The 111,333-nt window shown below is 71.5% G+C and carries 116 protein-coding genes, 3 pseudogenes and 1 riboswitch (2 of these 120 only partly in view); of the genes and pseudogenes, 84 read left to right on the top strand and 35 right to left on the bottom strand.

Translation table 11 applies throughout. The annotated features are described in order from the left end of the window. On the top strand, window positions 1-218 hold the 3' end of the coding sequence (pyrE, locus tag QM720_RS04300) for an orotate phosphoribosyltransferase (RefSeq protein WP_415124923.1). Its footprint begins 358 nt before the window's first position; only the last 218 of its 576 coding nucleotides appear in the window; its start codon lies off the left edge, out of view; its stop codon occupies window positions 216-218. A gap of 16 nt (window positions 219-234) precedes the next feature. Here the strand turns inward: pyrE and QM720_RS04295 are convergent, their stop codons facing one another. From QM720_RS04295 to QM720_RS04285, 3 genes are read right to left on the bottom strand one after another with little or no spacing between them, the layout of a single operon-like run. After that, window positions 235-414: a hypothetical protein gene (locus QM720_RS04295; protein ID WP_415124922.1), complete on the bottom strand. Its 180-nt coding sequence runs from the start codon at window positions 412-414 to the stop codon at window positions 235-237. Further along, window positions 414-644, bottom strand: a complete 231-nt coding sequence (locus tag QM720_RS04290) for a hypothetical protein (RefSeq protein WP_415124921.1) — start codon at window positions 642-644, stop codon at window positions 414-416. The genes QM720_RS04295 and QM720_RS04290 overlap by 1 nt, the downstream gene beginning before the upstream one ends. Next, window positions 641-1,450 (bottom strand): HAD-IIA family hydrolase, encoded by an 810-nt coding sequence (locus QM720_RS04285; protein WP_415124920.1) that lies wholly within the window; start codon window positions 1,448-1,450, stop codon window positions 641-643. Before QM720_RS04285 ends, QM720_RS04290 begins: the two co-directional genes overlap by 4 nt. A gap of 41 nt (window positions 1,451-1,491) precedes the next feature. On the opposite strand from QM720_RS04285, the gene QM720_RS04280 reads away from it, so the two are divergent. Then, window positions 1,492-2,451, top strand: coding sequence for an SDR family NAD(P)-dependent oxidoreductase (locus tag QM720_RS04280; RefSeq protein ID WP_415124919.1), 960 nt, complete (start codon window positions 1,492-1,494; stop codon window positions 2,449-2,451). Then, window positions 2,448-3,167: a VIT1/CCC1 transporter family protein gene (locus tag QM720_RS04275; protein ID WP_415124918.1), complete on the top strand. Its 720-nt coding sequence runs from the start codon at window positions 2,448-2,450 to the stop codon at window positions 3,165-3,167. The genes QM720_RS04280 and QM720_RS04275 overlap by 4 nt, the downstream gene beginning before the upstream one ends. 338 nt (window positions 3,168-3,505) lie before the next feature. On the opposite strand, the gene QM720_RS04270 is transcribed toward QM720_RS04275, so the two are convergent. Continuing rightward, window positions 3,506-4,144, bottom strand: a complete 639-nt coding sequence (locus QM720_RS04270; protein WP_415124917.1) for a metal-dependent transcriptional regulator — start codon at window positions 4,142-4,144, stop codon at window positions 3,506-3,508. Between the two features lie 9 nt (window positions 4,145-4,153). Beyond that, entirely contained in the window at window positions 4,154-5,458 is a 1,305-nt protein-coding gene (locus QM720_RS04265) for an Nramp family divalent metal transporter (protein ID WP_415124916.1), read from the bottom strand. A gap of 191 nt (window positions 5,459-5,649) precedes the next feature. On the opposite strand from QM720_RS04265, the gene QM720_RS04260 reads away from it, so the two are divergent. Continuing rightward, window positions 5,650-6,312, top strand: a complete 663-nt coding sequence (locus tag QM720_RS04260; protein WP_415124915.1) for a TrmH family RNA methyltransferase — start codon at window positions 5,650-5,652, stop codon at window positions 6,310-6,312. 1 nt (window position 6,313) lies between these two features. Here the strand turns inward: QM720_RS04260 and QM720_RS04255 are convergent, their stop codons facing one another. Both QM720_RS04255 and QM720_RS04250 read right to left on the bottom strand, forming a co-directional pair. After that, a complete protein-coding gene (locus tag QM720_RS04255; protein WP_415124914.1) occupies window positions 6,314-6,526 on the bottom strand; it encodes a hypothetical protein in 213 nt (70 codons plus the stop codon). Window positions 6,527-6,644: 118 nt separating this feature from the next. After that, window positions 6,645-7,964, bottom strand: coding sequence for an MATE family efflux transporter (locus QM720_RS04250; protein WP_415124913.1), 1,320 nt, complete (start codon window positions 7,962-7,964; stop codon window positions 6,645-6,647). A gap of 68 nt (window positions 7,965-8,032) precedes the next feature. Here QM720_RS04250 and QM720_RS04245 point away from each other — a divergent pair, with 68 nt between their 5' ends. Together QM720_RS04245 and QM720_RS04240 are read left to right on the top strand one after the other, a co-directional pair. Continuing rightward, window positions 8,033-10,084, top strand: a complete 2,052-nt coding sequence (locus tag QM720_RS04245; RefSeq protein ID WP_415124912.1) for a M13 family metallopeptidase — start codon at window positions 8,033-8,035, stop codon at window positions 10,082-10,084. After that, window positions 10,081-11,094 (top strand): serine hydrolase, encoded by a 1,014-nt coding sequence (locus QM720_RS04240; RefSeq protein WP_415124911.1) that lies wholly within the window; start codon window positions 10,081-10,083, stop codon window positions 11,092-11,094. The genes QM720_RS04245 and QM720_RS04240 overlap by 4 nt, the downstream gene beginning before the upstream one ends. Window positions 11,095-11,216: 122 nt before the next feature. On the opposite strand, the gene QM720_RS04235 is transcribed toward QM720_RS04240, so the two are convergent. From QM720_RS04235 to QM720_RS04225, 3 genes are all read right to left on the bottom strand, one after another. Further along, complete coding sequence (locus QM720_RS04235) at window positions 11,217-12,416, bottom strand: ATP-binding protein (RefSeq protein ID WP_415124910.1); 1,200 nt, start codon at window positions 12,414-12,416, stop codon at window positions 11,217-11,219. A 325-nt stretch (window positions 12,417-12,741) separates the two neighbouring features. Next, complete coding sequence (gene purU, locus QM720_RS04230; RefSeq protein WP_415124909.1) at window positions 12,742-13,620, bottom strand: formyltetrahydrofolate deformylase; 879 nt, start codon at window positions 13,618-13,620, stop codon at window positions 12,742-12,744. 44 nt (window positions 13,621-13,664) lie between these two features. After that, entirely contained in the window at window positions 13,665-15,044 is a 1,380-nt protein-coding gene (locus tag QM720_RS04225; protein WP_415124908.1) for a helix-turn-helix domain-containing protein, read from the bottom strand. A gap of 116 nt (window positions 15,045-15,160) precedes the next feature. On the opposite strand from QM720_RS04225, the gene QM720_RS04220 reads away from it, so the two are divergent. The 8 genes from QM720_RS04220 (at window position 15,161) to QM720_RS04185 (ending at window position 23,616) form a co-directional block, all read left to right on the top strand. Next, window positions 15,161-15,691: a PhzA/PhzB family protein gene (locus QM720_RS04220; RefSeq protein ID WP_415124907.1), complete on the top strand. Its 531-nt coding sequence runs from the start codon at window positions 15,161-15,163 to the stop codon at window positions 15,689-15,691. After that, window positions 15,688-16,818: an FAD-dependent monooxygenase gene (locus tag QM720_RS04215; RefSeq protein ID WP_415124906.1), complete on the top strand. Its 1,131-nt coding sequence runs from the start codon at window positions 15,688-15,690 to the stop codon at window positions 16,816-16,818. Before QM720_RS04220 ends, QM720_RS04215 begins: the two co-directional genes overlap by 4 nt. 108 nt (window positions 16,819-16,926) lie before the next feature. Continuing rightward, complete coding sequence (locus QM720_RS04210; protein WP_415124905.1) at window positions 16,927-18,231, top strand: DUF6379 domain-containing protein; 1,305 nt, start codon at window positions 16,927-16,929, stop codon at window positions 18,229-18,231. Window positions 18,232-18,241: 10 nt separating this feature from the next. Continuing rightward, window positions 18,242-19,717 carry a DUF6379 domain-containing protein gene (locus QM720_RS04205; RefSeq protein WP_415124904.1) on the top strand — a complete coding sequence of 492 codons (1,476 nt, stop codon included), beginning with the start codon at window positions 18,242-18,244 and terminating at the stop codon, window positions 19,715-19,717. 2 nt (window positions 19,718-19,719) lie between these two features. Beyond that, window positions 19,720-20,628, top strand: coding sequence for an alpha/beta hydrolase (locus QM720_RS04200; protein WP_415124903.1), 909 nt, complete (start codon window positions 19,720-19,722; stop codon window positions 20,626-20,628). Further along, on the top strand, window positions 20,625-21,521 hold the full coding sequence (locus tag QM720_RS04195) for a nucleoside hydrolase (RefSeq protein ID WP_415124902.1): 897 nt from the start codon (window positions 20,625-20,627) through the stop codon (window positions 21,519-21,521). The genes QM720_RS04200 and QM720_RS04195 overlap by 4 nt, the downstream gene beginning before the upstream one ends. Continuing rightward, the gene (locus QM720_RS04190; RefSeq protein ID WP_415124901.1) at window positions 21,518-23,176 is read left to right on the top strand and encodes a DUF5597 domain-containing protein; all 1,659 of its coding nucleotides are present in this window, start codon (window positions 21,518-21,520) and stop codon (window positions 23,174-23,176) included. Before QM720_RS04195 ends, QM720_RS04190 begins: the two co-directional genes overlap by 4 nt. Then, window positions 23,173-23,616: a PhzA/PhzB family protein gene (locus tag QM720_RS04185; RefSeq protein WP_415124900.1), complete on the top strand. Its 444-nt coding sequence runs from the start codon at window positions 23,173-23,175 to the stop codon at window positions 23,614-23,616. Before QM720_RS04190 ends, QM720_RS04185 begins: the two co-directional genes overlap by 4 nt. 30 nt (window positions 23,617-23,646) lie before the next feature. Here the strand turns inward: QM720_RS04185 and QM720_RS04180 are convergent, their stop codons facing one another. Continuing rightward, entirely contained in the window at window positions 23,647-24,582 is a 936-nt protein-coding gene (locus QM720_RS04180; RefSeq protein ID WP_415124899.1) for a LysR family transcriptional regulator, read from the bottom strand. A 198-nt stretch (window positions 24,583-24,780) separates the two neighbouring features. On the opposite strand from QM720_RS04180, the gene QM720_RS04175 reads away from it, so the two are divergent. The 13 genes from QM720_RS04175 to QM720_RS04115 all read left to right on the top strand — a co-directional run bounded on the left by QM720_RS04175 (window position 24,781) and on the right by QM720_RS04115 (window position 42,977). Then, window positions 24,781-26,274, top strand: coding sequence for a GMC oxidoreductase (locus tag QM720_RS04175; RefSeq protein ID WP_415124898.1), 1,494 nt, complete (start codon window positions 24,781-24,783; stop codon window positions 26,272-26,274). Between the two features lie 129 nt (window positions 26,275-26,403). After that, a complete protein-coding gene (locus QM720_RS04170; protein WP_415124897.1) occupies window positions 26,404-27,687 on the top strand; it encodes an ABC transporter substrate-binding protein in 1,284 nt (427 codons plus the stop codon). Window positions 27,688-27,771: 84 nt separating this feature from the next. Next, window positions 27,772-28,728, top strand: a complete 957-nt coding sequence (locus QM720_RS04165) for a carbohydrate ABC transporter permease (protein ID WP_415124896.1) — start codon at window positions 27,772-27,774, stop codon at window positions 28,726-28,728. Window positions 28,729-28,730: 2 nt separating this feature from the next. After that, entirely contained in the window at window positions 28,731-29,567 is an 837-nt protein-coding gene (locus tag QM720_RS04160) for a carbohydrate ABC transporter permease (protein WP_415124895.1), read from the top strand. Window positions 29,568-29,580: 13 nt separating this feature from the next. Beyond that, window positions 29,581-31,092 (top strand): family 43 glycosylhydrolase, encoded by a 1,512-nt coding sequence (locus QM720_RS04155; RefSeq protein ID WP_415124894.1) that lies wholly within the window; start codon window positions 29,581-29,583, stop codon window positions 31,090-31,092. Further along, a complete protein-coding gene (locus QM720_RS04150; RefSeq protein ID WP_415124893.1) occupies window positions 31,089-33,260 on the top strand; it encodes a glycoside hydrolase family 3 N-terminal domain-containing protein in 2,172 nt (723 codons plus the stop codon). The genes QM720_RS04155 and QM720_RS04150 overlap by 4 nt, the downstream gene beginning before the upstream one ends. Continuing rightward, on the top strand, window positions 33,257-35,911 hold the full coding sequence (locus QM720_RS04145; RefSeq protein ID WP_415124892.1) for a hypothetical protein: 2,655 nt from the start codon (window positions 33,257-33,259) through the stop codon (window positions 35,909-35,911). Before QM720_RS04150 ends, QM720_RS04145 begins: the two co-directional genes overlap by 4 nt. Window positions 35,912-35,972: 61 nt before the next feature. Then, window positions 35,973-37,493: a GMC oxidoreductase gene (locus QM720_RS04140; protein WP_415124891.1), complete on the top strand. Its 1,521-nt coding sequence runs from the start codon at window positions 35,973-35,975 to the stop codon at window positions 37,491-37,493. Window positions 37,494-37,561: 68 nt separating this feature from the next. Beyond that, window positions 37,562-37,966 carry a DUF6379 domain-containing protein gene (locus QM720_RS04135; protein WP_415124890.1) on the top strand — a complete coding sequence of 135 codons (405 nt, stop codon included), beginning with the start codon at window positions 37,562-37,564 and terminating at the stop codon, window positions 37,964-37,966. Further along, the gene (locus QM720_RS04130) at window positions 37,963-39,087 is read left to right on the top strand and encodes a sugar phosphate isomerase/epimerase family protein (RefSeq protein ID WP_415124889.1); all 1,125 of its coding nucleotides are present in this window, start codon (window positions 37,963-37,965) and stop codon (window positions 39,085-39,087) included. The genes QM720_RS04135 and QM720_RS04130 overlap by 4 nt, the downstream gene beginning before the upstream one ends. Further along, window positions 39,084-40,256: a Gfo/Idh/MocA family protein gene (locus QM720_RS04125; RefSeq protein ID WP_415124888.1), complete on the top strand. Its 1,173-nt coding sequence runs from the start codon at window positions 39,084-39,086 to the stop codon at window positions 40,254-40,256. Before QM720_RS04130 ends, QM720_RS04125 begins: the two co-directional genes overlap by 4 nt. Before the next feature lie 101 nt (window positions 40,257-40,357). Then, window positions 40,358-41,380 carry a sugar phosphate isomerase/epimerase family protein gene (locus tag QM720_RS04120; RefSeq protein WP_415124887.1) on the top strand — a complete coding sequence of 341 codons (1,023 nt, stop codon included), beginning with the start codon at window positions 40,358-40,360 and terminating at the stop codon, window positions 41,378-41,380. A gap of 151 nt (window positions 41,381-41,531) precedes the next feature. Next, window positions 41,532-42,977 carry a DUF222 domain-containing protein gene (locus tag QM720_RS04115; RefSeq protein ID WP_415124886.1) on the top strand — a complete coding sequence of 482 codons (1,446 nt, stop codon included), beginning with the start codon at window positions 41,532-41,534 and terminating at the stop codon, window positions 42,975-42,977. 183 nt (window positions 42,978-43,160) lie between these two features. On the opposite strand, the gene QM720_RS04110 is transcribed toward QM720_RS04115, so the two are convergent. The 3 genes from QM720_RS04110 to QM720_RS04100 all read right to left on the bottom strand — a co-directional run bounded on the left by QM720_RS04110 (window position 43,161) and on the right by QM720_RS04100 (window position 45,938). Next, window positions 43,161-44,174: a restriction endonuclease subunit R gene (locus QM720_RS04110; protein ID WP_415124885.1), complete on the bottom strand. Its 1,014-nt coding sequence runs from the start codon at window positions 44,172-44,174 to the stop codon at window positions 43,161-43,163. Then, window positions 44,171-44,587 (bottom strand): hypothetical protein, encoded by a 417-nt coding sequence (locus tag QM720_RS04105; protein ID WP_415124884.1) that lies wholly within the window; start codon window positions 44,585-44,587, stop codon window positions 44,171-44,173. Before QM720_RS04105 ends, QM720_RS04110 begins: the two co-directional genes overlap by 4 nt. A 91-nt stretch (window positions 44,588-44,678) precedes the next feature. Next, on the bottom strand, window positions 44,679-45,938 hold the full coding sequence (locus QM720_RS04100) for an ROK family protein (protein WP_415124883.1): 1,260 nt from the start codon (window positions 45,936-45,938) through the stop codon (window positions 44,679-44,681). A 137-nt stretch (window positions 45,939-46,075) separates the two neighbouring features. Here QM720_RS04100 and QM720_RS04095 point away from each other — a divergent pair, with 137 nt between their 5' ends. From QM720_RS04095 to QM720_RS04070, 6 genes are all read left to right on the top strand, one after another. Then, the gene (locus QM720_RS04095) at window positions 46,076-47,125 is read left to right on the top strand and encodes a Gfo/Idh/MocA family oxidoreductase (protein ID WP_415124882.1); all 1,050 of its coding nucleotides are present in this window, start codon (window positions 46,076-46,078) and stop codon (window positions 47,123-47,125) included. Further along, complete coding sequence (locus QM720_RS04090) at window positions 47,122-47,547, top strand: hypothetical protein (protein ID WP_415124881.1); 426 nt, start codon at window positions 47,122-47,124, stop codon at window positions 47,545-47,547. The genes QM720_RS04095 and QM720_RS04090 overlap by 4 nt, the downstream gene beginning before the upstream one ends. Next, window positions 47,463-47,858, top strand: a complete 396-nt coding sequence (locus QM720_RS04085) for a hypothetical protein (protein WP_415124880.1) — start codon at window positions 47,463-47,465, stop codon at window positions 47,856-47,858. Before QM720_RS04090 ends, QM720_RS04085 begins: the two co-directional genes overlap by 85 nt. Window positions 47,859-47,987: 129 nt before the next feature. Further along, window positions 47,988-49,475, top strand: coding sequence for an MFS transporter (locus QM720_RS04080; RefSeq protein WP_415124879.1), 1,488 nt, complete (start codon window positions 47,988-47,990; stop codon window positions 49,473-49,475). 10 nt (window positions 49,476-49,485) lie between these two features. Next, window positions 49,486-49,956, top strand: a complete 471-nt coding sequence (locus QM720_RS04075) for a nuclear transport factor 2 family protein (RefSeq protein ID WP_415124878.1) — start codon at window positions 49,486-49,488, stop codon at window positions 49,954-49,956. 80 nt (window positions 49,957-50,036) lie between these two features. After that, window positions 50,037-50,741 (top strand): GNAT family N-acetyltransferase, encoded by a 705-nt coding sequence (locus QM720_RS04070; protein ID WP_415124877.1) that lies wholly within the window; start codon window positions 50,037-50,039, stop codon window positions 50,739-50,741. A gap of 9 nt (window positions 50,742-50,750) precedes the next feature. Here the strand turns inward: QM720_RS04070 and QM720_RS04065 are convergent, their stop codons facing one another. Both QM720_RS04065 and QM720_RS04060 read right to left on the bottom strand, forming a co-directional pair. Continuing rightward, window positions 50,751-51,185 (bottom strand): PIN domain-containing protein, encoded by a 435-nt coding sequence (locus QM720_RS04065; RefSeq protein WP_415124876.1) that lies wholly within the window; start codon window positions 51,183-51,185, stop codon window positions 50,751-50,753. Further along, the gene (locus QM720_RS04060; RefSeq protein WP_415124875.1) at window positions 51,182-51,442 is read right to left on the bottom strand and encodes an AbrB/MazE/SpoVT family DNA-binding domain-containing protein; all 261 of its coding nucleotides are present in this window, start codon (window positions 51,440-51,442) and stop codon (window positions 51,182-51,184) included. The genes QM720_RS04065 and QM720_RS04060 overlap by 4 nt, the downstream gene beginning before the upstream one ends. A gap of 176 nt (window positions 51,443-51,618) precedes the next feature. Here QM720_RS04060 and QM720_RS04055 point away from each other — a divergent pair, with 176 nt between their 5' ends. Both QM720_RS04055 and QM720_RS04050 read left to right on the top strand, forming a co-directional pair. Beyond that, the gene (locus tag QM720_RS04055; RefSeq protein WP_415124874.1) at window positions 51,619-52,281 is read left to right on the top strand and encodes a cyclase family protein; all 663 of its coding nucleotides are present in this window, start codon (window positions 51,619-51,621) and stop codon (window positions 52,279-52,281) included. Window positions 52,282-52,463: 182 nt separating this feature from the next. After that, complete coding sequence (locus QM720_RS04050; protein WP_415124873.1) at window positions 52,464-52,658, top strand: hypothetical protein; 195 nt, start codon at window positions 52,464-52,466, stop codon at window positions 52,656-52,658. On the opposite strand, the gene QM720_RS04045 is transcribed toward QM720_RS04050, so the two are convergent. Further along, a complete protein-coding gene (locus QM720_RS04045) occupies window positions 52,642-53,151 on the bottom strand; it encodes a YcxB family protein (RefSeq protein ID WP_415124872.1) in 510 nt (169 codons plus the stop codon). The two genes, QM720_RS04050 and QM720_RS04045, sit on opposite strands and share 17 nt — an antisense overlap. A 47-nt stretch (window positions 53,152-53,198) precedes the next feature. On the opposite strand from QM720_RS04045, the gene menC reads away from it, so the two are divergent. Next, on the top strand, window positions 53,199-54,341 hold the full coding sequence (gene menC / locus QM720_RS04040; protein WP_415124871.1) for an o-succinylbenzoate synthase: 1,143 nt from the start codon (window positions 53,199-53,201) through the stop codon (window positions 54,339-54,341). 140 nt (window positions 54,342-54,481) lie between these two features. After that, on the top strand, window positions 54,482-54,805 hold the full coding sequence (locus QM720_RS04035) for a DUF4870 domain-containing protein (protein WP_415127801.1): 324 nt from the start codon (window positions 54,482-54,484) through the stop codon (window positions 54,803-54,805). Here QM720_RS04035 and QM720_RS04030 read toward each other — a convergent pair. After that, window positions 54,798-55,694 (bottom strand): hypothetical protein, encoded by an 897-nt coding sequence (locus QM720_RS04030; RefSeq protein ID WP_415124870.1) that lies wholly within the window; start codon window positions 55,692-55,694, stop codon window positions 54,798-54,800. The genes QM720_RS04035 and QM720_RS04030 overlap by 8 nt on opposite strands. A gap of 1 nt (window position 55,695) precedes the next feature. Beyond that, window positions 55,696-56,715 carry an SPFH domain-containing protein gene (locus QM720_RS04025; RefSeq protein WP_415124869.1) on the bottom strand — a complete coding sequence of 340 codons (1,020 nt, stop codon included), beginning with the start codon at window positions 56,713-56,715 and terminating at the stop codon, window positions 55,696-55,698. Between the two features lie 96 nt (window positions 56,716-56,811). Here QM720_RS04025 and QM720_RS04020 point away from each other — a divergent pair, with 96 nt between their 5' ends. Then, entirely contained in the window at window positions 56,812-57,507 is a 696-nt protein-coding gene (locus tag QM720_RS04020) for an NUDIX hydrolase (RefSeq protein ID WP_415124868.1), read from the top strand. 30 nt (window positions 57,508-57,537) lie between these two features. On the opposite strand, the gene QM720_RS04015 is transcribed toward QM720_RS04020, so the two are convergent. Further along, entirely contained in the window at window positions 57,538-59,103 is a 1,566-nt protein-coding gene (locus QM720_RS04015) for a class I SAM-dependent methyltransferase (protein WP_415124867.1), read from the bottom strand. Between the two features lie 124 nt (window positions 59,104-59,227). On the opposite strand from QM720_RS04015, the gene QM720_RS04010 reads away from it, so the two are divergent. Then, window positions 59,228-60,616: a glycine--tRNA ligase gene (locus QM720_RS04010; RefSeq protein WP_415124866.1), complete on the top strand. Its 1,389-nt coding sequence runs from the start codon at window positions 59,228-59,230 to the stop codon at window positions 60,614-60,616. A 184-nt stretch (window positions 60,617-60,800) separates the two neighbouring features. Here QM720_RS04010 and QM720_RS04005 read toward each other — a convergent pair whose 3' ends face one another. Next, window positions 60,801-62,258 carry a flotillin family protein gene (locus QM720_RS04005; protein ID WP_415124865.1) on the bottom strand — a complete coding sequence of 486 codons (1,458 nt, stop codon included), beginning with the start codon at window positions 62,256-62,258 and terminating at the stop codon, window positions 60,801-60,803. Between the two features lie 28 nt (window positions 62,259-62,286). Then, window positions 62,287-62,754, bottom strand: coding sequence for an NfeD family protein (locus QM720_RS04000; RefSeq protein ID WP_415124864.1), 468 nt, complete (start codon window positions 62,752-62,754; stop codon window positions 62,287-62,289). Between QM720_RS04000 and QM720_RS03995 the strand changes: the two genes are divergently transcribed. Beyond that, window positions 62,755-62,907: a hypothetical protein gene (locus QM720_RS03995; RefSeq protein ID WP_415124863.1), complete on the top strand. Its 153-nt coding sequence runs from the start codon at window positions 62,755-62,757 to the stop codon at window positions 62,905-62,907. 43 nt (window positions 62,908-62,950) lie between these two features. On the opposite strand, the gene QM720_RS03990 is transcribed toward QM720_RS03995, so the two are convergent. After that, on the bottom strand, window positions 62,951-63,526 hold the full coding sequence (locus QM720_RS03990; protein ID WP_415124862.1) for an HhH-GPD-type base excision DNA repair protein: 576 nt from the start codon (window positions 63,524-63,526) through the stop codon (window positions 62,951-62,953). Between the two features lie 54 nt (window positions 63,527-63,580). Here QM720_RS03990 and QM720_RS03985 point away from each other — a divergent pair, with 54 nt between their 5' ends. The 4 genes from QM720_RS03985 (at window position 63,581) to QM720_RS03970 (ending at window position 65,038) form a co-directional block, all read left to right on the top strand. Beyond that, window positions 63,581-64,024 (top strand): helix-turn-helix domain-containing protein, encoded by a 444-nt coding sequence (locus tag QM720_RS03985; protein ID WP_415124861.1) that lies wholly within the window; start codon window positions 63,581-63,583, stop codon window positions 64,022-64,024. Beyond that, complete coding sequence (locus QM720_RS03980; protein ID WP_415124860.1) at window positions 64,021-64,401, top strand: DUF86 domain-containing protein; 381 nt, start codon at window positions 64,021-64,023, stop codon at window positions 64,399-64,401. The genes QM720_RS03985 and QM720_RS03980 overlap by 4 nt, the downstream gene beginning before the upstream one ends. Before the next feature lie 99 nt (window positions 64,402-64,500). After that, window positions 64,501-64,734, top strand: a complete 234-nt coding sequence (locus QM720_RS03975; RefSeq protein WP_415124859.1) for a hypothetical protein — start codon at window positions 64,501-64,503, stop codon at window positions 64,732-64,734. After that, complete coding sequence (locus tag QM720_RS03970; RefSeq protein WP_415124858.1) at window positions 64,724-65,038, top strand: type II toxin-antitoxin system PemK/MazF family toxin; 315 nt, start codon at window positions 64,724-64,726, stop codon at window positions 65,036-65,038. Before QM720_RS03975 ends, QM720_RS03970 begins: the two co-directional genes overlap by 11 nt. A gap of 21 nt (window positions 65,039-65,059) precedes the next feature. Here the strand turns inward: QM720_RS03970 and QM720_RS03965 are convergent, their stop codons facing one another. Continuing rightward, complete coding sequence (locus QM720_RS03965) at window positions 65,060-65,584, bottom strand: YbhB/YbcL family Raf kinase inhibitor-like protein (RefSeq protein WP_415124857.1); 525 nt, start codon at window positions 65,582-65,584, stop codon at window positions 65,060-65,062. A 243-nt stretch (window positions 65,585-65,827) separates the two neighbouring features. On the opposite strand from QM720_RS03965, the gene QM720_RS03960 reads away from it, so the two are divergent. The 7 genes from QM720_RS03960 to QM720_RS03930 all read left to right on the top strand — a co-directional run bounded on the left by QM720_RS03960 (window position 65,828) and on the right by QM720_RS03930 (window position 70,147). After that, on the top strand, window positions 65,828-65,998 hold the full coding sequence (locus QM720_RS03960; RefSeq protein ID WP_415124856.1) for an FAD-dependent oxidoreductase: 171 nt from the start codon (window positions 65,828-65,830) through the stop codon (window positions 65,996-65,998). Next, window positions 65,995-67,527 (top strand): protoporphyrinogen/coproporphyrinogen oxidase, encoded by a 1,533-nt coding sequence (locus QM720_RS03955; RefSeq protein ID WP_415124855.1) that lies wholly within the window; start codon window positions 65,995-65,997, stop codon window positions 67,525-67,527. The genes QM720_RS03960 and QM720_RS03955 overlap by 4 nt, the downstream gene beginning before the upstream one ends. Before the next feature lie 94 nt (window positions 67,528-67,621). Then, on the top strand, window positions 67,622-68,005 hold the full coding sequence (locus QM720_RS03950) for a hypothetical protein (protein ID WP_415124854.1): 384 nt from the start codon (window positions 67,622-67,624) through the stop codon (window positions 68,003-68,005). A gap of 1 nt (window position 68,006) precedes the next feature. After that, complete coding sequence (locus tag QM720_RS03945) at window positions 68,007-68,414, top strand: phage holin family protein (protein WP_415124853.1); 408 nt, start codon at window positions 68,007-68,009, stop codon at window positions 68,412-68,414. Then, entirely contained in the window at window positions 68,404-68,676 is a 273-nt protein-coding gene (locus QM720_RS03940) for a hypothetical protein (protein WP_415124852.1), read from the top strand. The genes QM720_RS03945 and QM720_RS03940 overlap by 11 nt, the downstream gene beginning before the upstream one ends. A gap of 176 nt (window positions 68,677-68,852) precedes the next feature. Then, the gene (locus QM720_RS03935; RefSeq protein WP_415124851.1) at window positions 68,853-69,650 is read left to right on the top strand and encodes a uroporphyrinogen-III synthase; all 798 of its coding nucleotides are present in this window, start codon (window positions 68,853-68,855) and stop codon (window positions 69,648-69,650) included. Window positions 69,651-69,745: 95 nt separating this feature from the next. After that, window positions 69,746-70,147, top strand: a complete 402-nt coding sequence (locus QM720_RS03930) for a hypothetical protein (protein ID WP_415124850.1) — start codon at window positions 69,746-69,748, stop codon at window positions 70,145-70,147. A 12-nt stretch (window positions 70,148-70,159) separates the two neighbouring features. On the opposite strand, the gene QM720_RS03925 is transcribed toward QM720_RS03930, so the two are convergent. Next, window positions 70,160-70,984 (bottom strand): ABC transporter permease, encoded by an 825-nt coding sequence (locus QM720_RS03925; protein ID WP_415124849.1) that lies wholly within the window; start codon window positions 70,982-70,984, stop codon window positions 70,160-70,162. Window positions 70,985-71,450: 466 nt separating this feature from the next. Then, window positions 71,451-71,960: pseudogene (locus QM720_RS03920) on the bottom strand (ATP-binding cassette domain-containing protein); the annotation flags it as partial. Between the two features lie 258 nt (window positions 71,961-72,218). On the opposite strand from QM720_RS03920, the gene QM720_RS03915 reads away from it, so the two are divergent. Then, window positions 72,219-73,298, top strand: coding sequence for a 3-hydroxyisobutyryl-CoA hydrolase (locus tag QM720_RS03915; protein WP_415124848.1), 1,080 nt, complete (start codon window positions 72,219-72,221; stop codon window positions 73,296-73,298). Window positions 73,299-73,312: 14 nt separating this feature from the next. Further along, window positions 73,313-74,257, top strand: coding sequence for a J domain-containing protein (locus tag QM720_RS03910; RefSeq protein WP_415124847.1), 945 nt, complete (start codon window positions 73,313-73,315; stop codon window positions 74,255-74,257). A 24-nt stretch (window positions 74,258-74,281) separates the two neighbouring features. Here the strand turns inward: QM720_RS03910 and QM720_RS03905 are convergent, their stop codons facing one another. Together QM720_RS03905 and QM720_RS03900 are read right to left on the bottom strand one after the other, a co-directional pair. Further along, window positions 74,282-75,280 (bottom strand): hypothetical protein, encoded by a 999-nt coding sequence (locus QM720_RS03905; protein ID WP_415124846.1) that lies wholly within the window; start codon window positions 75,278-75,280, stop codon window positions 74,282-74,284. Next, window positions 75,277-75,822, bottom strand: coding sequence for an RNA polymerase sigma factor (locus tag QM720_RS03900; RefSeq protein WP_415124845.1), 546 nt, complete (start codon window positions 75,820-75,822; stop codon window positions 75,277-75,279). Before QM720_RS03900 ends, QM720_RS03905 begins: the two co-directional genes overlap by 4 nt. A gap of 337 nt (window positions 75,823-76,159) precedes the next feature. Between QM720_RS03900 and QM720_RS03895 the strand changes: the two genes are divergently transcribed. Next, window positions 76,160-77,755 (top strand): SLC13 family permease, encoded by a 1,596-nt coding sequence (locus QM720_RS03895; protein WP_415124844.1) that lies wholly within the window; start codon window positions 76,160-76,162, stop codon window positions 77,753-77,755. A 30-nt stretch (window positions 77,756-77,785) separates the two neighbouring features. Here QM720_RS03895 and QM720_RS03890 read toward each other — a convergent pair whose 3' ends face one another. Continuing rightward, the gene (locus QM720_RS03890; protein ID WP_415124843.1) at window positions 77,786-79,204 is read right to left on the bottom strand and encodes a D-alanyl-D-alanine carboxypeptidase; all 1,419 of its coding nucleotides are present in this window, start codon (window positions 79,202-79,204) and stop codon (window positions 77,786-77,788) included. A 33-nt stretch (window positions 79,205-79,237) separates the two neighbouring features. Further along, window positions 79,238-79,347: riboswitch (TPP riboswitch) on the top strand. Here QM720_RS03890 and QM720_RS03885 point away from each other — a divergent pair. From QM720_RS03885 to QM720_RS03860, 6 genes are all read left to right on the top strand, one after another. Next, the gene (locus QM720_RS03885; protein WP_415124842.1) at window positions 79,341-79,970 is read left to right on the top strand and encodes an ECF transporter S component; all 630 of its coding nucleotides are present in this window, start codon (window positions 79,341-79,343) and stop codon (window positions 79,968-79,970) included. Its footprint overlaps the riboswitch before it by 7 nt. Beyond that, on the top strand, window positions 79,963-81,255 hold the full coding sequence (locus QM720_RS03880; protein WP_415124841.1) for an ABC transporter ATP-binding protein: 1,293 nt from the start codon (window positions 79,963-79,965) through the stop codon (window positions 81,253-81,255). The genes QM720_RS03885 and QM720_RS03880 overlap by 8 nt, the downstream gene beginning before the upstream one ends. Then, window positions 81,207-82,202: an ABC transporter ATP-binding protein gene (locus QM720_RS03875; protein WP_415124840.1), complete on the top strand. Its 996-nt coding sequence runs from the start codon at window positions 81,207-81,209 to the stop codon at window positions 82,200-82,202. The genes QM720_RS03880 and QM720_RS03875 overlap by 49 nt, the downstream gene beginning before the upstream one ends. 53 nt (window positions 82,203-82,255) lie before the next feature. After that, the gene (locus tag QM720_RS03870; protein WP_415124839.1) at window positions 82,256-83,026 is read left to right on the top strand and encodes an energy-coupling factor transporter transmembrane component T family protein; all 771 of its coding nucleotides are present in this window, start codon (window positions 82,256-82,258) and stop codon (window positions 83,024-83,026) included. Window positions 83,027-83,070: 44 nt separating this feature from the next. After that, complete coding sequence (locus QM720_RS03865; RefSeq protein WP_415124838.1) at window positions 83,071-83,328, top strand: hypothetical protein; 258 nt, start codon at window positions 83,071-83,073, stop codon at window positions 83,326-83,328. Next, window positions 83,322-83,657, top strand: coding sequence for a type II toxin-antitoxin system PemK/MazF family toxin (locus QM720_RS03860; protein ID WP_415124837.1), 336 nt, complete (start codon window positions 83,322-83,324; stop codon window positions 83,655-83,657). The genes QM720_RS03865 and QM720_RS03860 overlap by 7 nt, the downstream gene beginning before the upstream one ends. Before the next feature lie 20 nt (window positions 83,658-83,677). Here the strand turns inward: QM720_RS03860 and QM720_RS03855 are convergent, their stop codons facing one another. Together QM720_RS03855 and QM720_RS03850 are read right to left on the bottom strand one after the other, a co-directional pair. Further along, a complete protein-coding gene (locus QM720_RS03855) occupies window positions 83,678-84,067 on the bottom strand; it encodes an MmcQ/YjbR family DNA-binding protein (RefSeq protein WP_415124836.1) in 390 nt (129 codons plus the stop codon). Between the two features lie 20 nt (window positions 84,068-84,087). After that, window positions 84,088-84,480: pseudogene (locus tag QM720_RS03850) on the bottom strand (phosphotransferase); the annotation flags it as partial. Between the two features lie 202 nt (window positions 84,481-84,682). Here QM720_RS03850 and QM720_RS03845 point away from each other — a divergent pair. Genes QM720_RS03845 through QM720_RS03835 form a run of 3 tightly spaced genes read left to right on the top strand, consistent with a single transcriptional unit; the run spans window position 84,683 to window position 87,053 of the window. Continuing rightward, a complete protein-coding gene (locus tag QM720_RS03845; RefSeq protein ID WP_415124835.1) occupies window positions 84,683-85,444 on the top strand; it encodes an SDR family NAD(P)-dependent oxidoreductase in 762 nt (253 codons plus the stop codon). Next, entirely contained in the window at window positions 85,441-86,229 is a 789-nt protein-coding gene (locus QM720_RS03840; protein WP_415124834.1) for an enoyl-CoA hydratase/isomerase family protein, read from the top strand. The genes QM720_RS03845 and QM720_RS03840 overlap by 4 nt, the downstream gene beginning before the upstream one ends. Next, complete coding sequence (locus tag QM720_RS03835; RefSeq protein WP_415124833.1) at window positions 86,226-87,053, top strand: SDR family oxidoreductase; 828 nt, start codon at window positions 86,226-86,228, stop codon at window positions 87,051-87,053. The genes QM720_RS03840 and QM720_RS03835 overlap by 4 nt, the downstream gene beginning before the upstream one ends. 61 nt (window positions 87,054-87,114) lie before the next feature. On the opposite strand, the gene QM720_RS03830 is transcribed toward QM720_RS03835, so the two are convergent. Then, window positions 87,115-87,987, bottom strand: a complete 873-nt coding sequence (locus tag QM720_RS03830) for a Cof-type HAD-IIB family hydrolase (protein WP_415124832.1) — start codon at window positions 87,985-87,987, stop codon at window positions 87,115-87,117. Between the two features lie 52 nt (window positions 87,988-88,039). On the opposite strand from QM720_RS03830, the gene QM720_RS03825 reads away from it, so the two are divergent. Genes QM720_RS03825 through QM720_RS03815 form a run of 3 tightly spaced genes read left to right on the top strand, consistent with a single transcriptional unit; the run spans window position 88,040 to window position 91,090 of the window. Then, the gene (locus QM720_RS03825) at window positions 88,040-88,804 is read left to right on the top strand and encodes a sulfite exporter TauE/SafE family protein (RefSeq protein WP_415124831.1); all 765 of its coding nucleotides are present in this window, start codon (window positions 88,040-88,042) and stop codon (window positions 88,802-88,804) included. A 37-nt stretch (window positions 88,805-88,841) separates the two neighbouring features. Next, window positions 88,842-90,059 (top strand): 23S rRNA (adenine(2503)-C(2))-methyltransferase RlmN, encoded by a 1,218-nt coding sequence (gene rlmN, locus QM720_RS03820; RefSeq protein ID WP_415124830.1) that lies wholly within the window; start codon window positions 88,842-88,844, stop codon window positions 90,057-90,059. Between the two features lie 20 nt (window positions 90,060-90,079). Next, window positions 90,080-91,090, top strand: coding sequence for an aldo/keto reductase family protein (locus tag QM720_RS03815; RefSeq protein ID WP_415124829.1), 1,011 nt, complete (start codon window positions 90,080-90,082; stop codon window positions 91,088-91,090). 95 nt (window positions 91,091-91,185) lie between these two features. Here the strand turns inward: QM720_RS03815 and QM720_RS03810 are convergent, their stop codons facing one another. Then, window positions 91,186-91,716 carry a ribonuclease H family protein gene (locus QM720_RS03810; RefSeq protein WP_415124828.1) on the bottom strand — a complete coding sequence of 177 codons (531 nt, stop codon included), beginning with the start codon at window positions 91,714-91,716 and terminating at the stop codon, window positions 91,186-91,188. Between the two features lie 215 nt (window positions 91,717-91,931). On the opposite strand from QM720_RS03810, the gene QM720_RS03805 reads away from it, so the two are divergent. From QM720_RS03805 to QM720_RS03735, 15 genes and pseudogenes are all read left to right on the top strand, one after another. Continuing rightward, window positions 91,932-92,642, top strand: a complete 711-nt coding sequence (locus QM720_RS03805; protein WP_415124827.1) for a GntR family transcriptional regulator — start codon at window positions 91,932-91,934, stop codon at window positions 92,640-92,642. Beyond that, window positions 92,639-94,165, top strand: a complete 1,527-nt coding sequence (locus tag QM720_RS03800) for an MmgE/PrpD family protein (protein ID WP_415124826.1) — start codon at window positions 92,639-92,641, stop codon at window positions 94,163-94,165. The genes QM720_RS03805 and QM720_RS03800 overlap by 4 nt, the downstream gene beginning before the upstream one ends. Beyond that, the gene (gene prpB / locus QM720_RS03795; RefSeq protein WP_415124825.1) at window positions 94,165-95,085 is read left to right on the top strand and encodes a methylisocitrate lyase; all 921 of its coding nucleotides are present in this window, start codon (window positions 94,165-94,167) and stop codon (window positions 95,083-95,085) included. The genes QM720_RS03800 and prpB overlap by 1 nt, the downstream gene beginning before the upstream one ends. 90 nt (window positions 95,086-95,175) lie before the next feature. Next, window positions 95,176-96,359 (top strand): annotated as a pseudogene (locus tag QM720_RS03790) (bifunctional 2-methylcitrate synthase/citrate synthase). 68 nt (window positions 96,360-96,427) lie between these two features. Continuing rightward, on the top strand, window positions 96,428-97,342 hold the full coding sequence (locus QM720_RS03785) for an SPFH domain-containing protein (protein ID WP_415124824.1): 915 nt from the start codon (window positions 96,428-96,430) through the stop codon (window positions 97,340-97,342). A gap of 8 nt (window positions 97,343-97,350) precedes the next feature. Beyond that, complete coding sequence (locus QM720_RS03780; protein WP_415124823.1) at window positions 97,351-97,578, top strand: hypothetical protein; 228 nt, start codon at window positions 97,351-97,353, stop codon at window positions 97,576-97,578. 124 nt (window positions 97,579-97,702) lie between these two features. Further along, window positions 97,703-98,887, top strand: a complete 1,185-nt coding sequence (locus QM720_RS03775; RefSeq protein WP_415124822.1) for a thiolase family protein — start codon at window positions 97,703-97,705, stop codon at window positions 98,885-98,887. 81 nt (window positions 98,888-98,968) lie between these two features. Then, window positions 98,969-100,117, top strand: coding sequence for an acyl-CoA dehydrogenase family protein (locus QM720_RS03770; protein WP_415124821.1), 1,149 nt, complete (start codon window positions 98,969-98,971; stop codon window positions 100,115-100,117). A 219-nt stretch (window positions 100,118-100,336) separates the two neighbouring features. After that, window positions 100,337-101,113: an enoyl-CoA hydratase-related protein gene (locus QM720_RS03765; RefSeq protein WP_415124820.1), complete on the top strand. Its 777-nt coding sequence runs from the start codon at window positions 100,337-100,339 to the stop codon at window positions 101,111-101,113. A 53-nt stretch (window positions 101,114-101,166) separates the two neighbouring features. Then, on the top strand, window positions 101,167-101,472 hold the full coding sequence (locus tag QM720_RS03760) for a nucleotidyltransferase family protein (RefSeq protein WP_415124819.1): 306 nt from the start codon (window positions 101,167-101,169) through the stop codon (window positions 101,470-101,472). Then, the gene (locus QM720_RS03755; protein WP_415124818.1) at window positions 101,462-101,839 is read left to right on the top strand and encodes a DUF86 domain-containing protein; all 378 of its coding nucleotides are present in this window, start codon (window positions 101,462-101,464) and stop codon (window positions 101,837-101,839) included. Before QM720_RS03760 ends, QM720_RS03755 begins: the two co-directional genes overlap by 11 nt. A 24-nt stretch (window positions 101,840-101,863) precedes the next feature. After that, the gene (locus QM720_RS03750) at window positions 101,864-104,476 is read left to right on the top strand and encodes an ABC transporter ATP-binding protein/permease (protein ID WP_415124817.1); all 2,613 of its coding nucleotides are present in this window, start codon (window positions 101,864-101,866) and stop codon (window positions 104,474-104,476) included. Then, window positions 104,473-106,206 carry an ABC transporter ATP-binding protein gene (locus QM720_RS03745; RefSeq protein WP_415124816.1) on the top strand — a complete coding sequence of 578 codons (1,734 nt, stop codon included), beginning with the start codon at window positions 104,473-104,475 and terminating at the stop codon, window positions 106,204-106,206. Before QM720_RS03750 ends, QM720_RS03745 begins: the two co-directional genes overlap by 4 nt. 149 nt (window positions 106,207-106,355) lie before the next feature. Continuing rightward, entirely contained in the window at window positions 106,356-106,625 is a 270-nt protein-coding gene (locus QM720_RS03740) for a type II toxin-antitoxin system VapB family antitoxin (protein WP_415124815.1), read from the top strand. Then, a complete protein-coding gene (locus QM720_RS03735) occupies window positions 106,622-107,020 on the top strand; it encodes a type II toxin-antitoxin system VapC family toxin (protein WP_415124814.1) in 399 nt (132 codons plus the stop codon). The genes QM720_RS03740 and QM720_RS03735 overlap by 4 nt, the downstream gene beginning before the upstream one ends. Before the next feature lie 8 nt (window positions 107,021-107,028). On the opposite strand, the gene QM720_RS03730 is transcribed toward QM720_RS03735, so the two are convergent. Continuing rightward, window positions 107,029-107,895: an LLM class F420-dependent oxidoreductase gene (locus QM720_RS03730; RefSeq protein ID WP_415124813.1), complete on the bottom strand. Its 867-nt coding sequence runs from the start codon at window positions 107,893-107,895 to the stop codon at window positions 107,029-107,031. Between the two features lie 143 nt (window positions 107,896-108,038). Here QM720_RS03730 and QM720_RS03725 point away from each other — a divergent pair, with 143 nt between their 5' ends. From QM720_RS03725 to fgd, 3 genes are read left to right on the top strand one after another with little or no spacing between them, the layout of a single operon-like run. Then, on the top strand, window positions 108,039-109,031 hold the full coding sequence (locus tag QM720_RS03725; RefSeq protein WP_415124812.1) for a TIGR03557 family F420-dependent LLM class oxidoreductase: 993 nt from the start codon (window positions 108,039-108,041) through the stop codon (window positions 109,029-109,031). Next, window positions 109,028-109,825, top strand: a complete 798-nt coding sequence (cofE, locus tag QM720_RS03720) for a coenzyme F420-0:L-glutamate ligase (protein ID WP_415124811.1) — start codon at window positions 109,028-109,030, stop codon at window positions 109,823-109,825. The genes QM720_RS03725 and cofE overlap by 4 nt, the downstream gene beginning before the upstream one ends. Beyond that, on the top strand, window positions 109,816-110,832 hold the full coding sequence (gene fgd / locus QM720_RS03715; RefSeq protein ID WP_415124810.1) for a glucose-6-phosphate dehydrogenase (coenzyme-F420): 1,017 nt from the start codon (window positions 109,816-109,818) through the stop codon (window positions 110,830-110,832). The genes cofE and fgd overlap by 10 nt, the downstream gene beginning before the upstream one ends. Before the next feature lie 174 nt (window positions 110,833-111,006). On the opposite strand, the gene QM720_RS03710 is transcribed toward fgd, so the two are convergent. Next, on the bottom strand, window positions 111,007-111,333 hold the 3' portion of the coding sequence (locus tag QM720_RS03710; protein WP_415124809.1) for an ABC transporter ATP-binding protein. Its footprint extends 249 nt past the window's final position; only the last 327 of its 576 coding nucleotides appear in the window; its start codon lies off the right edge, out of view; its stop codon occupies window positions 111,007-111,009.

Below are 111,333 nucleotides of genomic sequence, written 5' to 3'. Positions count from 1 at the left end.
AGGTCTCAGGCCGCCGCGTCGTGATCGTGGAGGACACCTCCACGACGGGTGGCTCGCCGCTGAAGGCCGCCGAGGTCGCCCGCGCCGCCGGCGCCGACGTCGTCGCGGTCGTCACCGTCGTCGACCGCAAGACCGGGGCGCAGGCCGCCGTCGAGGCCGCCGGTTTCACGTGGCGGTCGGTCATCGACCTCGACGATCTCGGCCTCGCACCCCAGTAGCCGACGCCGGGCCGGCTCAGCGGAAGACGGGCAGTTGCGACGCCAGGGCGAGCATCAACCCGAGCAGCGTCAGCAGGACGAGGGCGCGGCCGTTGGGCAGCGGTGTGCCCTGCGGGGCATCGCGCCGGCCGCGCAGGAACAGCACGAGCGTCACGAGCAGGACGGCCAGCCCCGACAGGGCGAGGAACACCGCCATCAGCGGCTGCCGCCTGCAGGTCCGGGCTCGTCGCCCGCGTCCGGATCCCCGGCTCCGCCATCCGCATCGCCACCGCCCGGCTCGTCGTCCCCCGGCCCCTCGTACCAGGCGCGCTCGCGGGGCCTGGCGCCCCGGCGCCGCCGGAAGAACGGCACGATCCACACGATCAGCGTCCCGAGGAGCACGACCGCGGTCGCGGCGAACAGCAGGTTCTGCTCGAGCGCGCTCACAGCAGCTCCGGGAGGTCGGACTCGGCCGGGTCGGGGTCGATGAGGTCGGCGACCGAATCGAGGATCTCGTCGGGGCGGAACGGATACCGCTCGATCTCGGCGTCGTCCGAGATCCCGGTGCGCACGAGGATCGTGTGCAGGCCGGCCTCGATGCCCGCCACGACGTCCGTGTCCATCCGGTCGCCGATCATGGCGGTGTTCTCGGAGTGCGCCCCGATGCGGTTCATCGCCGAACGGAACATCATCGGGTTCGGCTTGCCGACGACGTACGGCTGCTTGCCGGTCGCGTGCGTGATGAGCGCCGCGAACGACCCCGTCGCGGGCACGACCCCCGACGGCGTGGGACCCGTGGCATCCGGGTTGGTGATGATGAACCGTGCGCCCGCGTCTATGAACCGGATCGCCTGCGTGATCCGGTCGAACGAGTACGCCCGGGTCTCGCCGACGACGACGTAGTCGGGCTGCGTCTCGGTCATGATGAACCCGGCCTCGTGCAGCGCCGTCGTCAGTCCCGCCTCGCCGATGACGAAGGCCGTGCCGCTCGGATGCTGCGACCGCAGGAACTCCGCCGTCGCCAGCGCCGACGTCCAGATGCGGTCTTCCGGCACGTCGAGCCCCGACGTGCGCAGTCGCGCGCTGAGATCGCGCGGCGTGAAGATCGGATTGTTCGTCAGCACGAGGAAGGGCGTGCCGCTCTCACGCCACTGCGTCAGCAGCTCGGCGGCGCCCGGAATGGGCCGGTTCTCATGGACGAGCACCCCGTCCATGTCGGTGAGCCAGCACTCGATATCGGCGCGTGTCCGCATGGGGCCAGCCTAGCTGGGCCGCGGGGTCGTATTCTCAAGCCGTGGGACGCGACGACTGGGATGCGCAGAGCCTGCCCGACCTGGCCGGGCGGCGCTACCTCGTGACCGGTGCGACGGCCGGGCTCGGCTACTTCTCGTCGCTGCAGCTGGCGGGCGCCGGCGCCCACGTGATCATGACCGGGCGCAATCCGAACCGGCTCGCCGCGTCGCGCGCCGCGGTGCTGCGCCAGCTTCCGGATGCCGACGTCACGACGCTCCTGCTCGACACGAGCAACCTGGGGTCGGTGCGCGCGGCGGCGGCGACGGTGCGCGGACGCTCCGGGCTGCACGGGCTGCTGCTGAACGCCGGCGTCGTGCACCCGCCGAAGCACCGCGAGACGCGCGACGGCCATGAGCTCGTCTTCGCCACCAACGCGCTCGGCCACTACGCCCTCGCCGGAGAGCTGCTGCTGCCGCTGGCCGCCGGCCGCGGGCGGATGGTGTGGGTCGGGTCGTTCGTGACGTCGCTGTCGCCGTTCGACGTGCTCGACCCCGAGCTCGAGGTCGGCTACGCGCCGCGCCGTGCCTACGCGCAGTCGAAGGTCGCGACGACCGCCCTCGGCCTCGAGGCCGATCGGCGCCTGCGCGCGGCGAACGTGCCGATCGCGAGCGTGGTGGCCCATCCGGGGTACGCGATCGGGGGGCGCACCCGCGGCATCCTCGGTGTCAACGAACCGTCGAAGATCAAGCGCTTCACCGACAACCTGCAGACCCCGATCGCGCAGTCGAAGGAGCGCGGCGCGCGGTCGCTCGTGCGCGCCCTCGTCGACCCGTCCGTCGAGGGCGGCGAGCTGTGGGGGCCGTCGTTCGTGCTGCGCGGCCGGCCGCACCTGGCGCGGCCCGGCCGTATCGTGCGCGACGAAGACCTCGCCGCGCAGCTGTGGGACTACTGCGAGCGCGCCACCGGCGTCGTCTGGCCGTATCTGAAGGCGGCCAAGACGCGGCGCGGGTGGCGGCGGTGACCGTCGACGAACACGGCGCCGACGGGGCGTCGCGGTGGCAGCGGCTGCGGGCGGCGCTGCGCGATGCCGCGGCGTTCCGATCGTGGACGATCGACGCGAACGACGGCATCATCGCGACGGCGGGTCTGCTGCAGGGGTTCAGCGGCGCGGGGGCGAGCGACCGGCTGCTGCTGCTCGCGGCATCCGCGGCGACGATCGCCGGGAGCCTGTCGATCGGCGGCGCGAAGTGGGCCGAAGAGGCCGCCGAGCGCGAGGCGCAGCTGCTGATCGCCGAGCAGGAGCGGGCCGAGCTGGAGCGCGACCTGGGCGGCGAGATCGACGAGCTCGCGGCGCACTGGGAGAGCAGGGGACTGACCCCGGCGACGGCGCGTCTGGTCGCCGAGGAGCTGACCGCGCACGACGCCCTGGCGGCGCAGCTGGAGGCCGAACACGGCATCGACGAGCTCATGGCCGCCGCCGCGCCGGTGTGGTCGGGGGTGGCGGCGGCGATCGCGTTCATGATCGGTGCCGCCGTACCGCTGCTGATCACGTGGTTCGTGCCCCTCGCGATCGAGACGACGGCCATCATGGTCGCCGTCGTGCTGTCGCTGGGCCTCACCTCGGTCGTCGCCGCGCGGGCCGGGCACCTGCAGCTGCGCCGCGTGCTGGCGCGGACGCTGACCGTGGGCATCGGCACGATGGCCATCAGCTATCTGGCGGGGTTGGTGCTGTTCTGACGCGGGGCCCGTCCGTCGCGAATCGCGGTTATTGCTGGGTTTCGGGGTTGTTTGTGGCGGATGGAGGGTCGGGCGGTTGTGGGGTTCGGCGGCGTTGTTCGTCCGTCGCGAATCGCGGCGAGAACCGGGGTTGGGCGTTGTTTGTGACGGGTGAGGGGATGCCGGCATCCTTTGTCCGTCGCGAATCGCGGTTGTCGCTGGGTTTCGGCGTTGTTTGTGACGGATGGGGTGATGCCGGCGTTGTTTGTCCGTCGCGAATCGCTGCGTGAACCGGGGTTGGGCGTTGTTTGTGACGGGTGAGGGGGCGGCCGGCGGGGAGTCCGGCGGCACCGGCGGGCTCAGGCGCTGAGCCAGACGGCGTCGGCGGCGCCTGGCGGCAGCGTGACGGCGGCGCCGCCGTCGATCGAGACCCCGCCCGCGGTGACGGTGACGGCGTGCCCGACATCGAGGCCGGCCGCCTCCAGCGCGCGCAGCAGCGCGGGGTCGCGGTCGCTCACCCGCAGCACGCGTCCGACGTGGCCGACCGGCGCCGCGGCGAGGATCACGAACGGCGAGCGGACGACGGCGCCGGCGGCATCCGGGATGGCATCGCCGTGCGGGTCGAACCGGGGGTGCCCCAGCCGCGCGCTGATGCCCTCCAGCAGCCGGTCGCTGATCGTGTGCTCGAGCACCTCGGCCTCGTCGTGCACCTCGTCCCACGCGTAGCCGAACTCGCGCACGAGCCACGTCTCGATGAGGCGGTGCCGGCGGATGATGGATGCCGCCCGCAGCCGCCCGGCCGCCGTCAGCGAGACCGGGCCGTACGGCCGGTGCGACACCAGATGCTGGGCGGCGAGCTTGTGCACCATCTCGGTCACGGTGGAGGGCGCGAGGCCGAGCTCGGCGGCCAGCTGCGACGGCGTGATCGGGTCGTCCTGCCACTCGGTGTGGTGGTAGATCGTCTTCAGGTAGTCGTCGATCGCGACGGAGGTCGGCACTCCGCCAGGCTACCCGCCGCCGAGCACGAGCCACAGGAGGACGCCGTTGAGCGCGACGAGGAACGCCGACGCGACGATGCCCGCCGCCGTCGTCCACCAGCGGTTGCGGAAGCCGCCCAGCACGTCGCCGCGCGCCGTCAGGGCGACGAGCGGAATGAGCGCGAACGGGATGCCGAAGCTCAGCACCACCTGACTGAGGATCAGCGCCCACGTCGGGTCGATGCCCGCCGCCAGCAACGCGATCGCCGGCACCAGCGTCACGAGGCGCCGCGCCAGCAGGGGGATGCGCACGCGCAGCATCCCCTGCATGATCTCGGCCCCGGCGTAGGCGCCGACGGCGGTGGAGGCCAGTCCGCTGGCGAGCAGGCCGACGGCGAACAGCGTCGCGACGGCGGCGCCGAGCCCGGTGTGCAGCGCGGCGTAGGCGCCGTCGAGGCTGTCGGTGCCGGCGACGCCGGCGAGGTGCGCGGCCGCCAGCAGCAGGATGCACAGGTTGACGGTACCGGCGATGACGAGGGCGATCGTGACGTCCCAGCGGGTCGCGCGCAGCAGCCGCCGGGTGCCGATGGCGCGGTCGCCGGGGTGCGCGGTGTCGGCCGTGAACCGGTCGCGGGCCAGTGCGCTGTGCGCGTAGATGGCGTGCGGCATGATCGTCGCGCCGAGGATGGATGCCGCCAGCAGCACCGACTCGGTGCCCTCGAAGCGGGGGAGCAGGCCGGCGGCGACGGAGCCGGCATCCGGAGGGGCGACGAAGACACCGTAGGTGAAGCCGAGCGCGATGATCGCCAGCAGCCCGATGACAACGAACTCGAAGCTGCGCGCGCCGCGACGCTGCTGGACGAGCAGCGCCGCGGTCGAGACGGCGCCGGTGACGAGGCCGCCGATCGGCAGCGGCACGCCGAACAGCAGCCACAGGGCGACGGCGCCGCCGATCACCTCGGCGACGTCGGTGGCCATCGCGACGAGCTCGGCCTGCAGCCAGTAGGCGCGGCGGCTCCAGCGGCTGCGGAACCGGTCGCCGAGCGTCTCGGCGAGGCTGCGGCCGGTGACGATGCCGAGCTTCGCCGACAGGTACTGGATGAGCCATGCCATCGCGTTGCCGAGCACGACGACCCAGACGAGCAGGTAGCCGAACCGGGCGCCCGCCGTCATGTTGCTCGCGACGTTGCCGGGGTCGAGGTAGGCGACCCCGGCAACCAGCGCCGGCCCCAGCAGCCACGCGGCACGCCGCGCCGGCCGTGGTGGCCGCCCGTTGGGTGCCGCGGCGCGGGGTGCGGCATCCGCGGTGCGGGGTGCGGCATCCCGTTTCGGCATACCGAAAACCTACCGCACTTTTCGGCGCACCGAAAAATCAGCGCCCATGCTCCGCGAGACTTCATCGGTGCACCGAGACTGCAGCCGCCGCCTGCTGTTTCGGTGCACGGATGCAGTCTCACCGGCTGTGCGGTGGGGGGACGGGGGCGTGCGGTGGGGGGACGGGGGAGACGGGGCCGTACGCTGGGCGGGTGACGGAGGCGACGGGCGAGGCGGAAGCGACGGGCGAGGCGGATGCCGGCGAGCCGCAGCTGCCGGTCGGGGTGGGGCCGTGGCCGGGCGGCCCCGCGGCCTGGCCCGATGACCCCCGCTACGACCGGCAGCTGCTCGCCGACGGCGACCGCCGCAACGTCGTCGACCGCTACCGCTACTGGACGGTGGAGGCCATCGTCGCCGACCTCGACGAGCGCCGCCACGTCTTCCACGTCGCGATCGAGAACTGGCAGCACGACCTGAACATCGGCTCGATCGTGCGCAGCGCCAACGCCTTCGGCGCCGCGGAGGTGCACATCATCGGCCGGCGCCGCTGGAACCGCCGCGGCGCGATGGTGACCGACCGCTACCAGCATGTGCGGCATCACCCGGACGTCGCGGGGTTCGCGGCTTGGGCGGAGGATGCCGGCATCCCGGTCGTCGCCGTCGACAACGTCGACGGGTCGGTCCCCGTCGACCGCGCTGACCTTCCCGAGCGATGCGTGCTGCTATTCGGTCAGGAAGGGCCGGGGCTGTCGCCGGAGGCGCTTGCCGCCGCGGCCGGCGTCGTGGAGATCGCGCAGTACGGCTCGACCCGCTCGATCAACGCGAGCGCCGCCGCCGCGGTCGTGATGTACGAGTGGTGCCGCCGCTGGGCGTAGCTCAGCCGCGCTCGATGCCGAACGTGTGGCGCATGAGCGCCTGCACGTCGCCGTCGAGATGGTCGACCTTGTCGGCGAGCCGCCCGATCTCGGCCCGCACGCCCCCGATCTCGGCCCGCACGATGCCGACGAAGAGCGTCGACACGATCGTGATCATGCCGAACATCGCCGCCGCGAAGACGCCGATCAGCGTCCACACCTGTGGTTCGGTCATCTCCCGCACACCTCCATTCTCGCCTCGTGACCGCCAGGATGCCACCATCCGCCGACGCCGGGGGGCCAGATCGACCGAAATGTGGACAACTCGTGAAAATCGCCGGCTGGGGAGGAGGTCATGCTCCGGCGGTGAGCCACTCCGGCCGGCGGACGCGCCAGCCCAGGGTCGCGAACCGGGCCAGCATGTACACGCCGAAGAAGCACACCGCGAGCCACATCAGGCCCACGGCATCCGTCGGGTGCACCAGCGCCACGATCAGCAGCGCGGGCACGTACGGCACGAGGTTGAGGCACCCGGCGATGGCGAGGTAGCGGGCGTCGCCGGCGCCGATCAGCACGCCGTCGAGCACGAACACGATGGCGCACACCGGCTGCGCGACCGCCAGCACGACGAGCGCCGGTTGCACGAGGGCGGCGACCGCGGCCGACCCGGTGAACAGGATGCCGATCACCCCCGACAGCCCGCCGATCACCGCCCCGACGAGCACGCCGAACCATACGCCCCACGCCACGGTGCGCCCGAGCACGCGCCGCACGAACGGCTCGTCGCCGGCGCCGAGTCCGCGTCCGACGAGGGCCTGTGCGGCGATCGCGAGGGCATCCAGAGCGAACGCCGCCGTGGAGAAGATCGTGAAGGCGACCTGCCAGCCGGCGAGCTCGTCGGTGCCGAGACCGGTCGCGACGAACACCGTCGCCAGCAGCGCGATGCGCAGCGACACGGTGCGCAGGAACAGCCATCCGCCGGCGCGGGCCGAGGTGCGCAGCCCGTCGCGCTGCGGGCGGAGGGATGCCGCGTGCCGCCGCGCGAGTGTGCCCACGACGAACGCGTACGCGCCGACCATCGCCCACTGCGCGACGACGGTTCCGGCCGCCGAACCGGCGATGCCCCACCCGAACCCGTAGATGAACACCAGGTTCAGCAGGGCGTTGAGCGCGAACCCGATGCCGGCGATCCACAGCGGCGTGACGGTGTCCTGCATGCCGCGCAGAAGGCCGGTCGCGGCGAACACGATGAGCATCGCCGGCAGCCCCCACATCGACAGCTGCAGGTAGACGACGGCCTGCTCGGCGACGGCGGCATGCGCTGCGAACACCCGCACGAGCCACGGGGTCAGCAGCGACCCGGCCACGGCGAGCACCGTGCCGAGACCCAGCGCGAGCCACAGGCCGTCGATGCCCGCGCGCACGGCGTCGGCATGCGCACCCGCGCCGAACCGCCGCGCGACGGCGGGTGTCGTCGAATAGGCGAGGAACACCATGAGCCCGACGATCGTCTGCAGCACGGCGGACGCGATCCCGAGCCCCGCCAACGGCACGACTCCGAGGTGGCCGACGAGCGCCGCATCGACGATGAGAAACAGCGGCTCGGCCACGAGCGCGCCGAGCGCCGGAACGGCCAGCCGCAGGATCTCGCGGTTGAGCGTCGGGGCGGGCACGCTTCGAGCCTACGGACTCCCCGGTCCGGCCGGCGCGCACGGCCGTGCGCCCCGGTACCCTGGAACGCATGACCGACACCCTCCGTTCCGGCATCGACGTCGACGAGCTCAGTCCCGGCATCCGCCCGCAGGACGACCTCTTCCGGCACGTGAACGGCGCGTGGCTCGAGCGCACCGAGATCCCCGAGGACAAGGCGCGCTGGGGGGCGTTCCACGTCATCGCCGAGCAGGCCGAGAAGGACGTCCGCGCGATCATCGAGGAGTCGGTCGTCGCCGAACCGGGCAGCGAAGCGCGCAAGATCGGCGACCTGTTCACGAGCTTCATGGACGAAGACCGCATCGAGCAGCTCGGTGCCGCTCCGCTGCAGGGCCAGCTCGCACGGGTCGACGCGATCGGCGACGTCGCGGGGTTTCTGCGGACGGTCGGCGAGCTGGAGCGCGAGGGGCTGGGCGGCATCGTCGGCGCGTACATCGAGCCCGACCCGGGCGACCCGCAGCGCTACGTCGTGTTCTTCGTGCAGTCGGGCCTGTCGCTGCCCGACGAGAGCTATTACCGCCTGGAGAACTTCGACAAGACCCGCACCGCGTTCCGCGAGTACGCCCGCACGGTGCTGGAACTGGCCGGCGCGACGGATGCCGCGACCCAGGCCGACCGGGCCATCACCCTGGAGACGGAGCTCGCCGGTCACCACTGGGACAACGTGCGCCGGCGCGACCCCGTCGCGACGTACAACCTCATGTCGTGGGATGCCGTGCAGCAGCTCGTCGGGGTCGACCTCGGGCCGTGGCTGGAGGCCGTGGCACCCGAGCACCGCGACGGTTTCGCCGAGATCAACGTCAACGAGCCGAGCTACCTCGAAGGCCTCGGAACGCTGCTGACCGAGGACCGTCTGGAGGACTGGAAGTCGTGGCTGCGCCTGCACCTCGTGCGCGCGTCGGCGCCGTTCCTGTCGCGGGCCTTCGTCGCCGCGAACTTCGCGTTCTACGGCACCGAGCTGTCCGGCGTGCCGGTCAACCGCGAGCGCTGGAAGCGCGGTGTCAGCTTCGTCGAGGCGGCGATGGGCGAGGCCGTCGGCAAGGTGTACGTCCAGCGGCACTTCCCTCCCGCGGCCAAGGAGGCGATGGACGAGCTCGTCGCGAACCTCATCGAGGCGTACCGGCTGTCGATCTCGGAGCTTTCGTGGATGACCCCGGCCACCCGCGAGCGTGCGCTGGAGAAGCTCGCCGCCTTCACGCCGAAGGTCGGCTACCCCGCGACCTGGAAGGACTACTCCGCGCTCGAGGTGGATGCCGAGGATCTCATCGGCAACGTCCGCCGCACGAACGCCTGGGAGCACGACCGCCAGCTCGCCAAGCTCGGCGCCCCGATCGACCGTGACGAGTGGTACATGACGCCGCAGACCGTCAACGCGTACTACAACCCGCTGATGAACGAGATCGTGTTCCCGGCGGCGATCCTGCGGCCGCCGTTCTTCGATCTGGACCGGGATGCCGCGGCCGACTACGGCGGCATCGGCGCCGTGATCGGCCACGAGATCGGCCACGGCTTCGACGACCAGGGCAGCGCCTTCGACGGCACCGGGGCGCTCCACGACTGGTGGACCGACGACGACCGTGCGGCGTTCCAGGCGCGCACGGGAGCGCTCATCGAGCAGTACAACGCCCTCGTGCCGCGGGGGCTGGCGGCCGAGCACACCGTCAACGGCGCGCTCACGATCGGCGAGAACATCGGCGACCTCGGCGGGCTCGGCATCGCGATCACGGCGTACCGCCTGCACCTCGCGAACGAGGACGTTTCGTCTCGCTTCGCTCGCTCAACGACCGATGGCGATACCCCGGTCGTTGAGCGAGCGCCGCAGGCGCGAGACGAAACGCCCGACGGGCCGGTCATCGACGGGTTCACCGGCATCCAGCGACTGCTGCTGAGCTGGGGCCAGATCTGGCAGCAGAAGGGGCGCGAGGCCGAGACGATCCGCCTGCTGACGATCGACCCGCATGCGCCGAACGAGTTCCGCTGCAACCAGATCGTCCGCAACGTCGACGAGTTCTACCGCGCCTTCGATGTCACCGAGAGCGACGAGCTCTGGCTCGACGCCGACCACCGCGTCACGATCTGGTGAGCGAGCGCCTGCGCGTGCGCCGCGGCGGCGCCGACGAACCCCGCGAGCTTCCCTCGCGGGCGGCGTATCGCGCGGCCGCGGAGCGCCTCGCGGCCACGAGCGGCGCCGCGCCCGTGGAGCGCACGACCCGCCGGGCTGCGGCCGCCGCCGCGCACTCGGCGCCGGGGCGCGCGGCGCTGCGTCAGCGCTCGTTCCTCGGCACGCTCAAGGCGCTCGATGTGCTGTCGACGGCCGGCGCCCAGGTGTCGGTGCGGGTCTGCGACCTCGACAGCGGCGAGGACATCCTGCTGGGCGACGACCACCTGACGCTGCCGGTCGGCGGGCTCGGCGTCGTGCCGCTGCTGATCGAAGTGGCCGCGCAGATCGACGCCGGAACGCTCAATCCGCTGGAGATCGTCGAGCGCCGCTCGGTCGAGCCGGTGGCCGTCGCCGGTCTCTGGCAGCACCTGAAGGCGCCGGCCCTGCCGGTGAGCGACCTCGCCGTGCTCGCGGCCGCGGCATCCGACGCGTGGGCGGCGAACGCGCTGCTGGCCCGCGTGGGACTGGATGCCGTCCGTGCGCGCGTGGAGGCCATCGGCCTGGAGCACACGGCCCTGCTCGACGGGTTCCGCGACGTGCGCGGACCCGATGACGCCCCGCAGGTCGCCCTCGCCTCGGCGGGCGAGCTGGCGGCGCTGTTCGCGGCGATCGTCGATGCCCGGGTGGTGTCGCCGGCCGTCAGCGCACAGGTCGGCGAGTGGCTGAACCTCACCCAGGATCTCGCGCTCGCCGGGGCGGCGACGGCGCTCGACCCGTTCGCCCACGAGGACGACCGCCACCATCTGCTGTTCGTCAACAAGACGGGGCGGGCCGACGGCATCCGCGCCGAGGCGGGAGCCATCGCAGGCCCTCGCGCCGGCGCGGCCTACGCGATGACGGTGTGCTTCGACGACCTGTCGATCGCGCACCGGCTGCGCGCGCACGAGGCGTTCCGCATGCTCGGCGTCGAGCTCATGGAGTACGTGTACTGAGTCGGGGCGCAGCCGCTGCCGGCATCCGCCCTCGTTTCGCCGAGACCGCCGCAGCGCATCGAAACCCGCGTTCCGGTCGCGGGTCTCGATGCGGAGAGTGGGTCTGGATGCCGCGACCGCCGTCAGAGCTCCCAGAGCGCCGCGACGGGCAGACTCCACAGCCGATCGCCGAACGGGGTGCTCTGCTGCGCCGTGTTCAGCACATACCCACCGATGAAACGATCGCCGAGCCGGTCGCGCAGCGCTTTCAGCCCGGCGAACTGCGCCGCCCGGGCGGTGCTCCCCGCCTTCACCTCCATCGCGACGACGGAACCATCGAAGAACTCCGCGACGATATCCACTTCCAGACCATTGCGATCTCGGAAGTGGAACAACTCGAACTCCTGGGCGCTCCACTCCCGCTGCTTCAGCAGTTCGGTGAGGACGAAGCCCTCCATCGCTTGCCCGATGTGCGGGTTCGACAGCGCGACGAGCTGCTCCACGGAGCCACGCGCCAGCCTGAGCGCCAATCCGGGGTCGGTGACATATGTCTTCGGCCGCGACGCCTCCCGGCTCGTCAGATTGGGAGTCCACGGCCGGAGCACCCCCACGAGGTACATGGTCTCGAGCAGATCGAGATAGCCCGTGACGGACGATTCCGGTACGTGCGCGTCGCGCGCCACGCGCGCCTTGACGAGCTCGCCGGACTGGTTGGCGGCGATCAACCGCAATACGCTTGCCACCCGAGCCGGGTCGACGCGGGGCGCGACATCGCTCAGATCACGCTCGAGCAGTCGATCGACGTATCCATCGAACCACGTGGCGCGCAGCCGTGGACTCAGTGGCAAGACCTCCGGGTATCCACCAGCGGCGATGGCCTCGGCGTAGTCGGCGCGGACGGTCGCGGTGTGGAATCCGGTGACGTCCGGGTTCGCATGGATGCGACCGAGCACGTCGTCGCGTTGAAGGCGGATCTCGCCCTGGCTCAAAGTCCGAAGATTCACCGTGACGGCGCGTCCGGCGAGACTGTCTGGAGTTCTCGTGAGCCGGAGAAGATCGCTCGAGCCCGTCAAGACGAACCGTCCCGGCCGGCGTTTTCGGTCGATGGATGCCTTGATCGGCAGGATCAGGCCCGGTGCCCGCTGCACCTCGTCGATGACGAGTGTGCCGTCGCGTGCTTGATCGATGAAGGTGCGGGGATCGTCGACCGCCGCAGCCAGCATCTCCTCGTCATCGAGCGTCACGCGTAGATGATCGCGGTCCGCCACCAACATCTCGGCGAAGGTGCTCTTGCCGACCTGCCGAGCACCCTGCACCACGACGGTCGTGAACGTGTCGAGCAACTCCCGAGAGTACGCGAGCGCATGGCGGGGTATCAGCGCTTCCATGTCGTCAGACTATATCCAACTCGTAGATTCGCTGAGGTCAAGTCGCAGGTTCGCTGGTATTAAGTCGTAGATTCGCTGAGATTAAGTCGCGGATTCGCTCCCCGGGTATCGGCGAGCGGAGCGTGGTTTCGGCGGCGCGGTTGCTGCCGGCATCCGCCCTCGTTTCGCCGAGACCGCCGCAGCGCATCGAGACCCGCGCTCCGGTTGCGGGTCTCGATGCGGAGAGTGGGTCTGGATGCCGTGTGAAACTCGGGCCGAACCGGGCCGACCTCGCGGCGAGTCAGAACACGATGGTGTGGTTGCCGTGCCGGATGACGCGGTCCTGCGCGTGCCACAGCACGGCCCGCGACAGCACCTGCCGCTCGACGTCGGCGCCGCGACGGGCGAGCTCGACCGCCGACTCGGCGTGCGTGACGCGCACCGTGTCCTGTTCGATGATCGGCCCCTCGTCGAGGTCGCCGGTCACGTAGTGCGACGTCGCGCCGATGAGCTTGACGCCGCGCTCCTTCGCCTTGCGGTACGGCTCGGCGCCGATGAAGGCGGGCAGGAACGAGTGGTGGATGTTGATCACCGGCACCCCGAGCCGCTCCAGGAACGCCGGCGACAGGATCTGCATGTAGCGCGCCAGCACGACGACGTCGACGTTGCCGACGAGGAGCTTCAGGATCTCTTCTTCGGATGCCGACTTGTCCGGCCCCGCCACCGACGGCACGTGGAAGAACGGCACGCCGAAGCTGCGCACGTCCTCGGCGGTCGTGGTGTGGTTGGAGATCACCATCGGGATCGTGACCGGCAGGTCGCCGCGGCGATGGCGCCACAGCAGGTCGAGCAGGCAGTGGTCCTGCTTCGACGCGAGAATCGCCATGCGTTTGGGCACCGACTGGTCGGTCAGCGACCATTCCAGCTCGAAGTCTTTCAGCGTGCGGGCGATCTCGGCCTCGATGGCGGGCCGGTCGGCGGCGAAGTCGGGCCGGTGGAACACGACCCGCTGGAAGTACGCGCCGCCGCGCGGATCGTCGGAGTACTGGTCGAATGCGACGATGTTGCCCCCGATGCGGGTGATCATGGCCGACACGGCCGCGACGATCCCCGGGGTGTCCTTGCCGTGCACGATGAGGCAGGCGTGGGCGGGCAGCAGGTGGGGATTGTGCGCGGGCATGGATCGATTCTCGCGCCCGCCCAGGGCCGGCGCCAATTCCCGCCTCAGTCGCGCAGCATCGAGCGCCACTCCAGCGCGAGCAGCAGCCGGGCGACGAGGGAGTAGTCCCGCACGTCGGCGCCCAGCAGCCGGCCGATCCGCTCCAGGCGCTGCTTCACCGTGTTCACGTGCAGACTCAGGGCGCGCGCGGTGCCGGTCGCGCTGCCGTTGAGCGACAGGTAGGTCGTGAGGGTCGTCAGCAGCCGGGCGTCGTGCCGCCGATCGTAGTCTTCGATGGGGCCGAGCACCTCGCGCACGAGCGCGCGCGCCTGCTCCTCGGGGATCGACGCGGTGGCCTCGACGATCGACCCGACCTCCGCGAACGCGACGAGGCGTCCGCCGCGGGTGCCGGACAGCCGCGCGGCGGTGGCGGCGTCACGCAGCGCCTCGGCGAACCGCCCCGGACGCACCGGCCCCGCCGACCCGGCGCCGATGAGTCCGGCGGCGCCCGTCAGCCGCGTGCGCAGCCGTCCGAGGTCGGCATCGCTCGGCGGGAGCGCCCACAGGCGCAGGCCGGATGCCGCCACCGCGCAGCGGCCCAGGAACGGGTCGTCGGCCAGCGTGCGGGCCTGGGCGAACGCCGCGTCCGCGTCGGCGAAATCCGCCACGACGAGCTGGTGCTCGCCGTCGTCGCCGATCCCCAGCACGTCCTCGGCGTCCGCGACGGCGATGGCTGCGGCATCCGGTTGCGCCAGCACGTGCAGGGCGTTCGGGCGTGCCGCGGTCAGGTGCCGTGCGGCGCCGTGGCGCTCGAGCTCGGCAGCGAGCGCCTCTGCCACCGCCGCGCGCTCCGCCGCCGCAGCGCGTGCGGCGGTGAGCGCACCGGCGGCGAGGTCGGTCGCACCGGTGACCTCGACGACGAGGGCGGCCAGGCGCGACGCGACGCGGATGAGGCGCGTCTCGGTCGCATCGGGCACGTGCGGCTGCGCCCAGTACAGGCCGATCACGCCCACCGACATGCCACGGCGCACGAGCGGGGCCGCGCACATCGTCGCCAGCGGAAACACGTCGCGCACCGACGTGTTCGTGTTCCACTGGATCTCACCGGTGAGGAAAGCGTCGACGCTGGGCGCGAGGGAGCGTCGACGCACCACATGCGCGCCGGGCTCGGCGAGGGCGAGCACCTCGCCGCGGGCGATGCCCAGATGCACCGGTGTGAGCACGCCCGTGCGGTTCGACACGGCGACCACGCGCAGCGCCGCGCCGTCCGCGTCGGCCAGGCGCAGCATCGTCGCGTCGCAGTCGAGGAGGTCGGCCGCCTTCTCGCACAGCAGCGGAAGCGCCTCGGCGCGCCCGCGCATCCCGTCGGGGCCCGCCATCGTCTCCAGGAGCAGATCCAGATCCTCGATCGCGAGCTCGCCGGCATCCGTGCCGCCTGTTGACATGGCTGAAGCTCCATTCCTCATGCGTGATTCTATGGTCGATCAGACATCGCCGGGTGGGCGCCGAGTTCGTAGCGTGAAGGAGTTCACCCCCCGACCGCCGATGCGAAGGATGCGCCATGACCGAACCTCTGAACGACGAGCAGCGTGTGCTGCAGGATCGCAACCGTGCGACGGTGGAGCACTTCCTGCGTTGTCACGGGTTGGAGCGGGCGTCGTTGTTCACGGCCGACGGGTACAAGGTATTGCCGTGGACGGGGATGGGCCGCCCGATCGACATGCGCGGGCAGTACGAGTTGAAGTACAACTTCCTGATCAACATGCAGATCTTCACCCAGTGGGCGTGGAGCAACGTGCAGGTGTTCGATACGCAGTTCCCGGACCAGTTCTGGGTGGAATGCGACGGCGAAGGAGTGATCGTTTCGCCCGAGCCGGGGTACGAGCCGGTGTATTACAAGAACCACTATCTGCACCACTTCCTGTTGGAGGACGGGAAGATCAAGGAGTTCCGGGAGTTCCAGAACGCGATCACGCAGGTGACCGATGCCGCCGGCGAGGTGGTGCCGATGCCGCCGCTGGGCGATTGGAAGCCTCCGGTGGACTGGGTCGAGCCGGCCGACTGGACCCCCGACACCACTCCTGCCGCATGAGCGCCCCGGTGCGCGTGCTCGTGGCGGGCGCCGGCATCGCCGGCTTCGCCGTCGCCAATGCCCTCGCCCGGCGACCCGGCTTCGAGATCGACATCGTCGACCCGAACCCGCGCCCGGTCGGCGTCGCCGTGGGGCTGTCGTCGTGCGCCCTGCGGTCGCTGGCCGCGATCGACGTCATCGAGCCGGTGCTCGCTGCGAGCGCGCCGAGCATGACGCTGCACATGTGCAGCGCCGACGGCACGACTCTCGTCCGCGTCGACCGGCAGACGCCGGAAGGGCAGCCGTACCCCGACAACGTGATCGTCGACCGGGAGAGCCTCGCCCGCGCCCTGGCCGCGCCGCTGGCTGCGCACGGGATCGAGGTGGTGCACGGGGTCGCCGTCACCGGTGTCACCGTGGAAGACGGCGGCGCCACCGTGAGCTTCGACGGCCGCGACCCGCAGCGGTACGACCTCGTCGTGGGCGCCGACGGCATCGGCTCGCGCCTGCGCGGCATCGTGATCGACGAGCGCCCGCGCGACCCGGAGCAGTTGGGCCTGCGCTGGGTGATGAACGCGCTGCCGGGCCTGGACCACGGGACGATGTACATCGGCCCGCGCGCCGTCAAGATCGGCCTGTGGCCGCTCGGAGACGGCTCGGTGTACGCATTCCTGACGCTGCCGCGCCCGGGACTGCCCCGCGCCGACCGCCAGGAGGTGCTCGACGAACTGCGCGAGGTGCTGACGGAGTTCTCCTTTCCCGGTGCCGACCAGCTGCGCGCCGAGGTGCCGTGGGACGACGTGCACATCGCGCCGTTCCAATCGCTCGCCCCGGACGCCCCCTGGCGCCGCGGACGGCTGGTGCTCGTCGGCGACGCCGTGCACGCGATGCCGCCGCATGGCTCCAGTGGCGCGGCGATGGCGATCGAAGATGCGTTCGTGCTGGCTGACGAGCTCGGCCGTGCCGGCGTCGACGAGGCGCTGGAGGCCTTCGGCCGTCGGCGCGTGGAGCGCGTGCGCCGCGTCGTGGAGTACTCGACGCGCAACTGCCTGGCCGAGAACGAGGATGCCGTCGCGGGGCGGCCGCTGCGCCCGATGGATGCCGGCGAGGCCGTGCGGTTCTGGGAGTTCCTGCGGACGGAGCCCTGAGCGAGGCGGCGGATCAGAGTCTTTGATAGGGGCGTATCAGACTTACTTATGCCATAAGTAGACATAAGACTGATAGTCTGGCGACATCCGAGCAGAGAGCGAGCACCGATGCTTCTCGAAAGAGACCTGATCCAGTCCACCGGCTTCCGCAACGTCCACACCGGCGGAGAGATCACCGGCTTCCAGTTGCGGGTGCGCATCCCCAACTACCGCGGTGTGTACGCCTCGCTCATCGACGGCATCTCGGTGCGCGTGGGCGACCTCGTGAACGTGCCGCACGACGTCCCCCTGTGGACGTTCGGCGGGCGCACCTACACGCTGCAGGAGCTGTGGGACAGCGACGACGTACGCTGGCCGCTGGAGGAGGCGGCGACCGTCACGGTGCCGCTGCCCGGCGGTCTGCCCGACGGCACGCACGAGGTCTCGGTGGAGATCCTGCTGCGCGCCTCGTACATCCCCATCGAGCACCAGCCCAGCCGCACCCCCGCGTCGCGCTGGGTCACGCTCACCTCGGAGCGCGCCGGCGGACCCTTCAAGTACGGCGTGAGCCTGTACAGCTACACGCACGACTTCAACACCGTGCTGGGCCTGGACACCGCCCTGGCCGCGATCGCCGACGTCGGCGCGACCGGTGTCGAGATCCTCGGCGAAGGCCACGTCGCCGGCTATCCGACCCCCTCCACGGCGTGGATCGACGAGTGGTTCCGGCTGCTGGAGGTCTACCGGCTCGAGCCGACCAACTTCGGTTCGTGGATCGACACGCGCCTGCACTCCAGCGGCATCCACGGTCGCGACATGACGGCCGCCCAGGGCGCCGCCGCACTGCAGCGCGACATCCGTCTGGCCAGGCAGCTCGGCTTCCGGTTCGTGCGGCCGAAGATCGGCGTCGTCACCAGCGACCTCATCCCGCATCCGATCTGGACCGAGGCGGTCGAGCGCAGCCTCGACCTGGCCTCCGAGCTCGATGTCGTCATCTGCCCCGAGATCCACTCGCCGACTCCCATCAAGCACGAGGTCGTCGACGACTACATCGGGCTCATCGAGCGCACCGGCACGAAGCACTTCGGCCTGCTCATCGACACCGGCATCTTCCAGGACCGACCCATTCCGCTGCGCCCCGGTGAGACGCGGGAGACGCGCCCGGCGTTCCTCGACGGCATCGGCGTCGACCCCGCCGAGCTGAAGGACATCGGCAAGTACGTCGTGTTCGTGCAGGCGAAGTTCCACGACATCGACGAGAACCGGGTGGATCAGCAGATCCCGTGGCGTCCCGTGCTGCAGGGGCTCAAGGATGCCGGCTACACCGGCTACCTCTCCAGCGAGTACGAGGGCGAGCGGCTGCCGTGGCGCTCGCTCGAGCAGGTGCGCCGGCAGCACTCGCTCATGCGCGAGATCGCTTCGGACCTGGACTGAGGGGGAACGGATGCCGAACGGACTCATCGCGGGCGACAGCCTGCGCGCGCACCCGGAGGGTGCCGCCCTCGCGCTGACCGTCCCCTGGTATCGCAGCCTGTGGCTGTCGTCGGTGTCGACGCTGCGGGTGACGATCGACGGCGAGGAGGTGCCCGAGCAGGATCTCGTGTTCGAGCTCGGCGGCGTGCGGTACGCGATCGCCGATCTTTGCGCGCAGAGCGACGTGCTGTGGTTCCTGCAGCAGCATCCGCTGCTGATCGTCCGCCGCGACGTGCAGGTCGCGCTCGGCGAGACCCACGACGTGGTCGTGCACGGGGAGCTGCGGCTGCCGTACATGCAGATCGCGCCCGGTCAGGACGGCGGCCCCGGCGTCTACGTGCCGAACATCGTGCATCAGGAGCTGACGCTCACCGCCGTGGACGGGCCGGCGCCCGTGCCGGCGATGGCGGCGGACGTACCGGAAGCCCCGGCGGCGACGGATGCCGACCCCTTCCGGCTCGGGCTCACGCTGTATTCGGCCAGCGCCGAGTTCCGCGCCGGCTGGTTCGACTTCGACGGGCTGCTCGACCGGGTGGCCGAGGTCGGCATCGGGCCCGGCATCGAGATCGTCGCCTCGCAGATGGTGCCGACGTATCCCGTGGTCTCGGACGAGTTCGTCGCGGGATGGCGGGCCGCGTTCGATCGGCACGGGTTCGATGCCAGCTCGTTCGGCGCGAACCTCGACATGGGCAAGCGCCGCGACCGCGACATGACCCCGGAGGAGGAGTTCGAGTTCAGTGAGCTCATGTTCCAGGGCGCGAAGAGACTCGGCTTCCCGCTCGTGCGCATCCAATCGGCCAAACCCGAGTTGCTGCGCCGGCTGCTGCCGGTGGCGGAGCGCCTGGAGCTGAAGCTGGCGTACGAGATCCACGCGCCGATGGGGCCGAACGCCGAGCCGATCCTGCGCGTGCGCGACACGTATGCCGAGCTCGACTCGCCGCTGCTGGGCTTCGTCGCCGACTTCTCCGCGACGATGCGGGCGATGTCGCCGACGCTGCTGCGTGCACTGTCGCGTGCCGGGCTCGACCAAGAGGCGCTGACGGAACTGCAGCGCATCTGGGCGACGGATGCCCCGATGCGTGCGCAGCAGGAGGAGTTCATCTCCTACCTGCGCGGGCGCGACTTCGATCCGGGGCGGCTGGGGTCGTTCGCGCATCTCGCCTTCAACATGCACGGGCATGTCGACCCGCGGGAGTGGGCCGACATCATGCCGCAGATCCTGCACGTGCACGCGAAGTTCTACGACATCGACGAGCACGGCCAGGAGCCGGCGATCGACTATCCGGAACTCGTGCGCGTGTTCGTCGAGGGCGGTTATCGCGGGTACTGGTCGAGCGAATGGGAGGGCCACGCGTTCGCCGAGCTCGGCGAGGTCGACCCGCTGCTTCTGGTGCGCAGGCAGCACGACCTGGTGCGTGCCGCGATGCGGTCGCTCCCGGCGGGCTGATCGTGGCCGACGCCGAGTTCGACATCCGTGCCCTGCCTCTCGCAGACGCGCTTGCGTGGCTGCGCGACCACGGCGAGCCCGCCGACCCGCGCAACGACATCGACACCGCGTCGCTGCAGCGACGGTTCCCGCGGCTGCGGCACGTGCAGACGCGCGACCTTGTGATCGAGACCCCGCACGGGCCGCAGCCCGCCCGCGCGTACCGCGACGCGACGGCAGCCCCGACCGGGCGCGGCCTCGTCTGGGTGCACGGCGGTGCGTTCATCGGCGGCTACCTCGACATGCCCGAGTCGCACTGGTTCGCCCTGGAGCTCGCCTCCCGCGGCATCCCCGTGCTCGCCGCCGACTACACGAAGTGCCTCGGCGACGTGCACTACCCCGTGCCCTCCGACGATGTCATCGCGGCGTGGCAGTACGCGGGTGATCACGCGCAGGAGCTGCTGGGTGTGGATGCCGGTTCCCTCCACCTCGGCGGTGCCAGCGCCGGCGGCGCGCTGACGTCCGGGGTGACTGCACGGCTGCGCGACGGCGCCGGCGAGGTTCCGGCGGGCCTCGTGCTGGTCTATCCGGTCGTGCACCCTGACGGCCCGCATCCGGGGCAGATCCCCGACCCGGCCTCGCCCACCACGCAGCTCGCGCTCAACTACGCGGGCTCCGTGGAGGCTCTGGCCGACCCGCACGTGTTCGCGGGCCTCGGTTCGGGGGAGGGCTTCCCGCGCACGCTCGTCGTCGTCTGCGAGCTCGACGGGCTGAAGCCCTCGGGCGTCGCGTTCGCCGAACTACTGCGGGGAGCCGGCGTCCAGGCGACCCTGCACCTGGAGCCCGGCGCCGACCACGCGCACATCAACGAGCCGGCCGACCCGACCGCGCTGCCGACGATCGAGGCGGTGGCGAGATGGATGGGGACATGACCCACCGCCGCATCCCCGTGACGGCGCAGACCCGGGTGATCGTGGACAACGACTTCGCGGGCGACCCGGACGGGCTGCTGGCGCTGGCGCACCACCTTCTCGCCGACGCCGCCGTCATCCGCGGCATCACCTGCACGTCGATCGCGATGAGCGCGCTGCCGTACCCGGCAGGAAGCCCCGCGCGGGATGCCGCGCGCGAACTGATGCGGCGGCTCGGCGTCATCGATCCGCCGCCGGTGTCGGACGACGTGCAGGTGCGCTTCGCCGAGCTGGCCGCCCTCACCGACGGGGCACGGCTCATCCTCGCCGAGTCGCGGCGCGACGACCCGTTGCCGCTGGTCGTCGCCTGCGGCGGGCCGCTCACGCACGTCGCCTCCGCCCTTCGGGAAGACCCCGCGCTCGCCGACCGGATGGAACTGATCTGGATCGGCGGCGGCGCCCATCCGGGCGGCGCGTGGGAGTACAACCTGATGCTCGACCTGCCCGCGGCACAGTACGTGTTCAACGAGAGCCGTGCGCGCATCACTCAGATCCCGCAGCATGTCTACCGGCAGTGCGCGCTGTCGATCGCGGAGCTCGAAGACGGGGTGCACGGCGCCGGCGCCTTCGGGGTCTGGCTCTACGGGCAGTTCACGAGCCCGCCCGAGTCCATCGCGATCGGCGGCGTCTGGCCCATGGGCGACAGCCCGCCCGTCATGATCACGGCGCTGTCGACCGAGTCGAGCACCTTCCGTGAGATCGCCGCGCCGTGGATCACCGACGAGGGGCGCTACGCACCGCATCCGTCGCCCCGTCCGCTCACGCTGTACGACACGGTCGACGCGCGGCTGATCTTCGGCGACTTCTTCGCCCGCCTGCGCCTGCACGCCCGCGGCGAAAGGCCCGACGCATGAGCGCCCCCCGCTGGCGCATGGTGGACGGCGGGCTGCAGCGAGACGGCGCGCCGGTGCTGCTGCTGGGCGGTCAGTTGCACAACTCGACGTCCTCGAGCCCGGAGGCCATCGCCGCGGCGCTGCGGCACGTGCGCGCCCTCGGCGGCAACACCGTCATCGCGCCGGTGTGCTGGGACCTCAGCGAGCCGGAGGAGGGCGTCTTCGACTTCTCCCTCGTCGACCGGTTGCTCGTCGAGGCCGAGGGCAACGAGCTGCGGCTCGTGCTGCTGTGGTTCGGCGCGTTCAAGAATGCCGGCTCGACGTACGCGCCGCGCTGGGTGCGTGCCGACCCCGAACGCTTCCCCCGCGCCCGCGTGAGCGGCCGCATCCGCCCCGCCTTCACGTACGAGGGCGCCACGTCCAAGCCGGTGCTCAGCGTGTTCTCGTCCGAGCTGCGCGAGGCCGACGCCCGCGCGTTCGCGGCGCTGCTGGACGCCATCGCGCGGCACGACCTGCGCGACCGGGTGGCGATGGTGCAGATCGAGAACGAGGTCGGCATCCTCGCCGACAGCCGCGACCGGTCTGCGGCGGCCGAGGCGGTGTGGGCGGCCGAGGCGCCGGAGGAGTTCGTCGCCTTCGTCCGCGACGCTGCCGCAGATTCGCTCGCCGGGCGCCTGTGGCGCGCGGCGGGGTCGCGTGCCACAGGCACGTGGGCCGAGCTGCTGGGCGAGGGCCCCGACGCCGACGAGGTGTTCATGGCGTGGGGTTTCGCGGCGCACGCGCAGGAACTCGCCACCCGCGGCGCCGCGGTGTGGCCGGTGCCCTTCTACGCCAACGCGTGGCTCGGGCCGCAACCGGGTCAGCCCGATCCGGGGCAGTACCCCAGCGGCGGGCCCGCGTCGCGGGTGCTCGACGTGTGGCGGGCCGCGGCGCCGGCGCTGGCGATGGTCAGCCCCGACATCTATGTCGACGACGCGGCGTCCGTCGTGGCGACATACGCGTTCGAGGGCAATCCGCTGTTCGTTCCGGAGTGCCGGCTGCGCGCCGGCGACGCCGTGCTGGCGCTCGGGCGCGGTGCGCTCGGGTGGTCGGCCTTCGGCGTGGACGACGCCCGGATCGGAGGGCAGAGCTCGCAGTTGCTGCGGCTGCTCACCCAGATCGAGGGGCCGCTGGCGGTGGCCCAGCGTGAGGGCCGGGTGGCGGCGGTCGTGCTGGGACCCGGGGTCGAGTCGCACGAGTTCGTGCTCGGCGGGTATCGTCTCGTGGCGCGCGGGCTGCGCGCCCTGTTCGACCGGATGCTGCGCGACGTCGGTGTCGCCGACCTGCCGCCGGCACCCGACCTGCCGCCGGAGACCTCCCCGGGGGCGCGCATGCTCGTGCCGCACGACACCCGTCCGCTCGCGCTCGTGGTCGCCGAAAGCGACGACGAGTTCCTCGTGATCGGGGAGGGTCTCGCGTTCGATTTCTTCGCCGACGACGCCCGGGGAGTCGATGCGGTCGAGATCGACTCCGTCGTCGAGGGCGTCTTCGAGGGCGGCCGCTGGATGCCGGGGCGCGCCCTCAACGGCGACGAACGGCTCGACGTGCTGCCCACCGACCGAATCGGCGCCGTGCGTATTCGCCTCCTGCGGCCGCGCGGCGCCGGAGACCATCACCGAAAAGAGGATCAGAGATGACGACCCCTTCCTTCCCGCTCGACCCCGAGGCCGACAAGCTCCGCCAGGAGAACTTCGCGCTCATCGAACGGTTCATGCGCCTCGAGGGCCCGAACCGCAACATCGGCCGCGCGCCGCTGCTGCACGACGACGGTTTCGCCGTCATGGCGTTCACGCAGTCCGGCGCCCCGCACAAGACGCCGCTGCCGCTGTGGAACCAGCGCACCGTCGAGCACTTCCCGATCTGGGGCTACCCGCGGTTCGAGATCTTCATGACGCAGTACCCCGACCGGTTCTGGGGTGACGTGACGTGCCGCGGCGCGTTCGGCGACGGCGAGGTCACCGACGGACAGATGTACACGTACTACGAGTGCACCGACGGGAAGATCAGCCTCTACATGGAGATGTACAACCCCATCGTCGAGGCGCCCACCGTCGGCCAGGAGCAGAAGGCGCAGTAGCGGACCGCCGCCGGTCGGGCGGCGTTCGGCTCACGCCGCGGCGCGCTCGGCGACGATTCGGCCGGCCTCGACGAAGAGCTCGCGCATCCAGGCGTGCTCGGGGTCGCGCCCGTGCGCGGGGTGCCACCAGAGGGCGTTCGTCAGCGGCGTCGGCTCGAAGGGCAGCCCGACCACGCGCAGTCCGCCGATCTTCGTGAGGATCGGCAGCAGCGCCGTCTGCACGAAGCCGATGCGGTCGGTGCCGGCGATGAACAGCGGAAGGGACAGGAAGCTCTCGACGACGACTTCGACGTGGGGCTCGACGCCCAGTTGCTGCACCTGACGCTCCGCCGAGGTGAAGGCCGACCGCGACTGGTAGTGCAGCGCCCACGGCAGCGTCTTGATGTTGTCCATCGTGAGGGCGTCGCCGACGGCCGCGTTGTCCGCGGCGACGACACCGACCCACCGGTCGGGGAAGAGGTCGACGTAGGGGAGCTCGGTGAGAAAGCCGTGCGGGATGACCATCGCGTCCGCCGAGCGCAGCCGGTTCGCGGCATCTTCCACGACGAGCGGAGTGTGCAGGGCGAAGCGGAATCGCACGCCGGGGGCGCGCTGCTTGGCCAGCTCCGACACCGTCCGCCCGATGGTCGTGAAGCCGTAGTCCGATCCGTAGATGAGGAACTCCCGCGTCGACTCGGCCGGTTCCCAGGTGGCCTGACTCTCGAAGACGCGGTGCGCCGCATCGAGCGCGGTCGTGGTGTGCTCGGTGAGGCGCAGGGCGAACGGCGTCAGCTCGTACGTGTTGCCGCGGCGCGCGAGGATCGGATCGTTGAAGTGCGTGCGCAGCCGCGCGAGCGACGCCGAGAGGGCGGGTTGGCTGAGGTGCAGGCGTTCGGCGGCCCGCGTGACGCTGCGCTCCGTGAGCAACGCATCCAGCGCCACGAGGAGGTTGAGGTCGAGGCGCGAGAGAAGGGCGTGATCGGTCACGACGGTATGGTCCTTCGGGTGTGGGCCGGTTGCGCCGATCATATCGACCGCGCGGATGCGGAGGGACCGCGCGCATAGATACCTGCTATGCGCGCAGGGCATCGCCCGTCGCGATGGACGGGATTCGTCACACTAATGCCTGATTCTGACAAAAGATGTGGAATCATGAAGGCGCACACTGAGCAAAGGCGGTCACTCATGTCCATCGACACCGACGTCCTCATCATCGGCAGCGGTCCGGTCGGGTCGGCGTTCGCGCGCCTGATCGACCAGCAGCGCCCCGGCACGTCGATCACGATGATCGAACTCGGGCCGCAGGTCTCCGACCCGCCGGGAGCCAACGTGCGCAACCTCCCGCTCGGTGAGCGCGATGCCGCCCGCGAGCGTTCGCAGGGGCCGCAGGGCGCCCCGCGCGGCGACTCCGCGCGGGCGTTCGATGTCGAGGGCACGATCATCTCGCCCGGGGGCACCTACCTCGCCTCGCCCGGCCATCAGTCCGGCATGCCGGCGGCGGCGCTGTCGAGCTGCGTCGGCGGCATGGGCGTGCACTGGACGTGCGCGACGCCGCGCCCCAACGACGACGAGCGCATCCCGTTCATCCCGGCGGGCGAGCTGGATGCCGCCTTCGACGAGGCCGAACGGCTCATGCAGGTGACGACGCTCCCCGAGAACCCCTACGGCAGTGCCATCAAGGCCATCCTGCGCGAGCACTTCGGCGACACGCTTCCCGACGATCGCAGGCCCGACGGCCTGCCGATGTCGGCGCTCCCGCAGCCCGACGGGTCGATCCGCTGGGGCGGCGCCGACACCATCCTCGGCGATACGCCCGTGCTCTTGCGCGCCGACACGATCGCCCGGCGCCTGCTGGTCGACGGCGGCCGTGTCACCGGAGCGGTCGTGGAACATCTGCCGACCGGCGAGTCCGAGACGATCACGGCGCAGGTCGTCGTCGTCGCGGCGAACGCGTTCCAGACGCCGCAGCTGCTGTGGGCCTCCGGCATCCGCCCCGATGCCCTCGGCCGCTACCTCACCGAGCACGTGCTGGTGTACAGCGTCGTCGCGCTGACCGACGACGTCGTGACGCGCGCCGGCATCGACACGCCCGTCGAGGAGCTGGTGAAGGACCCGACGGCGTCGACCTTCGGCATCCCGTACACGGCCGGCATCCATCCCTATCGCACGCAGGTCATGCACATGGCCAATCCGCCGTTCCCGGTGGACGAGTCGCAGGTGGCCGTGGGGGCTGCGCGATTCGTCGCGATGGGCAACGGCGTGCGCAAGTTCCCTCGTGCCGAAGACCGCCTGGTGTTCTCGGGCACTGAGGTCGACGGGTGGGGGATGCCGCTGATCTCCGTGGAGTACGAGGTCACCGAGCGCGAGCTCGCCGAGGTCGAGCGGGCCAGCGCCGACCTGCGCAGTGTCGCGGAGAGCATCGGTGCGTTCATCCCGGGGGGTGAGCCGCGGCTCATGCCGGCCGGTACCTCCCTGCACTACAAGGGCACCGTGCGGATGGGCGACGACGGCGGCGCCGCGTCGGTCGTCGACGACCGCTCGCGCGTGTGGGGCTTCGAGAACCTCTTCCTCGGCGGCAACGGGCTGATCCCGACGGCGACCGTCACGAATCCGACGCTCACGAGCGTCGCCCTCGCGGTGCGTGCCGCGCCGGCCGTCGTCGCGCAGCTCGGAGACTGATCTCGCACCTGCTTATGTCACGTATTGACACAACTTATGTGCAATTCAGGCAGAGCTTGGTCATACTGAACGAACAGCACGGTGCCTCACCGAATCGAGTCGCCGACAACGAAGTCAGAAAGGCTGGACATGACACCGCACCGCCGCTCCCGCGCCGTCCGCATGAGCATCCTCACCATCGCCGCCGCCAGCGCGCTCGCGCTGTCGGCCTGCTCGGGGACGGGCACCGCCACCGAGACGCAGACCGACACGAAGGAGTTCTCGCTCGCCTTCGGCGTCTCCAACGAGGTCGAGACCGGCTACGAGACCCTCGCCAAGCAGTACATGGAGGAGAACGAGGGCGTCACGATCACGATCAACGGCCTCCCCGGCGAGACCTACGGACAGACGATCCGCACGCAGCTGGCGGCGGGCAACGCCTCCGACGTGTTCATCACCTCGCCCGGTTCGGCGCAGGTCGAGAGCATCATCCCGCTCGCCGAGGCGGGCCTGCTCGAGCCGCTCGGCGACACGGCGGCGTCGGTGATCCCCTCGGGCGCGGAGAGCATGTTCACCGTTGACGGCAAGGTCTACGGCCAGGCGCTCGACATCGTGTTCATCGGCAACGTCTTCAACACCATGCCCGGCGTCGCCTACCCGACCGACTTCGCCAGCGTGTTGAGCACGTGCGAGGAGCTCAAGGCGCAGGGCACGACGCTGTTCGTCGTCGCCGGTTCCGTCGGAGCCAACGCCGGCATCATGGCGCAGACGATCGCCGCCACGCGCGTGTATGCCGACGAACCCGACTGGAACGACCAGCGCCTCGCCGGCGACGTCACCTTCGCCGACTCGGACGGCTGGAAGGCGACGCTCGAGGCGATCGTGCAGATGCACGACGCCGGCTGCTTCCAGGACGGTGTCGAGGGCGCCGGCTTCGACGCCATCACCAACGGACTCACCCAGGGCACCAGCCTGGGCATGTTCGGCCCGAGCGGCACTGCGACCGAGATCAACAAGGCGGCCGATGGGCACGCCAGCTTCGTCGTCGAAGCGTTCCCGCCCGCGACGGCCAGTGACAAGTCCTTCGGCATCGCCAGCTCCACGTATGCGTATTCGATCGCGGCGAACTCGAAGAACAAGGTCGCGGCCAAGAAGTTCCTCGAGTGGATGGCAGAGCCCGCCCAGGCGAAGGCTCTCGCCGACGACAAGGGCACGCTGCCCGTCTCGGGGATCGCGGACCTCGATCTGACCGACACGGTCTACGCGCCCGTCAGCGAGTTCTTCAAGAACGGCGACTACGTGCCGCTGCCGAACTCGGCGTGGCCCAAGGCCGCGGTCTACGACGCACTGGGCGCCGGCGTCCAGGGGCTGTTCACCGGTCAGAAGACCGTCGACCAGGTGCTCCAGGACATGGACAACGCCTGGGACAACTGATCCGAGAGCCGTCCCGGCGCCCGCGCCGGGACGGCTCTTCCTTGATCCCCGCTCCGCTCGCCGGAGTATGAACGCGAGGACATCATGACGACGCATCCGTCCCAGACCGAGCTGGTGGTGGTCCCCGGCCGAGGAAGGAAGGGCCGGCGAGCGCAGGACTCCGCGCCGCGGCGGCCGGGCCTGCTTCAGTTCGGCCACTGGTGGTGGGCACTGCCCGGCATCCTGCTGGTCATCGGCATCCACTACGTCGCGACCGTGTTCGGCGGCGCGTTCGCCTTCACCAACTGGTCGGGCATCGGCTCCTTCGAATGGATCGGCTTCGACAACTTCGCGAAGATCTTCCGGGATCCCTCGAAACTGCTCGCGCTGTGGAACACCCTGTTCCTCGCGTTCGGGTCGGTCATCCTCGTCAACATCGTCGGGCTCGGGCTCGCGCTGGGTCTGAACCGGGGTCTGAAGAGCCGCTACACGCTGCGCGTCCTGTTCTTCATGCCGGTCGTCCTCAGCCCCCTCGCCGTCTCCTACATCTGGAAGTTCATCTTCGACTTCAACGGTCCGCTCAACACCTTCCTGCACGGCATCGGCCTCGGCGATCTCGCGAAGGCGTGGACGGGGGATCCGGTCTTCGCGATCTGGACGATCCTCATCGTCATCGTCTGGCAGCAGACCGGCTTCGCGATGGTCATCTACATGGCGGGCCTGGCCGGCGTGCCCATCGAGATCGAGGAGGCCGCCGCGATCGACGGCGCGAACCTCTGGCAGCGGTTCTGGCACGTCACGCTGCCCGCCATCCGCCCCGCCGTGGCGATCTCGACGACGCTGGGCCTGGTCAACGGGCTGCGCGTGTTCGACCAGATCCTCGCCCTGACCGGCACGGGCCCCGCCGGGGCCACCGCGACGCTCGCGACCGAGGTGTACAAGCAGGCGTTCACGCTCGGCAACTTCGGCTACGGCGCATCCCTCGCGGTCGTGCTGACCGCGATCATCCTCGTCTTCGCGATCATCCAGCAGCGCGTGACCAACCCCCGCTCGGAGGACTGACGATGTTCCGTTACACGAAGCTCACCTTCCTCCGCGAGATCGGTTTCTGGCTGCTCGCCGCGGTCTTCCTGATCCCCTTCTACTTCCTCGTCATGACGGCCTTCAAATCCGACGACGAACTGTTCACGACATCGCCGCTCGGCGGGCCGACGCACCTGGCCTGGGAGAACTTCGCCGAGCTGTTCACGGCGCAGGGCAACACCAACATCGTGCAGGGTCTCATCAACAGCGTCATCATGACGGTCGGGTCGATCGTCGGGCTCGTGCTGCTGGGCGCCCTCACCGGCTACGTGCTCGCCCGCTCGACACGGCGCTGGAGCAAGGCGGCGTACTACCTCTTCCTCATCGCGATCGTGCTGCCGTCGCAGCTGGGCACCGTCCCGCTGTACATCGGATGGCGCGCGATCGGCCTCACCGGGTCGCTGTGGGGCATGATCATCCTCTACGTCGGGATGCTGCTGCCGCTGGCGATCTTCCTCTACGCCGGCTTCTTCCGCGGCCTCGGCACCGAGTACGAGGAGGCGGCGACGATCGACGGCGCGAGCAGGTCGCAGGTCTTCTTCCGCATCGTGCTGCCGCTCATGTCGCCGGCGACCGGCACCGTCGCGATCCTCACCGGCCTGATCGTGTGGAACGACTTCTTCACGGCGCTGATCTTCATGGGAGGCTCGGCGAACCAGACGCTGCCCGTGTCGATGTACTACTTCATCGGCTCGCTCGTGTCGCAGTGGAACCGCATCTTCGCGATCGTGCTCGTCTCGATGATCCCGATCCTCGCGTTCTACCTGTTCGCCCAGAAGAAGTTCATCCAGGGCTTCGCCGGCGGGCTCAAGGGATAGGCGGCGAACGGCTGTGCGCACCTGGCGACAGCCGGCGGATCTGGGTGACGGAACCTTCCGCAACCCCGTGCTGCCCGGCGACCGGCCCGACCCGACCGTGCTGCGGGTGGGCGACGAGTACTACCTCACGTACTCGTCGTTCGACGCGGCGCCGGGGCTCACGATCTGGCGCTCGCCCGACCTCGTGAACTGGACGTTCGTCACGTGCGCGCTGGAGCAGCCGCTCACGACCGTCTTCGCCCCCGATTTCATCGCGCACGACGGCCGGTTCTTCATCTACATCCCGTTCATCCCCTCGGCCTGGTCGGATGCGATGACCGAGCCGCAGATCTGGGTCATCACCGCCGATCACCCCGCGGGGCCGTGGAGCGAACCGGTGTTCACCGGCGTCTCGGGGGCGATCGACCCCGGCCACGTCCTGGGGGAGGACGGCGAGCGGTACCTGTTCGTCAACGGCATCCGCCGTGCCCGGCTGTCTCCCGACGGGCTGCGGGCGGTCACGCCGCTGGAGCAGGCCTATGACGGCTGGCGCTACCCGGACGAGTGGATCACCGAGGCCTATGCGCTGGAGGGTCCGAAGTTCTTCCGCCGCGGTGACTGGTTCTACCTCGTCAGCGCCGTCGGGGGCACCGGTGGCCCCGCCACCGGGCACATGGTCATCGTCGCGCGCTCTCGCAGCGTGCAGGGACCGTGGGAGAACTCGCCCCACAACCCCGTGGCCCGCACGTGGTCGCGCGACGAGGCCTGGTGGTCACGCGGCCACGCCACGATCCTGGAGGCCGCCGACGGATCGTGGTGGATGGTCTCGCACGGCTACGCGAACGACTACCGCACGCTCGGACGGCAGGCGCTGCTGGAACCCATCGCGTGGACCGACGACGGCTGGCCGGTCGCCCCCGCGGCCGATCTCGGCGCCCCGCTCACCAAGCCCGCCGGGTCGGGGGTTCCGAGTGCGGTGCCCGCACCCGACGACGACTTCGCGCAGCCGCGCTGGGGCGAGCGCTGGGTCTTCGACAACCCCGGCCCCGCCGAGGCCGACCGTGCGCGGTTCACCTCCGACGGGCTCGTGCTGCAGGGCAAGGGCTCCTCGCCCGCCGACGCCTCGCCCCTGACGACGTGGTCGATGGATGCCGCCTACGAGATCGAGGTCGAGTTGGAGGTCTCGGGCGGGGCCACCGGCGCTCTGCTGCTGTATTTCAACTCCCGTCTGTTCTGCGGCATGGGCTGGGACGGACACACCGTCGTCAGCTACGCGGGCGGCATCCGGTCGCACTGGCGCGAGCCGGCCGCGCCGGGCACCGTCATCCAGCTGCGGCTGCGCAACGACCACCACATCGTCACCGGGTGGCACCGCCGGCCGGGCGAGCAGTGGCAGCGCCACGGCGTGCGCTACGACACGCAGGGCTACCACTGTGCGACCGTCGGCGACCTCAAGAGCCTGCGCCCGGCGCTGGTGTCGGCCGGCGATGGAGAGGTGACCTTCCGGAGCTTCCGCTATCGGTCGTGGGGAGAGGAGCCCGAGTGAGCGTCCGTGTCGACGAACTGCTCGCGCGCATGACGTGGGAGCAGAAGCTGTTCCAACTGCAGATCGTGTGGCGGCGCGAGACCGGCGAGCAGCATGCGCTGGCCCGCCGCGGCATCGGGGCGCAGTTCTGGCCGCCCAGCGCCGCCGAGACGAACGCGCTGCAGCGCGTCGCGGTCGAGGAGTCGGAGCTCGGCATCCCGCTGCTGATCGCTCTCGACGTGGTCCACGGGCAGTTCACGATCTTCCCCACACCCCTCGCCCAGGCCGCGAGTTTCGACCCCGCGGTCGCCGCCGACGACGCGCGGATCTCGGCGCAAGAGGCGCGCGGCAACGGGGTCAACTGGACGTTCTCGCCCATGGTCGATGTCACACGTGACCCCCGCTGGGGTCGCGTGGTCGAGGGCTTCGGCGAAGACGTGCACCTGGCCGGCGTGCTCACCCGCGCGAAAGCGATCGGCTACCAGGGTGACGACCTGACGCGGCCCGATGCCCTCGCCGCGTGCCTCAAGCATTTCGTCGCCTACGGTGCCGGGGAGGCCGGACGCGACTACAACAGCGCCGACCTCTCCCGCCGACGCCTGCGCGAGACCTACCTGGAGACGTTCCGCATCGGGGTCGCCGCGGGAGCGGCCAGCGTCATGGCTGCCTTCACCTCTCTCAACGGCACGCCGATGCACGCTCATCGCGGGCTGCTGACCGGAGTGCTCAAGGACGAGTGGGGTTTCGGCGGCGTCGTCGTGGGCGATGCCGACGGTGTCGCCCAGCTCGTCGATCACGGCGTCGTGGCAGACGAGCCCGCCGCGATCGCGCGTGCGATCGAGGCGGGCGTCGACGTCGTGATGGGCGGCACGCTGCTCGTCGACGAAGACGGGTGCGCACTGCTGTCTCCTCGGGATGTCTCCCCGGAACGCATCGATGACGCCGTGCGCCGTGTGCTGACGCTGAAGGAGCGGCTCGGACTGTTCGAGAACCCGTACGTCGACGAGTCTGCGGGAGCCCGGGCGGCGACGCCGGAGCGCAAGGAGAGGGCACGCGCGGCTGCGGAGAGATGCCTGGTCCTGCTGCGCAACGAGGATGCCGCGCTGCCGCTCAGCGGACGCCGGCGCGTGCTGCTGGCCGGCCCCTACGCCCGCAGCCTCGACCACCTCGGCGCCTGGGTGCAGCACTTCGCGACCCCGGTGTCGCAGACCCTGGTCGATGCGCTCGCCGCCGAGCTGTCCGACACGGTCGTGGAGGTCGCAGACGGCGCGGGCTTCTTCGACGGTTCGCAGCAGCAGCTCGCCGAAGCCGTCGAACGCGCGCGAGACGCCGACGTCGTCGTGCTCGCCGTCGGCGAGCCGTCGGTGCTCTCCGGCGAGGCCAGTTCGCGCGCCGACATCACCCTGCCGGCCGCCCAGGTGCGCCTCATCCGCGCCGTCGCCGCCACCGGCACCCCGGTCGTCGTCGTGCTCGCGACGGGGCGCCCGCTCGTGATCGAGGAATGGGTCGACGACGTCGCCGCGATCCTGATCGCGTGGCACCTGGGAGTGGAGGCTCCGGCAGCCATCTCCGGGGCGCTCTCGGGCCGCGTGAACCCCGGTGGCCGCCTGCCGATGACCTTCCCGCGCGCGGTGGGCCAGATCCCGATCCACTACGACCACGAGAGCACGGGCCGCCCACCGCGCACGGGGGGCCGCATCCCGACCGGCGCGAGCGGAGACCTGGCCGGACCGGACAACCTCGATGACCACTACACGTCGAAGTACCTCGACCTCGAACTGGGACCGCGATACTCCTTCGGTGCGGGGCTGAGCTACACGAGCTTCACGCTGAGCGCGCTGGAGGTGACGACCGAGATCGACCTCGACGCCCTCGAAGCGGGCGAGAGCGTGAGCGTGAGCGTGAGTGTCGAGAACACCGGCGAGCGCGCCGGCGACGACGTCGTCATGCTGTTCGTGCGCGATGAGATCGCCAGCCTCACTCCGCCGGTCGCGCGGCTGCGCGGCTTTCGACGGGTCGCCCTCGAGGCCGGCGAGAGCACTCGGGTGCGCTTCGAACTGTCCGCCGACGATCTGCGCTTGTGGACCGACGACGAGCGCCGGATGCTCGAGCCCGGCGGGTTCTCCGTCTGGGTCGACGACGGCACGTCGCGCAGGGACGGGCGCTTCACGGTGCAGGAGAGGATATGACCCTCCAACGGCTGCGCGAGGCGGTGACGGGGCGCGAGCAGAACGCGATCATGCCGCTGTTCTGGCAGAAGGGCGGCCCGGTCGAGGCCGTGCGCGAGGAGATGGAGCGCATCGGCGACGCCGGGATCGGCGCCGTCATCCTGGAGGCCCGCCCGCATCCCGACTTCCTCGGCGAGGGCTGGTGGCGCGACGTCGACGCCGTGCTCGAGATCGCGCGACGGCGCGACATGAAGGTCTGGTTCTTCGACGACGACACGTTCCCGACCGGGCATGCCGGCGGCGCCGTCGAACACGCCGCCCCCGGGCTGCGCCGCCGCTTCGTCACCGAACGGCACACCGATGTCGTCGGCCCCGCGCCGGGCGCCTCGCTCATCGTCGAACGCCGCCAGTTCTGGGGGCCGTCGGCGGCGCTCGACCCGGGAACGCTCCTCGGCGTGGTCGCCTATCGGCGCGCAGAGGACTCGCACGAGCTGATCGGCGACCCGGTCGACCTCACCGATCGCATCGTCGACGGCATCCTGCGCTGGGACGTCCCCGACGGATGGTGGCGCGTCTTCTTCCTGAGCGTCGTCGCCGACGGCGGCAGCGCCCGGCACGCGAACCACATCGACTATCTCAACCCGGCATCCACGCACCTGCTGATCGACACCGTGTACGAGGGCATCCGCGCCCGCTACCCGGAGGAGTTCGGCCGCACGATCGCCGGCTTCTTCAGCGACGAGCCCGGCATCTACAACGATCCCGACACGTTCGACTTCGGCTCCGGGCTCGGAAAGCCCGTGCCTCTGCCGTGGAACGAGCTCGTGCACGAGCGGCTGGCCGCGGCGCTGGGGCGGGATGCCGTCACAGCGCTGCCGCTGCTGTGGAATGCCGCCTCGGGCGCCGAGCGGGCGGTGCGCTACGCGTTCATGGACGCCGTCTCGCGGCTGTACGCCGACGGGTTCGCCCGGCCCCTCGGCGACTGGTGCACGCGCCACGGGGTGGAGCACATCGGCCACGTCATCGAGGACAACGGGGCGCACACGCACCTCGGTCCGGGCGCGGGTCACTACTTCCGCGCCATGACGGGCCAGGACATGCCCGGCATCGACATCATCGGCGCCCAGGTCGCGCCGGGGTTCTCCCGGGGGCCGCTGGCCAGCATGTCGGGCCACTCCGACGGGGAGTTCTTCCACTTCACCCTCGCCAAGCTCGCCTCTTCCGCCGCCCACCTCGACCCGCACACGCGGGGCCGCTCGATGTGCGAGACCATCGGCGCGTACGGCTGGTACGCGGGGCTGCGGCTGTTCACCTGGCTGACCAATCACCTGCTCGTGCGGGGGGTCACCCATGTCGTGCCGCACGCGTTCTCGCCGGCGCCCTTCCCCGACCTCGACTGCCCGCCGCACTTCTACGCGCACGGGCAGAACCCGCAGTACCGGCACCACCACCTGCTGAGCGCCTACACGAACCGGCTCAGCCACCTGCTGCAGGGTGGCGCGCACATCGCCCCCGCGGCGGTGCTGTACCACGCGGATGCCGAATGGCTCGGCGCCGCCCAGCCGTGCGACCGGCCGCTGCGGCTGCTGATGGAGGCGCAGCTGGATGCCGACATCGTCCCCGCCGATGCGCTGGCTGCGGCGGCGACCGTCGGCGCCGCGCTGCGCGTCGGCGCCGAGACGTACGACGTCCTGGTCGTGCCCGGCTCGGCGTACCTGCCCGGGCACGTCGCGCGCGAGCTGGTCCGCCTCGACGACGCCGGGGTCCCGGTGGTGTTCGTCGATCGGGTCCCCGATGTCGTCCGCACCGATCCGGCGGCGCCCGAGTGTGCCCCGCGGCTCCTCGCCGAGCGGTTCATCGCCGTGCCGCAGTCAGACCTCGTGCACACGGTGGCGGGGCTCACCGCGCGCGCGGTGCGCGTCGCCGATCCGTCGCCGTCGCTGCGGGTGCTGCGCGTCGACCAGGGCGAGGCCGACGTCGTCCTGGTCGTCAACGAGTCGCCCCGGGATGCCGTCCGCACGACCCTCACCGTGCCCCGCGCCGGCGACGCCGTGTGCGTCGACGCCTTCCGCGGCACCCTGCAGGAGGTGCCCGCGCGCGCCGTGGCCCGCGGCACCGAGCTCGAGCTCGAGCTGGCGCCGGGAGAGGCCGCCGTCTTCGTCGTCGGTGCGCCGGCGGCGTGGGACGGGCTCGCGGTGGAGCCGGCGGCATCCGTCGGCGCCGCGCGCGCGATCGACGTGGCCTGGACCGTCGCGACCGCCACGGCCGACGAGTATCCGGCGTTCACCGCGTGGGGCGAGCTCGACGCGCTTGCGCCCATGGACGCCCCCGGGCGCCTGCCGCGGTTCAGCGGGACGCTCCGCTACACGGCGTCGTTCGCGGCGGATGCCGGCGACGCGCCCGGCATCGACGGCTACCGCATCGACGTGGGCGCCGTGCACGAGCTGGCGACGGTGCGGGTGAACGGGGTCGACCTCGGCACCCGTATCGCCCCGCCCTACGTGTTCGACGTGCCGGCCGGGGTGCTCGCCGCCGAGAACCGCATCGAGATCGAGGTGACGAACACTCTCGTGAAGGCGCAGCCCGACTTCTTCTCGGCGTTCGCGCAGCAGGAGCCGACGGGCCTCGTCGGCCCCGTCACCATCGCGCCGCTCGCCGCACTGTCCGAATGAACCCGCCTCCCCGTCCGTCGTGCCGGCTTCATTTCCCGGCGCCCGAGTCCCCAGGAACGTCATGACCACGCACACCTACCCCGCATCCGTCGACGTCGCGATCGTCGGCAGCGGCCCGACCGGCGCGGCCTACGCGCGCATCCTCAGCGAACGGGCTCCGTCGCTGACGATCGCGATGTTCGAGGTGGGGCCGACGGTCTCCGACCCCGTCGGCGCCCACGTCAAGAACATCGCCGACCCCGAGGCCCGCCGCGGGGCGCAGGTGGCCTCGCAGGGGCCGGGTGCCGCCGCCGCGACCGTCGCCGGTCCCGGCGACGTCGGAGCGGGGGACCGCAAAGCGCGCCCGGGCACCTACCTGCTGGACGACGGATTCCGGATGCCGGGGGAGGACGGGCTGCCCGCCGCGGCGTTCTCCAGCAACGTCGGCGGCATGGGGGCGCACTGGACCGGCGCCTGCCCGCGCCCGGGCGGAGGGGAGCGCATCGACTTCCTCCCCGACCTCGAAGAACTGCTCGACGAGGCCGACCGGCTGCTCGGGGTCACGACCGACGCGTTCGACGGTGCCCCGTTCACCGCGCTCGTGCGCGAGCGGCTCGCCGCCGCCGTCGACGACGGGCGCGAGCCCGCCGCCCGCGTGCAGCGGATGCCCCTCGCGGTGCACCGCCGCGACGACGGCCGGCTCGTGTGGTCGGCGTCGGATGTCGTGCTCGGCGAGATCACGCGGGCGAACCCGAACTTCGCGCTGTTCGACGAGACGCTCGTGACCCGGGTGCTCCTCGACGGCGGCCGGGCCGCCGGGGTCGAGGTGCGCGAGCGTCGCACGGCGCAGGCGCACACGGTCGGCGCGCGCGTCGTCGTCGTCGCCGCCGACGGGCTGCGCACGCCGCAGGTGCTGTTCGCCTCCGGCATCCGCCCCGCCGCCCTCGGCCGCATGCTCAACGACCAGTCGCAGGTCGTCTTCGCCGCCCGTCTTCGCGATGCGGCGGCGCAGGAAAAGTCCGCGGCGGGCGACGGCGCGCTGAGCGAGCAGAGCGGGGTCAGCTGGGTGCCCTACACCGACGCCGAGCCCTTCCACGGGCAGATCATGCAGCTCGACGCCTCACCCGTGCCGCTGGCCGACGACGACCCGGCGGCGCCCGGCTCGATCGTGGGACTGGGGCTGTTCACGGCCAAAGAGCTGCAGTGGGACGATCGCGTCGACTTCAGCGACGATGAGACCGACGGGTACGGGATGCCGGCGATGCGCATCCACTACACCCTCACCGACGCTGACCGCGCCACGCTCGACCGCGCTCGCGCGCGCATCGTCGAGCTCGCCGAGGCGATCGGCGAGCCGCTGGGCGATCGCCCCTTCACGATGCCGCTCGGCTCGTCGCTGCACTATCAGGGCGCGACCCGGATGGGTACGAGCGACGACGGCCGGAGCGTGTGCAGTCCCGACAGCGAGGTGTGGGCGGCGCCGGGCGTGTTCGTCGCGGGCAACAACGTCATCCCGACCGCGACGGCGTGCAACCCGACCCTCACGGCGGTGGCCCTCGCGGTGCGCGGTGCGCGCCGGATCGCCCGTGACCTCGCGGGATGATTCCCTTGCTTATGTAGAAATCAAACATTACTCTGTTAAAAGAGGGACAAAGTAGTCAGGAGGCTCACGTGATCCCCGATCGCATCATCGAGCAGGACACGCTCACCACCACCACGTCGGGCGGCGGCCGCGCCGCCGTCGAGGTGCGCATCCCCTGGTATCGCGCCCTGCCGGCGTCGTGCATCGCCGGCGCCCGCCTCACCGTCGACGGCGTCGAGGCGCCCGCGGCGTCGCTGCGGTGGGAGCTGAACGGGCGGGTGCGCACGTTCGACGACATGCGCGACGACACCGAGCAGTGGTGGTTCCCGCTCGATTCCGCCGTGCTCTCCGGAGAGCTCGATGTCGCACCGGGGGTCGAGCACGAAGTGGGTGTCGACCTGACGATCTACATCCCGTACATCATCATCGGCGACGACGAGGTGCTGCACATCGAAGAGCACGACACCAAGACGATGACGGCGGTGGCGGCATGAGCGCCCCCGTCGTCCCCGTGCAGCCCGGCGCCCCCATCCAGGGCGTCACCCTGTACAGCTTCACCCGGGCCTTCCACGGGCGCCAGTACGACCTCGAGGGTCTCATCCGCAAAGTCGCCGCCGACGGCTACGGCCCGGGCCTGGAGCTCGTCGGCTTCTCGTCGCTGCGCGGCTTCCCGCACATCGACGACCGGTTCGCGGGCTGGTTCGGGGACCTCGTCGACGAGGTGGGGCTCGTCCCCACGACGCTGTCGATCAACGCCGACATCGGCATCCATCGCGACCGGCTGATGAGTCAGGACGAGCTCATCGACTACATGAGCCGGCAGATCGAGGTCGCCGCGCGCCTGGGATTCGGCATCGCGCGCGTGCAGATCTCGCTCACCCCCGACTCGATGGAGCAACTGGAGCCCATCGCGCAGCGTCACGGCGTCGTCCTGGCGCTGGAGGTGCACGCCGACCAGTACGCGTCGCACCCGCGCATCCTGGCGCTGCGCGACCGGTACGCGCAGCTGGGTTCGCCCTACCTCGGCTTCACGATGGACTGGGGGGCGACCACCGTCGGGTTCGCGCCGTCGCTGCTGGAGGCCTACCGCCGTCGCGGGGCGTCGGAAGAGCTGCTCGCGGCGATCGTGTCGCAGTGGGACGAGTATTACCGGGCCGGGCCTCCCGCCGACCAGGACGAGCACGGGCAGCGCTTCGGCCGCTACATCGGGCTCGGCGCGCAGCACGGCCGCCCCGACCTCGGCATCGACATCGGCATTGCCGCGACGGGTCTTTTCGGCCCCGCTCCGGTGCACGACTGGCTGGAGATCATGCCGTGGATCCGGCACGTCCACGGCAAGTTCTTCGGGATCGGCGCGAACGGCGAAGAGCCGTCGGTCCCCGTGCGCGACCTCGTGAAACTGCTTGTCGACAACGGCTATCGCGGCGCGATCTCCAGCGAGTACGAGGGGTGGCACTGGAACTTCTGGCAGTCGCCGTTCGAGATCGTCGCGGGAGAGCAGAGCATTCAGCGCGCCGCCGCACGGGATGCCGGCGGAACCATGGTCACCGACGCCGCCGCAGCGCGCACGCAACTGGCGAACTGGCTGCCGCAGTCGGCGCGAGTGCGATCATGACCCTGCGCGTCGCCCTCATCGGCCACGGCTTCATGGGCGCCGCCCACTCGGTGGGATGGCGGCAGGCTCCGCGCGTGTTCGACCTGCCCGACGACGTCGAGATGACCGTCGTGGTGGGCCGCAATGCGGATGCCGTCGCGCGGTCCGCGGCGCACTGGGGGTGGCAGGAGTCGGCGACCGACTGGCGCGAGGTCGTCGCGCGGGACGACATCGACATCGTCGACATCGTCACCCCGGGCGACTCGCACGCCGAGATCGCGATCGCCGCGCTGGATGCCGGCAAGCACGTGCTGTGCGAGAAGCCGCTGGCCAACACCGTCGCTCAGGCCGAGGCCATGGCCGCTGCCGCCGCGCGCGCCGCTGCGCACGGGCGGAAGGCGATGGTCGGCTTCACCTACCGGCGCGTCCCCGCCGTGACCCTGCTGCGCGACCTCGTCGCCCAGGGGCGGATCGGCCGCGTGCAGCAGGTGCGCGCCGCCTACCGGCAGGACTGGCTCGTCGACCCCCGGTCGCCGCTGACGTGGCGGCTCACGAAGGAGGGCGCCGGCTCGGGGGCGCTGGGCGACATCGGTGCGCACATCGTGGACATGGTCCAGTTCGTCACGGGACACAGCGTCGAGGCGGTGTCGGGCACGGTCGAGACGATCGTGGCGCGGCGTCCGCTGCGGGCAGCGGGCCCGGGAGGGGCGGCCGGCTACGGCGACGTGACCGTCGACGACGCCGCCCTGTTCACGGGGCGGCTGTCCGGCGGCGCCCTGGTGTCGTTCGAGGCCACCCGCTTCGCGACGGGGCGCAAGAACGCGCTGTCGATCGAGGTCTCCGGCGATGCCGGTGCGCTGCGCTTCGATCTCGAGGACCTCAACACGCTGCAGTTCTACGACCGTACCGCTCCGGACGGTCTACAGGGGTTCACGAAGATCCTCGTGACCGAGCCCACGCACCCCTACGTCGACGCGTGGTGGCCGGCCGGGCACATGCTCGGATACGAGCACGGATTCACTCATCAGGTCGTCGACCTCGTGCGCGCGATCGTCGACGACACCGCGGTGCACCCGACGTTCGCCGAGGGGCTGAGCGTGCAGCGCGTGCTCGCCGCGGTCGAGGCCAGCGCCGCCCAGGATTCGGCGTGGGTCCGAGCGGGCGCCCCCGTCGGCGCCCCTGGTCGTTGAGCGAGGGAGCGCAGCGACCGAGACGAAACGCACGGAGCCGGTCACCGCGTTTCGTCTCGCTGCGCTCGCTCAACGACCGGAAGAACTGAAGGAGAAAAGACATGACCCGCCCGATCACGCTGTTCACCGGCCAGTGGGCCGATCTGCCGTTCGAGGAGGTCGCCCGGCTCGCCGGCCAGTGGGGCTACGACGGGCTGGAGATCGCCTGCTGGGGCGACCACCTCGACGTGTCGCGGTGGGACGACGAGGCGTACGTCCAGTCGCGCCGCGACATCCTGGAGCGCAACGGCCTGAGGGCGTGGGCGATCTCCAACCACCTCGCCGGCCAGGCCGTGTGCGACGACCCGATCGACGTGCGGCACCGCGGCATCCTCAACGACCGCGTGTGGGGCGACGGCGACCCCGAGGGCGTGCGCCGGCGCGCCGCGGAGGAGCTGAAGCTGACGGCGCGCTTCGCCGCGAAGCTCGGGGTGAAGACGGTGACCGGATTCACCGGCTCGTCGATCTGGAAGGCCGTCGCGATGTTCCCACCGGCATCCGACGAGTTCATCGCCGCCGGCTACCGCGACTTCGCCGACCGCTTCCACCCCATCCTCGACGTGTTCGAGGAGGTCGGGGTGCGCTTCGCCCTCGAAGTGCACCCGTCGGAGATCGCCTACGACTACTGGACCACGAAGGCGACCCTGGAGGCGATCGGGCACCGACGCTCGTTCGGCATCAACTTCGATCCGTCGCACTTCATGTGGCAGCAGCTCGACCCGCTCGCGTTCCTGCTCGACTTCGCGCCGCACATCTTCCACGTGCACGTGAAGGAGTCGGTCACGAACCTCGACGGCCGCAACGGCGTGCTCGGCTCGCACCTGCCGTGGGCGCATCCGCGGCGCGGCTGGACCTTCGTGTCGACCGCGCACGGCGAGGTGCCGTGGGAGCCGCTGTTTCGCGCACTGAACGCGATCGGCTACGACGGGCCGACGTCGGTCGAGTGGGAGGATGCCGGCATGGACCGGCTGCAGGGGGCGCCGGAGGCCCTGGGCTTCGTGCGCACGCTCAACGCGATCACTCCGCCCGCGGCGGCGTTCGACGCCGCGTTCTCCACCGCCGCGCCCACGGGGGTCGGCCCGTGACCTCTCCGCTGCGCCGGCCTCCAGTCGCGGACGTCGTCGGGCCGCCGCCCCGATCTACGGTCTGATTTCGTTACCGACTTGTGATATTTTCGGCTGTCTGAGGGCTTTTTCAAGAGCCTCAATGTCGGACCCCCTCCTTATCGTGGGGTGTATGGAGATCCGGTTCATCAGCACGTCGGCGGAGGTTGATCCGCTGGCCGAGTTGTGGGCTGAGCCGGTGTTCGCGGCGGCGTATGCGGCGGCGGAGAACGCGTGGGCGGAGACAGCGGTGGATGCCGTCTGGGACGACGACGTCGTCCCAGATTCCCCGGACGCTGAAGCGTTGTATGCGGTGATGGCGGACGGTCAGGACATCCTCGACGTGCACAGCGTCGTGCGCCACGCACGCGCGGCGGTGGTGGCGCAGGATGCCCTGTTCCACCGGATCCTGGTGCGGGCGGGAGAGAATCCGGACCCGTGGGTGGGTCCCGACCCGACCCTGGACCGGTTGTGGCAGCCGCGGCGGCAGGGTGAGACGGTCACCACGGTGCGTGCTCGCCGGCGGAACCTTGCGGTGCGGTCTGCGGCGGCGGATATCGCCGTCAGGGTGAGTCTGACCGATCATCAGGTCCGCAATCGGGCGCACCGTGCCGCGGTGCTCTCCCACCGCTGCCCACGCGTGTGGGGGTTGTGTCTTTCCGGGGAGGTGTCGGAGCAGAACATCCGCACCACGGTCGACCTCGCCGCGTCCCTCCCCGACGATGACACCGCCTCCTGGGCGATGTTCGATGAGGCTGTCTCGACGTTCGCGGCGACGGCCGCGCCGGGCCGGTTCCGTATCCGTGCCCGCGCGGTACGGGAGCGGGCGCACCGGGAGCCCTTGCAGGAGCGTCACACGCGTGCGAGCGCGGGTCGGTGTGTGTGGGTGGACCCTTTGCTGGATGGGATGGCGCAGCTGAGCGTGATCGGTCCCGCCGCGGACATCGCCGCGATCGACGCGCAGGTCGACGACCTCGCCACCCACCTCGCGAGCGTTGACGGGGAGACCCGCACGAAGGCGCAGTTGCGCGCCGACGCCCTGTTCGGACTGTTCTACAAGAATGCGCACGCGGCGGCGAAAGACCCGAAGAGCCCGTCCTCCGGGATCGTGCCGACCGTCCGCGTCACCATCCCGGTGCTCACCCTGATGGGGCACTCTGACGAGCCGGCGACGTTGGACGGGTATGGGCCGATTGATCTGGACACCGCGAAGACCCTCGCCGCGACCGCGGACACCTGGATCCGGGTGCTCACACATCCGATCACCGGGACGGTGATGGATGTGGATCGGAAAGCGTACAAGGTGCCGGAGGACTTGAAGCGGTTGATCCGGATTCAGTACCCGACCTGCGCGTTCCCCGGCTGCCAGCGCCCCTCCGACACCTGCGACCTCGACCATAGGATCCGCTGGACCGACGGCGGCGCCACCTCACGCGACAACCTCACCCCGGAATGCCCCGCGCACCACCCGATCAAAGACGAAACCCTCTGGGGACTGAACCGCGACCCCGACACCGGCCGCCTCTACTGGACCACCCCCACCGGATACAGATCCGACGTCGACCCACCACCCTTCTGACGCACGGCGCCGGCGGCGGAACAGCTCCTGCGGGCGAGATCCGCCCGATCGGGGCGGTGTGAACCGCACTACCCCAGTGCGGCGACGAAGTCGGCGGGGCCGGGCGTGGGCGAGGGGCGGCCGTCGCGCAACCGGTCGTGCCAGGCCAGCGCGTACGGGATTGGTTCTCCTTCGTGTGATCGCTCAGCGGGCGGAGAGGGCTGCGCGGGCGAGGGCGAGGTGGCGGCGGGTCATCTCCGACGCATCGGCGTCGAGCCACGCGTGGCCGCCCCACTCGCTGCACAGCGTGCCCGTGAAGCCGGTGTCGCGCAGGAGTGCGCCGAGTTCGCGGATCGGGGCAGACACGCGGCCGTCGGCGTCGTCGAGATCCCAGAACTTCAGGTGGAAGGCGCCGATGAGCGGCATGAGCTCGCGCAGTGACGCGGCGTGCGAACGGCCGAACCGCACCAGCAGGTCCATGTACAGTGCCGTCAGCTCCGGCGGCACCCGCCCGGCGGCCAGGAACGCGCGCACCGCGTCGGGGGTCTCCGGGTCGAGCCAGCCGTCGCGCAGCCGGGCGCGCAGATCCTCCGGGAACACATTGCCGGCGGCATCCAGTCGGTCGAGGTAGGTGACGGGAACCGCGGGCATGAGCATGCTGATGTCCACGAGCACGCGCACACGGGGGTCGTCGAGCGCCGCGATGACCTCCAGCGCGGGGGCGACGTGCGGCGTCTGCGGTGCCTGCGGACCCTGGATCTCCTCGTACAGCACGAGGTCGAGGTCGGCGAGGATCGGTTGCAGCCGGCGTAGCAGGGCGGGCCCGGCCTGGCCGATCGGCAGCCGCACGCCGCGGGCGCCCACGCGGTGCGCGGCGCGCAGCTGGGGGAGCAGGAACGCGAGCCGCTCGTCGTCGTCGCGGCGTCCGCCGCCGGGGCGCCACTCGTCGATGGCGGCGCCCACCATGCTCACCGTGCCGCCGGCGGCATCCAGTGCGGCGCGCAGGGCGTCGACCTCGGCGTCGTCGGGCGCGGGGAACGAGCGCCACAGGTGACCGGGTTCGAGCTCGATCACGCCGCACACCCCGCTGCGCACGATATCCGCCGAGATCTCGGCCGCCGTGCGCTGCGCACGGATCACGTCGGGGGTCCAGTTGAAGGCGCTCGCGGCGAGCGTCCACCCGTGGGGAAGGATCGGAAGGGGCGCCGGCGTCGTCATGCGGGGCCTCCGTCGACGTCTCGCGAGACCGAGGATGCCGCCGTGCCCGGCGCCAGGCGCGCGTCGGTGCGAAACGGCAGCACGAGCGGACCGTCGGTGCCCGAGGGCATGTAGGGGATCACGAGCCGGAAGGCGACCGAGACGTCGTGGATGCCGTCAGCCAGTGTCCGGTCGCCGGCCAGCACGACCCGGTCCTGCACGAACCACCAGCCCGGCTCGGCGCCGAGCGCGTCGACCGGCACGGCACGCGCGCCCAGCAGTGCGTGCACGGCGGCCGGTTCGCCGTCGATGACCACGGCCAGGTCGATCAGGCTCGCCAGCGGCAGCGACCGGATCCAGGGCAGCGACAGCCGCAGCGTGAAACCGTCGCGGGTCGCGCCCAGCGCATCCTCGCACAGTGCTTCCCGCGCCATCGTCACTCCCTCCGCACACTTCTCCCTACAACATACATACTTATGTCTGTTTTCGGTAGAAGGGATCGAGAGCGCAAGAGAGAACGCCGCGTCAGGTGGCGGCGGCCTCGATGAGCGGGCTGCCGCTGGCGAACCAGCGGGGGAAGGTGACGTCGAACAGCTGCTCGCGGGCGAGCTCCGCGCCGCCGCGCAGCGGTTCGCGGACATCGTTCACGGAGCTCACCACCTGAAGATCGCGCGTGGCCAGCGGCAGCGACAGCTCATACACCCGTTGGCGCACCTCCGCGAGGTACAGCTCGCCGGCCGACGCCATCGCGCCGCCGATGACGATGACGCTGGGGTTGAACATGTTGACCAGCGCCGCGATCGACTCGCCGACCACCCGCGCGGAGCGCTGCACGAGCGAGATCGCCAGCGCGTCGCCGTCGCTGGCCGCGCGCGCGATGTGCTCGGGAGTCAGCTGCTCGCCCCTGGCGACCGCCTGCGCCAACAAGCCGCCGGCGCCCTCGGCGATCGCCGCCTCGGCGTCGCGGACGAGCGCCCAGCCGCTGGCGATGGCCTCCAGGCACCCGATCTTGCCGCACCGGCACGGCGCGTCCGACCCGCTCACCCGCACGTGACCGATGTCGCCGGCGGCGCCGTTCGCGCCGCGGTGCACGCGGCCCTGGGAGAGCAGTCCCGCGCCGATGCCCGAGCCGACCTTCACGTAGATCAGGTCGACGCGCTCTTCGGCGCGCCGCGCCCGCTCGCCGAAGGCGAGCAGGTTCACGTCGTTGTCGACCCACACCGGCGCGCCGAAGCGCTGCTCGAACCGGCGGCGCACGTCGAAGCCGTTCCATCCGGGCATGATCGGCGGAGCCACGGGGCGACCGTTCTCGAAGTCGACGGGGCCGGGCACGCCGACGGTGACGGTCCACACCGGCGCATCCGGATGCCGCTTCAGGAGCTCGTCGACCATCTCCATGACCGTGTCGAGCGTTTCGGCGGGCCCGCGGGAGATGTCCCACACGCGATGGATCTGATCGACCACGTCGCCGTCGAGCGGGGCGATGCCGATGTGGATGTGGAGGGCTCCCAGCGCGCACACGAGGATGACGCCCTGCTCGGCGCGGAACCGGAGCGTGCGCGGGGCGCGCCCACCGGACGACGGTCCGTACGCGCCGTCGGCGAGGAACCCCATCTCGATCGCCTGGTCGATGCGCTGCGTCACGACGCCGCGGCCGAGCCCGGTGATGCGACCGATCTCGGGGCGGGTGACGGCTTCGCCGCGGCGCACGAGGTTGACGATGCGGAGCAGACTCGTGACTTCGTCGGTCTGGGCGCCGAAGCGGAGGGTGGACTCGGTGGCCATGGTTGATTTTGACACAACTCAGGGGTCCGAATGCGCAGATAAGCAGCATCTATAGTTAGAGTCCGGTCATCTTAGGTACGCTTTCAACGTAAGTGGTCGCGATTCGAGGGGCGAGACGGATGCCACGGATGTCACGGATGTCGTGGGGTGTAGGCCTTCTGGGTGCGGGCCCCGGCGTGTCGGCCCTGCACCTGCCGACCCTCGCGCGGCACGCCGACCGGTTCGAGGTCGCGCACATCGCCGACGGCGGCAGCGGACGGGCGGCGGCGCTGGCTGCGCGTGTCGGGGCGACGGCCTCGTCGGGATCGGCCACCCTGCTCGGCGACCCCCGCGTCGACGTCGTCGCGATCTGCAGCCCGCCGGAGCAGCACGCGGCGCAGGCCCTCGCCGCGGTCGCCGCCGGCAAGCGCGCGATCCTGTGCGAGAAGCCGCTCGCGCTGACCGCGGCCGACGCCGACGCCGTCGTCGACGCCTGCCGGGCCGCCGGTGTCGCCCTCGTCGTCGGCACGAACCATCTGTTCGATCCGGCGTGGGGCCGCGCCGAACACCACCTGGTGGCCGAGCGCGGCCAGATCCAGACCGTTTCCGTCCTGGCGGCGCTGCCGCCCAACGACCGCTACCACGATGTCGTGACCGAGCCGCTGCCCGCCGCGGTGCCGACCCCGCGGCCACAGCCTGACCTCGCCGATCCGAGTGTCGCGGCCGGCCTCGTCGCCCGGCTGCTGCTCGGGCTGGGGGTGCACGACGTGCCGCTGCTGCGCGACCTGGCCCCGCGGATCGACGAGGTCGTCTACGCACGGGCGATCGCGCCGATCGGCTACACCGTCGGCTACCTCGCGGGCGGCGTGCTGGTGCAGGTGAGCGCGGTGATGCTGCCCGGCGCCACGAGCGCGGATGCACTGTGGCGCCTGACCATCGGCACCTCGCTCGATGAGCTCGAGGTCGAGTTCCGCCCCGCTTTCACGCACGACGGGAGTGCGGCGGTGCGCGTGCGCAGCGCCGACGGGCGCATCGTCGAGCATCCACGCGACCCGGGCGACGGCTACGTGCAGGAGTGGGCGGCTGTGGCAGCGGCTCTCGACGGCCGATCGCCCGTCGAGTACGACGACGTGCGCGCCGATGCGCACTACGCCATCGCGCTCGCCGAGGGTGCCGCCGCCCGCATCCGGACGGCGGCGACGTCGTGATCGCCGTCCACACCGAGCTTCCCGCCTACCGCGCGGCGGCCGCGGAGCTGCCCCAGAGCGTGCGCATCGCCGCATCGCCGCGCGGGACCATCGCCGTCGTGGCCGCGCGGGCCGGCGCGGCTGCGGCAGCGCTGGATGCCGGGGCGATCGCGGTCGTCGTCTGCGACCCGACGCCCGAGGCCGTCGCGGGACTTCCGCGCGATGCCCCCGTCGTCCTCGACCGCGCACTCCTGCGCGCCGACGCGCAGGTGCACGCGGATCCCCACGCGGCGCTGCTGACGGCCGAGTGCGCGGCCGCGCCCGCCGACCTCGACGCCGTCGTCGTCGACGCGGTCGGATGGCTGCGGACCCTCGCTGTAGAGGCGGGACCCTGGCCCCGGCGTCGACGCGCGCGACGGAGCGCGGTGCGCTGGCGCTGCTGAACGCCGGCGCGCTGACCGGCACGCTGCTGGTGTCGGCCCTCGCGGGCACGCCGCGCGCGCCGCGACTGCGTGCGCTTTCGGTCGGCGCCCGGCGCACCGAGATCGTCCTCGACCCGAACGGAGGGGCGCGCATCGTCACGACCACCGCCGCCGGGGCGCTGTGCGCGCCGGCCCGCTACGAGTCCCGGCAGCGGCTGACACTCCGGCGCGCACTCGGTGCCGTCGATGAGGGCGTGTTCGGCGACCTCGAGTCGTACCGCCGCGACGTCGCAGTGGCCGCTTCGATCATCCCCTCGGCATCCGCCCTTTAGTTGCTTTTCTACCTAAGTTCGCTAGACTCGGTACGACGTCGGGGCTCTCCGGAGCCCGTTCCCGTTCGCGTGGCCGCGGCGGGGCACATCCGGTCGCGTCGACGGCCCGATCGTTCGGGCGATCCGCGTATGCATCTGTCCCCCTCCCGACTGCGACTGCTCGTGGTCGCGCTCCTGTCGGTCTCGTTTCTCGGGGCGCTCGACCACACCGTCGTCTCCACGTCGCTGGCCACCATCGCGGGCGAACTGGGCGCACTGGAGCAGATCGGGTGGGTCGTCGTCGCGTACACCCTGGCCAGCACCGTGCTGCTGCCGGTGCTGGGCAAGCTCGGCGACGTCGTCGGGCCGCGCGCCGTCTTCCACGGCTCGCTCGTGGTGTTCCTGGTCGCCTCGATGCTGTGCGGCTTCGCGAACGACATGGCACTGCTGATCGCCGCACGAGCGCTGCAGGGAGCGAGCTCGGCCGGTCTGCAGCTGATGTCGCAGACGATCGTGGCCCGCGTGACGACGCCACGGGAACGTCCGAAGTACATGGCGCTGATCGGCGCGGCGTTCCCCGTCGCGATCCTCGTCGGTCCCGTCGTCGGCGGAGTGCTCACCGACTACTGGGGCTGGCCCTGGGTGTTCTGGATCAACCTGCCCGTCGGCGTCGTCGCGCTCATCCTCGCCGTGGTGGCGGTGCCGCATCTCGACGGCGGCGAGCGGCGCGCCTTCGACGTCGCCGGGGCGGTCGCGTTCACCGCGGCGCTGACGGCGGTCGTGCTGGCCGTCACGTGGCTGCCCGATCCGTCGAATCGCACGGCGGCACTCGTGGCCACCGCGGCGGCGATCGTGCTGCTGGTGGTGCTGCTGGTCGTCGAGGCGCGCGCCGACGAGCCGATCCTGCCCGTCCGCTACTTCGCCGACCGCACCGTCGCGGCGGGCACCGCGCTGTCGGCGATCATCGGCATCGGACTGTTCTCCATCACGGCCTACCTGCCCACGTACTTCCAGATGGCCTACCGCACGAGCGTGACGGTGTCGGGACTCGTGCCGATCGCCACGGTGTTCGGGATGCTGACGAGCAATCTGCTCACCGGATTCCTCGCCAGCCGCACGGGGCACTATCGCGTGTACCCGATCGTCGGCACGATCCTCGGCGCGGCCGGGCTGCTGCAGATGGCGCTGCTGCCGGCCGGCTTGCCGCTGGGGGTGCCGATGCTCGTGATGGCCGGGGTCGGGCTCGGCACGGGCTCGTTCATGAGCCTGATCGTGACCGTCGTGCAAAGCGCCGCACCGCCCACCGAGGTCGGTGCCGTCACCGCCACCGTCAACATCGTGCGGCAGGTGGGGTCGACCGTCACGACCGCCGTCATCGGTGCCATCGTCGGAGTGGGCGTCGCTGCGCTCCTGCCCGTCGGCATCGACGCCGCCACGCTGACGCCGCAGTTCGTGCACGCGGCATCCCCCGCGGTGCAGGAGCAGATCGCCGCGATCTACCGCGACGTGTTCGCGCCCGTGTTCATCGCGCTGGCGGCCACCTATGGCGTGGGCATCGTCGCGGCACTGCTGCTGCCGCGCCGCACTCTCTCCGCCGAGTACGACATCGTCCCCGAACCTGATCCCGTCACCGCATGAAGGAGAACTCATGACCACGTCCGCCGACACCCAGCGCGCCCAGAACCGAGCCGTCGTCGAGGCGTTCTTCGCGTCGAACCTCGACAACCCCGAGGAGCGCATCGCCCTGTGGCACCCCGAGGGCGTCAAAGAACTGCCGTTCGCACCCGCCGGCATCCCGCAGACCCGCTGGGAGGGCCGCGACCAGATCGTCGCGAACACCGTCAACAACTCCGGCATGTTCGAGAACATCGTGCACACCGATCTCGTCATCCACGAGTGCGTCGACCCGTCGCTGTTCGTCGTCACCAGCCGTATGGCGCCCGGGGCGCGGTTTCTCGGCGAGCCGTACCCGCAGTCGTTCGTGCACGTGCTGCGGGTGCAGGACGGCGCGATCATCCTGCAGCAGGAGTACTTCAACGCCGAGATCCTCGCGAAGGCCGAGCACGACGCGCGCGCACAGGGCCGCACGCCGCTTTCCCGCGGCGCTCAGGGAGCGTAAATGGTCCCGATTCCGGCGTCTGGAGAGCCATTTGCGCTCCCCGAAACGCCGGAACGGGCCCCGCGGCGTAGGGTGGCGTCATGACGCGCGATGAGACGGGCCTGTCCATCCGGGTTCTGACGACGATGGGGCAGATCGAGACGGCATCGGCCCTGTTCAACGACGTGTGGGGCGGCGACCGAACCGGGATGCCGGCGAACCTGCTGCGGGCGCTCGCCCACTCCGGCAACTATGTCGTCGGGCTGTACGCCGATGATCGGATGGTGGGGGCCTCGGCGGCCTTCTTCGGGCCGCCGGGGCAGCGTTCGATGCACTCGCACATCACCGGCGTCCTGCCCGGGTACCAGTCGCAGGGTCTCGGGCGCCGGCTGAAGGAGCACCAGCGCGCCTGGGCCTTCGAGCACGGCGTCGGGCGCATCACGTGGACCTTCGACCCGCTCATCGCCCGCAATGCGCACTTCAACCTGCGGGTGCTCGGCGCCCGTGTCACCGAGTACCTCGTCGACCACTACGGCGAGATGGACGACGGCGTCAACCGCGGCGACGAGTCCGACCGGGTGCTCGTGTCGTGGGCGCTCGCCGCCCCCGCCGCGCCCCCGGCGGAGCACGACATCGTCACCACGGTCGAGGTGCCGCCCGACATCGAGGCGATCCGGCGGGAGGCGCCGGGGGAGGCGCTCGACTGGCGGTACCGCGTGCGCGAGGCGTTCCTCGGCCTCCTGGAGGACGGCTTCGTCGTCGGCGGGTTCGACGCGCGGGGGTATCTCTTCGTGCGGGGTCACTGACCGCTGACGCTACGCCGCGGGCGCCCCGGCGGGCGCGAGCAGACGCCACCCGAGGCGCTCGGCGGCATCGCGGTCGAAGGTGACCGTCTCGTTCGTGCCGAAGAGGCCCATCGTCCCCTCGATCAGCGCGTCGGCGAAGTCTGCGCCCTCCTCCGCCAGCGCGAGGGCACGCACGACCCCCTCGCCGTCGTCGAATTCCAGCGCCTCGGTGTAGATGAGCGACCGCAGGATCGCGAGGCACTGTGTCCGCGGCAGCCGCACCGACCGTGACAGCACCCAGTACACCTCGACGAGCGAGACCTCTGTCATGAAGCCGCGATGATCGGGGGTCAGCGCTTCGAGAAACGCGGCGGCCGCGGCGTATTGCGCGTCGTCGTCGTGCAGCACGTAGCGCAGGATGACGTTCGTGTCGATGCCGGTCAGGCTCGTGTCGGACCAGCTCACCGCATGCCCCGCAGCCCGCTTGCGGCACCGCCCTCGGCGATCGCTTCGTTCATCTCCTCGATCGTCATCGGAGGGCGCGCCGGATCGTGGAGGATGCCGGCGATGTCCATGATGCTTCCCGTGCGCGGCACGAGTCGGTACTGCCCGTTGCGCAGCTTGACGAACATCACCTTCGAGCCCGTCTCGAGCTTCAGGTCGTCCCGCACGTCCTTCGGGATCGTGATCTGACCCTTGCTGGTGACCGTCGCCGTCGTCATCCGACCGCTCCTTTCCTGTGGGCATTCAGCTTACTCTTCAGACGTGAGTAAGGAACAGGGCTTCCTTGCGCAGCGGCATCCTCGGAAATCTGCACATTCTCGGAGGTTTTCCGCCGCATCCTCCCGACGTCGCGCAGTTCTTCGAGGGAAGGATGCCGAGGCCGTACGCTTGCGGCATGCCCGACATCGTCGACCTCAGCCACCCGATCCGCGCCGGCCTGGTCACCTACCCCGGCCTGCCGGCCCCGGTCATCACGCCGCACCTCACCCGCGAGGACTCGCGAGCCAAGTACGCGCCGGGCACCGAGTTCGCGATGGACGTCATCACGATGATCGGCAACACCGGCACGTACCTCGACTCGCCCTTCCACCGCTACGCCGACGGACCCGACCTCGCCGGGCTTGCCCTCGACAGTCTCGTCGGGCTGCGCGCCGAGGTCTTCCACCTGACGGATGCCGGCCACCGCGGCATCGGCGCGAACACTCTTGCCGACCGCGACGTGCGCGGCGCGGCCGTGCTGCTGCACACCGGGTGGGACCGACGCTTCGGCACGCCGGAGTACGGCGTCGGCGCTCCGTTCCTCACGGAGGGCGCCGCGCAGTGGCTCATCGACGCGGGCGCCGTGCTGGTCGGCATCGACTCGGTCAACATCGACGACACCGAGTCGGGCGGAGAGCGCCCCGCGCACACGCTCCTGCTCGGCGCCGGCGTGCACGTCGTCGAGCACCTGACCAACCTCGGCGCGCTGCCGCCGTCGGGCGCCCGCTTCACGTCGGCGCCGCCCGCGATCGAGGGCTTCGGGACGTTCCCGGTGCGCGCGTTCGCGCAACTGCCCTGAGCGCGGCACCGGGCATCCCGCACCGCCGCGACGACGGTGAGCTCGTCGGGTGGATCCGCGCGGACGGCGACGCGTGGACGGCGATCGATCTGCTCGGTCGCGAGGTCGCGGCATCCGTCGAGTGGCTCGACGCCGAGGCGGCGCTGGAGGAGCACGGCATCGGCTACCTCGCCGACGTCTGGATGCTCGAACGCGACGGCGCCGCGCCCCTGCGCGTGCGCATGGTCGAGGTCACACCCGAGCGCATCGTCGTGAAGGTCGACGACTACGGCGACGTCGGCCACGGCACCGCGCGCTTCACGCTGCCGTGGCCGCTGCCGGTTCGGTTGCGCCCGCCCCGCCCCGGCGACCCCGACGGCTTCACCTTCGCCGGCTGAGTTGCGCGGCGGGGGCTGCGGCAGCCTGCAGCCGCGCGATGTCCTCATCCGTGAACAGTTCGCGCGGCAGTATCGTGGCGCCTCCAGCGAGCGAGGACGTTTTGAGAATCACTACCGCGGGGCGGTCGAAGACCTTGGTCAGCGCCGACAGGCGCAGTTCGCTCGTGCCGGTAGCCGACTGCACCCAGAGCGTCTCGTCGTTGACGCGAGCACCGAGGTCGGCTCCCGGCGGGTAGGCACTACGGCACGAAGCCCGCACCATCGTGAAAGTGAGCACGGCGAACAGCGACATCACGACGAGCCACAGCAGGATGGGCAACAGTAGCGTCGCGTTGCCGGTGATCGCCGCGAACACGGACGCGCCGAGGGTGAGGGCGGAGACGACCGAAAACAGGACGACCGACGATGGGCGAGTGAGCTGCCACTTCACATAGGCTCCGGCCAGGCGCGACGGCATCCGGTCGTCGGCGATGATGAAGCGCGTCTCGGTCACGGGCCCGAGTATGCCAGTCGCGCGCGCCGGAGGCATAGCCTGAGCACATGCCGATCGCCCGCGCCGCCGCATCCGTGAACCTCGAAGCCGTGGAGCTGCGGGTGCTGCACCTGCCGCTCGTCGCGCCCTTCACGACCTCGTTCGGCACCGAGACGGTGCGCGAGGTCATCGTCGTGCGGGTGCGCACCGCCGACGGCGACGGGTGGGGCGAGATCGTCACGCAGCACGAGCCCTACTACTCCAGCGAGTACACGCAGGGCGCGTGGGATGTCGCCCAGCGCTTCCTGGTTCCCGCGCTGATGGATGCCGGCACCTTCGCCCCCCTCTTCCCCGAGCAGGTCGGCACGATCCTGGAACCCGTCATCGGGCACCGCATGGTCAAGGCGGGTCTCGAACTCGCCGTGCTCGACGCCTCTTTGCGGACACAGGGGCGGCCGCTGGGGGAGTACCTCGGCGCCGTGCGCGACAGGGTGCCGAGCGGGGTGTCGGTGGGCATCCAGCGCGATCCGGCCGCGCTGGTCGAGGCCGTGCAGGGCTACCTCGACCAGGGCTACGTGCGCATCAAGATCAAGATCAAGCCCGGGCGCGACGTCGCCGACACCGCCGCCGTGCGCGACGCGTTCGGCGAGATCCCGCTGCAGGTCGATGCCAACTCCGCCTACACCCTCGCCGACGCCGACGTGCTCGCCGCACTCGACCGGTTCGACCTGCTGCTCATCGAACAGCCCCTGCAGGAAGACGACATCGTCGACCACGCCGCGCTCGCCGCGCGCCTACGCACCCCGGTCTGCCTCGACGAGTCGATCGTGTCGGCCAAGGCGGCGCGCGACGCGCTGGCGTTGCGGGCGGCATCCGTCATCAACATCAAGGCCGGGCGGGTCGGCGGCTATCTCGAGGCGGTGCGCATCCACGACCTCTGTCGCGATGCCGGCGTGCCGGTGTGGTGCGGGGGGATGCTCGAGACGGGCATCGGCCGCGCCGCCAACGCGGCCCTCGCCGCACTGCCGGGCTTCACGCTGCCCGGCGACGTCTCGGCCGCAGGCCGGTTCTACCGCCGCGACATCGTCACCGACCCCATCGTGCTCGACGACGGCCACGTGCGCGTGCCGACCGGCCCGGGCCTCGGAATCGAGATCGACCCCGTCGCGCTCGACGACGTCACGGTCGAGCGGGTCGAACTGCGGCGGTGAGCGGGTCGTGTCCGCAGACCCGCGTGGGTCGCGGGGTGGTGCGGCCACGCATGACCCCGCCTCGCTAGGCTGGGAGCATGACCACGCCCCCGTACCAGCCCCCCGTCCCGCCCCAGGGCCCCTACGTCCCGACGCCGTCGATGAGCCCGTCCGACGAGAAACTGTGGGCCACGCTCGTGCACGTCGGCGGCATCTTCTTCGGATTCCTCCCGGCCCTCATCGGCTACCTCGTGCTCAAAGACCGCGGCCCCTTCGTGCGCGAGCACACCGCGACCGCGCTGAACTTCCAGCTCACGATGCTCATCGCAGAGATCGTCTCCGGCATCCTCATCTTCGTGATCATCGGAATCTTCACGCTGATCGCGGTCGGCATCGTCATCCTCGTGTTCTCGATCATCGCCGCCGTCAAGGCCAACCAGGGTCAGCGGTACACCTACCCGATGTCGATCACGTTCGTCAGCTGACCGCACCGGTCACGGTTCGCAGGACGCGTGCGGCGATGCCGACCGTCACGCGCTGACCCCACGTGAGGGTGAGGCGGTCGGCCTCCATGCCGTCGCCGAAGGCGACGAGCGCATCCGACGCGACCCGCAGTCGCAGCGTGCCGCCGTCGAGCCGTCCGGCGACCAGTTCGGCGCCGGTGCTCGGTGACGGCCATGGTTCGCGGACGAACCACGCGAGGGCGCGCTCGGTCGGCGCCGGAAGCTCCAGGCGAGGCGCCTGGATGCGTGCGATCGAGCGGCACCAGCCGGTCGACCCGGTGCCCGTCGAGACGATGACGCCCGACGACGACTGCCGTTCGTCACGTCCGCCCACGTCGAGCGTGTAGCGGGCAGACTGGTGCCCGCTCTGCCCGATCATCACCTCGTTGAGCGCCGTGAGCGCCTGTCCGTCGTCGGTGCGGACCTCCACCATCGTGCGTGCGCACAGCGTCGCCGCGCCCGCGCGCACGGGCTCGGCCAGTGCCGCGCCCGTGGCCGGTGTGTGCGGCACGAGCACGCCGGCGTTGACGCCCGGCAGCGGGTCGATGCCGATCACCGGCTGGGCGTCGAGGTACTTCGCGGCGTTGGCGACGAGCCCGTCCTGCCCGACGACGAAGACGACGTCGTCGGGCTCGAACACGAAGCGGGGGAGTTCCTGCCGTTCCACCGATGCCCGACGCCAGTCGGGGGGAAGACCCGCCGCGACGTCGGCCAGGGCTGCCCGGGTGCGTTCGTGGCGTTCGGCCACGGCGGCGAGGCTCTCACCGCGCTCGTCGAGGAAGAACGCGACCTGGCCACGGGTGCCGTGCCGGGCGAGCAGTTCGGTCAGCTCGCTCGCCCGGTGGACGATCACGGCGCGGGGCGCGGCCATGTCAGCGACCCTCCTTGCCTGCCCCCGCCCGCCCGGCGAGGGTGCCGACCAGGTCGGTGAGCAGGTCGGGCGTCACGGTGAGGCTTCCGATGCTCGGCAGGTGCCCGGCCAGTTCGCGCAGGGCGAGGGCGGTGAGGATGCCGGTCGGCACATCGCGCAGGGCGGCCATGCGCGCCTGCTCCGCGGCGCCGGCCGCCTCGCCGAGAGCGCGCTGGGCATCTGCCTGCGCCTGCGCCTGGGTGCGGATGCGTTCCGCCTCCGCGTCGAGGGCGATCATCGCGGCCGCCGCCGCCTTTTCCGCCTCGATGCGGGCGTTGCGCCCCTTCGCCTGCACGAGCTCCTCCTGGCGGCGGGCGAGTTCGACCTGGTTCGCCAGTTCGTTCTCGCCGATCGCCGCCTCCCGCTCGACGGCGAGCGCGCGGCGTGCGAAGGTCGCCTTGTCGGCATCCTGCTGAATCGCCTCGCGCGCCGGCGTCTGCAGCGCGCGTTCGACATCCGGCTCGGCGCGCAGCAGCGAGAACCGCACCCCGACGATCTCGATGCCGAGGTCGGTCAGGCGGGCGTCGGCGGCGAGCATCGCGGTCGCCGCCGCGCCGAGCTCGGCCAGATCGGCGCGCAGCGCGTCGTCGAGGGTGCGCGGCTGCAGCAGGTGGACGACGGCGGCCGTCGTGGCGCCGTGCAGCGGCGCGGCGATGGCGTCGAGCGGCTGGTCGGTCCACGCGCCGGTGTCCAGGTCGATCGAGAAGTCGACGCGGCGGGCGGCCAGTTCGGGGTCGACGATGCGGTAGGTCGCCGTGGCGGGTGCCGAGAGCTGCTGCAGGTCTGCGGTGCGCAGCGTCACGAGCGCCGCCAGTTCGCGGTCGTCGATCGGCACTTCGCTGATCGCCGCGTCGAGGGAACGGAACCAGAACGCCTGGCCGGCGCCGGTGTGGCGGGGGATGCCGCGCCGGGAGTGCGTCACATGCATCGTGGGCGTCGCGCTGAGATGACGGATGAAGGGGTAGCGGGTGATGCTGGCCATGGGGTCCTCCTCGTTCAGATGCTTATTACTGTCATATTGACGATAATGCGGATGGGCTCTTATTGTCAAGGTGACGATTTCGGGTAGGCTGGCGACATGGACCCGTTCTCGTTCGCGGTCACCGCCGACCTCGTCGTGCTCACGATGCGAGATCGCGCGCTGCACGTCCTGCTCGTCGAACGGGGGATCGAGCCCGCGGCGGGAACCTGGGCGCTGCCCGGCGGCTTCGTGCTGGCCGACGAGAGCCTCGATGCGGCGGCCTCTCGTGAGCTCGCGGAGGAGACGGGGGTGCGCTTGGATCCTCGTGCCGGCGTGCACCTCGAGCAGGTGCGCACCTACGGCACGCCGGGCCGCGACCCGCGGGGGCGGGTCGTCACGGTCGCCTGGCTCGCCCTCGCGCCCGACCTGGCAGACCCGTTGGCGGGTTCGGATGCGCGTTCCGCGCGCTGGTGGCCCGTGGCCGACATCGAAGCCGGCGCGCTGCCGCTGGCCTTCGACCACGCGGCGATCTTCGCCGACGGGCTCGAACGAGCCCGCGCCAAGCTCGAGTACTCCGCGCTCGCGACGGCCTTCTGCCCGCCCGAGTTCACGATCGCGCAGTTGCGTGCCGTCTACGAGGCCGTGTGGGGCGTGCCCGTCGATCCGCGCAACTTCCACCGCAAGATCACCGGCGCCGCCGGGTTCGTGGAGCCGACGGGCGCGACGGTCCGCGATGGCGGGCGACCTGCGCAGCTGTTCCGACGCGGTGCCGTCGGGCAGCTCCAGCCCCCGCTGACCCGCGTCCCACGCTGACGGTTCGTCAACCGGCCCCGCATCCGAGACTCACGTCGTTCGCCGCGCAACGAGCAGGAGGTGCGTATCGGGCCACGGCAGGGGCCGGTCGTCGAGATCGACGAGGGATGCCGCGGGCTCGAACACGTTCTCGACCAGCCACTCGTTGCGCCACGGCCCCGACCTCTCGTCGATCTCCAGCCCGACGGACGCCACCAGCCGCCGCCAATCGGTCCACGACAGGGCGCAGAACCGCTCGTGCATCTCCGACAGCCAGTTGCGGGTGTACGAGACGGTCTCCAGGAACTCCATGGCATCGCCCAGCGGCAGCTCGATCGTCCGTTCGTCGCGCACGTCGTATTCCCACGGCGTGCCGCTGAGTTCGGTGAAGTCTTGCGCGAACTGGGCCACGCGGCTGCCGACGGGCAGCGCGTCGAGGTACGCCGCGACCTCGTCGTTCGCGCCCGAGAGGCGCTGCGGCGGCGTCGTGACATCGCCGTCGTGGAAGCGCAGCCGCACGATCCGGTCGCGGCCGGCCGGCCCGCACACGTCGGAGTTGATCCACACCCCGCCCGGCAGCGTGTGGTCGGCGATGGCCTGCGCGAACGCCGCGAGCGCGGCCATCCCGTCGCCGTAGGAGAAGATCTCGTGCGTCAGTGCGAAGCTCAGCGTCGTCGCGATGCTCCGCGGCGGGAACAGCGGACCGGCGAGGATGTTGCGGCGGGCGAAAAAGGTGTTCGGGTTCGCGAACGCGCCCTGCGACTTCTTGTGCTCGCATTCCGCGAACAGCTCCGGCGCGACCTCGACGCCGATGAGGTCCGACTCGGCCAGCGCGGGCTCACGCGAGGCGAGTTCGAGCATGGCGCCCGTCGCGCAGCCGAGGTCGACGATGCGGCCCGGCACGACCCAGGGCCGGGCTTGGGCCCACTTGCGCCCGGCGGCATCCTCGAACGAGCGGCTGTAGGTGCGGTAGTCCCGCGTCTGGGTCAGCCCGCCCTCGTCGCCGATGACGGGATCGGCCGCGAGCTGCCTCGCCAGCGCGGCGAGCCCGTAGCGGTCGACGATGTCGAGACTCGCCTCGTGGGTTTCGCCGCGCCACGCGTCGGAGCCGGTCATCAGCTCGTCGAGCAGCTGCCACGGGGTGCGGGGCGCATCCGGATGGCCGTGCTCCATCGGGGCGATGCGGTAACCGCGCGCGCGGTACAGCTCGGCGACAGCGGGTGTCGAGGTCGCGATGATCGTCGTGGCGGGGTGGGGGGCGATGCGGCCCGACGTCGCATGCTCGACGGCCTTGAGGGCGATCTCCGCGAACCGCGGGGTCGGGGCGACATCGACGACGGGAACGACGAGCGAGGGCATCCCCTCGATGTGGGCGAGGATCTCGATCGCCGCCTCGCGCCGGTGCGCGGGAAACGGATTGCGCCGCGTCGACGAGTGGTTCGCGCTGGTCACGGCCCACACGACGACCGCGTCGGCGGATGCCGCGATCTGACGCCCCTCGTCGTCGCTCTCCTCGCCCGCCAGCAGCCGCCGCAGGTAGTCGACCTGAAACCGCGTGAGCAGATGATGCCGCCCGGGCACGATGATGTGGCGGATCTCGGTGTGCGCGTCTTCCATCGTCACCACGGTAGCGGGCGCTCGCGAGAGAGGGCCGTGCGGCCCCGGATAGACTTGACGGATGCCGTGATCTGACGGCATCCGTTCTCTCGCACTCGCGACACACACGACCATTGGAGCCACCGTGGCCGAGCAGTCACGCCTCGACAAAGTCATCGCCCTCGCCCGCCATCGCGGGTTCGTCTTCCAGGCGGGCGAGATCTACGGCGGATCCCGCTCCGCGTGGGACTACGGCCCCCTCGGCACCGAGCTCAAGGAGAACATCCGCCGCCAGTGGTGGCAGACCTTCGTGCGCGGCCGCGGCGACATGGTCGGGCTCGACTCGTCGGTGATCCTGCCCAAGCGCGTGTGGGAGGCCTCCGGTCACGTCGCGACCTTCACCGACCCGCTCGTGGAGTGCCTGCAGTGCCACAAGCGCTTCCGCGAGGACAACCTCGTCGAAGACTTCGAGGCGCGCAAGGGCCGCGCCGCCGTCGGCGGGCTTGCTGAGGTGCCGTGTCCCGCGTGCGGCACGAAGGGTCAGTGGACCGAGCCGAAGGCGTTCTCGGGGCTCGTGAAGACGTACCTCGGCGTCGTCGACGACGAGTCGGGCCTGCACTTCCTGCGGCCCGAGACGGCGCAGGGCATCTTCGTGAACTTCTCCAACGTGCTCACCGCCTCGCGCAAGAAGCCGCCGTTCGGCATCGGCCAGGTGGGCAAGGCGTTCCGCAACGAGATCACGCCGGGCAACTTCATCTTCCGCACGCGCGAGTTCGAGCAGATGGAGATCGAGTTCTTCACGCCGCCCGCCGAGGCCGGCGAGTGGTTCCAGCACTGGGTCGACGCGTGCTGGAACTGGTTCGTCGATCTCGGCATCGACCCGGCGAACATGCGCCAGTTCGACGTGCCCGAGCACGAGCGCGCGCACTACTCGGCGGGCACGATCGACGTCGAGTACCGGTTCGGGTTCCCGGGCAAGGAGTGGGGCGAGCTCATGGGCGTCGCCAACCGCACCGACTTCGACCTGTCGTCGCACATCGAGGCCTCCGGCCAGAAGCTCGTCTACTTCGACCAGGCGTCGGGGTCGACCTACGTGCCGTACGTCATCGAGCCCTCGTTCGGGCTGACCCGGTCGATGATGGCGTTCCTCGTCGACGCGTACCGCGAGGAGGAGGTGCCGAACGCCAAGGGCGGCACCGACACCCGCACCGTCCTCGCGCTCGACCCGCGCCTCGCGCCGGTGAAGGCGGCGGTGCTGCCGCTGTCGCGCAACGAGAACCTGTCGCCGCTGGCGCGTTCGGTGGCCGACACGCTGCGAGCCCAGGGCTGGAACGTCGACTTCGACGACGCCGGGGCCATCGGCCGCCGCTACCGCCGCCAGGACGAGATCGGCACGCCGTTCTGCGTCACCGTCGACTTCGACTCGCTCGACGACCAGGCAGTGACGGTGCGGGATCGCGACACGATGGCGCAGGAGCGCGTCGGGCTCGACGCCCTGGTCGGCTACCTCGGGGAGCGCTTGCGCGGGGCCTGAGCCGCGGCATCCGTCGCTTGCCGCGCGTCGTGCGAAAGGGTGGCAGTTGTTGCGGGCTCGCGGGCCGTGATCTGGCATCTACTGCCAGGGGAACGGATGCCGGCGCTCCGGCCACGCGAAAGGGTGGCAGTTGTTGCGGGCTCAGGCGCTGTGACCCCGCAACTACTGCCACCGGAACAGCGCGTCAGCCCTTCGGCGCCTTCGTTCCCGCCGCGGGCGCCTGCTGCGCGAAGCGCTGCAGCAGCGCCGTCAGGTCGAGGCCGGTGAGGCTCTTGACCACCTCGGTGCCCTCGCCGAGCACCTTGCCGACGGTCTTGGTGACCTCCGACGCGCCGTCGGTCGAGACGACGGTGAGCGTGTCGATGTTGCCGAGCGGGGCCGCCGCGGCGGCGACGATCTCGGGCAGGCGCGAGATGATCTCCTGCGCGAGGGCCGCCTCACCGTACTTCTTCAGGGCCTCGGCCTTGGCATCCGTCGCGGCGGCCTCGGCGAGACCCTCCGCCTGGATGGCGGCGGCGCGCGCCTCGCCGTCGGCGCGGACACCGGCGGCCAGCGCCACCTGGCGGTCGCGATCGGCCTCACCCGACAGCCGCACGGCCGTGGCGGCGGCCTCGGCATCCTGAACGGCGGCGACCTTGTTCGCCTCGGCGATCTTCGTGCGCTTGAAGGCGTCGGCCTCGGTGGCGGCGTTCGCGGCGTCGCGCTGGGCGGTCGCGCGCTGCACCTCGGCGTAGGCCTGCGCCTCGGCGGGCTTGCGCACCTCGATGTCGAGGCGCTCCTGCGTGACGTTGGCCTGCTCCGACAGGGCGTCGCGCTCGAGGAGGGCGACGGCCTTGTCCTGCTCGGCCTTCGCCAGCTGACCCGAGGCCTCGGCCTCGGCGTTGGCGCGGTCGGTCTCGGCCTTGATGGATGCCTGGCGCAGCGACAGCGCCTTCTGTCGCTCGGCGATCTGCTCGTTGGCCTCGATGCGGGCGAACTCGGCGGCGCGCGCGGCCTCGGCCTCGCTGACCTCGGCGACCTGGCGGGCACGAGCGGCCTCGGCGCGGCCGAGGTTCGCGAGATAGTCCGAACCCGGCGTGGAGATGTCGCTGATGTTCAGCAGGTCGACCTGCAGACCCTGCTCGACGAGGTCGGCCTTCGTCTCGGCGACGACCCGGTCGGACAGGCTCTTGCGGTCGGAGATGATCTGCTCGATCGTCATGTCGCCGACGATGGAACGCAGCGACCCTTCCAGCGACTCGCGGATGATGTCGGTAAGAGCCTCCTGCTGCGAGAGGAAGCGCTGGGCGGCGCGGCGCACGCCCTCCTCCGTGCCCGACACCTTGAAGTTGATGGATGCCTTGATCGCGATCTTGATGCGGTTCTTGTCGACGCCCTCGACGGTGATGGCGATCTGCCGCTGCTCGAGCGAGATCGGGAAGCCCTGCTGCAGGATGGGCCACACGAACGTCCGGCCGCCGATGACGACGCGCTGCGTGCCGATGTCGCCGGGCTGCGGCTTGCCCGCGCCGCGGCCGACGATGACGAGCGCCTGGTTCGGCGGCACGCGGCGGATGCGGCGGGCGATGAGGATGAGCAGCCCGAGGAACGCGACGATGAGCGCGAGCACGGAGCCGACCTGGACGAGCAGCGGATCGATCATGCGAGGCCTTTCTTGAGGGATGCCGGTGTCAGTCGGCGACGACTTTGACGCGCGTGCCGGAGTGCTCGATCACCCGGATGCGGACGCCCTGCGCGATGGGCTCGTCGGCGTAGGCGAGGCGCCGTTCGATCTCGCCCGGGCCGTCGAGGCTGACCTCGCCGCCGGCGGGGGAGATGGGCGAGGTGGACACGCCGGTGAGCCCGACCGCGCTGGCGGGCACGCCGTCGGACGAGGCCGACAGCCGCTTGATGACGAACAGGGCGATGAGGTAGGCCGCGATCGCGCCGACCGCCGCGGCGACGTAGGCCCAGATCGGGTCGAGCCCGGCCTGCGTCGTGAGCGCGCCCGCCGCGCCGAACACGACCCCGGCGATGCCCAGCGACGTCCCCGAGATGGCGCCGTCGCCGATCTCGAAGTGGTCGAAGATGTCGCCGAGCAGCAGCGAGATCAGCAGCAGCACGAGTCCGATGCCGCCCACGATGAGGAACGGAGTCATGTGTCCAGCCTATGGGGCGGGCGCAAGGCTCCGGCATCCACGCCCTGCCGTTCGCCGACGACACGTTCGCCGTCGCGCACGTGGTGCTACGCGACCCCCGCCGACGGCTGGATCTCCATCCCGCGCAGCGAGATCGTCTGCCGCGTCGCGTGACGGATGCCGCGGGCGTGCCGGGGTGCGTCCCCGCGGCGGTCGGCTACTCGCCCCGTGCCGCGGCCACCTTGACCGCCCGCTTGTGCTCGCGGACCTTCGCGAGCGACTCCGGCGAGACGATGTCGGCGACCGAGCGGTACGAGCCCGCCTCCCCGTAGGGGGCGGATGCCCCGCGCCACCCGGAGCCTGCGAAACCGTACTGCTTGCCCAGCAGCGCGAGGAAGATCTTCGCCTTCTGCTCGCCGAACCCGGGCAGCGCCTTCAGACGCTTCAGGACGGCCGGGCCATCCGGGTCGTCGCGGGTCCACAGCGCGGCGGCATCTCCACCCCACTGGTCCACGAGCGCCTGGCACAGGGACTGCGTCCGCGCCGCCATCGACCCGGGGTAGCGGTGCACCGACGGCGTCTGCCGGAACACCTCGGCCAGGGCATCGGGGGCGTACGCGGCCAGGGATGCGGCATCCAGGGTGCCGGTGCGCTGCTGGATCTTCAGCGGCCCCGTGAACGCGACCTCCATCGCGACCTGCTGGTCCAGGAGCATGCCGATCAGCAGGGCGAGGGGGTTGCGCGTGAGCAGCTCGTCGGCGGCGGGATCGTCGGTGATGTGGAGTTCTGGCATGCGTCCAGTCTGCCGCGCGCGCATCAGGTGTGCATGGAGGGATATCATCATGATATGAACGACACGATCCGTTCGATGCGTGAAACGGCCGGACTCAGTCAGACGCAACTCGCGGAGCGAAGCGGGGTCGTGCAGCCGAATATCGCCGCCTACGAGTCTGGGCGCCGCCGCCCGTCAGCGCAGATGGTCGAGCGCCTTCGCAAAGCCATGCGCCCGCTGCCCCACGAAGCACTCGACCAGCATCGCGATGAGCTCAAGGCACTCGCCGCGGAATTCGGGTTGACCAACCTCCGCGTCTTCGGGTCTGCGCGACGGGGCACGGACACGCCGTCGAGCGACCTCGATGTCCTCGTCACGCGCGGTCCCGCCGTGGGGCTGCTCACGATCGCCGAGTTCAGTCTCGCCGCCGAACGTCTGCTGGGTGTCCCGGTCGATGTCGTCACCGACGGAGGACTTCCCGCAGAGCACCCGATTCTGCAATCGGCAGTGGCCGCATGAACGACCGTGATTCGCGGTCGCTGCGCGAGATCGTGCGACTGTGCGACAACGGCTCACAGCTCGCTGACCGTGGTCGCGACTGGTATCGGTCGGATGTCCTCAACACACCGGGGCTCGCCGCGGAATCGATCATCATCAAGATCGGTGAGAACGTCGCACGGCTGAGCGACGAGACGACTGCGGCCCATCCCGAGGTTCCGTGGACGAGCATCAAGCGGATGCGCGACCGACTCGCGCACCACTACGAGGCGACCGACTACGAAGCGGTCTGGGACACCCTTGTCGCCGATCTGCCCCGCATCCGCGCCGGAATCCAGTCGATACTCGATCGGACGATGGCCGGTCGACCCCGCAGTGACGGTTCGCGGGGTGAGTAGGCCGAACCCGACCCACCGGTGCTCTTCGACAGCATCGAGCCGCACGGCGCGGGCTCGATGCGCCGCTTCACGTCTTACAGAGTGTGAGACGATGGTGTCATGACAGCGACGATCACCTTCCGCCCTGACGAAGACACCCGTCTCGCGCTCGACGAGCTCACCGCCGACGGCACGCCGGTGTCGACTGTCGTCCGCGACGCGCTGGTCGCGGCGGCGGCCCGGCACGCGAAGGCGAGGCTCCGGGCCGAGGCGGAGTCGCTTGCTGCAGATCCCGACGACCGCGCAGAGGCCGCCCAGGTGCTGCGCGATCTGGAGTCGTTGCGTGCGTGGTGACGTCTACCGCTTGCGTGCGCCGAGGGACGTCCGTGGTCACGAGCAGCAGGGTCGTCGATACGCGGTCGTCGTGCAGTCGGACGATCTCGACGTGTTGTCGACCTGGATGGTCGCGCCCACGTCGACATCAGCGCGCGCGGCGACCTTCCGCCCGGTCATCGAGCTGAACGAAGCCCCGACCCGCGTGCTGGTCGAGCAGACGAGCGCCGTCGATCCGAGCAGGCTCGGCGACCGGGTGGGTCACCTGAGCCTTGACGAACTGCGCGCCGTCGACGCGGCTCTGCGCGTCGTGCTCAGTCTCTGAGCGGCGCGCACCGGCCCCGCGCTACGCCTGGTGGGTGCCCCAGACGATCGCGCGGCCGAGCGTGTGGAAGGCGAGGTGGAAGGCGACGGCGGCGGGGGATGCCGCGGCATCCACCCCCAGGTTCGGCGCGTCGACGGCGTGCACGACGAAGTAGTAGCGGTGCGGGCGGTCGCCCTCGGGCGGGGCGGCGCCGAAGTAACCGATGTCGCCGGAGTCGACGCGCACGTGGAACGCGCCGGCCGACAACGGCTCGGCGGCGGCCCCGGACGGCAGCTCGCGCACGTCCTTCGGCAGGTCGACGAGCACCCAGTGCCACCACCCGCTCGGCGTCGGCGCGTCGGGGTCGAAGCACGTCACGACGAACGACTCCGTGCCCGCCGGCGGGTCGCCCCAGGCCAGATGCGGAGAGGTGTTGCCGCCGGCGGCGACCTGCGCGGGCCGCAGCGGCGCGCCCTCGACAACGTCGCGGCTGGTCACGTCGAACGCCGGGGCGGCGGGGAGCATCGTGTACGGGTCGGGCGCAACGGGACGGTCGAGGTTCGTCATGACGGCACCCTACGCCCTGCCGAGCCGGATGCGACAGCGCGGCGGGAGGGAACGGCGCGGCGGGTGGCGCGGCGGCGGCATCCCCTGCCGGTCGGCCGAAGTAGGTCAGCCGCACGGGACAACTCTAGGCGGGGTGCTCGCGGTGTTCGGTCGCGGCATCCTGCGGGTGTGCGCGCTGGCGACCCGCAGGATGCCGCGACCGAACCTTCGCGGCGGCGCGGGCGGCGGTGGGAGGATGGGTGGGTGCCCGACCCGCAGACCCCCGACCTCGCCGAGCGCGCCCACGGAACCCATGTCGTCGTGGTCGGCGGCGGTGTCGCGGGGCTCGTGGCGGCGTGGGAGTGCGCGAAGCTGGGCATCGCGGTCACGGTGCTGGAGGCCTCGGACCGGCTCGGCGGGGCCTCGAGACGATGACCCTGGACGGGATCGCCGTCGATCTCGTGGCCGACTCGTTCCCGATGGATGCCGCGCCCCTCGCCGCGGTGATCGACGAGCTCGGCCTGCGCGCACAGGTCGAGCCGGCCGCGACCGAGACGGCGTGGGTCGCCTTCCGGGCGGGCGGATCGTCGGGCGCGCTGCGCCGGGCGCCGCTGCCCGGCCCATCCGCCGCAGCCGAGGATTCGGCCGCGCTGGCCGGCATCCCGGCCAATCCGTGGGCTGAGAACGTCCGCCGCATCATCGGCTGGAACGGCGCGTGGCGCGCCTATCTCGACCGCCTGCGGCCGCCGCTCACGATCGGCCGCGAGAGCAGCCTCGGCGCGCTGGTCGCGGGGCGGATGGGTGCCCGTGTGCGTGACCGCCTGGTGGCGCCGCTGACGCACGGCGTCTACGGCGTCGCCCCCGAGGCGATCGACGTCGACCGCGCCGTCCCGGGGCTCTCGGCCGCGCTCACCCGCACCGGGTCGCTCGCGGGCGGGGCCGATCAGCTGCTCGCCGCACGCCCCGCGGCCGACGGGGCGCGCCTCGCGACGCTGCGCGGGGGGATGTCGGACCTCGTCGGCACCCTCGCCGCCCGCCTCGCCGACCTCGACGCCGATGTGCGCACGGGCGCCCGGGTGACAGAACTCGCCCGTGTCGGCGACCGGTGGGTCGTGCGCGTCACGGAGGATACCGCCGCTGCGTCGGAAACGCCGCCCGCGGCCGCGCCGGACGCCGTCGCAACCCCGACCGCGGACGGGCCGGACGCCGTCGCAACCCCGGCGGTCACCGTCGGGGCTGCGAGCCTGACCGCCGATGCCGTCATCGTGGCCACCGGTGCCGCATCCGCCGTCGCGCTGCTCGGCACCGCGGGCGCCGAGGTGGCGGAAACGGCGGCGCCGGTGCGCGACGTCGTGACGCTCGTGGTGGATGCCGCCGGCCTCGACGCGCCGGAGGCCGGCACGGCGGCGGCCGTGTATCCCGCGGCGGGCGCCGCCGAAGCGGCGGGGGTCGTGAACGCCACCGCCATGTGGCCGAGCGTCGCCGAGGCCGCCGGCCCCGACCGATGGGTGCTGCGGGTGAGCCTGCCGGCCGCTGACTCCGCTCGTCGAGACGGCCCCTTACTGTCGACCCGGCCGGAAAATGCCGGGACGCAACCGGCGGGCTCGACCGGAACGGGCAGGCTCGATGCCACGGACGCGCCCGACGCGGCCGACGCGCCCGGCGCGCCCGAGCCGCGCGCACAGGAGCAGGCCGCCGCGCAGGCGGCCCTGCTCCTCGGCGCCGCGCCACTGGCCGTGCGTGCTTGCGCGCAGCGGCGGGTCGTGCTGGAGGAGCCGGCATCCGTCCTCGGCCATGCCGAGCGCACGGCGCTCGCGCGCGCCGCGGTCGCCGCCCGGCCGGGCCTGACGGCCGTCGGCGCGTGGCTGTCGGGCGGGGGCATCGCGGCCGTGGTCGCCGACGCGATCGGGCAGGCCGACGCCGTGCGCCGGAGCGTCCTGTGGGGATCGGACGACCCGTCGTAGCGCACCGGGAAGCCCGTGACGCGGATGGATGCCGGAATCGGAATATAGGACTACCCTGGACAGTCGAGGCATCGCGAAAGCGTGAGGAGACGCCATGAGAGGCAAAGTCGGAATCGTCGTCGGGCTCGCGATCGGATATGTGCTGGGCTCCCGCGCCGGGCGCGAGCGCTACGAGCAGATCAAGTCGGCATACCTGAGCGTGTGGAACACGGCGCCCGTGCAGAAGCAGGTCGACAAGGCCAAGAAGGCGGCGACGTCGGCCGCGCTGGCCCTGCCGAGCGCGGTGTGGAACAGCGCCGTCAAGGTGACCAAGGCCGCGACGGGCAGCGGCACGCCGGGCGAGAAGCTCGACTCGGCGATCAAGGCGGGCAAGGCCTCGAAGGACGACATCGCCCGTGGCGCCGAGAAGAGCGCCGCCGAGGTCCGCAAGGGCGTCGACCAGGTCGCCCACGACCTCAACAACGCCCTGGACGACTGACATGCCCAGCTCGCGCGGGTTTCGAGACCGCTCCGACGACAGCCTGCTGACCCTCGTCGGCGAGGTGCCCGAGCTTGTCCGCAATCTCGTCATCGCCGAGGTCGACTCGGCCAAGGCCTGGGCCGTCAGTGCCGGCAAGGACGCCGGGATGGGCGGCGTGTGGTTTCTCGTCGCCCTGTTCTTCCTGTTCTGGTCGCTGCCGGCGTTGGCCGCGTTCACGATCATCGGCCTGTCGTCATGGATGCCGGCCTGGCTCGCGAGCCTCATCGTCGTCGTCATCGCGCTCGCCGCAGCGGCGGTGTTCGCGCTCATGGGCATCGCGCGCCTGAAGAAGCTCAACCGCTCGAACCCGGTGAAAGCCGTGCAGATCGACGCGAAGATCGTGAAGGATGTGGCCGATGACTTCTGAACTCTCCCTTCCGCGCACGGCCGTGCCCCTCGGGATCACCGACCCGGTCGAAAGCGCCCGCGCAGAGCTCAAGGCGGCGCTGGCGGCGATCGAAGAGAAGGCCAACGTCCCGAAGCGGGTCGCGAAGGCGACCGATCGCGGGGTGACGCAGGCGCGCGCGTTCGCGCAGCGCCAGCCGGCGGCCGCCGTCGCTGCCGTCGTCGGAGTCGCCGCCGCCGTCGGCGTGTTCGTGTGGGGCGCCGTCCGCCTCTACACCCGCTGAGACACCCGCCGACCTCCCGCGCGACCCGCGTCGCTCGGCACCCCGGGCGCGGGGGTATGCTCGACTACCAGGCAGTGGCGACGACGCGATGCTGCCGGCATCCCGCCGACCCGAACGTGGCGGATGCCGGACGCGCGGTCCTCGCGTGTCCCGACTGAGCATCACGAGAGTCGAGCATGAACCCACACCCGCAGGCACCCGCCAAGCCCCTCAAGGGGTGGCGTGTGCTGGTTCCTCGCGGAGGCCCCTGGGGTGACTCGGTCGCGGCGACCCTGCGGGCCCAGGGCGGTGTGCCGGTGATCGCTCCGCTCATCAACTTCGCGCCGTCGACCGATCAGGCCACCCTCGAGGCGGCGCTCGCCGACCTCGCCGCCGGCGTCTTCGACTGGGTCACTCTCACGAGCGCCACCACCGTCGACGTGCTGTACGCGTATCGCGCGGTGATCCCGGCATCCACTCGCGTCGCGGCCGTGGGCGAGACCACCGCCGCGGCGCTCACCGCCGTCGGCTACCGCGTCGACCTCGTTCCCGATGACGACAACTCCGCCGCCGGCATGGCCGAGCAGCTGATCGGCCTCGAACCCGAGCCGCGTCGCATCCTGACGCTGCGCAGCGAAATCGCGAAGCCCGTGCTGACCCGCCGGCTCGGCGAGGCGGGGCACGACGTGCGCAGCGTCGTCGCGTACCGCACCGTCGGGGTGCCGGTCACCGAGCGCATCGCGCGCGATGTCGCGAGCGGTCGCATCAACGCGATCCTCGTCACGAGCGGGTCGGTCGCCGAGCAGGTGCGCGCGCAGTTCCCCGACATCCCCGCCTCGACGGTCATCGCCGCGATCGGCCCGCGCACCGCGAAAGACGCCCGCAGGGCGGGCCTGAGCGTCAGCGCGATCGCCCCGGAGCAGACGGTCGACGGGCTCATCGCGGTCGTGTCGACGTTTCCGCTGCCGCACGCGACGGACGAGTTCGTGTTGTGAGGGAGTCGGCGCTGTGAGGCAGGGGCGCCCGGTCGAGACCGGATCGTTGCACCGGCGGCCCCACGCCGGCCCCGCGACGCTGGCAGACTGAAGCCATGGTCACACTGCTGCTCGACGCGACGCAGCTCGAGGTGGTGCTCTCGGGTGCGGAACGCGCCCTGGCGCGGCGGCACGGCAGCGTCACGGTCGATCGCGCGCACATCTCGAAGGTGCAGCTGACCGACGACGCCTGGAACTGGCTTCGCGGCGTGCCGAACCCCGGCACGCACGTGCGCGGCACGATCGCGATGGGCACCTGGCGCTCCAGCGGCGGCGCCGACTTCGTCATCGTGCGCCGGCGCAGGCCCGCCGTCGTCATCGACCTCGACGGCGACCCGGAGTTCGCCCGCCTCGTCCTGTCGACCCGGCACGGCCGCGCGCTCGTGCAGGCGCTGCGGCTCGACCCCGGCGACGAGGTGCCGCACGAGGTGAGCGCGCTCGCGGCATCCTCCGCGTGACGATGGATGCCGTCAGCTCACGTCGCGGCGCCAGCTGAAGAGGTAGCCGAGCACGAGCAGCACGGCGGCGTAGCCGAGCAGCACGAGGCCGCCGCCCCACCAGGCGAGTCCGTCGTCCGTGGCGCCGCCCAGCGTGGAGTAGATGCTCGTGCCGACGAGGGCATCGGACGCCGCGCCGGGCAGGTAGTGCGTCACGCCCGAGACGCCCTTGACGAAGACGCCGACCATGCGCGCGATCGGCTCGACGAACTGGGTGAAGGCGATCACGCCGACGACGGCCGCGACCTGGTTGCGCACGAGCGTCCCGACGCCGATGCCGATCAGCGTCCACAGCACGAACGCGACGACGATGCGCCCGAGCATCGCCCACGTGCCCGACGCGCCCAGCTGCGTGTCGACGCCGAACGCCGCGAGAATGGCGGCGCCGGGGCCGACGGTTGCGGTGAGCGCCACGACGCCGTAGAGCAGTCCCATGACGATGCCGGCCGCCACCTTGCCGCCCAGCGCCACGCCACGCCGCGGCACCGCGAGGAACGTGGGCGTGAGCGTCTTGTGCCGGAACTCGCCGGTCACGAGCAGAGTGCCGATCAGCAGCGGGAAGACGTAGCCGACCGCCGTCGCCAGGCTGTAGATGATCGGCGCGAGGCTGTCGCCGGGGATCGGGGTGCCGTTGGTGGTGCCGGGGCCGATGATGCCGGCCGCGACGGCGCCGAAGACGCCGGCGAGCCCACCCGCCGTGCTGCCGATGTAGAAGAGGAGCACCAGGCCGAGGATCCACCACAGCGACGTCGTGAACTGCTTGGTCAGCTCCGACCGGGTCGCGTTCGCGAGGCTCATCGCTGGTCACCTTCTTCGGTGGTGCTGGGCTTCTCGGTGGCGTCGGGTTGCGCTGCCGGCGATGCGCCGACCGACTCGTGCACGCGGGTGCCGTTGACGAGATCGAGGAACACCTCCTCCAGGGCGGGCCCTTGCGCTGCAGGTTCGACAGCGCCACTCCCGCACCGGCGGCGATCGCGCCCAGCGCGATCGGGTCGCTGCCGCGCACCGTGAACCCGGTGCGCACCCGGTCGTAGCCGATGCCCGCGGCATCCAGCGCGTGGGCGAGGGCCGCCCGATCGGGGGAGTCGATGACGGTCGTGAAATCGTCGGCGGTCGTGAGGCCGGTGACGTCGCCCTGGTAGACGAGGCGTCCGCGGGAGATGATCAGGAGGGCGTCGACGGTCTGCTGCACCTCGGCGAGCATGTGCGACGAGACGAGCACCGTGCGGCCCTCGCGGGCGAGTTCGCGCAGGAACCCGCGCAACCAGCGGATTCCTTCCGGGTCGAGCCCGTTCGCCGGCTCGTCGAGCACGAGCACGCCCGGGTCGCCGAGCAGCGTGTAGGCGAGGCTGAGGCGCTGACGCATGCCGAGGGAGTAACCGCCGACCTTGCGGCCGGCCGCATCGGCGAGTCCGACGAGGGCGAGCACGGCGTCGATGCGCGACACCGGCAGCCCGGCGGCCTGCGCGTACACCTTGAGGTGGTTCGCGGCCGTGCGGCCGGGGTGGAAGCCCGACGACTCCAGTGCGGCGCCGACGGTCTGCAGCGGCCGGGCGAGCTCGGCGTAGCGCCTGCCGCCGATCGTCGCCGTGCCGCTCGTGGTGCCGATGAGGCCGAGCAGCATGCGCAGCGACGTCGTCTTGCCGGCGCCGTTGGGGCCGAGGAAGCCGGTGACGCGGCCGGGTTCGACGCGGGCGGTGAGGCCGTCGACGGCGGCGATGGGGCCGAAGCGCTTGGTCACCTCGGTGAACTCGAGGACATGTCCTTCGGGCATGGTGGGCCTCTCGTCGTGGTTCCCCTCCATCCTGCCCGATCCGCCGGCATCCCTCGCCCCGCCCCCGCTGAGCCCCCGCGAAACCTCGCAAATGTCCGTGTCGCGCACGCGTTGCACGGCGTGTCGCGAACATCTGTGAGGTTTCGCGAGACCTCGCAAATGTATGACTTTGCGCGGTGTTGCACGGCGTGTCACGAACATTTGCGAGGTTTCGCGAGACTGCGCGAGCGCGGGTTTGGTGCGGCGTAGCCTGGGGGGATGGTGGAGATGGCGGACGACGTCGGCGGTCCGGATGCGGCTGACGCTCCCGAACCGACCGTGCTCGCGCGCGTGGAGGGGCGGGTCGGCCACCTGACCCTCAACCGGCCGCGGGCGATCAACGCACTCGACCTCGGGATGATCCGGCAGCTGACGGCCGCGCTGGGCGCCTGGCGCGACGACCCGGCCGTCGAGACGGTCCTCGTGGACGGTGCCGGCGATCGCGGGTTCTGCGCCGGCGGTGACGTGCGCGGGCTGCGCGAGCAGATCCTCGCCGGGCGGGCCGATCTCACGGCGGGCTTCTTCCGCGCCGAGTACGCGCTCAACGCGGCCATCGCCGAGTTCCCGAAGCCGATCGTCGCGATCGCCGACGGGGTGACGATGGGCGGGGGCATCGGGCTGGCCGGCCACGCGACCGTCCGGCTCGTCACCGAGCGGTCGCGCCTGGCGATGCCCGAGACCCGCATCGGCTTCACCCCCGACGTCGGCGGCTCGTGGCTGCTCGCGCACGCGCCGGGCCGGGTGGGTGAGTATCTCGCACTCACGGGCGACACGATGGATGCCGCCGACGCCGTCTACGCCGGCTTCGCCGACGGCGTGATCGCGAGCGCCGAGCTGGCGGCGCCGTCGGAGCGTTTCGTCTCGTCGCTGCGCTCCTCGGGAGGCGACCGGGGTGAAGCCCCGCCGTCGCGCCTCGAAGCCGCCCGCCCGTGGATCGACGACGCGTTCGTCGCCGGCACCGTCGCCGAGATCGTCGAGCGCCTGCGCGCCCGCCCCGAGCCCGAGGCGGCGGCCGCCGCCGACACCCTCGGCGAGCTGTCGCCGACGGCGTTGACCGTTGCACTGGCCGCCGTGCGCGCGGCGCGCGAGCTGCCGGACCTGCGGGCCGCGCTGGCGCAGGAGTACGGCCTGGTGCTGTGGTTCGCGCAGACGCAGCCCGACCTCGTGGAGGGCATCCGCGCGCAGGTCGTCGACAAGGATCGCCGGCCGCGGTGGCAGCCGGCATCCCTCGCGGCCGTCGAGCCGGGGCTCGCCGCGCGGGCTCTGGCGTGGGTGCCGCCCGTGCCGCTGTGGGACTGACGGGGAGCTGACGCGTGTTCGATTCGCCCCTGTCGGCGTCGCCGTACGAGGTGCTGGCGGTCGCCCCAGACGCCTCCGACGAGGATCTGCGCAAGGCGTATCGCCTGCGACTGCGGCAGACGCATCCCGACACCGGCGGCGATGCCGCCCAGTTCGTGCAGGTGCAGCGGGCGTGGGAGCTGGTGTCGACGCCCGAGGCGCGCGCCGCCTACGACCGCGGGCACGGGTTCGGGGCGGCATCCGCGCCGCAGTACGGGCCGGGAGGGCCGGGGTCGGATGCCGGCTGGCGACCGCCGTCACGACCCGCCGACACGCGGCCCCGAGCGCGGTCGTTCGGACAGCCCGGCGGATGGCGCCGCGAGCGCTACCTGACCCTCATGCGCGAGTGGGCCGGCCGCGGCGCGGCGCTCGATGACCCGTACGATCCCGTGCTCGTGCGCACGGCGCCGCGCGAGGTGAAACGGCTGCTGGCCGACGCGCTCGCCGAGGAGGCGACGGCGCGCATCGTCGGCGACCTGGGCATGGGCTACACGGTGTGGCACGACGTCGCTGGGGGTCTGCGCGACCCCGATGCCAAGCTCGACCACATCGTGCTCGGGCCGAGCGGGCTGTACGCCGTGCTCAGCGAGGACTTCGGCGGGCCCGTGCGCGTCCGCCGCGGCGAGCTGATCGGCGACGGCGTCGTGGGGTCGCCGGTCGCGGGGCTGGCGGCGGCATCCCGCGCGGTCGCCCGCGCGGCGCGCGTGAAGTTCGGCGGCGCGATCGTCGTGCTGCCCGACGACGACGTCGCCACCGCGATCGACGAACTCGGCCGCGTGCGAGGGATGCCGGTGGCCATCGTCGCGCGCTCGGCCCTGTCGACGGTGCTGCGCCGCGGTCTCACCGGAGCCCGCGACATCGGCGGCAACGAGCTGTTCGACGTCCGCACCCGGCTGCAGCAGACGGTGCGGTTCGTCTGAGGCGGCATCCATCGCCGGCGCGGTTCAACGGGGGAGATCCCACATCGAGTAGGAGATGATCGCGTCGGCGGGGAAGACCTCGTTCGCCTCGGTCACGTACACCTCCGTGCCGACGATGCGACCCGTCTCGCTCGAGAGGAACAGGTGCAGCTGCGACCCGCCGCGCGGCGCCTGCACCGACAGGGCGGCGACGGGGCGACCGGCCCGGTCGGTGGTCGTGCCGAGCACCGTCACGCCGTGGGCCTGCGGGAGGAGGGAGAGCATGGCGGCGTGCTGGGCGTTGGTCAGCGTCCACGCCTGCTGCACCGACTCGATCGCGGTGACCAGCGTGAAGCCGTCGGCGCTGTCGCTGAGCCCGAAGTCGGTCAGGAACCGGAGCACGCCCTCGGCCGTGTCGTCGGGCGGCGCGGTGTCGGGCATCTGCGCCTCGCCGGGCGCGTAGTCCATCGACCACAGCACCGAGCCCGGCTCGGGCAGATCATCCGGCAGCGGCGCATCGGACAGGTCGGGCCAGTACGGCTCGCCGACGTACACGGTCATCGATCCCGACTGGTCTTCGGCCCACTCGAACACGCTGGTCTGCGGGAGGATCGTCGTGCTCTGTTGCTCACCGCCGACATCGTCGACCTGGTAGTACCAGCCCGTCGTCACCGCGCCGCGCCGGGCCTCGGCGGGACCGGCGGATGCCGCCAGCGCAGCGGTCGCATCCGCCACCACCTCCTCGACCGACCGGCCGTCGTCGACGAACGTCAGCCGCGGCGGGGTTGCTGCGGCGGCCTGCTCGGCGGGAGCGAGCGGCGAGGCCACCGACCACAGCACGATCAGCACGACGGCGGCCGCGGCTGCCGCCGGCATGAGCAGCGCGGGCCACCAGCGACGCGGTCGCGGCCTCGTGGTTCCGGTGGTGGCGGTGATCCGGTCGCGCACCAGCAGCTGTTCCGACGTGAGCTCGGCGTCGATGGGCGTGCGCGCCGGATCGATCCTCCGGAAGAGGTCGCGGATCCGGTCGTCGTCGTCGATCATCGCCCGCCTCCCGTCGCGGCGGGCTCGGAGTCGGGCTCACCGGCAGACGAGCGGGCGGGGGCGCTTGCGGCTTCGAGCTCGCGGCGCAACCGGGCGCGCACGCGGCTGAGCAGGGTCCACACGGCTCCGGGCCGCATCCCGAGCACGGCTCCGGCCTCGTGCGCCGACAGCCCCTCCCAGTACGTGAGCTCGATCGCCTCGCGCTCGCGTTCGTCGAGCCGGCCGAGCGCCACCCGCAGTGCGAGGTCGTCGGCACGGTCGGCATCGGCCGGCGGCTCTTCGACGCGACGTTGCAGGGCCGCCTCGGCGGAGGCTCGTCGCAGCGAGCTGCGCGACTGGTTCTTCACGAGCAGGCCGGCCGTCGTGTACAGCCAGGGCAGGCCCTGCGGCTCGTCGACGTCGAGCTTGCGCCAGAGCGCTTCGAACACGTCGGCCGCGATCTCCTGTGCGACCTGATCGTCGGCGACCCGCCGCTCGATGTAGCGGAGCACGGCGACGTAGTGCGCGTCGAAGAGCGCATGGAACGTCTGCTGCCTGTCCATCCGTGCCCCTCGGTCGTCATCTCGACACTAGTCGGACGGCCCGACCCTGGGCGCCTGACGTCCACCGTTCCCCGGCATCCGCCCCGCCCCGCCTGCACCCCGCACCGCACCCGCACCGGCCCCGGCCCGCCCCGCCCCGCGCACCTGCCCCGGCATCCGCACCCGCACCTGCACCCGCCCCGCCCGCGCACCGAGACTGCAGTAGTGCACCGAAACTGCAGATGGCAGCTGCAGTCTCGGTGCACCGATGCAGTCTCACCGGAAAGGGAGGGAGAGGGAGGGGGGAGGGAGGGAGAGCGGGAGGGGAGCGGCGGGGCGGTCATCCTAGGCTGGGGGAGTGGAGCCGGCATCCTGGACGTTCCTGATCCTCGCCTGCGCCGTCGTGGCGTTCGTCAGCGGCAGGGTGCCGCTCGCGCTCGTGTCGATGGGGGTGGCGCTCGCGCTGTGGGCGACCGGCGTGCTGACCCTCCCCGAGGCCTTCAGCGGGTTCGGCGACCCGACGGTGCTGTTCATCGCGGCGCTGTTCGTCGTGTCCGAAGCGCTGGATGCCACCGGCGTCACCGCCTGGCTCGGTCACCAGGTCGTCACCCGCGCCGGGCGGGGCCGGGTGCGGCTGACCGTCATCATCGGGGCGCTCGCGGCCGTGCTCGCCGCCTTCATCTCGATCAACGGGGCGGTCGCGTCGCTGCTGCCGGTCGTGGTCGTCGTGGCGGTGCGCGCCGGGCTCGTGCCGTCGAAGCTGCTCGTCCCGCTCGCCTTCTCGGCCAGCGCCGGGTCGCTCCTGACCCTCACCGGCACGCCGGTGAACATCGTCGTGTCCGAGGCGGCGGTCACCGCGGGCGGGCGCGCCTTCGGCTTCTTCGAGTTCGCGCTGGCCGGCATCCCCCTCGTGCTGCTGACCGTGACGATCGTCGCGCTCGCCGGCGACCGGCTGCTGCCGGCGCGCAGCCCCGAGCACCTCGGCGACGTGGCGCCCGATCCGCGCGAGCACGCGCAGCTGCTGCGCGAGAGCTACGACGTCGACCTCGCCACGGGGGCACTGTTCAGCGTCGCGGAGGGCGTCGCCGAGGTGCTCGTCGCCCCGCGGTCGAGCCTCATCGGCCGGGTCGTGTACGCCGGGATGACCACGCGCGACGAGAACCTCGTCATCCTCGGCGTGCGCCGCGGCGACGGCGAGGGGCCGAACGCCTCGCGCGGCACGGGCGTGGCCGGATCGCTGACGCTGCAGGCGGGCGATGCGGTGCTCGTGCAGGGCCCGTGGGCGGCGCTGGAGCGGTACGTGACATCGCCCGACATCATCGCGGTCACCGCCCCTCGGCTGCTGCAGCGCGCCGTGCCGCTGGGTGCCGGCGCGAAGCGGGCGCTCGTCATCCTCGGCGTCATGGTCGTGCTGCTGGCCACGGGCCTCGTGCCCCCGGCCGTCGCGGCGCTGCTGGCCGCCGGCGCTCTCGTGCTCACGCGCGTGCTGACGATTCCGCAGACGTACCGCGCCATCTCGTGGACCACCGTCATCCTCATCGCCGGGATGGTTCCGCTGTCGTCGGCATTCATCTCGACGGGAGCGGCGTCCGTCGTCGCCGATGCCGTCCTCGCCGTCATCGGCACCGGCTCGCCGTACCTCGCCCTGCTCGTGCTGTGCGTGCTCACGATGGTGCTCGGGCAGTTCATCTCGAACGTCGCGACCGTGCTCATCGTCACCCCCATCGCGGTGGCGATCGCGCACAGTCTGAGCCTCAGCATCCAGCCGTTCCTGATGGCGCTGACGGTCGCCGGCGCCGCCGCCTTCCTCACCCCGGTCGCGACACCGGCGAACCTCATGGTGCTCCAGCCCGGCGGATACCGCTTCGGCGACTACTGGCGCCTCGGCTCTCTGCTCATGGTCGTCTTCCTCGCCGTCGCGGTGCTGTACGTGCCGCTCGTGTGGCCGTTCTGACCCGAGCTGCACCCGAGCCCGTCTGCGGGCTCAGCCGACGAGGCCGAACAGCTCCAGCGGATGCGTGAGACGCCACCACGGGTCGGGGTCCGGGATGTCGGCGGTCAGGTGCACCGCGACGGTCGCCGCGTCGAGCGGCCCCGCGATGCTCACGGTGCCGACGGCGTCGTCGGCGGCGCGGGCATCGCCGAGGTCGAGGCTGACGGCGGGGGTCGCCGAGGCACCGTTCCACAGGAGAACGGAAGCATCGGCATCCGTCACGATCGTCGCCTGCGCGCCCCACGGCGTCGTCACCGTGCCGGCGAGCGTGCCCGCGGGGAGCACCTGCGGGGTCGCCACCTCGGCCGCCACCGCGTCGAGCAGCCGGGCCGTCTCGCTGGCGCGCGCCTCGTCGGTCGGCTGCGCGAGCGTCGCGGCGTAGACGCGCACGGCGACCTCGCCGACGGTCACGTCCTTCGCGGCGAGCAGGTTGTACACCCCCGACAGGCTGCCGGTCTTCAGGCCGACGACGGCGGGGTCGGCGAGCAGGTCGTTGGTGTTCTGCACGACGCCGGCGCCGGGAAGCTCGACGGAGGGCGTACGGACGATCTCGGCGACGACCGGATTGGCGAGGGCGAGCCGGGCGAGCGCGATGAGCGCACCGGGCGCCGCGGCGTTCGCGGGGTCGATCCCGGTCGGCTCGACGACCGTGATCCCCGTGAGGCTGTGCCGTGACAGCCACGATGCCGCCGCCGCCGCGAACACCTCGTCGGTCGGCCAGATCGTGCTGGCGAGCCGGTCGGTGTAGTTGCCGGCCGACCCGATCAGGATGCCCTGCAGCATCTGATACTGCGTCAGCACCCCGTCGACGGGGACGTTCAGGGCCGACTCGTCGTTCTCGAGGTAGCTGTAGTAGGTCTGCCGGTCGCGGTAGGTGAACGCGAAGTCGGGCCCCTGCTCGCCGGGCGCGAGCGGCATCTCGTCGAGCACCATCAGCACCGTGACGAGCTTCGTGATGCTCGCGATGGATGCCGGGTCGCCGCTGGATGCGGCGACGGTGTCGAAGCCGTTCACGCCCACCGCGGCCGAACCCGACTCGGGCCAGGCGACCGCCGACGCCGGCGCGACGAGGTCGGGCACCGCCGCCTCCGTCACCACCGGGGGCACGGCGTGCAGGGGCCACAGCAGGGTCGTCGCGGCATATGCCCCGGCCAGTGCGAGCGCGACCAGCACCGGCATGACGGTGCCCGGGCGCAGTGGCGAGCGTCGCGGACGACGGGCGAGCAGGTCGGGGGCGATGGCGGGGGCGCCGGCATCCGCCTCGTGCAGCTCGCGCGAAGCCGGTCGCACCGTGACCGCGTCGTCCGGGAGCCAGGCCAGCGCCGTGCGTCCCTGCGGATTGGTGACGACGGTGGCGGCCTGCTCGCGAAGCGCGCGCCGCGAGGTCGGGGGCGCGTCTTCGATGGTCACCCGCTAAAGCTACCCGTTCACGGCTATAATCGACGCCATACCCACGGGAGTCCGGTGAGCCGGGCTGAGAGGAAGCGATCCACGCTTCGACCGTCGAACCTGATCCGGATCATGCCGGCGCAGGGAGGAGAATCACATGCACGCTTCTGCGTCCACCGTTTCCCGTTCGGATGCCGCGGTCAGCGGCCGCTCCCGCTGGAGGATCGTCGACATCGTCGTCGCCAGTGTCGTCGCGGTGGCCTGCGCCCTGCTGTTCGCCGTCTGGGGCGTCGCCTACGAGGGCCCGAGCGCGGTGCTCAAGCCCCTGCTGCCCGGGCTGCAGGGTCTGCTCGCCGGGCCGTGGCTCATCGCGGGGGTGCTCGGCGGCCTGATCATCCGCAAACCGGGCGCCGCCCTGTACACCGAGCTCGTCGCGGCGACGCTCTCGGCGCTGATCGGCAACCAGTGGGGGCCGCTGACGATCGTGTCGGGGCTCGTGCAGGGGCTCGGGGCCGAGCTCGTCTTCCTCCTGTTCTTCTATCGGGTGTTCTCGCTGCCGGTCGCGGTGCTGGCGGGGGCTGTGGCGGGCCTGGCGTGCGGCGTCAACGATCGCATCCTCTGGTACGCCGGGGTCGACACGCTGTTCACGACCGTCTACATCGCGTCGACGACCGTGTCGGGCGCGGTGATCGCCGGGGCCGGGGCGTGGCTCGTCGTGCGGAGCCTCGCCGCGACCGGGGCGCTGGAACGCTTCGCCGCGGGGCGCGAGACCGCTCGGCGTGTCTAGCCCGGGCGCCGCTGCCGGGCCGGCGTCCGTCGAGGCGCGCGACTGGGGCTGGCGGTACGCGACCCGGCGGGCGTGGGCGGTGCGCGAGGCGACCTTCCGCGTCGCGGCGGGCGAGCGGGTGCTGCTGCTCGGTGCCTCCGGATCGGGCAAGTCGACGCTGCTGCGCGGGGTCGCCGGCATCCTGGGCGGCGATGACGAGGGCGAGACGCTCGGCGCGCTGCTCGTCGACGGCGCCCCGGCGGTGCGGGCGCGGGGGCGCGCCGCGATGGTGCTGCAGGATCCGGATGCCGCCGCCGTCCTCGCCCGCGTCGGCGACGACGTCGCGTTCGGCTGCGAGAACCTCGGGGTGCCGCGGGAGGAGATCTGGCCGCGGGTGCGCGCGGCCCTGGATGCCGTCGGCCTCGACGTCGCGCTCGACCGTGCGACGTCGGCGCTGTCGGGCGGGCAGCGGCAGCGGCTGGCGCTCGCCGCCGCGCTCGCGATGCGGCCGGGCGTGCTGCTGCTCGACGAGCCGACGGCGAACCTCGACCCCGACGGCGTGCGCGAGGTGCGCGACGCCGTCGCGGCGGTGCTCGACGCGACGGGCGCGACGCTGCTGGTCGTCGAGCACCGTGTCGACGTGTGGCTGCCCGTCGTCGACCGCGTCGTCGTGCTGGGCGCCGGGGGCGGGGTCCTCGCCGACGGCGCGCCCGACGCGGTCTTCGCCGCGCAGGCCCCGCGCTCGCCGCCGCCGGCGTGTGGGTGCCCGGGTGGCGACCCGCGCTGCCGGGGCAGGCGGGCGCGTCGGGTGCGGCGGGCGCTTCGGGTGCGGCGGATGCTTCGGGTGCGGCGGATGCGTCGCGTGTGGCGACCTCGTCGGGTGCGCGGGGCGTGCCTCCCGAGCCGGGTGTGGCGTCGGTGCCAGGGGCGCCCGCGGCGTCGGGCGCCGCGCCGGTGTGGGGTGCGCCTTCCGTGCCGGGTGCGGCTGCGGGTGTGGCGGGGCGGCCCGCCGGGTCGGGTGCGGGGCTGTCGCGTGTGCTTCCCGAGCCGGGTGTGGCGTCGGTGCCAGGGGCGCCCGCGGCGTCGGGCGCCGCGCCGGTGTGGGGTGCGCCTTCCGTGCCGGATGCGGATGCGGCTGCGGGTGTCGCGAGTGTGCCTCCCGAGCCGGGTGAGCCCGGTCGGCCCGCCGGGCCGTCGGTGGGCGTCGGATCGGTGGCTGGCGGTCTCGTGCCGTTGCCGTCAGCCGTCCCGCGCGGCGTGCCGTCGCCGCAGGCTCGCGCCGCCGGGCTGGGCGAGCCGCTGCTGACGGCGCGCGGGCTCGTCGTGGGCCGCACCCACGGTATCCCCGCTGCCGGTCCGCTCGACGTGGACGTGCGTGGGGGAGAGGTGCTCGGCATCACGGGGCGGAACGGTGCCGGCAAGTCGACCCTGGCGCTGACGCTCGCGGGACTGCTCCCCGCGCACGGCGGCGAGGTGACGGCATCCGCCACCCTCGTCGGCGACCTCCGTGTGCGGCGCGGGCGGGTCGACGACCCGTTCGCGTGGTCGTCGCGGGCGCTGCTGACCCGCATCGGCACGGTGCTGCAAGACCCCGAGCACCAGCTGCTCGGCAGGACCGTGCGCGGTGAGCTCGAGGTCGGGCCGCGCGCGCTCGGGCTGCCCGACGCCGAGATCGCGCGTCGCGTCGACGAGCTGCTGCAGCGGCTGCGGCTCACCGCGCTCGCCGAGGCCAATCCGTACACCCTCTCGGGCGGGCAGAAGCGTCGGCTCACCGTCGGCGCGATGCTCGCGACGCGCCCGCGCGTCATGGTGCTCGACGAGCCGACGTTCGGGCAGGACGCCGTCACCTGGGCCGAGATCGTCGCCCTCGTCGCCGAGGTGCGCGACGACGGGGCCGGCGTCGTCGTGGTCACGCACGACGATGCCGTGCTGTCGGCGCTGAGTGCCCGCGAACTGCCCGTGGCGCCCGCCGATCTCGGTTCACAACTCCGGCTGGATCGGCCTTTCGGGGGTGAAACCTGCCCGAAATCGACGGTTCCGCCTGAGTCGCGCGCCGCGCCATCGGCTTCTGAGCCGTGCGTCGGGTCCACCGCCGACGGTGCCAAACGCAGGGTGGATCGGCCGTCCGGTGATGAAAACCGTCCCGGTCGGTCGGTTGGCCCTGCGTTTGGCGCGCCGCCGGGCGCCGCGCCGCCGGGTGCGGCGCCGTCGGGTGCCGCGCCGCCGGGCGGGACGCCGGGGGCAACCTCGTGAGCGCCGCGAGAGCCTCGCGGGCGGGGAGTGTGCGGGGCGGTGGCGTCGCGTCCGTGACCCGCTCGGCGGCCGGAGTCGCCGGCGTCAACCCGGTCGCGAAGCTCGGCGCGGCGCTGCTGATCGCGCTGCCGCTCGTGCTCACGATCGACCCGGTGTCGGCGGCCGTCGCGTTGGTGCTGGAGGTGCCGTTGCTCGCGGCATCCGGGGTGTCGTGGGGTCTCTTCTGGCGACGCACCTGGCCGGTCTTCGTCGCCGCGGCGGCGGGCGCGCTGACCATCGCGCTGTACGGCGCGACGAGTGGGCACGTTCACGTCGAGTGGCTGTTCGTGCGGATCAGCGACGGGTCGCTCTGGCTCGCACTCTCGACGTTGCTGCGGGTGCTGGCGATCGGATTGCCCGCCGTCGTCCTGTTCGTGACGGTGGATGCCACCGACCTCGCCGACGGCCTCGCCCAGCGCGTGCGGCTGCCGGCGCGATTCGTGCTGGGGGCGCTGGCCGCGATGCGTCTCGTGGAGACGCTCGGCGAGGATTGGCGCCAGCTCGCCCTCGCGCGGCGCGCGCGGGGGGTCGCCGACACGGGCCGGGTGCGGCGGCTGCTCGGGATGGTGTTCGCGGTGTTCGTGCTGGCGATCCGCCGCGGCACGAAGCTCGCGACCGCGATGGAGGCGCGGGGCTTCGGCGCCCCTGGCGCACGGACGTGGGCGCGCGCGTCGCCGTGGGGCATGCGCGCATGGATGCTGCTCGCCGCCGGCCTCGCCATCGGCCTGCTGTCGGTCGCGGCCGCGGTGTGGGCCGGGACGTGGCGCTTCATCCTCGGTGCATGAGCGACCGGCATCCCCGGCTGGCATACCATGGGTATACTCGAGGTATGACAGTGACGACGATCAAGGTTCCGCGCGGACTGCGCGACCGGCTCGCCGAGCGTGCTGCGTCGCAGGGCACGACGCTCGCCGGTGCGATCGAGTCTGCGCTCGATGCCAGCGACGAACAGCATTTCTGGGACGCGGTCCGGGCGGAACACGCCACGCTGTCGGCCGACGATCGTTCGGTGTATCTGCGCGCGGGCGGCACGGACGATCTGTCCGACGGCGCCGACGACGAACTCAGCGAGCGCGGCGGGTGGTGAAGCGCGGCGACGTCTACCTCGCCGCCCTCGGTGAGCCTGTCGGTCACGAGCAGGCGCTGCGCCGACCGGTGGTCATCGTGAGTGCGGAGGCGTGGCTCGCTTCGGAGCCCCCGGTCCTCACAGTGGTCCCTGTCACCCGCACCTTCCGGAACAGATCCACGCATGTCGAGGTCGAACCGGGCGTTTCCGGCTTGCGTGCGACGAGCTACGCGAAGTGCGAAGACGTTCGCTCGATCTCTCCGCTCCGGCTGGAGCATCGATTCGGTCGAGTCGACGACGTCACGCTCGCACGTGTCGACCTCATCCTGCGGCGCCTCCTCGGCCTCTGAGGCGTCGCTCGGCAGTGTGGCTAAGCGCCGTCGAGCAGCCGCACGAGGCGGCGCGGGGCGGTGGCGCGGTACGACGCGTCGAGCAGTTCGGCGATCTCGTCCCAGTCGGAATCCGTCGTCAGGTCGATCGCGAGCCAGCCGCGCGGCCACAGGTACGCCGGTTCCCAGAACCGCGCATCCTGACGCAGCGCGGGTGCGTCGTCGGGGTCGGGGCGCAGCAGCAGCGCCGTGTCGTGCCGCTCGGCGGTGCGCCCGCGGGGCGATCCGCCGTAGGTGGCGAACGCCCGCTCGGTGTGGAACATCGGACGCCCGTGCGCGATCTTCTCCGCCGCCTCGGGCAGCACCAATGCGAGGGCCCGCAATCGCACCAGCAGCGGGTCGGCGTCGTCGAACATGATCGGATGCGTCATGACACCATCGTGCCGCGGTCTCAGGTCGCGTTCCAGAGGTCGCGGTAGTAGGCGACCCGCTCGCGGTCGGGCTCGATGCCGTAGGCGACGATGAGGGCGGCCTCCCAGCCGGGGCCGTAGTTCCACCCGGTGCTCATCGCGGCCACGGCGATGTCGGCCCAGCGGTCGGCGATGCCGAGTGCGCCCAGGTCGACGTGCGCGAGCCACCGGCCGTCGGCGCTGAGCAGCGTGTTGGGCGCGCACGCATCGCCGTGGCAGACGACGAGCTGGTCGATCGGCGGCGGTTCGCGCAGCGCGTCGGGTACCCGGATGCCGCGACCGCGCGCGTTCGCCACGCGCGTCGGGACGGTCCACTCGAACGGACACTCGGCGACCGGGAGCGCGTCGTGCAGCCCGCGCCCGCCCCTCTCGACCGGTTCGCGTGCCAAACGCAGGGCGAAACGGGGTCGGCGGCCGGATTTCGCGCGCGGAACGCGGATTCACCCTGCGGTTGGCACACGACACCGTTGCGCTCCGTCGCGGCGTGGGACTGAGTGTCGGTGGCTATGGCACGGCGTGCCGCGGGGCTAGGCTGGGGGCAGCGTCCGGTTCGACGAAGAACGCGAAGGAGAACGCATGGACATCTCGGGAGCCTCGGCCCTCGTCACCGGCGGCGCCAGCGGGCTGGGACTTGCCACCGCGCGCCGCCTGGCGGCCGACGGCGCGCACGTCGTCATCGTCGACCTGCCGACCTCCGCCGGTGCCGACCGGGCGGCCGAACTCGGCGGCTCGTTCGTCGCCGCCGACGTCACCGACCCGGCACAGGTCGCCGCCGCCGTCGCCGCCGCTGCCGAACACGGCCCGCTGCGGGTCGTCGTGAACTGCGCGGGCATCGCACAGCCGGCGAAGGTGCTCGATCGCGACGGCAACCCGACCGATCTGGCCCACTTCGAGCGGATCGTCCGGGTGAACCTCGTCGGCACCTACAACGTCATCGCGCAGGCCGCGGCGGCGATGGCGCGAACCGAGCCCACCGCGGGCGGCGACCGCGGGGTCATCGTGAACACGGCATCGGTCGCGGCGTTCGACGGGCAGATCGGCCAGCCGGCCTACTCGGCGAGCAAGGGCGGCGTGCACGCGATGACGCTGCCGATCGCGCGCGAGCTGGCGCGCTACGGCATCCGGGTGTGCACGATCGCGCCCGGGATCATGGAGACGCCGATGCTCGCCGGCCTGGCCGAGGCGGCGCAGGTGAGCCTCGGCCAGCAGGTGCCGTACCCGCAGCGCCTCGGCCGGCCGGACGAGTACGCGAGCCTGGTGCTGCAGATCGTCGGCAACGGATACCTCAACGGCGAGACCATCCGCCTCGACGGCGCGATCCGGATGGCGCCGAAGTGAGCGACTCGGTGCTCTACACGCGGGAGGGCGCGCTCGCGCGCGTCACCTTCAACCGCCCGCACGTGCTCAACGCGATGGGCTTCGAGATGGGCACGCGCTGGCGCGACCTCGCGCACGAGATCACCGCCGACGACACCGTCGGCGCGGTGCTGATCGACGCGAACGGCCCGGCGTTCTGCGCCGGCGGAGACGTGCTCGCGATGGCGACGAGCGCGGCCGGCGGAGCCGAGATCACGGCGATGGCGGAGGTGATCCACGACGGCATCCGCACGTTCGTCGCGTCGGACAAGCCCATCGTCGCCGCCGTGCAGGGCGCCGTCGCCGGCGGCGGCCTCGGGCTCATGCTCACCGCCGACTACGTCGTCGCCGCCGAGGGCGCGCGCTTCGTCAGCCGCTACGCCAACATCGGCCTCACCCCCGACCTCGGCGTCTCGACGCTGCTGCCGGCCGCGATCGGCCAGACCCGCGCACTGCGGATGCTGCTGCAAGATGTCACGATCGACGCTGTGACCGCCCGGGACTGGAGCCTCGTCGCCGAGGTCAGCGAGGACCCGGGCCGCCGCGCCGCCGAGGTCGCCGCGTTCTGGCTCGACAACGCCACCGGCGCGTTCGGCCAGGCCAAGCGCCTCATCCGCGCCGGTGCCCGGCGTGCGTTCGCCGACAACCTCGACGACGAGGCGCGCACGATCGGCGCGCGCTTCGACACCGACGAATCCCGGATGCGGGTCGCGGCGTTCGCCGCGGCATCCGCCCGGCGTAAAGACAACGGGAAGGACAGCTCGTGACGCTTTCCGGCAAGACGATCCTGATGTCGGGCGGCAGCCGCGGCATCGGCCTCGCGATCGCCCTGCGCGCCGCCCGCGACGGAGCGAACATCGCGCTGCTGGCGAAGACCGACACGCCGCATCCCAAGCTCGACGGCACGGTGCACACGGCCGCCGCGCAGATCGAGGCGGCGGGCGGGCAGGCGCTGCCGATCGTCGGCGACGTGCGCAGCGACGACGACATCACCGCGGCGGTGCTGAAGACGCAGGGCGAGTTCGGCGGCATCGACATCGTCGTGAACAACGCGTCGGTCATCGACCTGTCGGGCTCGCTCGACCTCGCAGCGAAGAAGTACGACCTCATGCAGGACGTCAACGTCCGCGGCACGTTCATGCTGAGCCGGGCCGCGATCCCCGAGCTGCGCAAGGCCGAGAACCCGCACATCCTGTCGCTGTCGCCGCCGCTGAACACGACGCCGCGCTGGCTCGGCGCGCACACCGGCTACTCGCTGGCGAAGTTCGGCATGACGATGGCGACCCTTGGGATGGCGGCCGAGTTCGCGAAGGACGGCATCGCGGCCAACACCCTGTGGCCCGAGACGACGATCGCGACCGCCGCCGTGCAGTTCGCTCTCGGCGGCGACCGGATGATGCGGGTCAGCCGCACGCCGGAGATCTACGCCGACGCGGCCTACGCGGTGCTCACGCAGCCGGCCCGCGCGTACACCGGCCAGACGCTCGTCGTCGAGGACGTGCTCCGCGCCGCGGGCGTCACCGACTTCGCGCGCTACGCCGCGACCCCCGGCACCCCCGACAGCGCGCTGTTCCCGGACATCTTCCTGTAGCCGGGGCGTTTCGTCTCGCGCCTGCGGCGCTCGCTCAACGACCGGTGGGTGGAGCGAGCGTTTACACGAGGCCGAGCTCGACGAACGCGTTCCAGACGCCGTCGTCGAGCACACCGGTCGTGACGCGGTCGGCGCGGGCCTGCAGCTCGGGGTCGGCGTTTCCCATCGCGACCGACACCCCGCACACCTCGAACATCTCGACATCGTTCCAGCTGTCGCCGATGCCCACGGCATCCGCCGCAGGCAGCCCCAGCAGCCCCAGCACCTCGAGGATCGCCGAGCCCTTGTTCACGCCGCTGCGCGCGACCTCGCCGTTCGACCCGCCCGGCAGCGGCATGCTCCCCGGGATCACGTGGAACCGGTCGCCGAGGTCGCGCCGCGCGCGGTCGACGCTGTCGGAGGCCGCGCTGACGAACACGGCCTTCGCGATGTGGTCGAGGTCGGCGTCGGCGACGGGCCGGTAGCGTTCGCCGGCATCCGTCACCAGCGTGTCGAGCAGGTCGTCCTCGCCGTCGAGGCCGAGGTGGTGCAGATCCTCTGCGCGGCGGTCGGCGCGCAGACGGATGAAGTCGCTCATCAGGGCGAAGACCCCCGGGCTCGCGAAGATGCCGTCGTGCGACTGCAGGAAGAACTGGATGCCGAGACCCTCGAAGAACGCGATCAGCCGCCCGACGTCGGCGCGCGGCATCGGATGGGCGGCGACCAGGTCGTCGCCGCGGGTGATGAAGGCGCCCCCGTTGGTGATGGCGCCGTCGACGCCGATCTCGCGCACCTTCGGGTGCAGGTCGCCGTCGCTGCGTCCCGTGCACAGGTAGACGAGGTGGCCGTGCGCCCGCGCCGTGCGGATCGCCGTGACGGTCGACGGTGCGATGACCGAGCCGTGCTCCAGGATCGTGCCGTCGACGTCGATGAACACGATGCGCTGCCCTGTCATGGGACTACGGTATCGGTGTGCCCCCTCGCCCCCTGACCGCGGCCGGACGTCCGTGCCTGACCTGAGCGCCGCGGCCTGGGCGGTGCTCGCCATCGGCGCCGTCGTCATCGGGCTGTCGAAGGCGGCGCTGCCGGGCGCGGGCGCCCTCGCGGTCGCGCTGTTCGCCGCCGTGCTGCCGGCCAAGCAGTCGACGGGGACGATCCTGCTGCTCCTGATCGTCGGCGACGTCTTCGCCCTCTGGGCGTACCGGCGGCACGCCGACCTGCGCGCGCTCGTGCGCCTCATCCCGGCCGTCGCGGCGGGGCTGCTGCTCGGGGTCGTGTTCCTCCGGTTCGCGTCGGACGACGGCGTGCGCCGCGTCATCGGGATCATCCTGCTCGTGGTGGTCGCCGTCACGCTGTGGCGGCGCGCACGGCACGCCCCCGCCGACGCCGCCACCGACACGAAGGATGCCGGCTCCCACCGCGTCGCCGCCGCCGTATACGGCACGCTCGGGGGCTTCACGACGATGGTCGCCAACGCCGCAGGCCCCGTCATGTCGATGTACTTCCTCGCGGCGCGGTTCGAGGTGAAGGCGTTTCTCGGCACGGCGGCGTGGTTCTTCGCGATCGTCAACATCTCCAAGGTGCCGTTCTCGATCGCCCTCGGGCTGATCACCCCCGAAGGCCTCGCCGTCGTCGCCGTGCTGATCCCCGTCGTCGTCGCGGCGGCCTTCGGCGGGCGCGCCATCGCGACGCGCATCGACCAGCGGCTGTTCGAGCGACTCGTCGTCATCCTCACCATCGCCGGGTCGCTGTACCTGCTGCTCGCGCCCTGACCGGCATCCGTTCAGCCGCGCTCGGTACCCTGGAGGGGTGACTGAATCCACCCCTGTACGTCAGGTGCGCCCGCGGACAGAGGGCTGGACCCAGAAGAAGGATGCCGAGGGCCGCCCGCTCCTGCAGTTCGCCGCCCCCAAGCGCGGGATGCCGCCGGTGCACCTCGCCGACCTCACCCCGCAGCAGCGCGTCGAGAAGGTGACCGAGCTCGGGCTCCCCGGCTTCCGCGCGAAGCAGCTGGAGAAGCACTACTTCCAGCACTACACGTCGGAGGCGGCGGCGATGACCGACCTGCCGGCATCCGGCCGGGAAGAGCTCGTGCACGGCATGCTGCCGCACCTGCTCACCGAGGTGCGGCGCCTGCAGACCGACCGCGGCGACACGATCAAGTTCCTCTGGAAACTGCACGACGGCGCCCTCGTCGAGTCGGTGCTCATGCGCTACCCGGGCCGCATCACGCTCTGCGTCTCGAGCCAGGCCGGATGCGGCATGAACTGCCCGTTCTGCGCCACCGGGCAGGCGGGGCTGACGCGGAACATGTCGGCGGGCGAGATCGTCGAGCAGGTCGTGCGCGCCAACGCGTTGATCCGCGAGGGCGGGCTGGGGCCGGCCGAGCACGCCGGGGAGCGGGTCACCAACATCGTCTTCATGGGCATGGGCGAGCCCCTCGCCAACTACAGCCGCGTCATGCAGGCCGTCCGCACGATGGTCGACAAGGACCACGGCCTCGGCATGAGCGCGCGCGGCGTGACGGTGTCGACGGTGGGACTCGTGCCGGCGATCAACAAGCTCGCCGACGAAGACCTGCCCGTGACGTTCGCGCTGTCGCTGCACGCGCCCGACGATCGCCTGCGCGACGAGATGATCCCGATCAACTCCCGGTGGAAGGTCGACGAGGCCCTGGATGCCGCCCGCCGCTACTTCGAGAAGACCGGCCGCCGGGTCTCGATCGAGTACGCGCTCATCAAGGACATGAACGACCACGCCTGGCGTGCCGATCTGCTCGCGACGAAGCTCAACGAGCGCGGCCGCGGCTGGGTGCACGTCAATCCCATCCCGCTGAACCCGACGCCGGGGTCGGTGTGGACGGCATCCGAGAAGGCCGTGCAGAACGAGTTCGTCAGGCGGCTGAACGAGGCCGGCATCCCGACGACCCTGCGCGACACCCGCGGCAAGGAGATCGACGGCGCCTGCGGGCAGCTGGTGGCGACGGAGGAGGACCGCGAGGTCGCCGCCGCCGTCCCCGCCGACTGAGACGCGGGTAGCGTAGGGGCATGGTCAACTATCGCTACCTCGGTAACAGCGGATTCAAGGTCTCGGAGATCACCTACGGCAACTGGGTGACGCACGCCTCGCAGGTGGGCAACGAGGCGGCGATCGCCACGGTGCACAAGGCGCTCGACCTCGGCATCACGAGCTTCGACACCGCCGACACCTACGCCAACACGGCCGCCGAGGTCGTGCTGGGCGAGGCGCTCAAGGGCCTCGACCGCGCGCAGTTCGAGGTCTTCACGAAGGTCTACTGGCCGATCGGCCGCAAGGGCCCGAACGATGTGGGGCTGAGCCGCAAGCACATCTTCGACGGCATCCATGGTTCGCTGCGACGCCTCGGCGTCGACTACGTCGACCTGTACCAGGCGCACCGCTACGACTACGAGACGCCGCTCGAAGAGACGATGCAGGCCTTCGCCGACATCGTGCGTCAGGGCAAGGCGATGTACATCGGCGTGAGCGAGTGGACCGCCGAGCAGCTGCGCGACGGCGCCGCGCTGGCGAAGGAGCTCGGGTTCGGGTTCGTGTCGAACCAGCCGCAGTACTCCGCCCTGTGGCGCGTGATCGAGGGCAGGGTCGTGCCGACCTCGGAGGAGCTGGGGATCTCGCAGATCGTCTGGTCGCCGATGGCGCAGGGCGTGCTCAGCGGAAAGTACCTGCCCGGCCAGCCGGTGCCCGCCGGCTCGCGCGCGACCGACGAGAAGAGCGGCGCGCACTTCATCAAGCGGTTCCTCCGCGACGATGTGCTCACCGCCGTGCAGCAGCTGACGCCGATCGCGCAGGATGCCGGCCTCACCCTGCCGCAGCTCGCGATCGCGTGGGTGCTGCAGAACCCCAATGTCGCGGCGGCGCTGGTCGGCGCCTCGCGCCCCGAGCAGCTGGAGGACTCGGTGAAGGCCTCGGGCGTCGTGCTCGATGCCGCCGTGCTCGCGGCCATCGACGAGGCCCTCGCGCCGGTGGCCGTCACCGACCCGCAGGAGACCTACGGCGTCTCGCCGAAGTCGCGGCCCTGATCCGCGCCAGTTTGCAGGACCGGGTGTGACTCGGCGGCCCATTTCGGGCCGCCGAGTTCACTTCTGTCACAGGTGATCCTGCAGGTTGGCGGCGGTCAGCGCTTTTTGGCGGGGGCGGCCGAGACGTCGAGCGTCGGGTGCAGGCCGCCGAGCGACGACCAGGCGCTCTCGGTACCCGACGCGGCGTGCTCCGACGCGCGCACGGCGCGCTCGTCGGCCCACTCGTTGAGCACGTGGCCGCGGTGGCCGCGCACGTGCTCCAGCACGACGTCGGGCAGGCCCGCCGCGCGCCGCGCGTCGCGGGCGGCGATGAGCTGCTCGAGCAGGTCGCGGTTCTTCGTCGGGGCGCCGGTCGAGGTTTTCCAGCCGCGGCGGCGGTGGGCGTCCATCCACGACGCGTAGGTGTCGATCGCGTATTTCGAGTCGGCCTGCACCACCAGGTGCGCGACGTCGGCGTGGTCTTCGATGGCCTTCAGCAGCCCGAGCAGTTCGCCGATGTTGTTCGTGCCGACCGGCAGCGAACCCGCCGCCCAGTGCCCGTCTTCGCCGACCCACGCCCAGCCCGCCGGCCCCGGATTGCCCTTGCAGGCGCCGTCGGTGGCCACGATGTAGGGGGTATCGGTCACCCCTCGACGCTACTCGATCGCGCGGTGGCGCGCCTGCCCGCCGCGTGCGAAAGTGCGCAGGATGCCGATGGCCGTGCAGGGGCCGGCCCGGGTTCTGCGGATGCCACCGCAATGCGATGAATCCTCTGAGAGATGTATACGTAAAAACCTTCATCACGCACAGAAGAGGAAAATTGCGGGCTTTTTGTATACACTGATGGGAGATGGGAGGTGCCGTGCGAGCAAGTGACCGTGCCTACGCGACGCTGCTGGACGAGATCCAGTCGGGCGTTCTCGCCCCCGGCACCGTGCTCGCCGAGGTCGAGCAGGCCACCCGCCTGGGCGTCAGCCGCACGCCGCTGCGCGAAGCGCTCGGACGCCTGGCCGCCGACCGGCTCGTCGCACAGGCCTCGCCGCGCGTCACGGTCGTCACCGACGTCGACGCCGACGACATCCGGGCGCTGTTCGAGCTGCGCCGGGCCCTCGAAGAGACCGCCGCGCGGCTGGGCGCCGCCCGCGGCGACCATGCCGTGTTCGCCGCCATCGCCGACGAATTGCGCACGACGGATGCCGGTGCCGACCCCGACGCCTACTACGCCCTCATCGCCCGGTTCGACGCGGCGATCGACGCCGCGGTCGGAAACGACTACCTCGCCTCCGCGCTGCGCACCGTGCGCACCCACCTCGTGCGGGTGCGGCGCCTGGCCCGCGAAAACCCGCAGCGGCTGGCGGCATCGGTCGCCGAGCACCGCACGATCGCGGCGGCGATCGCGGCGCGCGATGCCGACCTCGCCGCACATGCCACCCACGTGCACCTGCACAACGCTGTGGAGTCCATCCTGCGCACGGTGCACCCCGAGGCCGTCGACGCGACGCGTTTCGTCTCGGCGCCTCGCGGGGCGACCAGCAACCCCATGACCTCAACGACCGGAAGGGTCACCGCATGACCGTCGTCCATCACGTCCGCGTCCACCGCAGCGAGGAGAACCTCGCGCGCGAGGACCAGCTCGCCTCCGCCATCGCGCGGGTCGCCGCCGACCCGGTCGCCGTCGAGCCCGACGTCGTCGACATGATCGTGAACCGGGTGATCGACAACGCGGCGGTGGCGGCGGCATCCCTCACCCGCGGGCCGGTCAGCGCGGCGCGCGCGCAGGCGCTCGATCACCCCGTCTCGCGCGGGGGAGCGGGCTCGACCGTGTTCGGCGAGCCGAACGCGACGCTCACGAGCCCGGAGTGGGCGGCCTGGGCCAACGGCGTCGCGGTGCGCGAACTCGACTATCACGACACGTTCCTCGCGGCGGAGTACTCGCACCCCGGCGACAACATCCCGCCGATCGTCGCCGTCGCGCAGCACGCCGGTGCCGACGGCGCGGCGCTCGTGCGGGGGATCGCGACCGGCTACGAGATCCAGATCGACCTGGCGCGGGCGATCTGCCTGCACCGGCACAAGATCGACCACGTCGCGCACCTCGGCCCGTCGGCCGCCGCCGGCATCGGCACCCTCCTCGGCCTCGACGTCGACACGATCGCGCAGGCGGTGGGTCAGGCGCTGCACACCACGACCGCGACCCGCCAGTCGCGCAAGGGCGAGATCTCCACCTGGAAGGCGCACGCCCCCGCGTTCGCGGGCAAGATGGCGGTCGAGGCCGTCGACCGTGCGATGCGCGGCCAGACCTCGCCGTTGCCGATCTACGAGGGCGAAGACGGCGTCATCGCGTGGATGCTCGACGGCCCGGACGCGTCGTACGACGTGCCGCTGCCCGCCTCCGGCGAGCCGAAGCGCGCGATCCTCGACTCGTACACCAAGGAGCACTCCGCCGAGTACCAGGCCCAGGCGTGGATCGACCTCGCCCGCAAGCTGCACGGCACGCATCCTGCGCTCACCGATCCCGCGAACGTCGCCTCGATCGTGCTGCACACAAGCCACCACACGCACTACGTCATCGGGTCGGGCGCGAACGACCCGCAGAAGTACGACCCGCACGCCTCGCGCGAGACCCTCGACCACTCGATCCCGTACATCTTCGCCGTCGCGCTGCAGGACGGCGGCTGGCACCACGTCGACTCGTACCTGCCGTCGCGCGCCGCCCGCCCCGACACCGTCACGCTGTGGCGCAAGATCACGACGGCCGAGGATGCCGAGTGGACCCGCCGGTACCACTCCGAGGATCCGGCCGAGAAGGCCTTCGGCGGCCGCGTGGAGATCACCCTCGCCGACGGCTCGACCGTCGTCGACGAGATCGCCGTCGCCGACGCGCACCCGCTGGGTGCGCGGCCGTTCGCGCGGGCCGACTACGTCCGCAAGTTCCGGCTGCTCGCGGCGCCCGTGCTGAGCCCCGCCGAGATCGACCGGTTCGTCGCGCTCGCGCAGCGCCTGCCCGAGCTGACCGCGGCCGAGGTGCGCGAGCTCAACATCGTCGCAGCTGACGGCATCCTGGCGGCCGCACCCACGCCGAGGGGGCTGTTCTGATGCTGTACTCGACCACTCCGGCCGCCGAGAAGCGGCGGCTGCTGCGCGAACGGCTCGCGACCGGCGAGCTGCTGCGGTTCCCCGGCGCCTTCAACCCGCTGAGCGCGCGGCTCGTCGAGCGCAAGGGCTTCGAGGGCGTCTACATCTCCGGCGCCGTGCTCAGCGCCGACCTGGGCCTGCCCGACATCGGGCTGACGACCCTCACCGAGGTCGCCGGCCGCGGCCAGCAGATCGCCCGGATGACCGAGCTGCCCGCCCTCATCGACGCCGACACCGGGTTCGGCGAGCCGATGAACGTCGCCCGCACGATCCAGACGCTCGAAGACGCGGGCCTCGCGGGCGCGCACATCGAAGACCAGGTCAACCCGAAGCGCTGCGGTCACCTCGACGGCAAGCAGGTCGTCGACCTCGACACGGCGACCCAGCGCATCCGCGCGGCCGTCGACGCGCGTCGCGACCCGAACTTCCTCGTCATGGCGCGCACCGACATCCGCGCCAGCCTCGACGGCGCGGCGGGGCTCGATGCCGCGATCGACCGCGCGAAGGCCCTCGTGGATGCCGGGGCCGACGCGATCTTCCCCGAGGCGATGCGCGACCTCGCCGAGTTCGAGGCGGTCGCCTCCGCCGTGGACGTGCCGATCCTCGCCAACATGACCGAGTTCGGCAAGAGCGACCTGTTCTCCGTCGATCAGCTGCGCGACGCCGGCGTGCGGATCGTCATCTGGCCGGTGTCGCTGCTGCGGATCGCGATGGGCGCGGCATCCCGCGCACTCGATACGCTGACCGAGGAGGGGCACCTCACCGGCCGCCTCGGCGAGATGCAGCACCGCGCCGACCTGTACGACCTGATCGACTACGAGGCGTACAACCGCTTCGACACGAACGTCTTCACCTTCACCATCGACCGCCCCGGTCGTTGAGCGAGCGGAGCGAGACGAAACGTCGCAACCGCGTTTCGTCTCGTCGCTTCGCTCCTCGCAGGGCGACCGGAGAACCGCAAAGGAGCAGCCATGACGGACATCCACAAGGGGCTCGCGGGCGTCGTCGCCGACGTCACCGCGATCAGCAAGGTCAACCCCGAGACCAACTCGCTGCTGTACCGCGGCTATCCCGTGCAGGAGCTCGCCGCGACCCAGCCGGTCGAGGCCGTCGCGCACCTGCTGTGGAAGGGCGACCTGCCGGATGCCGCGCAGCTCGCCGGGCTGCGGGCCACCGAGCGCGCGCACCGCGCCCTGCCCGACGACGTCACGGCGGTCATCGACCTGACGCCGCTCGATGCGCACCCCATGGACGAGGTGCGTTCGGCGATCAGCGTCTTCGGCGCCCGCGACCTCGCCGGCAGCGGTTCGGTGCTCGATGCCAGCGGCACGCCCGAGGACAATCTGGAGCGCAGCATCCGGCTGTTCGCGGTGCTGCCGGCCATCGTCGCCTACGGCCAGCGCCGTCGCCGCGGGGAGGGCCTCATCGCCCCGCGCGACGACCTCGACTACGCCGCCAACTTCCTCTGGATGACCTTCGGCGAGGAGTTCGACCCGGTCGTGGTGGATGCGTTCAACCGCTCGATGATCCTCTACGCCGAGCACTCCTTCAACGCGTCGACGTTCACGGCGCGCGTCATCACCTCGACGCTCAGCGACCTGTACTCCGCCGTCGTCGGCGCGATCGGTGCGCTGAAGGGGCCGCTGCACGGCGGGGCGAACGAGGCGGTGCTGCACATCTTCGACGAGATCGGGGATGCCGATCGCGTCGTGCCGTGGCTCGACGAGGCGCTCGCGCACAAGCGCAAGATCATGGGTTTCGGGCACCGTGTGTACAAGCACGGCGACTCGCGCGTGCCGACGATGAAGGCGGCCCTCGACACCCTCATCGCCTACTACGACCGTCCCGACGTCGAGGCGCTGTACGCGACGCTGGAGTCGGAGTTCGTGGCGCGCAAGGGCATCTACCCGAACCTCGACTACCCCTCGGCCCCGCCTACAACCTCATGGGGTTCGACACGCTCACCTTCACGCCGCTGTTCGTCGCGGCGCGGGTCGTCGGCTGGACGGCGCACATCATGGAGCAGACGGCGTCCAACGCCCTCATCCGTCCGCTGTCGGAGTATGTCGGCCACGACGAGCGGCACATCGACGGATACGTCGACGAGGCCGGCACCGCGTCGATCGCGCTGCGTGCGGCCGAAGCGGAGGGGTGAGAACGACTCTTGCCCCCGGCATCCCGAGGCGATAAAGTGATATCACTTTAACGGCGAAGGGGGCCATCATGAGTACCGACACACACGTCACGCCGGGCGCCGGCCGGGCGCTGGTCAACGTCGAAGAGCGACCGGCCTGGCGCATCAACGGGTTCGCCCTGGCGGTCGTCGCGCTGCTGCTGATCGTCGGCGGGGTGGCGATGTTCCTGGTGTTCGGGACATCGTCGAAGACCTCGGAACTGGCGGCCTGGGGGCTGGTTCCGCTGATCGTCGGCCTGCTGCTGGCCGCGATGCTCGTGATCGTCGCGCCGAACGAGGCCCGCGTCATCGAGTTCTTCGGGCGTTACGTCGGCACCGTCCGCACGGCGGGGCTGTCGGCCGTCGTCCCGTTCGCGCTGCGCCGCCGGGTGAGCCTGCGGGTGCGCAACTTCGAGACGTCGACGCTGAAGGTCAACGACGCCGTCGGCAACCCGATCGAGGTCGCCGCGATCGTCGTCTGGCAGGTGTGGGATGCCGCCAAAGCCGTCTACGCCGTCGACGACTACGAGCAGTTCGTCGCCATCCAGTCCGAATCGGGCCTGCGGCACATCGCCACCTCGCATCCCTACGACACCGGATCGGAGACCTCGCTGCGCGGATCGACCGACGTCGTCGCCGCCGAACTGGCCGACGAGATCAGCCAGCGCACCGCCATGGCCGGGGTGCAGGTCGTCGAGGTGCGCATCAGCCACCTGGCCTATGCGCCCGAGATCGCGCAGGCGATGCTGCGCAAGCAGCAGGCCGCCGCCGTCGTCGCCGCCCGGGCACTGATCGTCGAAGGCGCCGTCGGCATGGTCGAGACGGCGCTGCGCTCGCTGGGCGAGAAGGAGATCGTCGACCTCGACGAAGAGCGCAAGGCCTCGATGGTGAGCAATCTCATGGTCGTGCTGTGCAGCGACCAGCCCGCGTCGCCCATCGTCAACACCGGCACGCTGTACTCCTGAGCCGCCCGATGGCTGAGCGCAAGCAGCTGCCGCTCCGGCTCGATCCGGCCGTCCACGACGCGCTCGCGCGGTGGGCGGCCGACGAGCTGCGCAGCGTCAACGCGCAGATCGAGCTGCTGCTGCGCGACGCGCTGCGCGAGGCGGGGCGGCTGCCGCGCGACGCCCAGCCGCCCCGGCCGCGAGGGCGCCCCCGCCGCGTGGACGGCGGCGACGAGGCGGGGGATGCCGGGGACTGACCGCGCGTACTCCGCAGATCGTCGCGAACTCCGCAGGCTTCCCGCCGATTCGTGCGGAGTTCGTGCGATTCTGCGGGGTTCGTGACTCGGCGCGGCCGGCGTCGCTTCGGCGTATCGTCGGCTTATGACCCGCACCGCAGTCATCGTCGACGCCGTCCGCACCCCCTCCGGCCGGGGCAAGCCCGGCGGGGCGCTGAGCGGCATCCATCCCGTGGACCTCGCGGCGCACGTGCTGCGCGCGACGCTGGAGCGGAGCGGGCTGGAGTCGGCGCAGGTCGACGACGTGCTGCTCGGATGCGTCAGCCAGGTCGGCGAGCAGTCGATGAACCTCGCGCGCCAGGCCGTGCTCGCGGCGGGATTCGACGAGCGCGTGCCGGCGACGACGATCGACCGGCAGTGCGGGTCGAGCCAGCAGGCCGCGCACTTCGCGGCGCAGGGCGTGATGGCCGGGCAGTACGACATCGTCATCGCCGGCGGCGTCGAGTCGATGAGCCGCGTGCCGCTCGGATCGTCGGCATCCGTCGCGGGGTCGCCGTCGTCGCCGGGGCTGCGCGCCCGATATCCCGACGGGCTCGTCAATCAGGGAGTGTCGGCCGAGCTGATCGCGCAGCGCTGGGGGCTCGGCCGTGACGACCTCGACGCCTACGCCGCCGAGTCGCACGAGCGCGCCGCCGAGGCTGCGGCGCAGGGGAGGTTCGACGCGCAACTGCTGCCCGTGCCCGGCCCGGGCGGCGAGCCCGCCGGCGACGAGACGATCCGCCCCGGCACCACCGTCGCAGCTCTGGCGCAGCTCGCACCCGCGTTCCGCACCGATGCGCTCGCGGCGCGCTTCCCCGACCTCGACTGGCGCATCACGGCGGGCAACTCCTCGCCGCTGACCGACGGCGCCTCGGCCGTGCTGATCATGGCGGAGGAGACGGCATCCGCCCTCGGGCTGCGCCCGCGCGCCCGCTTCCACTCCTTCGCCGTGACCGGCGACGACCCGCTGATGATGCTCACCGGCCCCATCCCGGCGACGCGCCGCATCCTGGAGCGCAGCGGCCTCACGATCGACGACCTCGATGCGTACGAGGTCAACGAGGCGTTCGCGTCGGTGCCGCTCGCGTGGGCGGCGGAGCTCGGGGCGGACGCCGCCAAGCTCAACCCGTGGGGAGGCGCCATCGCACTCGGCCACGCGCTCGGATCCAGCGGCACGCGGCTGCTCGGCACGCTGCTCGGTCACCTCGAGGCCACCGGCGGGCGGTACGGGCTGCAGACGATGTGCGAAGGCGGCGGCATGGCCAACGCCACCATCATCGAAAGGCTGTGACGCGCGGTAGACTGAGCACAGTGCCCTACCGGGTGCCGTCGATGCTGACGATATGTTTCACAAGGACGTGATCGAACGAGCATGACCACCACTGTCGACCTCTCCGCCGATGAGCGCGACGCGATCCTGGGCGCCGTGACCGAGTTCGCGCAGACCCGCCTCGCCCCGCACGCGCTGGAGTGGGATCGCGACAAGCACTTCCCGCGCGACGTGCTCGCCGAGGCGGGCGAGCTGGGGGTCGGCGGGCTCTGCATCAGCGAGGATGTCGGCGGCACGGGGCTGCGCCGCGAAGACGCCGTCGCCGTCGTCGAGCGGCTCGCGATGGGCGACCCGACGATCGCCGCCTACATCACGATCCACAACATGGTCGCCTGGATGATCGACGACTACGGCACCGCCGCGCAGCGCCGCGAATGGCTGCCGCGACTCGTGACGATGCAGGGCCTCGGCGCCTACTGCCTGACCGAACCCGGCGCGGGGTCGGATGCCGCCGCCATCACGACGAGCGCGATCCGGCAGGGCGACGACTACGTGCTCACCGGGGTCAAGCAGTTCATCTCCGGTGCCGGCGAGGCATCCGTCTACGTCGTCATGGCGCGCACGGGAGAGCCGGGAGCGCGGGGCATCACGACATTCCTCGTGCCGGCGGATGCCGGGGGTCTCGGCTTCGGGCCGAACGAGCACAAGATGGGGTGGAACGCGCAGCCGACCCGGCAGGTGATCCTCGACGAGGTGCGGGTGCCGGCATCCGCGGTGCTCGGCGAGATCGGCGACGGGTTCACCATCGCGATGCGCGGGCTCAACGGCGGGCGCGTCAACATCGGGGCGTGCTCGATCGGCGGCGCGCAGTGGGCGCTCGATCGGGCCGTGCGGTACGTGCACGAGCGCTTCACGTTCGGCGAGGCGCTCGCCGCGCGCCAGAGCGTCGTGTTCGCCCTCGCCGACATGGCGACGCAGCTGCAGGCCGCGCGTGCGCTGGTGCGCGACGCGGCACGCGCGATCGACGAGGGCGCCGCGGATGTCGCCGTGCAGTGCGCCATGGCCAAGCGCTTCGCGACGGATGCCGGGTTCGAGGTCGCGGGCCGCGCCCTGCAGCTGCACGGCGGGTACGGCTACCTGCAGGAGTATGGCATCGAGAAGGTCGTGCGCGACCTGCGCGTGCACCAGATCGTCGAGGGGACGAACGAGATCATGCGGGTCATCATCGGCCGCGGGGTTCTGGGGGACTGACGGCGTTTCGTCTCGCTGATACGCGCGAAGGCGTGCGAAAAGCAGGGCCAATCGACCGAAAGCGGCTCTTCAGAGCCGTTTCCGGCGGTTTCGCCCTGCTTTTGGCACGTGCAACGGGGCAGGCCGGCGGTTGCCCCTCCCGGCCGTTGAGCGAGCGCCGCAGGCGCGAGACGAAACGTCCCGACCCCTCGACCCGTACGCCGTGCCACGATGGGAACCATGACCGAGTACTCCACGATCGTCGTCGAGGCGCGCGGGCGCGTCGGCTGGATCACGCTGAACCGCCCCGAGGCCCTCAACGCGCTGAACTCGACGCTCGTGCGCGAGCTCGCCGCGGCCGCCGCCGCGTTCGACGCCGACGAGGGCATCGGCTGCATCGTGCTGACCGGGTCGGAGAAGGCGTTCGCCGCCGGCGCCGACATCAAGGAGATGGCCGACAAGACCGCGCGCGAGATGTCGATGCGCAACCCCTTCGCCGGTCTCGAGGACTTCAGCCGCGTGCGCACGCCCGTCGTCGCCGCGGTCGCCGGCTTCGCCCTCGGCGGCGGATGCGAGTTGGCGATGACGTGCGACATCATCCTCGCCGCCGACACGGCGCGCTTCGGGCAGCCCGAGATCAACCTCGGCGTCATCCCGGGCCTCGGCGGCACGCAGCGCCTGACCCGCGCCGTCGGCGCCTACAAGGCGGCCGAGCTCGTGCTCACCGGACGCCTGATGGATGCCGTCGAGGCCGAGCGCGCGGGCCTCGTCTCGCGCGTCGTCCCCGCCGCCGAGCTGCTGACCGAGGCTCAGGCCGTGGCCGAGACCGTCGCGTCGAAGTCGCTGCCGGTCGCCTACGTCGCCAAGGAGGCGCTGCGCGCCGCGCAGGAGACGACCCTCGCCGAGGGTCTGCGCTTCGAGAAGCAGGCCTTCACGTCGCTGTTCGCCCTCGACGATCAGAAGGAGGGCATGGCCGCCTTCGTCTCCAAGCGGCCGCCGGTCTGGTCGCACCACTAGCTGTGAGGTTCCGTGGCATCGCCGGAGGGCGTCTGATCTGGGAGACTGGGGGTATGGTCACCGCCGTGCTGCTCGACATCGAGGCGATTGCTCGCGCGAGCGAGCGCTTCGGTGTGCGTCGGCTTCGCGTGTTCGGGTCGGTGCTGACGGATCGGTTCGACCCGGAGCGCAGTGACGTGGACTTCCTCGTTGACTTCCATCCGAACCGCGAGGATCGCCTGGACGACTACCTCGGGCTGAAGGACGCGCTGGCCGAGATCGTCGGGCGCGAGGTCGACCTCGTCGTCGCCGATGCGGTGCGGAACCCCTTCTTCAAGAAGGCCGCCTTCGGGAGCGCGCAGGACGTCTATGCGGCTTGAGAGCGCCAAGCTGCTCTGGGATGCGAGCGAGGCTGCGAAGGCTGTGCGCACGTTCACGGAGGACGTGACCAGGGACCAGTTCTTCGCCGATCTGCTCCTGCGCTCGGCGGTCGAGCGGCAGCTTGAAGTCCTCGGTGAGGCGCTCGTCCGTCTTCGCCGCGACGACCTCGAGACGGCGGGGCGGATTCCGGACCTGCGCAAGATCATCGGCATGCGCAATGTGATCGCGCACGAATACGGTGACATCGACTATGAGACGGTGTGGGTGGTGGTCACGAAGTACATCGGACCGCTGATCGCCGACCTCGACCGCCTGCTGGCCGAAGCCGACTCACCCACCGACCCGATTAAGTTAGGCTCCCCTTAGTCGTTCCCGACCCGAGGGAGTCTCATGGCCAAGCGCGGCTACAACGGCGTCATGATGCGAGCGTTCGGCGCGCGCGATCACGAGGTCACGGTGACGGGCACCGAACTGCTCGCGCCGCAGTTCCTCCGCGTGCGGATGACCTCCCCGACCCTGCTGCACGAGGCGACGGTCGCACCGACGGCGTACCTGCGGTTCTGGTTCCCCGACCCCGACGGCGGCGACACGGAGCACCAGCGGGGCTACACGCTCGCCGAGGCCGACGCGGCGACGGGTGAGTTCGCGATCGACTTCGTGCTGCACGAGCCGGCCGGCCCCGCCTCGGCGTGGGCGGCGCGCGCCGAGCCCGGCACGACGGTGATGGCGAGCTCCCTCGCCTCCACTCGGTTCGACCTCCCCGACGAGCTTCCGGCGGGGTACCTGCTGATCGGCGACGCGGCATCCATCCCCGCGATCAACGCGATCCTCCAGACGGTACCGGGGGACGTCCCGATCGAGGTCTACCTCGAAGAGCACCACGCCGACGACCGGCTCATCCCGCTCGTCGCGCATCCGCGGGCGCGCGTGCACTGGGTGCCGCGGCGCGGCGAGACCTCGCTCGCGGCGGCGATCGAGGCGCGCGACTGGTCGGACTGGTACGCCTGGACCGCCCCGGAGTCGGGCTCGCTCAAGCACCTGCGCACGCGGCTGCGCGACGAGTTCGGCTTCCCCAAGACGGAGGTGCACGCGCAGGCGTACTGGTTCTACGGGCGCGCCTTCGGCACGAACCGGTCGAAGGCCGCGCCCGAGGAGATCGCGGCTCCCGAGGCGCAGGCGACGGATGCCGCCGCACCCGCCGCGGCGGAGCCCGCGGCATCCGCCGCCGCACCGCGCGGCGCGTGGCGGGCGCAGGCGGGCGGGCGACTCCTCGGGCCGCTGAAGTCGACGTTCGTCGCCGCCGGCACCCTGCAGGGGATCGTGACGCTCGTGCAGCTCGCGCCGTTCGTGCTGCTCGTCGAACTCGCCCGACTCATGCTCGCCGGCGCAGAGCCCGCGCAGCTGTGGACGGTGGGCATCTGGGCGGTCGTGCTGATGGCCCTCGGTGTCGTGCTGTCGGCGGCGACGATGCTGTGGCTGCACGCGGTCGACGCCCGGTTCGCGCGCGTCCTGCGTCAGCGGCTGCTCGGCAAGCTCGCCCGCGTTCCGCTGGGCTGGTTCGACGCGCGCGGCTCGGGCGTCGTCAAGCAGCTCGTGCAGGACGACACCCTATCGCTGCACTACCTCGTCACCCACGCCGTGCCCGACGCCGTCGCCGCGGCCGTCGCCCCGATCGCCGTGCTCGTCTACCTGTTCGTCGTCGACTGGCGACTCGCGCTCGTGCTGTTCATCCCGGTGCTCGTCTACGTCGTGACGATGTGGATCATGCTCGTCCAGTCGGGGACCAAGCCCGCCGAGGCGATGCGCTGGTCGGAGCGGATGAACGTCGAAGCGGGCGCCTACCTCGAGGGCCAGCCGGTCGTGCGGGTGTTCGGCGGGGCCGCGGCATCCACCTTCCGCGCGCGGCTCGGCGAGTACATCGCGTTCCTGGCGAACTGGCAGCGGCCGCTGACCGGGCAGAAGGCCGTCATGGATCTCGCCAACCGCCCCGGCACGTACCTGCTGCTGATCTGCCTGTTCGGGACGGTCCTCGTCACGACCGCGGGAATGGACCCGGTCGCGCTGTTGCCGTTCCTCTTCCTCGGCACGACGTTCGGCTCGCGCCTGCTCGGCGTCGGGTTCGGACTCGGCGGACTGCGTGCGGGGCTGCTCGCGGCGCGCCGCATCCAGGTCGCGCTCGACGAGACCGAGCTCGAGACGGCCGCGACGACGGATGCCGGCGTCGCCTCCTCGGCCTCGGGTGTCGTGGAGTTCGATCGGGTCGGGTTCTCCTACCGGCACGGCGTCCCCGTGCTGCGGGACGTGTCGCTGCGGCTCGCGCCCGGCACCGTCACGGCGCTGGTCGGCCCGTCGGGCTCGGGCAAGTCGACGCTCGCGGCGCTGCTCGCGCGGTTCCACGACGTCGGTGAGGGCGCGATCCGCATCGACGGCCGCGACCTGCGGCAGCTCACCGCCGACGAGCTGTATACCCGGGTCGGGTTCGTCTTCCAGCAGACCCAGCTCGTGCAGGGCACGGTGCGCGAGAACATCGCGCTGGCGGTGCCGTCGGCCACGGACGACCAGGTCGAGGCGGCGGCTCGCGCCGCGCAGCTGCACGAGCGCATCCTGCGGCTGCCGCGCGGCTACGACACGGTGCTCGGCCCCGACGCCGCGCTGTCGGGAGGCGAGCGGCAGCGCCTCACGATCGCCCGCGCGATCCTCGCCGACACTCCCGTGCTCGTCCTCGACGAGGCCACCGCCTTCGCCGACCCGGAGTCGGAGTATCTCGTGCAGCAGGCGCTGGGCCGCCTCACCGCGGGGCGCACCGTGCTCGTCATCGCCCATCGCCTGCGCACAGTGACCGGGGTCGACCGGATCGTCGTGCTCGACCACGGTCGCGTCGCCCAGACCGGCACGCACGCCGAACTGCTCGCTCGCGACGGGCGCTACCGGCAGCTGTGGGATGCTGGCGCCGATACGACCGGCCGCGCCGATGCGACGACGGATGCGGAGGTCGCCCGATGATCCGCACCCTGCTCGCCCTCATCCCCGCGCGCCAGCGCCGCACCGTGGGGCTGCACCTCACGCTCTCGGTCGTCGGGATCGCCCTGCGCGCCGTCGCCGCCGTGCTGCTCGTCCCGCTCGTCGCCGCGCTGTTCGGGCCGGAGCCGGCGGGCGCCTGGCCGTGGGTCGGGGCGCTCGCCGTGGTGACGGCCGCCGGCTGGGCCGTCGACGGCACCGTCGTGCGGCTCGGCTACGACCTCGGCTTCGGACTGCTCGACGAAGGCCAGCACGCCGTCGCCGATCGCATCGCCTCGATCCGGCTGACGTGGTTCACCGCCGCGAACACCGCGACGACCCGGCAGGCGGTCGCCGCCACCGGCCCCGACCTCGTCGGGCTCATCGCCTACCTCGTCACCCCGCTCATCGCGGCCGTGCTGCTGCCCGTCGCGATCGGGCTCGCGCTGCTTCCGGTCTCGTGGCCGCTCGGGGTCGCGGCGCTTGTCGGCGTGCCGCTGTTGTTCGGCGCCTACCTCCTGTCGGGTGCGCTCAGCCGGGGCGCCGACCGTGCGGCATCCGAGGCGAACAGCACCCTGACCGAGCGGATCGTCGAGTTCGCGCGTACGCAGCAGGCCCTGCGCGCGGCGCGCCGCGTCGAGCCCGCCCGCAGTCATGTGGGTGCGGCGCTGGCCGCCCAGCACAGCGCCACGATGCGGGTCGTGCTGATGCAGATCCCCGGCCAGCTCGTCTTCGGCCTCGCGAGCCAGCTCGCCCTCCTCCTGCTCGCGGGCACGGCCGTCGCGCTCGCCGTGCGCGGTGAGCTGTCGGTGCCCGCCGCGATCGCGCTCATCGTCGTCGTCGTCCGCTACCTCGAGGCCTTCACGGCGCTCGGCGAGCTCGCGCCCGGCATCGAGAGCACGACGGGCGCGCTGCGGAAGATCCGCGATGTGCTGCAGGCGCCGACGGTGCCGAACGGTGCCGTGACGGATGCCGGGTCCGCGCCGCCCCGGCTGGAGCTGCGCGGCGTGCGGTTCGGCTACGGGGACGACGAGCCGGTGCTCGACGGGTTCTCCCTGACGCTCGAGCCGGGCACCACGACGGCGATCGTCGGCCCGTCGGGCTCGGGCAAGTCGACGGTGCTCGCCCTGCTGGCGGGCCTGCACCAGCCGACGGCCGGGCAGGTGCTCGCCGATGGCGTGGACCTGGCGCAGCTGTCGGACGAGGCGCGGCGGAGCCTGACGAGCGTGGTGTTCCAGCATCCGTATCTGTTCGACGGCTCTGTGCGCGAGAATGTGCTCGTCGGCGACCCCGCCGCGGGCGACGCGGCGCTGGAGCGCGCCGCCGCCCTCGCCCGCGTCGACACCGTCGTGCGGCGCCTGCCGAACGGCTGGGACACCCGCGTCGGCGAGGCCGGCACGGCGCTGTCCGGCGGCGAGCGTCAGCGCGTCTCGATCGCGCGGGCGCTGCTCAAGCCCGCCCCCGTGCTGCTCGTCGACGAGGCCACGAGCGCCCTCGACACCGAGAACGAGGCCGCCGTCACGGCCGCGCTCACCGGCGACGCCCGGGCGCGCACGCGGGTGATCGTCGCACATCGGCTGACCAGCATCCGTGCCGCCGATCGCGTCGTGTTCCTGGAAGAGGGGCGCATCGTGGAGGACGGCACGATCGACGAGCTGCTGGCCGCGGGAGGCCGGTTCGCCGAGTTCTGGCGCGAGCAGGATGCCGCCGCCGGCTGGCGCCTCAGCGCCCGCTGACGTGCCCGCTGTCCGGCGCGGGTGCCCGCGTTCATCCGTCGCGAATCGCGGGTATCGCGCGGAATGGCCGCGATTCGCGCCGGATGAGGATGCGCGGCGACATGGATGTCGGGGTGTAATCCACCTTTGCGGAAAGGTATCATTACACCATGGCGCTCAACATCAAGAACGATCGCGTGCACATGCTGGCGCGCGAAGCGGCGCAACTGGCCGGCACCTCCCAGGCGAGCGCGATCGAACAGGCGCTGGAGCAGTACTTGCGCTCGCACGGAAGGGATCCGGCCGCCGCAGACCGCCAGCGCCGCCTGGCGCGGATGCGCGAGATCGGTGAGCGGTACCGGCGCGAAGAAGCGGTGCCCACGCGCGGGATCGTCCGCGTGGAGGATCTCTATGACGAGACCACGGGGCTGCCGCGATGATCGTCGACAGCTCCGCGCTGGTCGCCGTCGTGCAGGGTGAGCCCGAGGCACAGGAGTGCAGCGAACTGCTGCTGTCGGAACACTGCCGGCTCTCTGTCGCGAACTGGGTGGAGGCGGGTGTCGTCGTCGACAATCGCTCGATCATCGCGCAGCGCGAGTTCGAGGAGGTGCTCGCGCTCGCCGACGTCACGCTCGAGCCCGTCACCGTCGAGCAGGCGCGCATCGCGCGAGATGCCTATCGTCGATACGGCAGAGGATCGGGTCACCCGGCCCGACTCAACTACGGGGACTGCTTCGCCTACGCGCTCGCCGTCGTGACCGGGGAACCGCTGCTCTTCGTCGGCGACGACTTCACCGAGACCGACGTGCGTGCCGCCCGCGCGCACGGGCGGTAGGGAGACCCTCAGAGCGTCGGCAGTACCTCGTCGCGATACATCTCGAAGCGCGCGAGCAATTCTGCCGGCTGCTCGACAGAGTTGAGCACGAGTTGATCCACCCCGACGTCGGCGAGGGCGCGCAGTCGTTCGATCGCGCGGTCCGCACTCCGCGGCATGCCGGTCGACGTGCTGAGGATCTTCCGCTCGCCCTGCGCATTCACGTCGAGCTCGTCGAGACGGGCGCGCATGCCGGCGAGCTTCTCGAGATCGGCGCCGAGCACCTGCCAGCCATCGCCGTAGCGGCGCACGCGCCGGAAGGCGACGTCGCCCAGCCCGCCGATGAGCAACCGCGGGCCGCCGCGCCGCACCGGCAGCGGCAGACACGACACCTCCGGGAACGAGTAGAACTCGCCCTCGTGTGCGAAGACGCCTTCCGTCCAAGCCCGGCGCAAGATCTCGATCTGCTCATCCATGCGTTTGCCGCGCGCGTCGAAGCGCTGGTCGAGCGCTTCGAACTCCTCCTGCAGCCAGCCCGCACCGATCGCGAGCTGCAGGCGCCCGAGGGAGAGCTGATCGATGGTCGTGGCGATCTTGGCGACTTCGAGCGGATGCCGGATCGGCAGCACCAGCACGCTGGTGCCGAGCTCGACGCGTGTCGTCGCGCCGGCGATGGCGGCGAGCATCGTGAGGGCCTCGAGGAAACCGTCTTGCGGGCCGAAGGGCGTGCCGCCTGCGTTGTACGGATACTCCGACGAGGGGCTGACCGGCAGCACGATGTGGTCGGCCACCCACACGGAATCGAAGCCGCACTCTTCGGCGGCCTGGGCCAGGTCGATGACCCCCGCCCGCGTCGCACCCGGGCCCCACTGCGGGACGTGTACACCGATTTTCACGCGGGGCCTCGCTTCCTTGCGCCCGCCTGCGCGGCCGCCCGCTTACTTGTCTGACTATCGCTGATGATATTGTAGGGCAAGCCGTCGGGGAGGTTTGAGATCCTTCACTTGCGGCAGGCAGAACCCACGCGCGAGGAGGCGGGATGCGGATCGGCTACGCGGCGATGCTCGAACAGTTCGCGCCGGCCGACATCGTCGACTACTGCGTCGCGGCCGAGTCGCTCGGGTTCGATGGCGTGATGGCCACCGACCACTTTCAGCCCTGGCTTCCGCGGCATGCGGCGGCATCACATCTGTGGTCGGTGTTGGGCGCGATCGGTGCGCGCATCACCGGTGACTTCGGGCCTGCCGCGACGACTCCGACCTTCCGGACGCACCCGGCCGTGGTCGCCCAGGCGGCCGCAACTCTCGCGAGCCTGTATCCCGGCCGCATGTGGCTGGGGGTAGGCTCGGGGGAGGCTCTGAACGAGCACATCGTCGGCGAGTACTGGCCCGAGCCCGGGGAGCGCATCGAGACGATGCTCGAGGCCGTCGACATCATCCGCCGCCTCTTCGCAGCGTCGGCAGCCGGACGGATGATCCGCCACAGCGGCCGGAGGTTCCGCATGGAGTCGACGCGCCTGTGGACGGTCCCTGCCGCTGCTCCGCCGCTGTTCGTCGCCACCACGGGGCCACTCACGGCGCGGCGCGCAGGCCTCGTCGCCGACGGGATCGTGACGACCGGTGAATCCCTTGAACGTACAGCGCATGTCCTCGACCGGTTCGCAGAGGGCGCGCGGGAGAGCGGCCGAGACGCCGCACAGATGCCGAAGGCCCTGCAACTGCACCTGTCGTGGGCGCCCACCGACGAGCAGGCGCTCACGAACGCCCTCGAGGAGTGGCCGATGGCGGGACTGCGCATCCGCCGCGGCGACGTGCGCTCGCCGTACGACTTCGAGCAGTTGGTGCGGTCGGTGACGGCGGACGACGTGCGTGCGGGCATGCTGGTCTCCGCCGACCCCGACGCGCACCGCGCGCGTATTCAGCAGTACGCCGACCTCGGGTTCACGCGCATCTACCTCCACAACGTGGGTCGCAATCAACGTGAATGGCTCGAGGTATTCGGGCGCGAGGTGCTGCCGAAGGTGCGGTCGTGAGCGCCCTGACGGTGTTCCCGCTGGAGGGCATCGGCGAGATCCGACCGGGGGATGACCTGGTCGCCGCGATTCTCGCCGCCGGTGCGGAACTGCTCACCGGCGACATTCTGGTCGTGACGTCGAAGATCGTGTCGAAATCGGAGGGGCGCTACCTCAAGGCTGCCGACCGCGAGGACGCGATCACCGCCGAGACCGTTCGCGTGGTGGCATCACGCACCGTCGACGGTCACACGATGAGGATCGTCGAGAACCGGCTCGGCATGGTGGCGGCCGCAGCCGGCGTCGATGCCAGCAACACGCCGGACGGCTGGATTCTGCTGCTGCCGGAAGATCCCGATCGTTCTGCTCTCGAACTCGCCCGACGACTGCGCGCGCACACCGGGGCCGACGTCGGCGTGCTTATCAGCGACACGCTCGGCAGGCCCTGGCGCGGAGGGCAGACCGACGTCGCCATCGGTGCCGCCGGCGTGCGCGTCATCGAAGACCTGCGTGGGACCACGGATGCCGCGGGCAAGATGCTCGGCGTCACGGCGCCCTGTGCCGCCGATGAACTGGCGGCAGCTGCCGACCTCGTCAAACGCAAGGCCACCGGGCTGCCGGTGGCGGTCGTCAGGGGCCGCGCGGATCTCGTCGGAGATCTCGACCTCCCGGGCGCCCGCAGTATCGTCCGCGAACCGGAGCGGGGCCTGTTCCGGCTCGGCACGGAGGAAGCGCTGGCGCAGGGCTACGAGCAGGGCTACGCGGCGGCGGTCGCCGACGCGTGGGAACGAACAGGAGACATGAAATGGCGCTGACATTGGGCTACAAGGCGAGCGCGGAGCAGTTCGACCCTCGAGAGCTGGTCGAGATCGCCGTGGCCGCCGAGAGCCACGGCATGGAATCGGTGTTCACGAGCGACCACTTTCAGCCTTGGCGCCACACCGGCGGCCATGCGCCGTTCTCGATGGCCTGGATGGCGGCCGTCGGTGAGCGGACCACGAGCATCCGGATGGGAACATCGGTGCTCACTCCCACGTTCCGGTACAACCCGGCGGTGCTCGCGCAGGCGTTCGCGACGCTCGGCGTGCTGTACCCCGGTCGCGTCATCCTCGGTGTGGGATCGGGCGAGGCACTCAACGAGGTCGCGACCGGCTTCCGCGGTGCGGGTGAGCAGACGTGGCCCGAGTTCAAGGAGCGCTTCGTGCGGTTGCGTGAGGCGGTACGGCTGATGCGGGCGCTGTGGGCCGGGGAGCGGGTGTCGTTCGAGGGGGAGTACTACTCGACGCACGACGCATCCATCTACGACCGCCCCGAGGGGGGTGTGCCGGTCTACATCGCTGCGGGCGGCCCGCTGGTCGCCCGGTACGCGGGCCGCGCCGGCGACGGTTTCATCTGCACGTCGGGCAAGGGCGCCGAGCTGTACACCGAGCAACTGGTGCCGGCCGTCCGCGAGGGCGCCGGACTGTCCGGGCGCTCGTTCGACACCCTCGACCGGATGATCGAGATCAAACTCTCCTACGAGCAGACCCGCGAGGCCGCACTGGAGAACACCCGGTTCTGGTCGCCGCTGTCGCTGTCGAAGGAGCAGAAGCACGACATCACCGACCCGGTCGAGATGGAACGCGCCGCGGATGCGCTGCCGTTGGAGACGATCGCGAAGCGCTGGATCGTCGGGAGCGACCCCGACGAGGTCGCCGACCAGATCGGCCAGTACATCGACTGGGGCTTCAACCACCTGGTCTTCCACGCCCCGGGTCAGGATCAGCGCCGGTTCCTCGAGCTGTTCGAGCGCGACCTCGCCCCGCGGCTGCGGGCACGATGACCACGGCGCCGTCGACGCGGCGCAGGATCTCGACGGGGACGTGCCAGACCTCGGCGACCAGCTCCGGGGTGAGCACGCGCTCGGGAGCGCCGGCACGGTGCACGCGGCCGTCGGCGAGGACGATCACCCGATCTGCACACATCGCGGCGTGATTGAGGTCGTGCAGGGTTGCGATCACCGAGACCCCGGTGTCGGCGACCGATCGCAGCAGGTCCAGGATGTCGAGCTGCGCGCGCAGGTCGAGGTGATTGGCGGGCTCGTCGCACAGCAGCAGTGACGGCTGCTGCGCGAGAGCCTGGCAAGGTTCACCCGCTGTCGCTCGCCCCCCGACAACGTCGAGATGTCACGGTGCGCGAAGGCGCTGGCGCCCGCGCGGTGCAGGCTTTCGGCGACGATGCGTGCCTCGGCCCCCGTGTCGCCGCCGAGAAGCCGCCGATGGGGAAGACGGCCGAGAGTGACCACGTCGACGACGCTCATCCCCTCGGCGGAGGTCCATTCCTG

It is taken from the genome of Microbacterium sp. (assembly GCF_047602155.1).
Taxonomy (GTDB): Bacteria; Actinomycetota; Actinomycetes; order Actinomycetales; family Microbacteriaceae; genus Microbacterium.
Note: the sequence above shows the minus strand (reverse complement) of the source record. Positions and strands in the feature narration are given on the sequence as shown.

Excerpts from the sequence above, each read along its gene's own strand:
- QM720_RS03750 (WP_415124817.1), top strand. The coding sequence starts at position 101,864 with ATGGCCAAGCGCGGCTACAACGGCGTCATGATGCGAGCGTTCGGCGCG.
- QM720_RS04125 (WP_415124888.1), top strand. The coding sequence starts at position 39,084 with ATGACCCTGCGCGTCGCCCTCATCGGCCACGGCTTCATGGGCGCCGCC.
- QM720_RS03985 (WP_415124861.1), top strand. The coding sequence starts at position 63,581 with ATGAACGACACGATCCGTTCGATGCGTGAAACGGCCGGACTCAGTCAG.
- QM720_RS04120 (WP_415124887.1), top strand. The coding sequence starts at position 40,358 with ATGACCCGCCCGATCACGCTGTTCACCGGCCAGTGGGCCGATCTGCCG.
- QM720_RS04255 (WP_415124914.1), bottom strand. The coding sequence starts at position 6,526 with ATGACCGAACCACAGGTGTGGACGCTGATCGGCGTCTTCGCGGCGGCG.
- QM720_RS03845 (WP_415124835.1), top strand. The coding sequence starts at position 84,683 with ATGGACATCTCGGGAGCCTCGGCCCTCGTCACCGGCGGCGCCAGCGGG.
- QM720_RS03940 (WP_415124852.1), top strand. The coding sequence starts at position 68,404 with ATGACTTCTGAACTCTCCCTTCCGCGCACGGCCGTGCCCCTCGGGATC.
- QM720_RS04100 (WP_415124883.1), bottom strand. The coding sequence starts at position 45,938 with ATGGCCACCGAGTCCACCCTCCGCTTCGGCGCCCAGACCGACGAAGTC.
- QM720_RS04245 (WP_415124912.1), top strand. The coding sequence starts at position 8,033 with ATGACCGACACCCTCCGTTCCGGCATCGACGTCGACGAGCTCAGTCCC.
- QM720_RS03815 (WP_415124829.1), top strand. The coding sequence starts at position 90,080 with ATGGTCAACTATCGCTACCTCGGTAACAGCGGATTCAAGGTCTCGGAG.
- QM720_RS03830 (WP_415124832.1), bottom strand. The coding sequence starts at position 87,987 with ATGACAGGGCAGCGCATCGTGTTCATCGACGTCGACGGCACGATCCTG.
- QM720_RS04000 (WP_415124864.1), bottom strand. The coding sequence starts at position 62,754 with ATGACTCCGTTCCTCATCGTGGGCGGCATCGGACTCGTGCTGCTGCTG.
- QM720_RS03760 (WP_415124819.1), top strand. The coding sequence starts at position 101,167 with ATGGTCACCGCCGTGCTGCTCGACATCGAGGCGATTGCTCGCGCGAGC.
- QM720_RS03900 (WP_415124845.1), bottom strand. The coding sequence starts at position 75,822 with ATGGACAGGCAGCAGACGTTCCATGCGCTCTTCGACGCGCACTACGTC.
- QM720_RS04130 (WP_415124889.1), top strand. The coding sequence starts at position 37,963 with ATGAGCGCCCCCGTCGTCCCCGTGCAGCCCGGCGCCCCCATCCAGGGC.
- QM720_RS04095 (WP_415124882.1), top strand. The coding sequence starts at position 46,076 with ATGTCGTGGGGTGTAGGCCTTCTGGGTGCGGGCCCCGGCGTGTCGGCC.
- QM720_RS04140 (WP_415124891.1), top strand. The coding sequence starts at position 35,973 with ATGACCACGCACACCTACCCCGCATCCGTCGACGTCGCGATCGTCGGC.
- QM720_RS04145 (WP_415124892.1), top strand. The coding sequence starts at position 33,257 with ATGACCCTCCAACGGCTGCGCGAGGCGGTGACGGGGCGCGAGCAGAAC.
- QM720_RS04160 (WP_415124895.1), top strand. The coding sequence starts at position 28,731 with ATGTTCCGTTACACGAAGCTCACCTTCCTCCGCGAGATCGGTTTCTGG.
- prpB (WP_415124825.1), top strand. The coding sequence starts at position 94,165 with ATGCTGTACTCGACCACTCCGGCCGCCGAGAAGCGGCGGCTGCTGCGC.
- QM720_RS04295 (WP_415124922.1), bottom strand. The coding sequence starts at position 414 with ATGGCGGTGTTCCTCGCCCTGTCGGGGCTGGCCGTCCTGCTCGTGACG.
- QM720_RS03905 (WP_415124846.1), bottom strand. The coding sequence starts at position 75,280 with ATGATCGACGACGACGACCGGATCCGCGACCTCTTCCGGAGGATCGAT.
- QM720_RS04005 (WP_415124865.1), bottom strand. The coding sequence starts at position 62,258 with ATGATCGATCCGCTGCTCGTCCAGGTCGGCTCCGTGCTCGCGCTCATC.
- QM720_RS04080 (WP_415124879.1), top strand. The coding sequence starts at position 47,988 with ATGCATCTGTCCCCCTCCCGACTGCGACTGCTCGTGGTCGCGCTCCTG.
- QM720_RS03925 (WP_415124849.1), bottom strand. The coding sequence starts at position 70,984 with ATGAGCCTCGCGAACGCGACCCGGTCGGAGCTGACCAAGCAGTTCACG.
- QM720_RS04165 (WP_415124896.1), top strand. The coding sequence starts at position 27,772 with ATGACGACGCATCCGTCCCAGACCGAGCTGGTGGTGGTCCCCGGCCGA.
- QM720_RS03800 (WP_415124826.1), top strand. The coding sequence starts at position 92,639 with ATGACCGTCGTCCATCACGTCCGCGTCCACCGCAGCGAGGAGAACCTC.
- QM720_RS04220 (WP_415124907.1), top strand. The coding sequence starts at position 15,161 with ATGACCGAACCTCTGAACGACGAGCAGCGTGTGCTGCAGGATCGCAAC.
- QM720_RS04175 (WP_415124898.1), top strand. The coding sequence starts at position 24,781 with ATGTCCATCGACACCGACGTCCTCATCATCGGCAGCGGTCCGGTCGGG.
- QM720_RS04020 (WP_415124868.1), top strand. The coding sequence starts at position 56,812 with ATGGACCCGTTCTCGTTCGCGGTCACCGCCGACCTCGTCGTGCTCACG.
- QM720_RS03980 (WP_415124860.1), top strand. The coding sequence starts at position 64,021 with ATGAACGACCGTGATTCGCGGTCGCTGCGCGAGATCGTGCGACTGTGC.
- QM720_RS04015 (WP_415124867.1), bottom strand. The coding sequence starts at position 59,103 with ATGGAAGACGCGCACACCGAGATCCGCCACATCATCGTGCCCGGGCGG.
- QM720_RS03945 (WP_415124853.1), top strand. The coding sequence starts at position 68,007 with ATGCCCAGCTCGCGCGGGTTTCGAGACCGCTCCGACGACAGCCTGCTG.
- QM720_RS04085 (WP_415124880.1), top strand. The coding sequence starts at position 47,463 with ATGGCTGCGGACCCTCGCTGTAGAGGCGGGACCCTGGCCCCGGCGTCG.
- QM720_RS04215 (WP_415124906.1), top strand. The coding sequence starts at position 15,688 with ATGAGCGCCCCGGTGCGCGTGCTCGTGGCGGGCGCCGGCATCGCCGGC.
- QM720_RS04285 (WP_415124920.1), bottom strand. The coding sequence starts at position 1,450 with ATGCGGACACGCGCCGATATCGAGTGCTGGCTCACCGACATGGACGGG.
- QM720_RS04185 (WP_415124900.1), top strand. The coding sequence starts at position 23,173 with ATGACGACCCCTTCCTTCCCGCTCGACCCCGAGGCCGACAAGCTCCGC.
- QM720_RS03990 (WP_415124862.1), bottom strand. The coding sequence starts at position 63,526 with ATGCCAGAACTCCACATCACCGACGATCCCGCCGCCGACGAGCTGCTC.
- QM720_RS04190 (WP_415124901.1), top strand. The coding sequence starts at position 21,518 with ATGAGCGCCCCCCGCTGGCGCATGGTGGACGGCGGGCTGCAGCGAGAC.
- QM720_RS03865 (WP_415124838.1), top strand. The coding sequence starts at position 83,071 with ATGACAGTGACGACGATCAAGGTTCCGCGCGGACTGCGCGACCGGCTC.
- QM720_RS03965 (WP_415124857.1), bottom strand. The coding sequence starts at position 65,584 with ATGACGAACCTCGACCGTCCCGTTGCGCCCGACCCGTACACGATGCTC.
- QM720_RS04265 (WP_415124916.1), bottom strand. The coding sequence starts at position 5,458 with ATGCCGAAACGGGATGCCGCACCCCGCACCGCGGATGCCGCACCCCGC.
- QM720_RS03950 (WP_415124854.1), top strand. The coding sequence starts at position 67,622 with ATGAGAGGCAAAGTCGGAATCGTCGTCGGGCTCGCGATCGGATATGTG.
- QM720_RS04075 (WP_415124878.1), top strand. The coding sequence starts at position 49,486 with ATGACCACGTCCGCCGACACCCAGCGCGCCCAGAACCGAGCCGTCGTC.
- QM720_RS03885 (WP_415124842.1), top strand. The coding sequence starts at position 79,341 with ATGCACGCTTCTGCGTCCACCGTTTCCCGTTCGGATGCCGCGGTCAGC.
- QM720_RS04055 (WP_415124874.1), top strand. The coding sequence starts at position 51,619 with ATGCCCGACATCGTCGACCTCAGCCACCCGATCCGCGCCGGCCTGGTC.
- QM720_RS03770 (WP_415124821.1), top strand. The coding sequence starts at position 98,969 with ATGACCACCACTGTCGACCTCTCCGCCGATGAGCGCGACGCGATCCTG.
- menC (WP_415124871.1), top strand. The coding sequence starts at position 53,199 with ATGCCGATCGCCCGCGCCGCCGCATCCGTGAACCTCGAAGCCGTGGAG.
- purU (WP_415124909.1), bottom strand. The coding sequence starts at position 13,620 with ATGCCCGCGCACAATCCCCACCTGCTGCCCGCCCACGCCTGCCTCATC.
- QM720_RS04030 (WP_415124870.1), bottom strand. The coding sequence starts at position 55,694 with ATGGCCGCGCCCCGCGCCGTGATCGTCCACCGGGCGAGCGAGCTGACC.
- QM720_RS04070 (WP_415124877.1), top strand. The coding sequence starts at position 50,037 with ATGACGCGCGATGAGACGGGCCTGTCCATCCGGGTTCTGACGACGATG.
- QM720_RS03930 (WP_415124850.1), top strand. The coding sequence starts at position 69,746 with ATGGTCACACTGCTGCTCGACGCGACGCAGCTCGAGGTGGTGCTCTCG.
- QM720_RS03725 (WP_415124812.1), top strand. The coding sequence starts at position 108,039 with ATGCGGATCGGCTACGCGGCGATGCTCGAACAGTTCGCGCCGGCCGAC.
- QM720_RS03755 (WP_415124818.1), top strand. The coding sequence starts at position 101,462 with ATGCGGCTTGAGAGCGCCAAGCTGCTCTGGGATGCGAGCGAGGCTGCG.
- QM720_RS03745 (WP_415124816.1), top strand. The coding sequence starts at position 104,473 with ATGATCCGCACCCTGCTCGCCCTCATCCCCGCGCGCCAGCGCCGCACC.
- QM720_RS03765 (WP_415124820.1), top strand. The coding sequence starts at position 100,337 with ATGACCGAGTACTCCACGATCGTCGTCGAGGCGCGCGGGCGCGTCGGC.
- QM720_RS04195 (WP_415124902.1), top strand. The coding sequence starts at position 20,625 with ATGACCCACCGCCGCATCCCCGTGACGGCGCAGACCCGGGTGATCGTG.
- QM720_RS04060 (WP_415124875.1), bottom strand. The coding sequence starts at position 51,442 with ATGACGACGGCGACGGTCACCAGCAAGGGTCAGATCACGATCCCGAAG.
- QM720_RS04225 (WP_415124908.1), bottom strand. The coding sequence starts at position 15,044 with ATGTCAACAGGCGGCACGGATGCCGGCGAGCTCGCGATCGAGGATCTG.
- QM720_RS03780 (WP_415124823.1), top strand. The coding sequence starts at position 97,351 with ATGGCTGAGCGCAAGCAGCTGCCGCTCCGGCTCGATCCGGCCGTCCAC.
- QM720_RS03735 (WP_415124814.1), top strand. The coding sequence starts at position 106,622 with ATGATCGTCGACAGCTCCGCGCTGGTCGCCGTCGTGCAGGGTGAGCCC.
- QM720_RS04205 (WP_415124904.1), top strand. The coding sequence starts at position 18,242 with ATGCCGAACGGACTCATCGCGGGCGACAGCCTGCGCGCGCACCCGGAG.
- QM720_RS04025 (WP_415124869.1), bottom strand. The coding sequence starts at position 56,715 with ATGGCCAGCATCACCCGCTACCCCTTCATCCGTCATCTCAGCGCGACG.
- QM720_RS03785 (WP_415124824.1), top strand. The coding sequence starts at position 96,428 with ATGAGTACCGACACACACGTCACGCCGGGCGCCGGCCGGGCGCTGGTC.
- QM720_RS03855 (WP_415124836.1), bottom strand. The coding sequence starts at position 84,067 with ATGACGCATCCGATCATGTTCGACGACGCCGACCCGCTGCTGGTGCGA.
- QM720_RS04115 (WP_415124886.1), top strand. The coding sequence starts at position 41,532 with ATGGAGATCCGGTTCATCAGCACGTCGGCGGAGGTTGATCCGCTGGCC.
- QM720_RS03955 (WP_415124855.1), top strand. The coding sequence starts at position 65,995 with ATGACCCTGGACGGGATCGCCGTCGATCTCGTGGCCGACTCGTTCCCG.
- fgd (WP_415124810.1), top strand. The coding sequence starts at position 109,816 with ATGGCGCTGACATTGGGCTACAAGGCGAGCGCGGAGCAGTTCGACCCT.
- QM720_RS03740 (WP_415124815.1), top strand. The coding sequence starts at position 106,356 with ATGGCGCTCAACATCAAGAACGATCGCGTGCACATGCTGGCGCGCGAA.
- QM720_RS03775 (WP_415124822.1), top strand. The coding sequence starts at position 97,703 with ATGACCCGCACCGCAGTCATCGTCGACGCCGTCCGCACCCCCTCCGGC.
- QM720_RS04105 (WP_415124884.1), bottom strand. The coding sequence starts at position 44,587 with ATGGCGCGGGAAGCACTGTGCGAGGATGCGCTGGGCGCGACCCGCGAC.
- QM720_RS04110 (WP_415124885.1), bottom strand. The coding sequence starts at position 44,174 with ATGACGACGCCGGCGCCCCTTCCGATCCTTCCCCACGGGTGGACGCTC.
- QM720_RS04210 (WP_415124905.1), top strand. The coding sequence starts at position 16,927 with ATGCTTCTCGAAAGAGACCTGATCCAGTCCACCGGCTTCCGCAACGTC.
- QM720_RS04170 (WP_415124897.1), top strand. The coding sequence starts at position 26,404 with ATGACACCGCACCGCCGCTCCCGCGCCGTCCGCATGAGCATCCTCACC.
- QM720_RS03915 (WP_415124848.1), top strand. The coding sequence starts at position 72,219 with ATGGTGGAGATGGCGGACGACGTCGGCGGTCCGGATGCGGCTGACGCT.
- QM720_RS04050 (WP_415124873.1), top strand. The coding sequence starts at position 52,464 with ATGCTCGAACGCGACGGCGCCGCGCCCCTGCGCGTGCGCATGGTCGAG.
- QM720_RS03975 (WP_415124859.1), top strand. The coding sequence starts at position 64,501 with ATGACAGCGACGATCACCTTCCGCCCTGACGAAGACACCCGTCTCGCG.
- QM720_RS03935 (WP_415124851.1), top strand. The coding sequence starts at position 68,853 with ATGAACCCACACCCGCAGGCACCCGCCAAGCCCCTCAAGGGGTGGCGT.
- QM720_RS04035 (WP_415127801.1), top strand. The coding sequence starts at position 54,482 with ATGAGCCCGTCCGACGAGAAACTGTGGGCCACGCTCGTGCACGTCGGC.